This is a genomic window from Bacillus sp. (in: firmicutes), from assembly GCF_031983925.1.
Taxonomy (GTDB): domain Bacteria; phylum Bacillota; class Bacilli; order Bacillales; family Bacillaceae_G; genus Bacillus_A; species Bacillus_A pacificus.
Window position 1 is genome coordinate 869,017 of record NZ_DALYZR010000002.1, and the last position, 115,343, is coordinate 984,359.

125 protein-coding genes, 1 tRNA gene, 2 pseudogenes, 2 riboswitches and 2 other annotated features (2 of these 132 only partly in view) are annotated in these 115,343 nt (G+C 35.8%); of the genes and pseudogenes, 31 read left to right on the forward strand and 97 right to left on the reverse strand.

All coding sequences use genetic code 11. From position 1 onward, the window contains the following. The 6 genes from RTP99_RS10640 to RTP99_RS10665 all read right to left on the reverse strand — a co-directional run. Positions 1 to 300: the 5' end (the start) of a P-loop NTPase family protein gene (locus RTP99_RS10640; protein ID WP_048532709.1), read on the reverse strand. It extends 615 nt beyond the left edge of the window; the window shows 300 of its 915 coding nt (coding positions 1–300); it begins with the start codon at positions 298 to 300; the stop codon falls past the left edge of the window. Between the two features lie 14 nt (positions 301 to 314). Further along, positions 315 to 1,193: a phage replisome organizer N-terminal domain-containing protein gene (locus RTP99_RS10645; protein WP_000852575.1), complete on the reverse strand. Its 879-nt coding sequence runs from the start codon at positions 1,191 to 1,193 to the stop codon at positions 315 to 317. Positions 1,194 to 1,198: 5 nt separating this feature from the next. Continuing rightward, on the reverse strand, positions 1,199 to 1,375 hold the full coding sequence (locus RTP99_RS10650; protein ID WP_000364156.1) for a hypothetical protein: 177 nt from the start codon (positions 1,373 to 1,375) through the stop codon (positions 1,199 to 1,201). Between the two features lie 211 nt (positions 1,376 to 1,586). Next, complete coding sequence (locus RTP99_RS10655; RefSeq protein WP_000626615.1) at positions 1,587 to 1,847, reverse strand: hypothetical protein; 261 nt, start codon at positions 1,845 to 1,847, stop codon at positions 1,587 to 1,589. Between the two features lie 39 nt (positions 1,848 to 1,886). Beyond that, a complete protein-coding gene (locus tag RTP99_RS10660; RefSeq protein WP_048532713.1) occupies positions 1,887 to 2,618 on the reverse strand; it encodes an ORF6C domain-containing protein in 732 nt (243 codons plus the stop codon). Next, positions 2,581 to 2,853, reverse strand: a complete 273-nt coding sequence (locus RTP99_RS10665) for a helix-turn-helix transcriptional regulator (protein ID WP_000818088.1) — start codon at positions 2,851 to 2,853, stop codon at positions 2,581 to 2,583. The genes RTP99_RS10660 and RTP99_RS10665 overlap by 38 nt, the downstream gene beginning before the upstream one ends. 163 nt (positions 2,854 to 3,016) lie before the next feature. On the opposite strand from RTP99_RS10665, the gene RTP99_RS10670 reads away from it, so the two are divergent. Next, positions 3,017 to 3,364 (forward strand): helix-turn-helix domain-containing protein, encoded by a 348-nt coding sequence (locus RTP99_RS10670; RefSeq protein WP_001020465.1) that lies wholly within the window; start codon positions 3,017 to 3,019, stop codon positions 3,362 to 3,364. A 10-nt stretch (positions 3,365 to 3,374) separates the two neighbouring features. On the opposite strand, the gene RTP99_RS10675 is transcribed toward RTP99_RS10670, so the two are convergent. The 3 genes from RTP99_RS10675 to RTP99_RS10685 form a co-directional block, all read right to left on the reverse strand. Next, on the reverse strand, positions 3,375 to 3,557 hold the full coding sequence (locus RTP99_RS10675) for a hypothetical protein (protein ID WP_002092334.1): 183 nt from the start codon (positions 3,555 to 3,557) through the stop codon (positions 3,375 to 3,377). A 146-nt stretch (positions 3,558 to 3,703) separates the two neighbouring features. After that, on the reverse strand, positions 3,704 to 3,847 hold the full coding sequence (locus RTP99_RS10680; RefSeq protein WP_176359160.1) for a hypothetical protein: 144 nt from the start codon (positions 3,845 to 3,847) through the stop codon (positions 3,704 to 3,706). A gap of 2 nt (positions 3,848 to 3,849) precedes the next feature. Beyond that, positions 3,850 to 4,989 (reverse strand): AimR family lysis-lysogeny pheromone receptor, encoded by a 1,140-nt coding sequence (locus RTP99_RS10685; RefSeq protein WP_000735754.1) that lies wholly within the window; start codon positions 4,987 to 4,989, stop codon positions 3,850 to 3,852. Positions 4,990 to 5,509: 520 nt separating this feature from the next. Here RTP99_RS10685 and RTP99_RS10690 point away from each other — a divergent pair. Together RTP99_RS10690 and RTP99_RS10695 are read left to right on the forward strand one after the other, a co-directional pair. Beyond that, on the forward strand, positions 5,510 to 5,857 hold the full coding sequence (locus tag RTP99_RS10690) for a helix-turn-helix transcriptional regulator (protein ID WP_000859168.1): 348 nt from the start codon (positions 5,510 to 5,512) through the stop codon (positions 5,855 to 5,857). 204 nt (positions 5,858 to 6,061) lie between these two features. Further along, a complete protein-coding gene (locus tag RTP99_RS10695; protein ID WP_000190219.1) occupies positions 6,062 to 7,231 on the forward strand; it encodes a site-specific integrase in 1,170 nt (389 codons plus the stop codon). 153 nt (positions 7,232 to 7,384) lie between these two features. Here the strand turns inward: RTP99_RS10695 and RTP99_RS10700 are convergent. From RTP99_RS10700 to comGA, 6 genes and pseudogenes are all read right to left on the reverse strand, one after another. Continuing rightward, positions 7,385 to 7,573, reverse strand: a pseudogene (locus RTP99_RS10700) (prepilin-type N-terminal cleavage/methylation domain-containing protein); the annotation flags it as partial. Beyond that, a complete protein-coding gene (gene comGE, locus RTP99_RS10705) occupies positions 7,543 to 7,845 on the reverse strand; it encodes a competence type IV pilus minor pilin ComGE (protein ID WP_000829518.1) in 303 nt (100 codons plus the stop codon). The pseudogene RTP99_RS10700 and the gene comGE, both read right to left, overlap by 31 nt. Continuing rightward, complete coding sequence (gene comGD, locus RTP99_RS10710) at positions 7,838 to 8,293, reverse strand: comG operon protein ComGD (RefSeq protein ID WP_000810388.1); 456 nt, start codon at positions 8,291 to 8,293, stop codon at positions 7,838 to 7,840. Before comGD ends, comGE begins: the two co-directional genes overlap by 8 nt. Next, positions 8,290 to 8,589, reverse strand: coding sequence for a competence type IV pilus major pilin ComGC (comGC, locus tag RTP99_RS10715; RefSeq protein WP_001178694.1), 300 nt, complete (start codon positions 8,587 to 8,589; stop codon positions 8,290 to 8,292). Before comGC ends, comGD begins: the two co-directional genes overlap by 4 nt. Before the next feature lie 11 nt (positions 8,590 to 8,600). Beyond that, entirely contained in the window at positions 8,601 to 9,632 is a 1,032-nt protein-coding gene (gene comGB / locus RTP99_RS10720) for a competence type IV pilus assembly protein ComGB (RefSeq protein ID WP_000473549.1), read from the reverse strand. Then, positions 9,625 to 10,668 (reverse strand): competence protein ComGA, encoded by a 1,044-nt coding sequence (comGA, locus tag RTP99_RS10725; protein ID WP_001013195.1) that lies wholly within the window; start codon positions 10,666 to 10,668, stop codon positions 9,625 to 9,627. Before comGA ends, comGB begins: the two co-directional genes overlap by 8 nt. Positions 10,669 to 10,873: 205 nt before the next feature. Here comGA and RTP99_RS10730 point away from each other — a divergent pair, with 205 nt between their 5' ends. The 3 genes from RTP99_RS10730 (at position 10,874) to RTP99_RS10740 (ending at position 13,439) form a co-directional block, all read left to right on the forward strand. Beyond that, positions 10,874 to 11,569 carry a helix-turn-helix transcriptional regulator gene (locus RTP99_RS10730; RefSeq protein ID WP_000434106.1) on the forward strand — a complete coding sequence of 232 codons (696 nt, stop codon included), beginning with the start codon at positions 10,874 to 10,876 and terminating at the stop codon, positions 11,567 to 11,569. 125 nt (positions 11,570 to 11,694) lie between these two features. Further along, entirely contained in the window at positions 11,695 to 11,937 is a 243-nt protein-coding gene (locus RTP99_RS10735) for a DUF2626 domain-containing protein (protein ID WP_000440713.1), read from the forward strand. Between the two features lie 107 nt (positions 11,938 to 12,044). Further along, positions 12,045 to 13,439 (forward strand): L-cystine transporter, encoded by a 1,395-nt coding sequence (locus tag RTP99_RS10740; protein WP_001094339.1) that lies wholly within the window; start codon positions 12,045 to 12,047, stop codon positions 13,437 to 13,439. Between the two features lie 398 nt (positions 13,440 to 13,837). On the opposite strand, the gene RTP99_RS10745 is transcribed toward RTP99_RS10740, so the two are convergent. After that, a complete protein-coding gene (locus RTP99_RS10745) occupies positions 13,838 to 14,053 on the reverse strand; it encodes a DUF3912 family protein (protein ID WP_001008330.1) in 216 nt (71 codons plus the stop codon). A gap of 253 nt (positions 14,054 to 14,306) precedes the next feature. On the opposite strand from RTP99_RS10745, the gene RTP99_RS10750 reads away from it, so the two are divergent. Continuing rightward, complete coding sequence (locus tag RTP99_RS10750) at positions 14,307 to 14,618, forward strand: hypothetical protein (RefSeq protein WP_001093243.1); 312 nt, start codon at positions 14,307 to 14,309, stop codon at positions 14,616 to 14,618. A 36-nt stretch (positions 14,619 to 14,654) separates the two neighbouring features. Here RTP99_RS10750 and RTP99_RS10755 read toward each other — a convergent pair whose 3' ends face one another. The 6 genes from RTP99_RS10755 to RTP99_RS10780 all read right to left on the reverse strand — a co-directional run bounded on the left by RTP99_RS10755 (position 14,655) and on the right by RTP99_RS10780 (position 22,358). Further along, positions 14,655 to 15,143 carry a hypothetical protein gene (locus RTP99_RS10755; RefSeq protein ID WP_000764259.1) on the reverse strand — a complete coding sequence of 163 codons (489 nt, stop codon included), beginning with the start codon at positions 15,141 to 15,143 and terminating at the stop codon, positions 14,655 to 14,657. 79 nt (positions 15,144 to 15,222) lie between these two features. Then, on the reverse strand, positions 15,223 to 15,597 hold the full coding sequence (locus RTP99_RS10760) for a nucleoside 2-deoxyribosyltransferase (protein WP_001012337.1): 375 nt from the start codon (positions 15,595 to 15,597) through the stop codon (positions 15,223 to 15,225). 96 nt (positions 15,598 to 15,693) lie between these two features. Continuing rightward, positions 15,694 to 15,987: a DUF3966 domain-containing protein gene (locus RTP99_RS10765; protein ID WP_046648288.1), complete on the reverse strand. Its 294-nt coding sequence runs from the start codon at positions 15,985 to 15,987 to the stop codon at positions 15,694 to 15,696. Positions 15,988 to 16,050: 63 nt separating this feature from the next. Beyond that, positions 16,051 to 17,109: an undecaprenyldiphospho-muramoylpentapeptide beta-N-acetylglucosaminyltransferase gene (gene murG, locus RTP99_RS10770; RefSeq protein WP_000724750.1), complete on the reverse strand. Its 1,059-nt coding sequence runs from the start codon at positions 17,107 to 17,109 to the stop codon at positions 16,051 to 16,053. Between the two features lie 18 nt (positions 17,110 to 17,127). Next, a complete protein-coding gene (metH, locus tag RTP99_RS10775; protein WP_000649694.1) occupies positions 17,128 to 20,526 on the reverse strand; it encodes a methionine synthase in 3,399 nt (1,132 codons plus the stop codon). Continuing rightward, positions 20,526 to 22,358 carry a bifunctional homocysteine S-methyltransferase/methylenetetrahydrofolate reductase gene (locus RTP99_RS10780; protein ID WP_000770327.1) on the reverse strand — a complete coding sequence of 611 codons (1,833 nt, stop codon included), beginning with the start codon at positions 22,356 to 22,358 and terminating at the stop codon, positions 20,526 to 20,528. Before RTP99_RS10780 ends, metH begins: the two co-directional genes overlap by 1 nt. Positions 22,359 to 22,428: 70 nt before the next feature. Beyond that, a riboswitch (SAM riboswitch) is annotated at positions 22,429 to 22,538 on the reverse strand. A 203-nt stretch (positions 22,539 to 22,741) separates the two neighbouring features. Next, positions 22,742 to 22,851: riboswitch (SAM riboswitch) on the forward strand. A gap of 93 nt (positions 22,852 to 22,944) precedes the next feature. On the opposite strand from RTP99_RS10780, the gene metI reads away from it, so the two are divergent. The 4 genes from metI (at position 22,945) to RTP99_RS10800 (ending at position 26,616) form a co-directional block, all read left to right on the forward strand. Continuing rightward, entirely contained in the window at positions 22,945 to 24,057 is a 1,113-nt protein-coding gene (gene metI, locus RTP99_RS10785) for a cystathionine gamma-synthase/O-acetylhomoserine thiolyase (protein WP_000103876.1), read from the forward strand. Further along, complete coding sequence (gene metC / locus RTP99_RS10790; RefSeq protein WP_000122289.1) at positions 24,054 to 25,217, forward strand: cystathionine beta-lyase; 1,164 nt, start codon at positions 24,054 to 24,056, stop codon at positions 25,215 to 25,217. Before metI ends, metC begins: the two co-directional genes overlap by 4 nt. Before the next feature lie 162 nt (positions 25,218 to 25,379). Continuing rightward, on the forward strand, positions 25,380 to 25,892 hold the full coding sequence (locus RTP99_RS10795; protein ID WP_000379169.1) for a cysteine hydrolase family protein: 513 nt from the start codon (positions 25,380 to 25,382) through the stop codon (positions 25,890 to 25,892). Positions 25,893 to 26,325: 433 nt separating this feature from the next. Then, the gene (locus RTP99_RS10800; protein ID WP_000894375.1) at positions 26,326 to 26,616 is read left to right on the forward strand and encodes an ArsR/SmtB family transcription factor; all 291 of its coding nucleotides are present in this window, start codon (positions 26,326 to 26,328) and stop codon (positions 26,614 to 26,616) included. Between the two features lie 144 nt (positions 26,617 to 26,760). Here the strand turns inward: RTP99_RS10800 and RTP99_RS10805 are convergent, their stop codons facing one another. Together RTP99_RS10805 and RTP99_RS10810 are read right to left on the reverse strand one after the other, a co-directional pair. After that, entirely contained in the window at positions 26,761 to 27,873 is a 1,113-nt protein-coding gene (locus RTP99_RS10805) for a class I SAM-dependent methyltransferase (RefSeq protein ID WP_041184701.1), read from the reverse strand. 9 nt (positions 27,874 to 27,882) lie between these two features. After that, on the reverse strand, positions 27,883 to 28,512 hold the full coding sequence (locus RTP99_RS10810) for an MBL fold metallo-hydrolase (RefSeq protein WP_000871248.1): 630 nt from the start codon (positions 28,510 to 28,512) through the stop codon (positions 27,883 to 27,885). Positions 28,513 to 28,682: 170 nt separating this feature from the next. On the opposite strand from RTP99_RS10810, the gene RTP99_RS10815 reads away from it, so the two are divergent. Further along, on the forward strand, positions 28,683 to 28,856 hold the full coding sequence (locus RTP99_RS10815; RefSeq protein WP_000524853.1) for a DUF2759 domain-containing protein: 174 nt from the start codon (positions 28,683 to 28,685) through the stop codon (positions 28,854 to 28,856). An 80-nt stretch (positions 28,857 to 28,936) separates the two neighbouring features. On the opposite strand, the gene glcK is transcribed toward RTP99_RS10815, so the two are convergent. From glcK to RTP99_RS10885, 14 genes are all read right to left on the reverse strand, one after another. Next, entirely contained in the window at positions 28,937 to 29,920 is a 984-nt protein-coding gene (gene glcK, locus RTP99_RS10820) for a glucokinase (protein ID WP_000391706.1), read from the reverse strand. A 19-nt stretch (positions 29,921 to 29,939) separates the two neighbouring features. Next, positions 29,940 to 30,140, reverse strand: a complete 201-nt coding sequence (locus RTP99_RS10825) for a YqgQ family protein (RefSeq protein ID WP_000253699.1) — start codon at positions 30,138 to 30,140, stop codon at positions 29,940 to 29,942. 103 nt (positions 30,141 to 30,243) lie between these two features. Further along, positions 30,244 to 30,822: a 5-formyltetrahydrofolate cyclo-ligase gene (locus RTP99_RS10830; RefSeq protein ID WP_001206418.1), complete on the reverse strand. Its 579-nt coding sequence runs from the start codon at positions 30,820 to 30,822 to the stop codon at positions 30,244 to 30,246. A gap of 104 nt (positions 30,823 to 30,926) precedes the next feature. Next, positions 30,927 to 31,076 carry a 50S ribosomal protein L33 gene (gene rpmG, locus RTP99_RS10835; protein ID WP_001265616.1) on the reverse strand — a complete coding sequence of 50 codons (150 nt, stop codon included), beginning with the start codon at positions 31,074 to 31,076 and terminating at the stop codon, positions 30,927 to 30,929. Positions 31,077 to 31,145: 69 nt separating this feature from the next. After that, complete coding sequence (locus RTP99_RS10840) at positions 31,146 to 33,500, reverse strand: sugar phosphate nucleotidyltransferase (protein ID WP_000679295.1); 2,355 nt, start codon at positions 33,498 to 33,500, stop codon at positions 31,146 to 31,148. A 378-nt stretch (positions 33,501 to 33,878) separates the two neighbouring features. Continuing rightward, positions 33,879 to 34,535 (reverse strand): phosphate signaling complex protein PhoU, encoded by a 657-nt coding sequence (gene phoU / locus RTP99_RS10845; protein ID WP_011040673.1) that lies wholly within the window; start codon positions 34,533 to 34,535, stop codon positions 33,879 to 33,881. A gap of 167 nt (positions 34,536 to 34,702) precedes the next feature. Then, positions 34,703 to 35,518 carry a phosphate ABC transporter ATP-binding protein gene (pstB, locus tag RTP99_RS10850; RefSeq protein ID WP_000226683.1) on the reverse strand — a complete coding sequence of 272 codons (816 nt, stop codon included), beginning with the start codon at positions 35,516 to 35,518 and terminating at the stop codon, positions 34,703 to 34,705. Between the two features lie 28 nt (positions 35,519 to 35,546). Further along, positions 35,547 to 36,413 (reverse strand): phosphate ABC transporter permease PstA, encoded by an 867-nt coding sequence (gene pstA, locus RTP99_RS10855; RefSeq protein ID WP_001242545.1) that lies wholly within the window; start codon positions 36,411 to 36,413, stop codon positions 35,547 to 35,549. Between the two features lies 1 nt (position 36,414). After that, entirely contained in the window at positions 36,415 to 37,365 is a 951-nt protein-coding gene (gene pstC, locus RTP99_RS10860; RefSeq protein ID WP_000323888.1) for a phosphate ABC transporter permease subunit PstC, read from the reverse strand. 27 nt (positions 37,366 to 37,392) lie between these two features. Then, a complete protein-coding gene (phoX, locus tag RTP99_RS10865) occupies positions 37,393 to 38,310 on the reverse strand; it encodes a phosphate ABC transporter substrate-binding protein PhoX (protein ID WP_000871252.1) in 918 nt (305 codons plus the stop codon). A 322-nt stretch (positions 38,311 to 38,632) separates the two neighbouring features. Further along, a complete protein-coding gene (locus RTP99_RS10870) occupies positions 38,633 to 40,753 on the reverse strand; it encodes a peptidoglycan D,D-transpeptidase FtsI family protein (protein ID WP_000516830.1) in 2,121 nt (706 codons plus the stop codon). Between the two features lie 109 nt (positions 40,754 to 40,862). Then, complete coding sequence (locus RTP99_RS10875) at positions 40,863 to 42,140, reverse strand: MFS transporter (protein WP_000871367.1); 1,278 nt, start codon at positions 42,138 to 42,140, stop codon at positions 40,863 to 40,865. 116 nt (positions 42,141 to 42,256) lie between these two features. Further along, a complete protein-coding gene (gene sodA / locus RTP99_RS10880) occupies positions 42,257 to 42,868 on the reverse strand; it encodes a superoxide dismutase [Mn] (RefSeq protein ID WP_001052031.1) in 612 nt (203 codons plus the stop codon). 221 nt (positions 42,869 to 43,089) lie between these two features. Continuing rightward, positions 43,090 to 43,163, reverse strand: a tRNA-Ile gene (locus tag RTP99_RS10885). A gap of 242 nt (positions 43,164 to 43,405) precedes the next feature. On the opposite strand from RTP99_RS10885, the gene RTP99_RS10890 reads away from it, so the two are divergent. The 3 genes from RTP99_RS10890 (at position 43,406) to ispG (ending at position 45,857) form a co-directional block, all read left to right on the forward strand. Then, the gene (locus tag RTP99_RS10890) at positions 43,406 to 44,170 is read left to right on the forward strand and encodes a DUF1189 domain-containing protein (protein ID WP_000021910.1); all 765 of its coding nucleotides are present in this window, start codon (positions 43,406 to 43,408) and stop codon (positions 44,168 to 44,170) included. A 53-nt stretch (positions 44,171 to 44,223) separates the two neighbouring features. Beyond that, on the forward strand, positions 44,224 to 44,589 hold the full coding sequence (locus RTP99_RS10895) for a hypothetical protein (protein WP_000825406.1): 366 nt from the start codon (positions 44,224 to 44,226) through the stop codon (positions 44,587 to 44,589). 164 nt (positions 44,590 to 44,753) lie between these two features. Further along, complete coding sequence (gene ispG / locus RTP99_RS10900; RefSeq protein WP_011040674.1) at positions 44,754 to 45,857, forward strand: flavodoxin-dependent (E)-4-hydroxy-3-methylbut-2-enyl-diphosphate synthase; 1,104 nt, start codon at positions 44,754 to 44,756, stop codon at positions 45,855 to 45,857. Positions 45,858 to 45,942: 85 nt separating this feature from the next. On the opposite strand, the gene RTP99_RS10905 is transcribed toward ispG, so the two are convergent. From RTP99_RS10905 to RTP99_RS10920, 4 genes are all read right to left on the reverse strand, one after another. Then, the gene (locus RTP99_RS10905) at positions 45,943 to 46,356 is read right to left on the reverse strand and encodes a Fur family transcriptional regulator (protein ID WP_001054512.1); all 414 of its coding nucleotides are present in this window, start codon (positions 46,354 to 46,356) and stop codon (positions 45,943 to 45,945) included. Positions 46,357 to 46,369: 13 nt separating this feature from the next. Beyond that, positions 46,370 to 47,203 carry a metal ABC transporter permease gene (locus RTP99_RS10910; RefSeq protein WP_000613827.1) on the reverse strand — a complete coding sequence of 278 codons (834 nt, stop codon included), beginning with the start codon at positions 47,201 to 47,203 and terminating at the stop codon, positions 46,370 to 46,372. Next, the gene (locus tag RTP99_RS10915) at positions 47,203 to 47,973 is read right to left on the reverse strand and encodes a metal ABC transporter ATP-binding protein (RefSeq protein ID WP_001059653.1); all 771 of its coding nucleotides are present in this window, start codon (positions 47,971 to 47,973) and stop codon (positions 47,203 to 47,205) included. Before RTP99_RS10915 ends, RTP99_RS10910 begins: the two co-directional genes overlap by 1 nt. Positions 47,974 to 48,153: 180 nt before the next feature. Further along, entirely contained in the window at positions 48,154 to 49,032 is an 879-nt protein-coding gene (locus RTP99_RS10920) for a YitT family protein (RefSeq protein WP_000435958.1), read from the reverse strand. 149 nt (positions 49,033 to 49,181) lie between these two features. Here RTP99_RS10920 and RTP99_RS10925 point away from each other — a divergent pair, with 149 nt between their 5' ends. Beyond that, positions 49,182 to 49,436: a DUF2624 domain-containing protein gene (locus RTP99_RS10925; protein ID WP_001048963.1), complete on the forward strand. Its 255-nt coding sequence runs from the start codon at positions 49,182 to 49,184 to the stop codon at positions 49,434 to 49,436. 19 nt (positions 49,437 to 49,455) lie between these two features. On the opposite strand, the gene RTP99_RS10930 is transcribed toward RTP99_RS10925, so the two are convergent. Then, positions 49,456 to 50,352, reverse strand: coding sequence for a deoxyribonuclease IV (locus tag RTP99_RS10930; RefSeq protein WP_000912466.1), 897 nt, complete (start codon positions 50,350 to 50,352; stop codon positions 49,456 to 49,458). A gap of 134 nt (positions 50,353 to 50,486) precedes the next feature. Then, entirely contained in the window at positions 50,487 to 51,797 is a 1,311-nt protein-coding gene (locus RTP99_RS10935) for a DEAD/DEAH box helicase (RefSeq protein WP_000192444.1), read from the reverse strand. Between the two features lie 180 nt (positions 51,798 to 51,977). Here RTP99_RS10935 and vrrA point away from each other — a divergent pair, with 180 nt between their 5' ends. Continuing rightward, positions 51,978 to 52,715 carry a VrrA/YqfQ family protein gene (gene vrrA, locus RTP99_RS10940; protein ID WP_000484145.1) on the forward strand — a complete coding sequence of 246 codons (738 nt, stop codon included), beginning with the start codon at positions 51,978 to 51,980 and terminating at the stop codon, positions 52,713 to 52,715. An 89-nt stretch (positions 52,716 to 52,804) separates the two neighbouring features. Continuing rightward, a complete protein-coding gene (locus tag RTP99_RS10945) occupies positions 52,805 to 53,755 on the forward strand; it encodes a 4-hydroxy-3-methylbut-2-enyl diphosphate reductase (protein ID WP_000706669.1) in 951 nt (316 codons plus the stop codon). Positions 53,756 to 53,795: 40 nt separating this feature from the next. Here the strand turns inward: RTP99_RS10945 and RTP99_RS10950 are convergent, their stop codons facing one another. From RTP99_RS10950 to gpr, 31 genes are all read right to left on the reverse strand, one after another. Continuing rightward, entirely contained in the window at positions 53,796 to 54,917 is a 1,122-nt protein-coding gene (locus RTP99_RS10950; RefSeq protein ID WP_000036222.1) for a Nif3-like dinuclear metal center hexameric protein, read from the reverse strand. After that, complete coding sequence (locus tag RTP99_RS10955) at positions 54,914 to 55,621, reverse strand: tRNA (adenine(22)-N(1))-methyltransferase (protein WP_001006540.1); 708 nt, start codon at positions 55,619 to 55,621, stop codon at positions 54,914 to 54,916. The genes RTP99_RS10950 and RTP99_RS10955 overlap by 4 nt, the downstream gene beginning before the upstream one ends. A gap of 165 nt (positions 55,622 to 55,786) precedes the next feature. Continuing rightward, a complete protein-coding gene (gene cccA / locus RTP99_RS10960) occupies positions 55,787 to 56,143 on the reverse strand; it encodes a cytochrome c550 (RefSeq protein ID WP_000828145.1) in 357 nt (118 codons plus the stop codon). Between the two features lie 385 nt (positions 56,144 to 56,528). Beyond that, positions 56,529 to 57,656, reverse strand: a complete 1,128-nt coding sequence (gene rpoD, locus RTP99_RS10965) for an RNA polymerase sigma factor RpoD (protein WP_000764060.1) — start codon at positions 57,654 to 57,656, stop codon at positions 56,529 to 56,531. 59 nt (positions 57,657 to 57,715) lie between these two features. Next, entirely contained in the window at positions 57,716 to 59,512 is a 1,797-nt protein-coding gene (gene dnaG / locus RTP99_RS10970; protein ID WP_000528214.1) for a DNA primase, read from the reverse strand. Between the two features lie 851 nt (positions 59,513 to 60,363). Beyond that, on the reverse strand, positions 60,364 to 61,176 hold the full coding sequence (locus RTP99_RS10975) for a pyruvate, water dikinase regulatory protein (RefSeq protein WP_000368943.1): 813 nt from the start codon (positions 61,174 to 61,176) through the stop codon (positions 60,364 to 60,366). 29 nt (positions 61,177 to 61,205) lie between these two features. Continuing rightward, a complete protein-coding gene (ccpN, locus tag RTP99_RS10980) occupies positions 61,206 to 61,838 on the reverse strand; it encodes a transcriptional regulator CcpN (RefSeq protein ID WP_000583759.1) in 633 nt (210 codons plus the stop codon). Positions 61,839 to 61,945: 107 nt separating this feature from the next. Next, entirely contained in the window at positions 61,946 to 62,692 is a 747-nt protein-coding gene (gene recO, locus RTP99_RS10985) for a DNA repair protein RecO (protein ID WP_000487010.1), read from the reverse strand. A gap of 33 nt (positions 62,693 to 62,725) precedes the next feature. Then, positions 62,726 to 62,869, reverse strand: a complete 144-nt coding sequence (locus RTP99_RS10990; RefSeq protein ID WP_000883924.1) for a YqzL family protein — start codon at positions 62,867 to 62,869, stop codon at positions 62,726 to 62,728. A 176-nt stretch (positions 62,870 to 63,045) separates the two neighbouring features. Further along, complete coding sequence (gene era / locus RTP99_RS10995; RefSeq protein ID WP_001080241.1) at positions 63,046 to 63,951, reverse strand: GTPase Era; 906 nt, start codon at positions 63,949 to 63,951, stop codon at positions 63,046 to 63,048. Beyond that, complete coding sequence (locus tag RTP99_RS11000; protein WP_001086296.1) at positions 63,944 to 64,342, reverse strand: cytidine deaminase; 399 nt, start codon at positions 64,340 to 64,342, stop codon at positions 63,944 to 63,946. The genes era and RTP99_RS11000 overlap by 8 nt, the downstream gene beginning before the upstream one ends. Positions 64,343 to 64,441: 99 nt before the next feature. Then, complete coding sequence (locus RTP99_RS11005) at positions 64,442 to 64,795, reverse strand: diacylglycerol kinase family protein (protein ID WP_000715476.1); 354 nt, start codon at positions 64,793 to 64,795, stop codon at positions 64,442 to 64,444. Further along, positions 64,792 to 65,262, reverse strand: coding sequence for an rRNA maturation RNase YbeY (gene ybeY, locus RTP99_RS11010; protein ID WP_000054691.1), 471 nt, complete (start codon positions 65,260 to 65,262; stop codon positions 64,792 to 64,794). Before ybeY ends, RTP99_RS11005 begins: the two co-directional genes overlap by 4 nt. Next, entirely contained in the window at positions 65,259 to 67,403 is a 2,145-nt protein-coding gene (locus RTP99_RS11015; protein ID WP_000946448.1) for an HD family phosphohydrolase, read from the reverse strand. Before RTP99_RS11015 ends, ybeY begins: the two co-directional genes overlap by 4 nt. 193 nt (positions 67,404 to 67,596) lie before the next feature. Further along, on the reverse strand, positions 67,597 to 68,556 hold the full coding sequence (locus RTP99_RS11020; RefSeq protein ID WP_000840516.1) for a PhoH family protein: 960 nt from the start codon (positions 68,554 to 68,556) through the stop codon (positions 67,597 to 67,599). Between the two features lie 3 nt (positions 68,557 to 68,559). Continuing rightward, positions 68,560 to 69,759: a sporulation protein YqfD gene (gene yqfD, locus RTP99_RS11025; protein ID WP_000792484.1), complete on the reverse strand. Its 1,200-nt coding sequence runs from the start codon at positions 69,757 to 69,759 to the stop codon at positions 68,560 to 68,562. 295 nt (positions 69,760 to 70,054) lie between these two features. Beyond that, the gene (gene yqfC / locus RTP99_RS11030; protein WP_000732266.1) at positions 70,055 to 70,348 is read right to left on the reverse strand and encodes a sporulation protein YqfC; all 294 of its coding nucleotides are present in this window, start codon (positions 70,346 to 70,348) and stop codon (positions 70,055 to 70,057) included. A gap of 108 nt (positions 70,349 to 70,456) precedes the next feature. After that, a complete protein-coding gene (locus RTP99_RS11035; RefSeq protein ID WP_000054574.1) occupies positions 70,457 to 70,900 on the reverse strand; it encodes a GatB/YqeY domain-containing protein in 444 nt (147 codons plus the stop codon). Positions 70,901 to 70,915: 15 nt separating this feature from the next. Beyond that, on the reverse strand, positions 70,916 to 71,089 hold the full coding sequence (rpsU, locus tag RTP99_RS11040) for a 30S ribosomal protein S21 (RefSeq protein ID WP_000048061.1): 174 nt from the start codon (positions 71,087 to 71,089) through the stop codon (positions 70,916 to 70,918). A 395-nt stretch (positions 71,090 to 71,484) separates the two neighbouring features. After that, positions 71,485 to 72,837, reverse strand: coding sequence for a tRNA (N(6)-L-threonylcarbamoyladenosine(37)-C(2))-methylthiotransferase MtaB (mtaB, locus tag RTP99_RS11045; RefSeq protein WP_000108677.1), 1,353 nt, complete (start codon positions 72,835 to 72,837; stop codon positions 71,485 to 71,487). 6 nt (positions 72,838 to 72,843) lie between these two features. Continuing rightward, complete coding sequence (locus tag RTP99_RS11050) at positions 72,844 to 73,593, reverse strand: 16S rRNA (uracil(1498)-N(3))-methyltransferase (RefSeq protein WP_001190157.1); 750 nt, start codon at positions 73,591 to 73,593, stop codon at positions 72,844 to 72,846. Positions 73,594 to 73,737: 144 nt separating this feature from the next. Further along, entirely contained in the window at positions 73,738 to 74,676 is a 939-nt protein-coding gene (prmA, locus tag RTP99_RS11055) for a 50S ribosomal protein L11 methyltransferase (protein ID WP_000872092.1), read from the reverse strand. A 29-nt stretch (positions 74,677 to 74,705) separates the two neighbouring features. Continuing rightward, a complete protein-coding gene (dnaJ, locus tag RTP99_RS11060; protein WP_000043935.1) occupies positions 74,706 to 75,821 on the reverse strand; it encodes a chaperone protein DnaJ in 1,116 nt (371 codons plus the stop codon). A 204-nt stretch (positions 75,822 to 76,025) separates the two neighbouring features. Beyond that, positions 76,026 to 77,861: a chaperone protein DnaK gene (gene dnaK, locus RTP99_RS11065; RefSeq protein WP_000034690.1), complete on the reverse strand. Its 1,836-nt coding sequence runs from the start codon at positions 77,859 to 77,861 to the stop codon at positions 76,026 to 76,028. 26 nt (positions 77,862 to 77,887) lie between these two features. After that, the gene (grpE, locus tag RTP99_RS11070; protein ID WP_000392719.1) at positions 77,888 to 78,466 is read right to left on the reverse strand and encodes a nucleotide exchange factor GrpE; all 579 of its coding nucleotides are present in this window, start codon (positions 78,464 to 78,466) and stop codon (positions 77,888 to 77,890) included. Between the two features lie 121 nt (positions 78,467 to 78,587). Beyond that, complete coding sequence (gene hrcA, locus RTP99_RS11075; RefSeq protein WP_000954951.1) at positions 78,588 to 79,604, reverse strand: heat-inducible transcriptional repressor HrcA; 1,017 nt, start codon at positions 79,602 to 79,604, stop codon at positions 78,588 to 78,590. Positions 79,605 to 79,737: 133 nt separating this feature from the next. Next, complete coding sequence (hemW, locus tag RTP99_RS11080; RefSeq protein ID WP_041184702.1) at positions 79,738 to 80,877, reverse strand: radical SAM family heme chaperone HemW; 1,140 nt, start codon at positions 80,875 to 80,877, stop codon at positions 79,738 to 79,740. A 52-nt stretch (positions 80,878 to 80,929) separates the two neighbouring features. Further along, complete coding sequence (locus RTP99_RS11085) at positions 80,930 to 81,304, reverse strand: winged helix-turn-helix transcriptional regulator (protein ID WP_001293546.1); 375 nt, start codon at positions 81,302 to 81,304, stop codon at positions 80,930 to 80,932. Between the two features lie 131 nt (positions 81,305 to 81,435). After that, a complete protein-coding gene (gene lepA / locus RTP99_RS11090) occupies positions 81,436 to 83,259 on the reverse strand; it encodes an elongation factor 4 (protein WP_001030957.1) in 1,824 nt (607 codons plus the stop codon). 210 nt (positions 83,260 to 83,469) lie between these two features. Continuing rightward, positions 83,470 to 83,832 carry a YqxA family protein gene (locus tag RTP99_RS11095; RefSeq protein ID WP_000534318.1) on the reverse strand — a complete coding sequence of 121 codons (363 nt, stop codon included), beginning with the start codon at positions 83,830 to 83,832 and terminating at the stop codon, positions 83,470 to 83,472. Next, positions 83,832 to 84,935: a GPR endopeptidase gene (gene gpr, locus RTP99_RS11100; RefSeq protein WP_000662630.1), complete on the reverse strand. Its 1,104-nt coding sequence runs from the start codon at positions 84,933 to 84,935 to the stop codon at positions 83,832 to 83,834. The genes RTP99_RS11095 and gpr overlap by 1 nt, the downstream gene beginning before the upstream one ends. A gap of 181 nt (positions 84,936 to 85,116) precedes the next feature. On the opposite strand from gpr, the gene rpsT reads away from it, so the two are divergent. Further along, positions 85,117 to 85,374, forward strand: a complete 258-nt coding sequence (rpsT, locus tag RTP99_RS11105; RefSeq protein WP_001274011.1) for a 30S ribosomal protein S20 — start codon at positions 85,117 to 85,119, stop codon at positions 85,372 to 85,374. 84 nt (positions 85,375 to 85,458) lie between these two features. Here the strand turns inward: rpsT and holA are convergent, their stop codons facing one another. Beyond that, on the reverse strand, positions 85,459 to 86,469 hold the full coding sequence (holA, locus tag RTP99_RS11110; RefSeq protein WP_001279918.1) for a DNA polymerase III subunit delta: 1,011 nt from the start codon (positions 86,467 to 86,469) through the stop codon (positions 85,459 to 85,461). Between the two features lie 345 nt (positions 86,470 to 86,814). On the opposite strand from holA, the gene RTP99_RS11115 reads away from it, so the two are divergent. Then, positions 86,815 to 86,949 carry a YqzM family protein gene (locus RTP99_RS11115; protein WP_000997609.1) on the forward strand — a complete coding sequence of 45 codons (135 nt, stop codon included), beginning with the start codon at positions 86,815 to 86,817 and terminating at the stop codon, positions 86,947 to 86,949. Between the two features lie 26 nt (positions 86,950 to 86,975). On the opposite strand, the gene RTP99_RS11120 is transcribed toward RTP99_RS11115, so the two are convergent. From RTP99_RS11120 to RTP99_RS11130, 3 genes are all read right to left on the reverse strand, one after another. After that, the gene (locus RTP99_RS11120) at positions 86,976 to 89,297 is read right to left on the reverse strand and encodes a DNA internalization-related competence protein ComEC/Rec2 (protein WP_011040683.1); all 2,322 of its coding nucleotides are present in this window, start codon (positions 89,295 to 89,297) and stop codon (positions 86,976 to 86,978) included. A 14-nt stretch (positions 89,298 to 89,311) separates the two neighbouring features. Beyond that, positions 89,312 to 89,869 (reverse strand): ComE operon protein 2, encoded by a 558-nt coding sequence (locus tag RTP99_RS11125; RefSeq protein WP_000439783.1) that lies wholly within the window; start codon positions 89,867 to 89,869, stop codon positions 89,312 to 89,314. Between the two features lie 63 nt (positions 89,870 to 89,932). After that, positions 89,933 to 90,532: a helix-hairpin-helix domain-containing protein gene (locus tag RTP99_RS11130; RefSeq protein WP_041184703.1), complete on the reverse strand. Its 600-nt coding sequence runs from the start codon at positions 90,530 to 90,532 to the stop codon at positions 89,933 to 89,935. 77 nt (positions 90,533 to 90,609) lie between these two features. On the opposite strand from RTP99_RS11130, the gene comER reads away from it, so the two are divergent. Continuing rightward, complete coding sequence (comER, locus tag RTP99_RS11135; protein WP_001020547.1) at positions 90,610 to 91,437, forward strand: late competence protein ComER; 828 nt, start codon at positions 90,610 to 90,612, stop codon at positions 91,435 to 91,437. 171 nt (positions 91,438 to 91,608) lie between these two features. Here the strand turns inward: comER and RTP99_RS11140 are convergent, their stop codons facing one another. The 8 genes from RTP99_RS11140 to RTP99_RS11175 all read right to left on the reverse strand — a co-directional run bounded on the left by RTP99_RS11140 (position 91,609) and on the right by RTP99_RS11175 (position 96,744). Continuing rightward, on the reverse strand, positions 91,609 to 92,358 hold the full coding sequence (locus RTP99_RS11140) for a class I SAM-dependent DNA methyltransferase (RefSeq protein WP_001105574.1): 750 nt from the start codon (positions 92,356 to 92,358) through the stop codon (positions 91,609 to 91,611). Continuing rightward, entirely contained in the window at positions 92,355 to 92,711 is a 357-nt protein-coding gene (gene rsfS / locus RTP99_RS11145; RefSeq protein WP_000653200.1) for a ribosome silencing factor, read from the reverse strand. The genes RTP99_RS11140 and rsfS overlap by 4 nt, the downstream gene beginning before the upstream one ends. Continuing rightward, a complete protein-coding gene (gene yqeK, locus RTP99_RS11150; RefSeq protein WP_001078362.1) occupies positions 92,708 to 93,277 on the reverse strand; it encodes a bis(5'-nucleosyl)-tetraphosphatase (symmetrical) YqeK in 570 nt (189 codons plus the stop codon). Before yqeK ends, rsfS begins: the two co-directional genes overlap by 4 nt. Continuing rightward, entirely contained in the window at positions 93,267 to 93,836 is a 570-nt protein-coding gene (gene nadD, locus RTP99_RS11155; RefSeq protein ID WP_001226059.1) for a nicotinate-nucleotide adenylyltransferase, read from the reverse strand. Before nadD ends, yqeK begins: the two co-directional genes overlap by 11 nt. A gap of 137 nt (positions 93,837 to 93,973) precedes the next feature. Beyond that, entirely contained in the window at positions 93,974 to 94,267 is a 294-nt protein-coding gene (yhbY, locus tag RTP99_RS11160; protein WP_000955224.1) for a ribosome assembly RNA-binding protein YhbY, read from the reverse strand. A 5-nt stretch (positions 94,268 to 94,272) separates the two neighbouring features. After that, positions 94,273 to 95,106: a shikimate dehydrogenase gene (aroE, locus tag RTP99_RS11165; RefSeq protein ID WP_000812096.1), complete on the reverse strand. Its 834-nt coding sequence runs from the start codon at positions 95,104 to 95,106 to the stop codon at positions 94,273 to 94,275. A gap of 15 nt (positions 95,107 to 95,121) precedes the next feature. Continuing rightward, entirely contained in the window at positions 95,122 to 96,228 is a 1,107-nt protein-coding gene (yqeH, locus tag RTP99_RS11170; RefSeq protein ID WP_000140795.1) for a ribosome biogenesis GTPase YqeH, read from the reverse strand. Positions 96,229 to 96,231: 3 nt separating this feature from the next. Then, positions 96,232 to 96,744, reverse strand: coding sequence for a YqeG family HAD IIIA-type phosphatase (locus RTP99_RS11175; protein ID WP_000765306.1), 513 nt, complete (start codon positions 96,742 to 96,744; stop codon positions 96,232 to 96,234). A gap of 247 nt (positions 96,745 to 96,991) precedes the next feature. On the opposite strand from RTP99_RS11175, the gene sda reads away from it, so the two are divergent. Next, positions 96,992 to 97,147 carry a sporulation histidine kinase inhibitor Sda gene (gene sda / locus RTP99_RS11180; RefSeq protein WP_000850094.1) on the forward strand — a complete coding sequence of 52 codons (156 nt, stop codon included), beginning with the start codon at positions 96,992 to 96,994 and terminating at the stop codon, positions 97,145 to 97,147. A gap of 146 nt (positions 97,148 to 97,293) precedes the next feature. Here sda and RTP99_RS11185 read toward each other — a convergent pair whose 3' ends face one another. Next, entirely contained in the window at positions 97,294 to 98,082 is a 789-nt protein-coding gene (locus RTP99_RS11185) for a phosphatidylserine decarboxylase (RefSeq protein ID WP_001255001.1), read from the reverse strand. 290 nt (positions 98,083 to 98,372) lie between these two features. Further along, on the reverse strand, positions 98,373 to 99,086 hold the full coding sequence (sigK, locus tag RTP99_RS11190) for an RNA polymerase sporulation sigma factor SigK (RefSeq protein WP_000051382.1): 714 nt from the start codon (positions 99,084 to 99,086) through the stop codon (positions 98,373 to 98,375). A 258-nt stretch (positions 99,087 to 99,344) separates the two neighbouring features. Here sigK and RTP99_RS11195 point away from each other — a divergent pair, with 258 nt between their 5' ends. Continuing rightward, positions 99,345 to 99,575, forward strand: a complete 231-nt coding sequence (locus RTP99_RS11195) for a hypothetical protein (RefSeq protein WP_000667453.1) — start codon at positions 99,345 to 99,347, stop codon at positions 99,573 to 99,575. 215 nt (positions 99,576 to 99,790) lie between these two features. Here RTP99_RS11195 and RTP99_RS11200 read toward each other — a convergent pair. Together RTP99_RS11200 and rpmG (RTP99_RS11205) are read right to left on the reverse strand one after the other, a co-directional pair. Further along, positions 99,791 to 100,438: pseudogene (locus RTP99_RS11200) on the reverse strand (YcdB/YcdC domain-containing protein); the annotation flags it as partial. Positions 100,439 to 100,647: 209 nt separating this feature from the next. Further along, on the reverse strand, positions 100,648 to 100,797 hold the full coding sequence (gene rpmG, locus RTP99_RS11205) for a 50S ribosomal protein L33 (protein ID WP_001265617.1): 150 nt from the start codon (positions 100,795 to 100,797) through the stop codon (positions 100,648 to 100,650). Positions 100,798 to 101,135: 338 nt separating this feature from the next. Here rpmG (RTP99_RS11205) and RTP99_RS11210 point away from each other — a divergent pair, with 338 nt between their 5' ends. After that, positions 101,136 to 101,786, forward strand: coding sequence for a GTP pyrophosphokinase (locus tag RTP99_RS11210; protein WP_000456217.1), 651 nt, complete (start codon positions 101,136 to 101,138; stop codon positions 101,784 to 101,786). Positions 101,787 to 101,841: 55 nt separating this feature from the next. Here the strand turns inward: RTP99_RS11210 and RTP99_RS11215 are convergent, their stop codons facing one another. After that, positions 101,842 to 102,309, reverse strand: coding sequence for a hypothetical protein (locus RTP99_RS11215; protein WP_001201006.1), 468 nt, complete (start codon positions 102,307 to 102,309; stop codon positions 101,842 to 101,844). A 54-nt stretch (positions 102,310 to 102,363) separates the two neighbouring features. Next, positions 102,364 to 103,749 carry an alkaline phosphatase gene (locus RTP99_RS11220; protein WP_000714922.1) on the reverse strand — a complete coding sequence of 462 codons (1,386 nt, stop codon included), beginning with the start codon at positions 103,747 to 103,749 and terminating at the stop codon, positions 102,364 to 102,366. 261 nt (positions 103,750 to 104,010) lie between these two features. Here RTP99_RS11220 and RTP99_RS11225 point away from each other — a divergent pair, with 261 nt between their 5' ends. Together RTP99_RS11225 and RTP99_RS11230 are read left to right on the forward strand one after the other, a co-directional pair. Then, positions 104,011 to 104,844 (forward strand): GNAT family N-acetyltransferase, encoded by an 834-nt coding sequence (locus RTP99_RS11225; protein ID WP_000849426.1) that lies wholly within the window; start codon positions 104,011 to 104,013, stop codon positions 104,842 to 104,844. A gap of 15 nt (positions 104,845 to 104,859) precedes the next feature. Then, positions 104,860 to 105,744 (forward strand): alpha/beta fold hydrolase, encoded by an 885-nt coding sequence (locus RTP99_RS11230; protein ID WP_041184704.1) that lies wholly within the window; start codon positions 104,860 to 104,862, stop codon positions 105,742 to 105,744. Positions 105,745 to 105,780: 36 nt separating this feature from the next. On the opposite strand, the gene RTP99_RS11235 is transcribed toward RTP99_RS11230, so the two are convergent. The 3 genes from RTP99_RS11235 to RTP99_RS11245 all read right to left on the reverse strand — a co-directional run bounded on the left by RTP99_RS11235 (position 105,781) and on the right by RTP99_RS11245 (position 107,805). Further along, positions 105,781 to 106,281, reverse strand: coding sequence for a DoxX family protein (locus tag RTP99_RS11235; RefSeq protein WP_000236600.1), 501 nt, complete (start codon positions 106,279 to 106,281; stop codon positions 105,781 to 105,783). Positions 106,282 to 106,545: 264 nt separating this feature from the next. Next, on the reverse strand, positions 106,546 to 107,082 hold the full coding sequence (locus RTP99_RS11240) for a hypothetical protein (RefSeq protein ID WP_000935628.1): 537 nt from the start codon (positions 107,080 to 107,082) through the stop codon (positions 106,546 to 106,548). Positions 107,083 to 107,100: 18 nt separating this feature from the next. After that, entirely contained in the window at positions 107,101 to 107,805 is a 705-nt protein-coding gene (locus RTP99_RS11245; protein ID WP_116733332.1) for a histidine phosphatase family protein, read from the reverse strand. A 68-nt stretch (positions 107,806 to 107,873) separates the two neighbouring features. On the opposite strand from RTP99_RS11245, the gene RTP99_RS11250 reads away from it, so the two are divergent. Beyond that, complete coding sequence (locus tag RTP99_RS11250) at positions 107,874 to 108,212, forward strand: hypothetical protein (RefSeq protein ID WP_000871282.1); 339 nt, start codon at positions 107,874 to 107,876, stop codon at positions 108,210 to 108,212. A 69-nt stretch (positions 108,213 to 108,281) separates the two neighbouring features. Further along, positions 108,282 to 108,404, forward strand: coding sequence for a DUF4023 domain-containing protein (locus RTP99_RS11255; RefSeq protein WP_000071861.1), 123 nt, complete (start codon positions 108,282 to 108,284; stop codon positions 108,402 to 108,404). Between the two features lie 42 nt (positions 108,405 to 108,446). On the opposite strand, the gene RTP99_RS11260 is transcribed toward RTP99_RS11255, so the two are convergent. Next, entirely contained in the window at positions 108,447 to 109,685 is a 1,239-nt protein-coding gene (locus tag RTP99_RS11260) for an eIF2A-related protein (protein ID WP_000756046.1), read from the reverse strand. Between the two features lie 379 nt (positions 109,686 to 110,064). Between RTP99_RS11260 and RTP99_RS11265 the strand changes: the two genes are divergently transcribed. The 3 genes from RTP99_RS11265 to RTP99_RS11275 all read left to right on the forward strand — a co-directional run. Continuing rightward, on the forward strand, positions 110,065 to 112,818 hold the full coding sequence (locus RTP99_RS11265; protein ID WP_000754168.1) for a S8 family serine peptidase: 2,754 nt from the start codon (positions 110,065 to 110,067) through the stop codon (positions 112,816 to 112,818). A gap of 69 nt (positions 112,819 to 112,887) precedes the next feature. Then, positions 112,888 to 113,116, forward strand: a binding site (T-box leader). A 51-nt stretch (positions 113,117 to 113,167) separates the two neighbouring features. Continuing rightward, positions 113,168 to 113,395: a binding site (T-box leader), on the forward strand. 162 nt (positions 113,396 to 113,557) lie between these two features. Then, a complete protein-coding gene (locus RTP99_RS11270; protein ID WP_000163203.1) occupies positions 113,558 to 115,312 on the forward strand; it encodes an aromatic amino acid hydroxylase in 1,755 nt (584 codons plus the stop codon). Further along, positions 115,293 to 115,343, forward strand: partial view of a 4a-hydroxytetrahydrobiopterin dehydratase gene (locus RTP99_RS11275; RefSeq protein ID WP_000979541.1) — the 5' end (the start) only. Its footprint extends 264 nt past the window's final position; only the first 51 of its 315 coding nucleotides appear in the window; it begins with the start codon at positions 115,293 to 115,295; the stop codon falls past the right edge of the window. Before RTP99_RS11270 ends, RTP99_RS11275 begins: the two co-directional genes overlap by 20 nt.

Consider the following 115,343-nt stretch of genomic DNA (forward strand, 5'->3'; position numbering starts at 1 on the left):
TGATTCTAGCCTTGATTCTGTAATTGATTGATTTTCAATAACACTATGTTTAAAAAGGAGATTCTTCTGCCGCTCCCTATTTATCTTCTTATAGTAATTGTTAGCTTGTTGAAATAAGATTGAATCTTGTTGCTCCACTTTGCATCTCGGGCAATAAATTGAACCATCATTTTTATCAATCATCTTTCTTACTGGCTTTACAGTTACTTTTCCACCTTTACTAAATGTATGGCTTTCGCAATATTCATCTGCAAATTCTAATGCCGCTATCTTTTCAAATGATTTCTGCATTTTTTGCATTTCCGTTCACCTCGTTAAAATGGCATGTTTCCTTTAAACCCTGGAATATCTATGTGATTACCGTATTGTTGTTGATTTGATTGAGATTTGCTAACCGTTTCATTCAAATAATTATCAAAATGTTTTTGAGCGAATAATGTACTTGGTCTTAAATACTGATCAAGAGGTTTTCCTTCTTTATCAAACTTTCCAAGCCATTGTGATGTTTTGTTATTAATCACGGTTTTAAAATTATCAACTGTATACCCTTCATTCCATCTGGCTCTGATTAGTTTTCTATGTGCTTCTGCTTTATGGTTAAAGTTCTTTTCCGCTTTTTCATTCAAGTATTCTAAGATTTCTTGATAAGGAATTGGAACTTTTGTATCTGATTCGTCAGAAGAAGATGTATTAATTATTTCTAATTCTTTTTCTTTATCTAATTCTTTATCTAATTCTTTATCTTCTTCTATATCTGTTGCGTGACTTTGCGTGATTGTCTCGTGACTGTCACGTGACATCTCCAATTTAAGTTTTTCCCTCTGTTTTTGTTTGCGTAATCGGTTTTGCTCGCGGATTTTTTCTAATCCATCAACGTTTTGGTGTTTCTCCCAATTCGAAATGCAAATGTACTGATCCTCTGTTATCTCAATCATTCCAAATTGCTGAAAAGTTTGAAGTGCCAACCTTACTGTCGCGATTGGTCTATTGAATAGAGTTGCAAGCATTTCATCAGAATAAGGAATGTTTTTACTAAGAAAAATGTACCCACTCGCATTTGTTTTCCCGGCTTGCGCTAATAATCTAATCCATATAATTAATAAGGTATCAGCTTCAGGCATGCTCTCAATTAAACGTATTTTTTCATCCTCAAACATACTTGTTGAAAGCTTTATCCATTTAACTTCTGCCATTATTTTTACCTCCTCGTACAAACTGCCACATATGCTTGTCCACTTTGGATAATGCGTTGTATTTCATAATGTGGATACCCAACCTTAAAGTACTTTTCAATCATTCGTTTTAATTCATCTTTGCTTTTTGCTAAATCCCAAAACTTATTAGGTAATAGCACTTGATATTCGATTAAATCCATGTACTATTTCCCTACTTTCCGTGATATACTTATAACAACTTGTTTTTTCTAAATGACCCATTGCCGTGGGTCTTTTTATTTTGTTTTACGTCACTCCAAGCCCAACTTTTTATCGGTTCGTAAGTAATGTAAAGTAAAGTAGCAATATACTAAATGCGATAAACATTGCGAATGCTACTAATGATGTTGTATCTTCCACTAGATCACCTCCTTATTGTTCAGATATCCATTGCAACAAGAACTCTTTTACTTGTTGAGCTGGGAAATACCATTTACCACCTACTTTGTGTTTTGGAAATCTAGGGTCAAAAAAGAATGTTTTTTGTATGGTATTCCATCCCATACAAGTTCTTCTTTTTAACTCGTTAGCGTCCCAATACACTAACTCCGCATCGATTTCTTTAACTACTTCTTCAACTTTTGCAAGATAAAGATTTCTTACTTCTTTTTCATCGACTTGAACACTAATCATTTTCATGTCTCCTTTTCTATAAAATTTTAATTTTATCTATTAAGAAATATAATCATCTAATGCACTAGGTCTTTCTAGCGGATACCATCCTGCGATAAATCGCATAGCATTTTGATAATATTTCCTTGGGATTTTATCGTACTTAGCTACACCAAAATGTCTTTTCAGTGCACCATAGATTCCTTGATACGACGCATTATCATAACCTTCTTTTTTTAGTTCAAAAACACGTTGTTTTACTTTACGTTGCACAGCCCCTTTATGTTGCTCAGTAAGCCATAGTTCGTTATCTACTAGCAATTTCATTTTGTTCATTTCTTCTTCTGTATGATCTTGTCGTGATTTTATTTGTTTTAGTTCCGTCATACTGTAGATAATGGCATCCTCAACACTTTTCGGTTGTTGCTGTAACTTCTGAATATGTTCTTTCATTCGTTTAAATTCTTGTAAGAACTTGATTTTCATTTTCATTGCCTCTGGCGTTATGTAGCTCATTGCAACAATTGCAAATGCATCTTCTGTAAGATTGAACTTTGGATACCATTGTTTATTTTGAAAATGCTGGTATTGGGTAGGCTCAAAGTTGAGCTGCCCCCACTCAATTTCATTTGCCTCATTCATTTTTTCTAGCTGGACCTCAATATCTCGAATTACATTTTTATGTTCTTTTCCAAACATTTGAGCCATTGTTAAACTATCTGTAACTACTTGATCTCTTTTTATAAAAACAAACTCACTCATTGGATGTTGTAGTATTGGTAAATGATTCATTTTCTTTTGCCTCCGTTTCTCCATCCACTCTCGTAACGCGAGTTGGATTATAAAAAAAATTATCCACAGATACACCAAAGAACTCCGCAATTCGCATAGCTATATTCCATCTAGGATTCTTCTTTCCTTTTTCAATTTCACAATAATAGTTAGAAGAAATATCTAGCTTATTAGCTATTTCAAATTGCTTAAGACCTTTATTTTCACGCAATTTGATTAACCATTCTCTTTTCATGTTTACCTCCGATGTCTTTCGTTTGATTTCAGTATACTCGCGATTCGCGAATAAGTAAATATCTTTTTTTATTTTTTTTGAAATAAAATAAATTCGCGTAGCGCGAAAAAATATTGATTTTGTTCCGTGAAGTGTTATCTTTATTTATAGGGAGGTTTTGTATATGAACATAGGGGAACGTTTAAAGTATTTAAGGAACAAACAAAAATGGACCATGAAAGATATTTCTTCCAAATTAGGAATAAGAGACTCTACTTATAGCGGATACGAAACTAATTATAGAAAACCAGACGCGGAAATGATTTGTAAATTAGCTGACTTGCATAACACAACAACTGATTATATTTTATGTAAGACTGACGATCCAACTCTAGATAAAACAACATCTTCTAATATTAAGGATTTCTTTGATAATCAAAAATTACATTGGGACGGAAAAGAATTATCTGAAGATGATGTAGAAAGCCTTAAAGATTTATTAGAAGTTGCTGTCAAAAGAATGCTTAAATAAAGAAAAAGGATTAGCAAGATGCTATTCCTTTTTTTAGTTGCAATTTCTTTTGGAATGATTGTAATTCAATTTCATTCACTAATCCTTGCTTATGTAATTCATCTAACATATAAACTACATCCGCATTTACATTTTCGCTCCCTAGTAATACTTGTATCATTTGTTTAACCTGTAATTCTACCCCTTTATTCATCACAAAAATTTCCTCCCCTTATTTTTGGTAAAAAATAGGTGTCGATTTTTTGTTATTCAACTAAAAACCAACATTCCCCTAAAATTACGAAAGAGGCTGCGCAATCGCAACCTCTAACTTTTTTGTTAACTATTCTCTTTTAATTATCAATGTCCACCCGGCTCAACCATCATATATTGCACTTGATTTTTAACCGGCTGTTCTTTGCTTTCCTTAGTTGTTGCTCCTACGTTTAATGTTAGAGTAAATGCACTCATAATACATAAAACTGCCATACTAATTTTTTTCATCCTCATCCCACTCTCTTTTCTATTGATGCTAACACACGCTTCACAGCATTAGCATAGTGATAGTTTCCAACACGCTCAAAACGCTTAAGAGCTTCTTTTAATCCTAGTATATCATTGTTAATTCTGGAAATATAGTACATTATGAACGGAGATACAAATTTTCTTTCTTTAGATAGTTCTTCAAACATTTTCAAAGCTTTTTCCTTATCTCCATATAATCCCTCGTAATATGCAATTTCGGATAAATCGATACATGTAAAGTCTATTTTGTCTAAATTAAATCCGTTATCAATATAAAGAAAGGCTAATGTAGATTGAAATGATCTATACTTTCTGCCATTTTTAGAAATTCCGTTGTCATCTAAATACTTTACACTTTCTAACAAGTATTTTTCAGCCTTAAGAACGTCTGTGAATAAAAAACTTTCACCAAGGCAACATAACGCTGTCGCTTTTATAACTGGAACTTCAATATCAGAATTCAATATTTCCTCGCATTTCTTTCGACAAGCCTTCACATCTTCATTAAAAAGATTAATATAAGCAATACGGTCATTGTAATGCATCTCTAAACAGGATTTTATAAATCCTTTGTTTAACTCGTTAAGGTTTTTTTCTACCTTATCAGTATAAGGTAACATTGCTCTATAATTAAAAATATCATACATAGAAAAGCTATATAACATATTTACTAAAACTTGTATTTCCGAATCATTTGAAAATGAAATCTCATCCATTTTATCAATCATAGCTTGTCCACGAATTTTGTTTGTATTTCTAAAATTATAAAGTTGATAAATTTTAAAGTATTTTTGTAATTTTTTATGATTTTTATGTTTCTTTATAATTTTATCTATAGTCTCGTACTCACCAATTCCTTGGCAATAACATAATGCTTTACGGATGTTTAAATCTCCCATACATAACATAATAAATTCATTAATAATCTCTTTTCTTTCCTCCATATTCTCAAAAAGTACAGAGACTACAGGTAAAAAATTATCAAATTTCATTTCTGAAGTTTTACCACTTACCGCATCCGTTATTACTACGCGATCTACTCCGGTTTTTCTTTCAATATCAGGAAAAGTTAACTCCATTTTATCAGATTGTTTTTTTATACGTTTCATTAACTTTTTCATTTTGCTCCTCCTAATTGGAACAAAGACGCTTCGCTTTTTCTCAAATTCAACAATGGGAAAATCAGACCATAGTAATGATTTAGTAATATCGGCATGTTATAATGTAAGTGTTACTCGTGTAGTAACCGAAAAGAGACTTATGGCAGATGTTCCCCTCGTGAGTCGGGCGAACGGTGTAAGAGTGGGGCGAATCACTCTTACACACGCTGTGAGTCTTTTTTTCGTTCCGTGTATTTTATTATCATAATAACACAAATTTTCCAAAATTCTGTCGAACTGTTATCTGAAAATTATTGAGAAATTTGAAAAACTGTTATGTAGCAACGTTTCTTATGTTCGACAGAATAGGATATGCCATTTCACATAAAATCATACGAATTCTCTATATGAATATTTTACCACCAAACAAACGTTTGTCTATATGTTTTTTAAAAGTCCTTAAAGATACCATTAATAAATTTAAAAGTCAGGATATCGACCAATTATGGTATAGTAATAAGGCGATTATTATACTCAAACTATGAAAACTACAGTCGGACAAAACATTAAACGGTTACGAAAGTCTTTCGATTTAACGCAAGAACAATTATCTGAAAGAACAGGTTTATCGCGCGGACAAATCAAAAATTGGGAAACTGATCGTCATGAACCTGACCTTGAAAGTTTAAAAGTACTTGCGTCTTATTTTAACACCTCCACTGACGCACTTCTTAATTTTGAGAACAAAAAAGAAGATGCGTTATTAGAATTACTATTTAATGATATCCAAAGAGCCTATGAGGAACTTGATGGACGTCAGCAAGGCCGTTTCGCAAAACAAGTTTCATTGTATGTGAAAATGTTGCAAAACAACAAAGAAATACTTTAATTTGATTTCATCATAAAAGAAATCATTTCCAATTTCAAATTGTAAAATTTTCTTTCTTTTACAATTTAAAGAAGAGAGGGCATAAGGCTCTCTCTTCTTTTTTATTTTTACATTAATTAGGTTGTCGTGATATTATTCTAATTAAGTTCGACAGTAACATATCCCACATCAAGTATTATGACACGATATAAAGGAGGATTTTTGATGGCGACTTTCAGAAAGCGGGGCAAAAAATGGGAATATCGAATCCGATACGTTGATAAAACCACTGGTAAAAAACGAGAAATAAGTAAAGGTGGATTTGATTCAAAAAAAGAAGCTACCTTTCATGCTAATGAAAGAGAGCGTCAATTATTTCACGGAATGGCTGCTGACAGCAAGAAAACTCTATTAAGTGAATATCTAATTGAGTGGCTGGAGACTTATAAAAAAGGTAAAGTGGGGCAAAGTACTTATATTCTCCATAAAAACAATATTAACAATCACATCATCCCGTATTTTCAAAATATCAAATTAGCTGATATGAATAAAATCGAATACCAAAAATTTATCAATCATCTTATAAACAAAGGTTACTCCAAACGAACAGTAGAAATTATTCATTCTACAATGTCTAATTCAATAAAACGTGCTATAGATTTAGAAATGGTCTACAAAGATTTCACAAACAGAATTCTAATTGCTGCGGATCACTTCAACCAGCATTCGAAAAAAGAGAATTACTTAACAAAAGAACAAGTATCAAAATTATTGAATACGGCTCACAAAGACAAAATGATATATTATGTATTAATTTATACCTTAGTAGAGACTGGTATGCGTAAAGGCGAAGCGACAGCATTAGAGTGGGACACAAATATTGATTTAGATAACAAAATGATTCACATCGATAGAACTATAAATTATCACGCATATACTCCTATCGGACAGAAGAATAGTAAAGACCTAATAGGTAAAACAAAAACTTATGATTCTGTGCGTTCAATTACTATTTCAGATAGACTTGTATCTGTACTGAAAACATTTAAAACTTATCAAAATGAGTGCAAGTTAAAACTTGGTGCTAGGTATGATAAGACTTTTGATTTTGTATTTACAACTACAGGTAAACCAATACCAAAATCAACATTGAAAAATGTTTTAGATCGCATTCTAAAAAATGCAGAATTACCTCAAATCGGAGTTCATGGATTAAGACATACTCATGCTGTTCTTCTTTTAGAAGCTGGAGTAGAAATGAAATATATCCAAGAAAGATTGGGTCATAAAAGTATCGAAATTACTTCTAATATTTATTCTCATGTCACACCTAAAATAATAGAAAATGAACAAAGTAAATATGAAGCTTATGTGGGGCAAGAATTTATTTTTTAGAAAAAGCGGGGCAAAAGCGGGGCAAAAGCGGGGCAAACCAGTTTTCACAAAGAGAATCTACCTTCCTAAACAACTGGAAACAAACCCGCAAAACCCTTATGTATAAACGTTTTTCATGTTCAACTAGATTATAATTAAAACAAGAAAAATAACTAATTGTATCTGTCCTACAAACACATCCCATTCCCAATTATTTAACCCTTTTGATTGCTTGTTTTCTATTCCAATAAAGTTTAAACGTGGTAAGAGTAAAAAGAACAGTGATAACAGAAAAAAACATACGATCATTTCTATTAATGTAAATCCAACTTCTAATTCATTTTTTCTCCCGCATAAAAGCATTGTTCCATCATTTTTCCTTTCACATCTTTCCACATCGCACAAACTTCATTTCCTCCCCAATATGTGTAATATACATTTCCGTTTATGACTTTTTCTTTCTGTTGTTTTGCCTCATTCTCATACATATATAAAGCTGCTTCTTTTTTTAATAATACAAATGCCTTATAACGAATTTGTATGTTTTTTCGTTCTTGCATAATCAATACTGTTTGCGGAAGTAGTAAAGATACCATCATCATTACTATACTTAATGCTACAAGCATTTCAGCCATCACTGACCCTTTTTGACATTTCACGATACGTAAATCTCCCTCTTCCAAGCTGGAATACAATCTCATATTTATAACTTCGATACGAAAGTAAAATCGTGCCACCTCTATTAATATTTCCACTCGGATTATATGTCATCGGATTTGGAAAAGTATTCAAATCCAATTGTATATCGCTATCATATTCTCTTTTAATGATAGAAAGATCCGTACTCGATTCCCCTATATAATACATATGTCTATCTTTATGCCATCGTAATGTATAGTGTTTTTGACGGTTTATCGCTAATTGTTGCATATACAAAATATCATTTGAAAACTGTCTTAAAAATTGTTCGATTTTTTGTTTTTCGTATAATGAATGTACATGAAAATACGTGACCATACTTAATACAGAAATGGCAAATAAAACGAGTAGCATTTCTAAAAGTGTAAAACCTTTTTGCTTCACAGTTTCCCACTTGTTACCGTGCCATCATTGGAAATATGAATAGCTTCACCATTCGGACACTCATCCTTTGTAATATATTTCCCATCAATTAGCTCTTTTAGCGAGGGAATTTTATTATGTTGTAGTTGATATACTTGTATTTGCGCTTCTATAGATTTCACATAGGCTTTACATCCTTTTCCTTCGACGGATGAGCGCTGCGTAACTACATTTGGAATAATTAATAGTAATAATACAGTGATGACGACCATAACTAATAACATTTCTAAAAGGGTAAACCCTTCCTCATTCTGCATGTAAATGCCTCCTATATAGAATTCATCATTTGAAACATTGGCATAATCATCGCTAAATACATAAGAACGACTATTGCTCCAATACACGTAAATAAAATCGGTTGAATAATCACTAACATACGTTTAATTTTTTGCTCCATCTTTTCCATAATTAGATCACTATAGTCACCTAATTCAATTGCCAAATTACCGTTCGCTTGTCCATGTGTAATAATATAAGAAAGTTCTTCCTCATAATATCCGCTTTTAGCAATAATAGATTGCAACGGTTCTCCCGCAATTAATTGGTGTTTAACTCGGCCCGCTTCATACTGAAAGAACGGCTGATACTTTTGCTCCATCATTATTGTTAGAGCCTCAAGTACTGATAGTCCTCCGTGTAATAAGCCGCTCAATTGAGTAGCGAAATAATGCGAATGCTTTAAAATAAGAAATGTTTTTACGAGGGGGATACGAAGTATAATTTTTACTCGCTTCATATGCGGGAGTTTCCGAAAGTACAATATATATACACTACAACCCACCATAACAATAAAAATAGTGCTAAAAATAAGATAGGGTAGTAGCTTAATTGTACTTAATATTTGTTCTGTGAATAACGGTGCTGTAGAACCAAATGAACTATATACCATGTCAACCTGTGGTAATAAAATGCGGTTAAAAATCAAAATCATGATTATTAAAAAGAACGCCAAAAACATAGGATACTGCATTATTTTCATCATATCTTTCCTATACTTATCCTTTTTATAAAGAAGTGCACTCCCTTGTTGCAACGCAAAAGAAATATCACCATGTTGCTCGGCATAAAATAAATAGCTTAACATCTCCTGATGAAACTTTAATTGATGAAAAGAATCATGTAGACTTTTTCCATTTTTTAATCCATCAATCATGTGCTGCAATTGTACTTTCTTTTCTAAAGGTAATTGAAACCGTAAAAATTCTAATGCCTGCAAAAGAGAGTATCCTTTTTCTAATAGTTCTCCTAATCGTTTCAGTAATATTACTTGATCACTTAAACTCCATATTTTCTTAAACATAAACATCCTCTTCTAAAAATCCTAAAGCGTATCCTTTTCGCAGCGAAGACTCTAATGTCTCATGCTTGTACGTGACACATTCCCCGTTTGCTTCTTTAATCGCTTGTTTTAACTCATATCCATATAACAACTCATAAATACTCGCTTGCCTTACTTGCCTCATTGATTTACATACAGTTGAGCACTTTCTTTTGCAAAACGGACACTTCAATTCAACAAGTCGCTGTGCAGCTATAGCCAATAAAGATTGTTCAATCTCTTGCCTCGTTATACCAAAATCCATGAACCGAAGTATTGCTCCTTTCGCATCATTCGTATGCAGTGTCGTCATTACTAAATGACCAGTCAAACTTGCTCTTATAGCGATTTTTGCTGTTTCTTCATCACGAATTTCACCCACTAAAATAACATCTGGATCATGACGCAAAATAGCCTTTAGTCCAGCCTCATATGTGATACCTGCTTTTTCATTTATTTGAATTTGTAATACATCATCATTTCTTTTTTCAACTGGATCTTCCAGTGTAACGATGCGACGTGTTTTCTTTTTTCTAATCACCTCTAGTAATGCATACATTGTTGTTGTCTTTCCTGAACCAGTCGGTCCCGTAAATACGAGTAATCCATGGGAATAATGTAAAAAAGAAAGTAGTTTCTTCGCTGTACTTGGAAATAACGAAAGATGAGATAGCGGCTGAATAGACGCTTGTAAATGAAGACGAATAACGAGACTTTCTTGATATACGGTTGGAAGCGTGGAAAGGCGTAAATACACTTCTTGTCCATCTATTTGTATATATAGTGAACCGTTTTGTGGTTTCCGCCTCTCTCCTATATCCATGGATGCTAAAAATTTAAAGTGTGAAACAAGTTTTTCTCCAAATTCCTTTTCAATGTATTGTTTCGTCATTAAATCCTTTCCTATGCGCAGTTGAACCACTACATCCTTCTGACGGGGCACAATATGTAAGTCCGACGCTTGTACCCTGCACGCTTCTTTTAAAATCATATTCGCAAAGCTTTCAATTCCATTCATCATTTTTCCCTCCCCACTATGTATATAACATGAAGAAATCCATCTGAAAAATCGGTATTTTTGCATTTTCACTAAACGAAAAAGGAAAAATATGTTTGTGAAATTATGAACAATTTCCGAATTATTGTCTAAAATTACCTATACCCATGTTTATCTGTATTATAATGTTATTATCTTGGATAAAGTGATAAAGGTGGAGATCCTCATGGAACAAGCTTTAAAAATTACAGGTGTTTTAGCTGACCCAACTCGTTATTACATTTATAAATATATTTCTCAAAAACATAGTTACGTAACTGTACAAGAAATTGCAGATGAGTTTGACATTCATCCAAACGTAGCGCGTTTACATTTATCTAAATTAGAAGATGTTCATATGCTGAAATCTGAAACGAAGAAAACTGGAAAAGGCGGACGACCAAGCAGATTATATGTATTATCTGAAGATGTTATCCAATTACAATTCCCATTCCGTGACTATCAATTGTTAGCAAGAATCGCGTTTAATTCTTTACTTAGCCTTGGTGCTGCTGGTGAAAAAGCGCTCTACGAAACAGGGAAACAATTCGGGGCCGAATTAATGCAACAACATATGCAGCGTTTAAATGTGAGTGAAGATGCCTTAACAGTTGAACAAAAAATTCAAATTGCAAAAGAAGCCTTTTCGACAGCTGGCTTATCACCTGCATTTGAATTAAGTACAGATGGAACGAAAATTTTCTATGATGTACACAATTGTCCATTTAAAGAAGTTGCTGTCCATCACCCAACTGAAATTTGTAATATGCACGGAGATATGATGAAAGGGATTTTTGAAATCCTATTCCCTAACACGGAATTAACACGAAACGATAGTTTACTAGATGGATGTAAATCTTGTAATTATAAACTAACAATTTAATCTCTCATATAAAAAGAAGCCGATTATAATTGGCTTCTTTTTATATGAACGAATATTTACAATAGTAAGAAAAATAAACTATAATGAAGTGAGGTTTACTTTTTTTAGAAAAGGAGGGAGATGGCATGGAGCGCATGTTTCGCGTTCTCGGCTTTTGGACTGGAATTTTCTCGGTTATGTTTTACGTAGGAGATATGCATTCGACTGCACTACTATTTTTAGGACAAACAGGCTTCTTCGTACTTTTAAGCTATTTAAAATTAACAGAGCGTATGTATATATACGTATTCGGGGCATATTTAACTGTTTTCTTCATAGGATTTACATACTACACGACGTTTTTACTTGTGCCTGGCGCTGGACATTAAAAGATGGCATTTTGCCATCTTTTTTTTAATTCCGGAATTCCCTAGTTGACTTATGGGTTTTATTGACTTATATTCTATATAACAGATTGGAATTAGGGGGAATCAACATGAATACACTGCTTGTCGGAATTAACGTTGCAGTCATGCTCATTTTAGTTGGCGTATTATATTATATGCAACGTAAGCATGTATCTTTTAATAAACGCGTATTTACCGCTTTAGGAGTCGGAATTATCTTCGGTCTTATATTACAATTTATTTATGAGCCAACTTCTAAAGTAATTATTGAATCAAATACTTGGTTTGGCTTAATCGGTAACGGTTATGTGAAGTTACTTCAAATGATCGTTATGCCACTTATTTTAGTATCTATTATTTCAGCATTTACAAAATTACAGTTAACGAAAAACCTTGGTAAAATTAGTGGTCTTATTATCGGAATTTTAATTCTTACTACAGGAATTGCTGCAGCTGTCGGTATCGCTGCAAGTGCAGGATTTGATGTATCTGCAACTGGTCTGCAACAAGGTGATGCAGAATCTGCTCGTCTGAAGCTAGTTGAAGAAAGATTTACTTCTATTGAAAAAACAACAATTCCAGATAAATTATTAGAACTATTGCCTACAAATCCATTTCTTGATTTAACAGGCGCTCGTCCAACATCAACAATTTCTGTTGTAATATTTGCAGCCTTTATCGGCATCGCCTTTATAGGTGTAAAACGAAAATATCCAGAACAAGCAGAGCTATTTAAGAAAATGCTTGATGCTGTATATGCAATTGTAATGCGTATGGTAACATTAATTTTACGTCTTACTCCATACGGCGTATTAGCTCTTATGGCAAAAACAGTTGCTGGTAGCGACATAAATGCTATTTTAAAACTTGGTAACTTCGTGTTAGCGTCTTACGTAGCACTTATCGTAATGTTCGTTATCCACTTATTATTAATTGCTCTATCTGGTTTAAATCCAATTCAATATTTGAAAAAGGTGTTCCCTGTATTAACATTTGCATTCACATCTCGCTCTAGTGCTGGTGCAATGCCATTAAATATTGAAGCACAAAAAGAAAAGCTTGGTATTTCTGAAGGGATTGCAAACTTCGCAGCATCATTTGGAGTATCTATCGGACAAAACGGTTGCGCAGGTATTTATCCAGCGATGCTTGCAATGATGGTCGCTCCAACTGTAGGAATCGATCCATTACAACCACAATTTATTTTAACTTTAATCGCTGTCGTTGCGATTAGCTCATTCGGTGTTGCCGGTGTTGGTGGCGGTGCAACATTCGCAGCGTTAATCGTACTATCTACAATGAACTTACCAATCGGTATTGTCGCTCTTGTTATCTCAGTTGAACCATTAATCGATATGGGGCGTACAGCTCTTAACGTAAGTGGTTCTATGACAGCAGGTCTTATTTCTAGTAAATGGCTTGGTGAATTAGATCAAGATACGTACAATCAAGATGATACAAAAACTGGTGAAATTGCTTCATAATAAAAAGGACGCTAACAAAACTGTTAGCGTCCCTTTTTAGTTCTTTTCATCTTCCTCTTTATCTTTTATACATAAGGCATAACATATTGTTTCAAACACTATGTATAAAGCTTTACCAATTACTTCAGCCATGGCAAAACACCACCTGTATATTAGAATAGATAATTATAAATAAATTCTATATCTTTTCGAATCTTTATAAAAATTACACTTTTGTAAGGTTTTATAAAAACCGTGCTTTATACTTCTACTAAAAACTCTTCTAGTTGCTCTTTTAACTCCAATGTAAAATCTCGTTCTGTATACTTCATCTCCGTCTCCTTACACATAAAAAAAGAGAATACAATAACATATTCTCTTTCCTCACATATATTTCATTATCTCACAGCCCGTCCTTTTCACAAATAACCATTTTGTTCGCACCATTTATGAAATTGTCCTACGTCTACTCCAACTAACACGATATCCTTTAGCTCTACATCAATGATTTGTTCTCCAATTACAATAGCAAACTGCGATTCTAATTTTGTCTCGTTTTTCTTTACAATTCCAATTCGGTTCCGATGCGGTCCATCTTTTATATATGCTTTTTGTCCTACAATATCAAAGTTCAAGATCTTCACCTCTTTTACTGCGCTCAAATTGGAAATACGATCTCCACCTCGGAAAATTTCCTTTCATTGCACTATTTCTCTATATATATGACGAAACAATAAAAGAGTCCTTCCTTCTTTACAATTATTTTTTCTTTGTTTCATTTTTGTGATTGAAACGTAAAGTTTATAATAAAATACACTTGGAAGCGCTTTCTATGTAATTTTTTATGTTATAATGTATAAGTAGAACTTCGTAAAGAGGGTTAAAAAAATGAATACAAAAATGATAAAAAAAGTAATTGAAGCATTAAAAGTATATGGCTTTCAGAATGTATCATTCTGTGACAAAACGAAGCAATTTTTATTTCATAACGAAACTGATATTATGAGCGGCTATGCAGAAATAACATATAGTAGTCAATTTGAAAAATTCAACGTACAAATTCATCCTATTGAAACGCATCACCAAGCAGAGTTACAAGAGGTTGAAAGACATATACAGGCCTGTATAAGAAAAGTGGAATATTTAAACGCACTTCTTAGCGGACAAACAAAACTAGATGATAAAATTATTATAATGTAAAAAAAGAACGTGATAGCCTCACGTTCTTTTTTTACATTATACGTTCATCTTTTCTTTCAGTTGTAATCCTGTAATGGACTCTAATACATCCATTGCTTCTCCAAATTTCATATCAAAAATTGTCTGGTCCTCTATGTATGGAAATTGTCTAAAACGCTTTTCTAACGTTTTCACGGCGTCTGACGTAAAGTTTGCACTATCAATGCTAAATTCTGTTTCAAGAAGAACGATCCAATCTAACACATGAAAACCTAATCCATTTACGAATGAAATAAGTTTTTCTTCTGGCTGTGAAGATAAGAATACGTGTCGTTCCATCTCACTAAAAAGTTCTTCCCCTAAAATATGAGCTAATTCATCATCATGTTCGCGATCAATGATTTCTTCATAACCATAATCATCAACAAGCTCTTCTACTTCTTCACTATCTGCAAAAAGTAATTGGTTAAGCTGCGCATCTTTCTTGAATTCACTATTTTGTACGACTTCTAAAAAACTCGTTTCCCATCCATTTTCTAATTTCATATTATGTACTCCTTTATATACATTTCTTATCATCACTGTACCCAAAAGATCACTTTTATAACCTTGTAGACAGTTACTATTATTTCACATGATTCATAACATAAGATGCAAATTCTGCTGCATCTCCTTCAAAAATATTTATTTCTGGCAAATGATAGAACGTTGTTTGGAGCAGGTTTCCTTCATGATATACATATATATTTTTCTCTAGCGCAATCGCCATTCCAAACTCTGTGTGGCTGCCGTTTCCACCATCTAATATAAGTAAAAATACATCCGCTTCTTTAATAGCATTCTTTTCTGCCTGACCAATTTCTCTTAATTGTTCTTGATTCACTGCTCTTTCATTTCTTGTCCAATCATATGTATGGTGCCATCCTGCATGTTTCAGTTCATTTGCTATAGAACGTACAAGGTGTTTATTTTGGAATCCTGAGGCGATATAAAAATTCATTTATATACACTCCTTCATTATATAAGGGGGAAACTCCATTTTAGCGTTATTTGCTATAAACATAATAAAGAATAACTTCAAAAAAAATCCCCATCTTTAAAACTTATTTGCGTTTAAATGATGGGATGCCTCATGGTCTTCTTTTATTTTTTGTTTTTTATAACTTTCATCAGCTAACATTTCTAGTTCAGCTGTTATTTCTGATTTTTCAAGCTCTCTTTCTTGCGAAAACTTCCTTGAAATATAAACAATAACACTACCAACGTACAACACAAAGCATATAATAAGTGCAGTATTTTCATAGAGACTTAGCTCCAACACAGTCACTCCTAATCCATTCGTATTTTCACGCTTCTTTAATTGGAATTTCCCTACTAATCCATTTGCTATTGTAACATAAAAATATCAATCCTTGGAATCTTTCATTATATTAAAAGAGGCATGATTGTTTCATCATGCCTCTGAAATATGTTGAATGATTGTTTGAATTGCTTCTTTTCCATTATATTTTTTTAGAGCTGTTTTATACATTTCATTATTTTGATTTAATTCTTCGACATGCTTTATAAGAGATTTCACAGTCACATCTTCTTCATACAATACGGAAGCATATCCTTGTCTTTCAAAAGACTCTGCATTTAGTATTTGATCTCCACGACTTGCAAATTTCGATAGTGGAATTAAAACCATCGGCTTTTGCAATGTTAAAAACTCAAAAATGGCATTAGAGCCCGCACGTGAAATAACAAAATCTGTTATCGCTAATATGTCTGGCAGTTCTCCATGTACATATTCAAATTGTCTATATCCTTCTTTATTTTGTAAACTTTCATCAAGATTACCTTTTCCGCAAAGGTGAACAATTTGATATTTTTTCAGAAGTTCTGGTAACGCTTCTCGAACCGTTTCATTAATTTTTTTTGCGCCCAAACTTCCTCCCATGATTGTAATAACTGGCTTTTTACGTGAAAAACCTAAAAATGCTAAACCTTTTTCCCGATTTCCCTTTAGCACTTCTTCACGTACAGGAGATCCTGTATAAATTACTTTTTCTTTCGGTAAATGTTTCGCAGCTTCTTCAAATGTAACAAATATTTTCGAAGCGAAACGGAGCGCAATTTTGTTTGCTAGTCCTGGCGTCATATCAGATTCATGTAATAAAACAGGGACTCTATTTAGCCATCCTCCAATTACGACTGGTACAGATACGAAACCACCTTTTGAAAAAATCACATCCGGTTTTAGTTTTCGAATCCTTACATACGCATCCATAACACCCTTCATTACAAGAAATGGATCTTTTATATTTTTCAAATCAAAATAACGGCGTAGCTTTCCGCTCGCAATACTATAGTACGGAATGCCTTCCTTTTCTATAATCGTTTTCTCAATTCCTTGATGAGAACCAATATAAGAAATATCCCAATTCTGTTCTTGTAAATGTGGAATGATGGCTAAATTAGGTGTTACATGCCCTGCCGAACCGCCACCTGTAAAGACTATTTTTTTCATACGTCTCCCCCTTCTAGACTATAATACACTAAAATATCTTGCCTCGGGGTGAGAAAATACCATAGCCGTTACAGACGCTTCTGGCTCCATCATAAATCCTTCCGTTAATGAAATACCTATTTCCTCTGGATGAATTAAGCGAAATAGCTTTTCTTGATCTGCGAGTTCTGGACATGCTGGATAACCGAAGGACACTCGTATTCCTCTATATTTCGTACGGAAGCGTTCTTCCATTGTCAGTTCTGGTGAATCTGGAATACCCCAACGATCACGAATAAGCATATGTGTCTTTTCAGCAAGTCCTTCTGCTAGTTCGAGCGCTAACGATTGAATGGCATGACTGCGTAAATAATCACCTTTCGCCTTCCACTCTTCAGCAATGTCACGAACACCTTCTCCAACCGTAACAGATAGGAAAGCAACATAGTCCATCTCATCTCCGACTGGGCGTAAATAATCACCTAAAGTACGATATGGTGCTTTTCCTTGTCTTGGGAATGTGAAACGTTCTATAACACGCGTATGATCTTCTGGATCATATATTACAATATTCTGTCCGTCGCTTTGCGCTGGGAAAAATTGATACACTGCTTTCGGTTTTAACCAAGATTGTCCTTCCTGCAATAATTCATCTATTAAATCATTTAATTCATGCGCTCTTTTATCTCCCTCTCGCAAAAGTTTCTTCACACTTCCCTTTAGGCCAAGGTGATGTCCAAGCAGCATTTGTCTATTTAGAAATGGCGCGAGATGTGAAACAGGAACATCTCTTAATACAATTCGTTTTGTTGAATCCGGCACGATAACCTCAGCCTTCGGTAATGGTTCAATTACTGCTGGAATTTCTACTTTCTTCTCTTCTTTTGTTACGATATGAAGATGACGTTCTTTTTTATCCTGCTTCATCTTCTCACGCTCTTCTTCTTTTTGAAGCTTATTAATAATATCCAGCCCCGTCATCGCATCACTTGCATAACATACGAGCCCTTTATAAGATGGCGAAATGCGATTATCTGTAAACTTTCTCGTTAACGCTGCCCCCCCTACAACAATTGGAATATCAATATCCGCCGCTTTTAAATCTTCAGCAGTCGTTACCATTTGTTGAGCCGATTTTACTAATAAACCAGAAAGACCTATAATATCAGGCTTCTTTTCTTGTACTTCTTGCACAATTCGATCCGAGCGAACATTAATTCCTAAATTAATAATCTCATATCCGTTATTTGCTAAAATAATTTCAACGAGATTTTTCCCAATATCATGTACGTCACCTTTTACAGTTGCTAATAATACTTTCCCTTTTTTCGCACTATCGCTAGATTCCATATGTGGCTCTAAATAACTTACAGCAGCTTTCATACTTTCAGCACTTTGCAATACTTCAGCAACGATAAGCTCATTATTATTAAATAATCGTCCTACCTCATCCATTCCTGTCATAAGTGGGCCATTAATAATATCCAAAGGTTTTCTTCCTTCTGTAAGTGCGAGACTTAAATCTTCGTGTAAACCTTGTTTCGTACCTTCTACAATGTAATTTGCGAGCCTTTCATCAAGAGTTAATGTTTCTTGGACAACAACATCTTTCTTTTTTGCCACGCGATAGAAGTTTGTAAATTTTTCTAACGTCTCTTGCGTCGTTTCAAAAAGCAATGCATCTGCAAGGCGTTTTTCTTCATCAGGAATTGACGCATAGCGCTCTAATTTTTCCGTATTTACAATCGCGTAATCTAACCCTGCTTTCGTTGCATGATATAAAAAGACGGAATTTAACACTTCGCGACCAGCTGGTGGTAAACCAAATGATATGTTACTTACACCTAAAATCGTTAAACACTCTGGTAATGCTTCTTTAATAAGGCGAATCCCTTCTATCGTCGCAGCCGCCGAGCCAATATACTCTTCATCACCTGTCCCTACAGGAAATACAAGTGCATCAAAAATAATATCTGATGGGCGTATACCATATTTCGTCGTCAATAACTCATAACTTCTTTTCGCAATTTCTAGTTTTCTTTCCGCACTTACTGCCATTCCATCTTCATCAATTGTTCCAACTACAATTGCAGCACCATATTTACGAAGAAGCGGTGTCACTTTTTTAAATCGCTCTTCTCCATCTTCTAAATTAATTGAATTAATAACAGCTTTCCCTTGAATATAAGTAAGAGCTCGCTCCATCACATGTTCATCTGTTGAGTCAATCATAATCGGTACTTTTAACACTTTCGTAACTTCTGCCAAGAAGTTTTCCATATCTTCTATTTCATCGCGGTCCGGGTCTGCCATACAAATGTCAATAATATGAGCATTTTTCTTCACTTGCGCTCTAGCGATTTCAGCAGCCTCTTCAAATTTCCCTTCTGCTACTAATCGTTTAAATTTACGTGATCCAATAACATTTGTTCTTTCACCAACAAATAACGGTCTCATAGAGTCATCATATTGCAGTGCCTCTAATCCACTAACCCCATGTCCCGCTCTCTCTTGCTGTTCACGAGGTTTAAGAGACGTTAATGCGGATTTCATTGCTTTTATATGTTCTGGTGTTGTACCACAACAACCACCGATAATATTAACCCATCCTTCTTCTGCAAATCGCTTCACTTTCTCGGCAAGCGAGGATGGAGATTCATGATAATGTCCATCTTCATCAGGAAGACCTGCATTTGGATAACAAGAAATGTAACACTCCGATAAATCAGATAGAGAACGAATATGGTCTCTCATAAACTCCGGACCAGTCGCACAGTTTAATCCAACAGATAATGGCTTCATATGTTCTACCGATAAGTAAAAAGCCTCAATTGTTTGCCCAGCTAGAGTCGTTCCCATCGGTTCAATCGTTCCCGAAATCATGATAGGTACAATTGTATTTAGTTCATCAAAAGCCGCTTGAATTCCAATATAAGCAGCTTTCACGTTACGCATATCTTGACTCGTCTCAACGAGTAATACATCCACTTCTCCTTTCAACAATCCTCTTGCCTGCCGCGTATAGGCTTCAATTAATTCTTCAAACGTTACACCACCAGTAACACTAATCGCTTTCGTCGTCGGTCCCATTGCTCCCGCAACATATACTTCCTTCCCGCTTTCTTCGACTGCTTGCTTCGCTAAACGCGCTGCCTTCTCATTTAGCTCCTCGTCTAAATGAGATAACTCATAATCACTTAGTACAATATTGGTTGCCCCAAATGTATTTGTTTCAATAATATCCGCTCCAGCTTCAATATAAGCTTTATGAATCTTTAAAATAACATCTGGTCTTGTTTCTACTAAATACTCATTACACCCTTCGTACTCCTCTCCTCCGAAATCTTCCGCAGTTAAATCCTCTTGCTGGATCATCGTTCCCATTGCACCATCTAATATTAAGATGTTATTTTGTAATTTTTCTTCTATACATTTCATCAATTAATACCTTCTTTCACTTCTTGCTTTTCTCTCACATATTTAACAAGATGTTCTGTAATTTCATATTTTAGAAATGGTGTAATAAGATAAATGCCGTTAAAGTATTTCATCGCAGCATCGATCAATTCTTGAGAAATACGAATCCCTTCCTCAATTGCTGCCTCTTTCGTTTCATGTCCATCCATTCTCTCTCTTACTGCTTCAGGTAAAGTAATACCTGGCACCTCAAAATGAAGAAAATCTGCATTCCGTTTACTTATTAATGGCATAATCCCAATAAAAATAGGTTGTTCTAAATGCTTTGTCGCTTCATACACTTCTTCAATTAACGCGATATCATAGATTGGCTGCGTTAAGAAATATTCTGCTCCAGCATCTATTTTCCGTTCCATTCGCTTAACCGCTGCTTTTAAATGTCTTACATGCGGGTTAAATGCACCGCCCACAGAAAACCTTGTTGCCGGTCCAATGGATTTCCCTAAAACGGAACGCCCATCGTTCATTTCTTTAATCATTTTAATGAGCTCGATAGAGGACAAATCATATACAGAAGTGGCACCTGGAAAATCACCAACGCGCGCTGGATCTCCAGTTAAAGCTAACACTTCTTCCATGCCTAACGCTGATAATCCTAGTAAATGAGATTGTAGTCCGATGACGTTATGGTCTCTACATGTTAAGTGCGTCAATACCGGAATATCATGCTTCGTTAATAATGCTCCCATTGCCATATTCGAGATACGGGGCGATGCTAATGAATTATCTGCTAGAGTAATAGCATCTGCTCCAGCTCTTTTCAATGCTCTTGCGCCTTCAAAAAACCGCTGCGTATCTAACGTTTTTGGTGGATCTAATTCCACTACTACTGTCGTTTGTTTTTTTGCTTTCTCTGCTAAAGTGACATGAGCTTTTGAACGTTTCTCATGTGTATGGACTACTTTCGGTCTTTGAACCGTATCCTTTTCTATTACAGGCATAACATTTAGAGTAGCACGTTTCATACTTTCAATATGTTCTGGAGTCGTGCCACAACAACCGCCCAATAACCGAATACCTTGCTCAATAAATTTCGGTGTCATCGCTTCAAAATAAGCTGGACTTCCCTCATATACGTATCGTCCCTCTACATAATTTGGGAGACCTGCGTTTGGATATGCTGACAAGTAACCATTTTTCGGAATCGATATCATTTTAAAAGCTTCCGTCATATGAAGTGGCCCTAGTTGGCAGTTCAATCCAACAACATTTGCACCGTAATCTAAAAGCTGTTTTAATATTTCATTTACATCATTTCCATTTTGAGTCGTACCCGCCTCATGTAACGCCAATTGCGCTACAATTGGAATATTTGTTTCTTTTCGTAACACCTGGACAGCATGAAGTAATTCAAACTCATCATAAAAAGTCTCTAATAGCAGTCCATCTACCTGTTCTTCTAATAATGCACTTGCCTGTTCCAGTAACATAAATTCTCGCTCCATATCAGTTGTCGTAACCGCCCCGATATGTTTCATACCACCAATTGTGCCTAAAATTGCATTTCTGTCTGTAACAGATGCTTTCGCCAGTTTTACTGCCGCTCTATTAATTTCAGTAACTTGATTTTCTAATCCATACATACGTAATTTCGCTTCATTTGCTCCGTACGTATTTGTTTGAATCACATCTGCCCCAGCCGCTACATATTGCTTATGAATCGATATAATTAAATCTGGATCAGATATATTCAATTCTTCAAAACTACTTTGTAAACCATGTGAATGTAATAACGTCCCAACCGCACCATCACCTATTACAATTCCTTTTGATAATAAATCTAGTAATTTCACAAATCTCCCTCATTTCTATCAATATAAAAACCCCCTCTTCACTTTGAAGAGGGGGACATAATCGATCCTCCTCTTATTATGCAAAACATTCGTTTTGCAGGTATTAGCACCGTTTCAAACATTTCGTTTGAAGGTTGCCGGGTTTCACAGGGCCTTTCCCTCCACCGCTCTCAATAAGAGTTTGTCTTTATTATTTTATTTATGTAGCTAAAAGGAAATGCGTTCCCCTTTTAACAATGTTTGTTAATTTTTTTATAAATTTAGCACGCACAAATACAAAAGTCAATGACACTTGCGTAAAAATAAAAATTATTTAAAATAAAGTTGCAATTCAATTATCTTTTGTTGTAAAGTTAAAAACATAATAAAATTTCATACGAACATTCTTATCTAGAGAGGTAGAGGGACTGGCCCTATGACGCCTCAGCAACCATTAACATTTGTTAATAAGGTGCTAATTCCAGCAAATTGTGAAAGATTTGACAGATGAGAAGAAGACTCTATTCAAACCGAAAGCCTTCTTCTTAGAAGGCTTTTTTATTTTATATTCAACTAATGGTTCAATTTAAAAAGGAGGAATTTTCACATGTCAACTATCGAAACAAAATTAGCGCAAATCGGAAACCGGAGTGAAACTACAACAGGAACTGTTAATCCACCTGTTTATTTTTCAACTGCTTATCGTCACGAAGGAATTGGTAAATCTACTGGATTTGATTATTCACGAACTGGAAATCCAACGCGCGGCCTATTAGAACAGGCAATCGCAGACTTAGAATGCGGCGAACAAGGTTATGCCTGTAGTTCAGGGATGGCAGCCGTTCTTCTTGTCCTTTCCCTATTCCGCTCTGGAGACGAACTTATTGTTTCCGAAGATTTATACGGTGGCACTTATCGATTATTTTCTGAGCACGAAAAAAAGTGGAACGTTCGATGTAGATACGTAAATACACAATCTATTAAACAAATTGAGCAAGCCATCACAACGAAAACGAAGGCTATTTTCATAGAAACTCCAACTAATCCATTAATGCAAGTTACCGATATTGCCGCTGTTGCAACTGTAGCGAAAAGACACGGACTACTTCTTATTGTAGACAACACATTCTACACACCTTATATACAGCAGCCATTAACAGAAGGTGCCGATATCGTACTTCATAGTGCAACGAAATATTTAGGTGGTCATAACGATGTACTAAGCGGACTTGTCGTTGCAAAAGGAAAGGAACTTTGTGAGGAAATCGCTCATTATCATAATGCCTCTGGTGCAGTCTTAAGTCCATTTGACTCATGGCTATTAATTCGTGGTATGAAAACGTTAGCGCTTCGCATGAGACAACATGAAGAAAATGCAAAAGCAGTTGTTGCTTATTTAAATGATGAGGATGGGGTGACAGATGTATTTTATCCTGGAAGAGGCGGCATGATCTCATTTCGTCTGAAAGATGAAACATGGATTAATCCATTCTTACAATCTTTATCCTTAATTACATTTGCCGAAAGTCTCGGTGGTGTTGAAAGTTTAATGACATATCCAGCAACGCAAACACACGCTGATATTCCTGAAGAAATTAGAACAGCAAACGGTGTATGTAATCGTCTTCTTCGATTTTCCGTTGGTATTGAAAATAGTAACGATTTAATTCAAGACTTACAGCAAGCCGTTAAACTTGTAAAAGAAGGTGTAAGAATATGAGTTATTCTATAGATACACTCTTACTGCACAACCAATATAAACATGACTCGCAAACAGGAGCTGTTAACGTTCCCATCTATAACACATCAACATTTCACCAATTTGATGTAGATACGTTTGGGAAATATGACTATAGCAGGTCAGGAAATCCAACTCGTGAAGCTCTTGAAGACATCATTGCTTTATTAGAAGGCGGAACAAAAGGATTTGCCTTCGCATCAGGAATTGCAGCGATTTCTACTGCATTCCTCCTCCTTTCACAAGGTGATCACGTACTCATTTCAGAAGACGTATACGGAGGGACTTATCGAATGATAACTGAAGTTCTCTCCCGTTACGGTGTTTCACATACATTTGTTGATATGACCAATTTAGAAGAAATAAAACAAAACATTAAGCCAAATACAAAACTCTTTTATGTAGAAACACCTTCCAATCCACTTTTAAAAGTAACAGATATTCGCGCTGTTTCTAAACTTGCAAAATCTATTGGCGCCCTTACTTTTGTTGATAATACATTTTTGACACCACTATTCCAGAAACCAATTGACCTTGGCGCTGATGTCGTTCTTCATAGTGCCACAAAATTCATTGCCGGTCATAGTGATGTTACTGCCGGATTAGCAGTTGTAAAAGATACCGATCTCGCTCAAAAACTTGGCTTTTTACAAAATTCATTCGGCGCTATTCTAGGCCCGCAAGATTGTTCTCTCGTACTTCGTGGTCTAAAAACATTGCATGTACGTCTTGAGTATTCAGCTGCTAATGCCAATAAAATTGCACACTATTTACAAGAGCACGCTAAAGTTCAAAATGTCTATTATCCAGGATTACAAACACATCTTGGATTTAACATTCAACAATCTCAAGCTACATCAGCAGGAGCTGTCCTATCTTTCACTTTACAATCAGAAGACGCACTCCGCCAATTTTTATCAAAAGTAAAATTACCTGTCTTTGCGGTTAGTTTAGGGGCTGTCGAATCGATCCTTTCCTACCCAGCTAAAATGTCACATGCAGCACTATCGCAAGAAGCTCGTGATGAAAGAGGGATTTCAAATTCATTACTTCGGCTATCCGTCGGTCTTGAAAATGTTGACGATTTAATATCCGATTTTGAAAATGCCCTTTCTTATGTAGAAGAACCTGTAAATGCATAGAGAGCAGAGAAGATATGAAATTAAGTTATCATATCTTCTTTTTTACGCTGATAAGTATATTTGTCAACCCTTCGTATAATTCATAAAAAAATGATAGATCACTATCTGTTTCCAAGTAATGAATTAATTGATATATTAAGAAGTAAAAAAGGGGCAAAAATAATGGATACATGTGCAGATGTTTTAATTGTTATCGATTTACAAAATGGAGTATGTTATAGTGGGGAGCATTTATTTAATTTACAAAATTTACTTACAAAAGTAAACAAAAGAATTTCTTCATACAGAAAATCAAATAAACCAATTCTTTTCGTTCAACATTGTGATGATGATTTAGTACCTGAAAAAGAACTTTGGGCTATTCATTCAGATTTAGATGTTCAAAAACAAGATTTTTTTGTAAGAAAAACACATGCCAATTCTTTTTATAACACAAACTTGAAAGAGATTTTAGATCAATTATCTGTACATCGTATTGAATTTTGTGGTGCCCAAACAGAGTACTGTATGGATACCACGATTAAATTTGCCCATGGACTAGGGTACGAAAACTTCATGTTCCAGAAAGCAACCTCTACGTTAAATAATCCATTTATGTCCGCAAAAGAGACAATTGATTTTTATGAAAATATATGGAACCACAGATTTTTAAAATTGATGAAAGATGAAATCTAGAATACATAACTAACGTCTTGGTAATTCTAAGATTTATCAGCTATATTCAAACATTTCATTTTCACCATAAAGAAGCTGACTACATTCGGCTTCTTTTCTTTTAACCTGTTTTATATTCTATATATAACATTATAATTCCTTTGTCATATTATTTTAAAAATTTTGTATATTCATTTGAAAGAATAAGAAAATCATGATAAAATTGTGTTACAAATATATCTATATCTTTCAATTTTTAAAACGCATCGAAATTTTCACCCAAAAATGTCATTTTACAAAACCGTGCTAAATTATCTACTTTATTTACATCAGGGTCTCTTTTCTTACAATTTCTTTACTTTAGGAATGTTTTTCTGCAACAACTGTTTCCTTTTCTTTAATTTTTTGGTATGTATAATATGGTATAACAGCTCACACGGAGGTGGAAAAGAACATGTTAGAAACCTTTCAAAAAGAAATAGAACTATATGAAAGCAATGCAGAATTATTGAAAGTACTTGCTCATCCTGTTCGCTTATGTATTGTAAAAGGATTAATTGAACGTGGTCCAAGCAACGTTTCTACAATGTACACTGGCTTAAACATGCCACAATCTACAATTTCACAGCATTTAGCAAAGTTAAAAAGTGCTAAAATCGTTTCAAGTGAAAGAAAAGGATTGGAAATTTATTACAAAGTAGAAAACGAGACAATTATTCAACTCGTTCGCGTATTATTGGGTTAGGGACTCATAGACAGAGAAAAAGGACGTATTTTATATTTTTCATCTCATATCTTTAATATAAATATATATCATGAGAGGAAATATATGATGCTACATAAGTCGTATTAAAAAACAAGACACAGAACTATGCTGTGTCTTGTTTTTTTATATTTTCAAATACCGATCCAAGTGTAACTGTTGCATATGTTTCGTATGTATAACAACATCACATGCACTCCCTAATCCTCCGCTCAAAATCATAGAATGAACTGCACGATTTTGTTTTTGAATTTCAGAAAAAGGATCCCTATCTTGATGATTCGTAAGCAGCTCTAGTATTCCTGCTGCTAACAAAAACTCAGATTGTTTCTTATGCCATACCATATTCATACCTTGCAGGCTAAACATTTCTTTCAGTTCGTCCCAATGAATATGAGTAGTAAGATCCATTTCACCTGGATACGCTAAAGGATTACGAATTAACTTATGCTCGTAATATCCTCGTAAACTACCTTCTTGATGTGCAGGATGCATCCATTCTTCTTTTGTATATCCATAATCAACTGTAATACATACACCTCGTTGAAACCATTTCGCAATTTCTTTTATATATTCTTCCATCGCAATTGGCACTTCAAAACGCTGGCCTTCAGCAAGATGAATATTATATTTCAATAAGTATCGACCAATTCTTTTATGTAACGGCCTACATACTTCTGCAAGTTTCCCTTCCTCTGTGTACGTAACACGTACTTCATACAATATTCCATTTCTCTTCTCAATTACTTCAACAGGAAATGCATCAAATAACTCATTCGAAAAAAGAATCCCCTCGAACGATTCTCCCATTTCACTATGCGACGTATAATATGACACATTAGAAAACGAACAAAGAGTTTTTTGCTGCAATTTTCTATGAAAAGGGCTCATTTCAATTATCGAATAGTTTAAATCAATAAAGGTTTCCGGTGATAATTGCTTCCATTCTTGTAAAACATCATAGGCAAACCTTCCTGTCCCCCCACCAATCTCACAAATATGTGGAACAACTTCACCATTTTCAACAAGACGAATAAAAAACTTAGCAAAGGTTTTTGCAAACACAGAGGATACGTTGCTACTTGTAAAAAAGTCCCCTTGTCTTCCTATTTTTTCACGTTCTTTCATATAATATCCATGTTCCTCTGCGTATAATGCGAGGTTCATATATGTACTGTATGAAATTGAATAATCCTTTTCTTTTTCCATCCATTCTTTTAAAATGAGCTCCATCTTCACACTAGCTCCTTACTGTAAAAATGGATTATTTTCTTTTTCAAAACCAATGCTTGTTTCTGGACCATGTCCACATAGCACCGCTGTTTCATCAGGTAATACAAATAATTTCTCTTCAATACTTCCAATCAATTCTGCAAAACTTCCACCAGGTAAATCTGTTCTTCCAATACTCATTTGGAACAATACATCTCCAGAAAATACAGCATTCGCCTCTTTACAGTAATAAGAAATACTGCCTGGAGAATGTCCTGGTGTCTCAAAAATTTCAAAGTTAAATGAACCAATTGCTAATGCACCTTCTGCATCAATAATATGATCTGCTGGTTTTGCTGTAATGCTGCGATTCATCATAAAGATTTGAGAACCATTTACAGTTGCATCGCCTAACCAATCTGCTTCTTCTTTATGTACGTACACAGGAATATGAAAAGCGTCTCTTACCGCATCAACAGCACCAATATGATCAAAGTGAGCATGTGTTAATAAAACAGCCAATGGCTTTAATTGTTCTTCTTGTAAATATGTAACGAGCTTCTCTCCTTCGTGACCAGGATCAAAGATAATACACTCATTTTGCTCATTCGTTAAAATATAAGCATTTGTTTGTAATGGGCCTAACGGCATTTGTATCCATTTCATATGAAAATCTCCTCCAATTATTAAACTTACTTTCAATGATACAACATTTTTTTCTCTTAGGAAAAGAAAGGATGCTATCTCGACAATCATTTTTAAAACATGTACAATATAAAAGAGTAAATATTCCAAAAACTCATATTAAGGAATGGGTAGACAGAGGAGGATATTGTATGGGCCTTGTTATTATTTTTACGCTTGTCACTCTGTTAGCTGTATTTGCTACGCTTAGAACACTTCGCGAAAAGAATTTTCTCGCGGGCGGCTTTGCAATTGCAACTGTACTCGTTTTCGGATGGTTTACAATCATGACTGTTCTATATAACGGGTACCCACCAGCAGCTTAATTCATTTACATGCTCGTCTTCATCAAGATTTCGCACAAAAAGAGGAAGGGTTTCCCCTTCCTCTTTTCATACTTCACAACTTATATCATCTTCGCTTCGTATTTGTGCTTTTTTACAAGCCAAGCTCCTCCGATAACACCTGCATCATTACCAAGTGTTGCAATAGCTAACTTCGTGCTCTTTACAGCACGTGAGAAAGCATATTGCTCAAAATAGCGTTGAATTGGTTCTAAAAGTGCATCTCCAGCTTTAGAAACACCTCCGCCAATAACGATTTTCTCTGGGTTCAACGTGCTAGAAAGGTTCGCTACAGCTAATCCTAAATAAGAAGCTACCTTTTCTACTACTTCGCCTGCTAGTTCATCACCTTGTCCATGTGCTTCAAATACGTCTTTTGATGTGATACGTCCTTCTTCTGCTAACATAGAACGTAGAATACTTTCTTTATCAGTCTCTTGTATTTTTTGCATAGCAACACGCACAATACCTGTTGCAGATGCTACAGTTTCTAGGCAACCAGACTTCCCACAATTACATGGGAAAGCATTCTCTGTAACGACTGTAATGTGTCCGATTTCACCAGCAGCACCGCTTACGCCGTGTACAATCTCTCCATTGGCAATTACACCGCCGCCAACACCAGTGCCAAGCGTCATACAAATTAAATCTTTTGCTCCTTCACCAGCACCTTTCCACATTTCACCAAGCGCTGCTAAGTTCGCATCATTATCAATCACAACAGGTAATCCTGTTTCTACTTCTAATAAATCTTTTAACGGATAGTTCTTCCATCCTAAGTTAACCGCTTCATAAATCATTCCAGACGCCACGTGTACAGGGCCAGGAGCTCCCATACCAATACCGATTAACTTACTTTTTAATTCGCCTAACTCTTCTAACTTTTTATCAATAGCTTTCGCTACATCAAGTGTAATATGTTTTCCTTGCTCATTTGTATTCGTAGGGATTTCCCACTTATGTAAAATTTCACCGTATACATTAATAAATGCTAATTTAATCGTTGTACCACCAAGGTCAACACCAACTAACCATTTCTCTTCCATGTTGCTTACCTACCTTTATCTAATTCTTATTTAGCTCTTTTTGAATTTCTTGCTTCAATAAAAATAAAGCTGTTTGATAGTCTTGTGGATCGATTAGCTGTGATTGATTTAATTCACGCAATTCATCTTGCATTAATTGTAAATCTGCAATTCGATCTCCCGTATAAATAATCGTACCAAATTTCTTTAGCAATTGCTGAATATCATATATAGATACCATTTCATCACCCTCTATGCTCACTTACTATAAAAAATTATAATAAGAAAACGTTCACATATTTTATTATAATCAAGAAGAAAAAGTCTCGTCAATTTTTATTTGTCTATACAAGCCCATTTTTAACCATTGTTCCTTTTTCTGTAATAATTTTTTCTACATTTTTATCAAACGGCTCTATTGGAATATGGTCTACCATTTGAAAACTATAAGCTAATGATAGCGTTTTCCCTTTATAATGCATGAGATAACGATCATAATAGCCACCACCATATCCAATCCGCTCTCCTCGCTCTGTATAAGCTACACCTGGTACAATTTGAAGGTCAATTTCATCTGCATTCACTTCTTCCGTAAGCGCTGGAATTGGCTCACGTAAATTCATATACACTGTTTCTAACTGATCAAAATTGCTAATTTTCCTAAAGGACATTGTTCTTGCTTCTTTATTACACTTCGGAACGACAACTTTCTTTCCTTCTTCCCAAGCTTTTTCGATAATAGGATATGTATTCACTTCATTTTCCATTGAGAGAGTAATTCCAATTGTTTTAGCTTCAGCCCACTCTTTTTGCGCATACAACGAAAATGCTATTTGCTCTGATAAAGTTGTATACCGTTCTTTTGATAAAGAATTCATGTGCTCTATTATTTGTTTACGTAAACGTAGTTTCTCTTCTCTCACACATTTCCCCCCTCACAGTGATACTTTGCTCTACGATGATAGTGTATCACTTTTAAGAGAGGAATCGAATAAAAAAAGAAACAGTAGGAAAATATTCCTACTGCTTACTTTGTTTCACGGTGTAACGTAGACTTCTTGTCACGCTTGCAATACTTTTTAAGCTCGATACGCTCAGCGTTGTTACGTTTGTTTTTCTTTGAGATATAGTTACGATCTCCGCATTCTGTACATGCTAGAGTAATATTCACACGCATTCTTATTTCCCTCCAGTACTAATAACTTAAATCAGACTATACTATAATACCACTTTTAAAATAAAAATTCTACACCTTTTGATATTGTCTAATTTTTTCTATAAGATTTTTCATGTTTTCCCTTGCTATTACTGGGTTTCTAGCATGTGAATACACTAAAAATTTCGGTTGTTTTGTGTCAGAAACGATATAAGACCACTCTTTTTCGGTATATTTGAACTGTACTCCTTCAAATATGCCTTCTTCCTTCCTTTCGATATCAGCCAATAATTTCCTCATCACTTTCCCTTTTTCATTCCATGAACATACAACTTCATCACAAAGTAAATAAAGCGGCGGTGATTGCTCTACTATGCTGAGAAAGGTTTTTCCCTGCAATGCTATTAACTCGAATAACTTTCCAATTCGATATAAAATATCTCGCTTCCATCTCGCTTGAAACGATTTTTTTTCATCCTGCGTATAAAATAGAAGATAACATTCTCCTAATTTCAAAGACATTGGGTAAATATTTCCTGCCGATTCCAGTAATAAATCTGGAATATCAATCTCTTCAAAATCCGTCCCTTGGTAAATATTACTATGATTATCATATAACTCGAAATAATTTCCTTGCTCTGAAAACATAAGCGCCATATTTGCTTTACTTGATTTCATCAAAGCTTTCACATGATCCTTTTGTTCGCCCGCATAAATCCACGTAACTGTGCATCCGAGCCTTTGCAAAAAGAGCATAAGCAAATGTTGTAACATATCATTTCTCTTATTAATAAGAAGATGGAACTTCTGTTTTTTTATTTTCTCAATATCAATACGCTCTAATACAGCCTCTATATAATTATGTAAAGAAACGTGTACTAGCTTATTCCGCCCCATTTCCTTCTCACATACGTAATAAAACGACTCAGACATATACACTTGTTCTATCGCTTTTTGCTGCTTATACGTTAACTGTGCCCCATCCTTACCATACAACTTTATAACAATCTCTTTTTCTTTTTCCGCTTGAATGAAAACCCCGCCCGCACATTGCAAATCTTGAATGCTGTACTGAAAAAGTGATTCGTTCATTTCTTTGCATTCCATCGTATGAATCCCAATACCATGAATTGCATGAAGAAAAAGATTTTTATAAGAAGTCGTTTCTATATGTTCTTGACTCCCGATTAATATACTTTCCCCTTTTGTGAAAAGAGATCCGTACGCCATCGCAACCTTTACAATAAATTGAGGCGTAATCTCCACATTACCTCTTCCTACAATGCGGCTTTTTTGCAACCATCCTGCACTCTTCTCACTTTCTTGAACACCAGCCGATCCGACTACCGAATGACTATCAATCGCCTTATATGGCCATAGTTTTCCCTTTTGCTTAATTACCGTACTTTTCCCTATATGACAATGGTCCGCTACAATGCTTTTTTGAAACAATGTAACGTCATCTTCCACCATTGTATGTTCTCCTATTGTCGTTTCTAGTAACTCACAATATTTCCCAATGTGCGCATTTGCAAAAATAATACTCTTTTGAAGATGAGAATAACTTGAAACAACACTATTTTTCCCGATAATAGAGTATGGCTCAATTACAGATCCAGCACCAATTCTTGCTCCTTCACCAATAAAAGAAGGACCGTGAATTTTCGTTCCTTTTCCAATCGTTACCCCTTCTCCCATCCATACCATCGGTAATACTTCCGTATATGGAATAGGTACTTGCAATTTTTTCGTTAACAAATCAAATTGTGCTTGTCGATATTGATCAAATGTACCGATATCTAACCAGTAACCTTCTGACAAATATGCAAATAATGCGTTCTTATTTGCCAATAACGGAAACACATCTTGACTAAAATCAAAAAATTCTCGGGGCGGTATGTAAGAAAAAATTTCTGGCTCCATAATATATATACCTGTATTCACAATATTAGAGACTACTTCATTCCAACTCGGTTTTTCTATGTATCGTGTAACCTCTTGTTCTTTGTTCATTACAACTAAACCAAATGAGAGTGGATTTTCTACTTCCTTTACAAACATAGTTACCATTCTTTTCTTTTGTTCATGAAACGTAATTCCTTCTGATAATTGAAAATCAGTTAACGCATCCCCACTTATGACAACAAACGGTTCATCCAAAAATTTTTCCGCTTGTTTAATACTCCCTGCAGTTCCAAGCGGTGGAGAGTCTTCAAAGTAGTACAAGTTAACGCCCCATTTGCTACCGTCACCAAAATATTGCTTAATAGCCGTACTCATATACTGAACAGTAATTGCAATCTCACGTATACCATGCTGACGCAATAATTCAATGTTGTATTCTAAAACTGGCTTTTCTAATAATGGCAACATCGGCTTTGGAGTATTACATGTTAATGGTCTAAGGCGTCGTCCTTTTCCTCCAGCTAAAATAACCCCCTTCATATACTTCAGCCTCCACTTATATAATGTTCAGTAACTTCATATACGATATGTATATTATCTACCCAGCATTAACTAGCAGTATAAAATAAAGTGAAACTTTAATCAGTGGGGAGTTCTTCATCCCCTACTAATTATTAGCCTTGCCCAATCGGGCCGACAGGCAGTAAAGTTCCCCTTATATACATTCACCTTTCAACAAGTGAAGAAAGCGCTTACTATCAACTTTTAAAATATTACTTAATAAGCGAATAACATATACGCCCTATTTTTTCCATTATATTATGATACATCTTATCATCATAAACTAAAGGAAACAACGAGCTTTTTTTGTCATGTTTTGACTAAAAAAAGCAGGTGATGTTTCACCTGCTTTTTTCTTTATTCATTTAATAAGTAATGCTTTCCTTTTACTAAATAAAAAACACTTTCAGCAATATTTGTAATATGGTCTGCTACACGTTCAATATATCTCGCTACAAAGGATAATTGTGTAATTTGTGTAATTGCTTCTGGTTGTTCTGGAACTGAAGATATAAATTCACGAATCGCTTTCCCATATATTTCATCAACAGAATCATCCATTTCGGCAATTTGCTTCGCAAAAGTTAAATTTTCTTGCTCATATGCATCTAGCGCTAACTGTAACATCTTATTTGCAATCGCAAACATCTCATCAAGATTGTGCAAACTAACAGACACGTCTTTTTCCCCGAGACGAATGGTTGATTTCGCAATATTAACAGCATGATCTGCAATACGTTCTAAATCTGTCGCTGTTTTAATTGAAATGAAAATCCTTCTTAAATCACTTGCTACAGGTTGCTGCTTCGTAATGAGCATAAGCGCAAGATCATTTATTTCCTCTTCTAAATTATCCATACGATAATCACCATCTATTACCTCTAACGCTTTCTCTACATCCTTTTTATGAAGCCCTTCCATAGCAAGCAATAAAGCTTCTCTCGCTAGTTCACCAAGCTCAATCACCTTTTGCTGTAACGTTTTTAAATCACATTGAAATTGTTCTCGTACCATTGTTTCTTCCCCCTCAATATTATGTGCCAATATATATAACTCTCCTACCTAGTCTACTTATAATAAGCCTTAAGATAGGAGAAGTATTACTTCTCTAATTTAAATGAGGTAAAAATAAGAAACACCCTCTGTTAAGAGGGTGTTTGCTCTTAGCCTTGCTAGCGACATCAACCGAATCGGCCTGTAATATAATCTTCTGTACGCTTATCTGAAGGTGTCGTAAATAATTTATTTGTATCTGTATACTCCACAACTTCTCCACTTAAGAAGAAAGCAGTTTTATCTGAAATACGCGCAGCTTGTTGCATGTTATGCGTTACGATAACGATACTAAAATCTTTCTTTAACTCTTGAATTAATTCTTCTACTTTTAATGTTGAAATTGGATCTAGTGCTGATGTTGGCTCATCCATTAAAATAACGTCTGGTTCAATCGCTAAACAACGTGCGATACATAGACGCTGTTGCTGTCCACCAGATAAACCGTATGCATTATCATGCAAACGATCTTTTAACTCATCCCAAATCGCTGCTCCACGTAAACTTTTTTCAACAATTTCATCTAACGTTTTCTTGTCGCTAATACCATGAATTTTCGGGCCGTATGCTACATTTTCATAAATAGATTTTGGAAATGGATTTGGTTTTTGGAACACCATTCCTACATGTGTTCGTAATTCTTCAACTGGATATGATTTATCAAATATATTGCGCTCTCTATATTCAATTACGCCTGTAGTTCGCACGATTGGTACTAACTCTACCATACGATTTAATGTTTTTAAGTACGTTGATTTACCACAACCACTTGGCCCGATAATTGCTGTAACTTCATTCTCATGAATACTTAAGTTAATATCTTTTAAAGCATGGTCTTCTCCATACCATAAATTTAAGTTTTTCGTATCAAATACTACTTTCTTTGGCGCAGTCTCAATTTTCTCCTCGTTTTTCACCTGTACATTTACTACTGTTGCTACCATTTGAATTCCCCTTTCATCCATTTCCAACTTATTTTCTATTTCGTAACCATAGGACAACTATATTGATCAAGAGCAACAAACCTAACAAAACAATCATCCCAGCAGCTGCTACATACTGAAATTCTTCCTGTGGTCTACTCATCCAATTAAAAATTTGAATTGGTAAAACTGTAAATCTATCAAACATACTAAACGGAACATAATTTGCAAATGCAAGTGCCCCGATAACTAATAACGGTGCCGCTTCTCCAATCGCTCTTGATATCGCTAACGTACAACCTGTTATAATTCCTGGGAACGCATATGGCAATACAACTTGATACATCGTTTGCCACTTCGTAGCACCTAACCCGTAAGAAGCTTCTAATAATGACCTCGGTACAGATCGTATCGCTTCTTGACTCGCTACAACAACTGTCGGTAAGACGAGTAAGCTCATCGTCAGTGCCGCTGCAATAATACTCTCACCTAAATGAAGAGCGTATACAAAAATGGTTAAGCCGAGTAATCCAAATACGACGGAAGGTACTCCTGCTAACGTTTGATTATTAATTTCTATTACCTTTTTAAATATAGATTCCTTCGCATATTGCTCTAAATAAAGAGCGGTTCCGACTCCAAATATAAAAGAGAGTGGTATAACAATACTCATAAATAATATTGTTCCTGACAAAGCTGCAGCAATCCCAGCTTCTTTCGGATTACGCGAAGCGAAGTTTGTAAAGAAATCTAACGAAAGGTAACTGACACCTTTTTCAAAAATTTGAAAAAGTAAAATAAGCAGAATTACTATTGAAAACAAAATTGCCATATAAAATAACAATTTGTAAATTCGATCTTTTAAAAAACGTGATGCCATATTTTCTTGTATTTTTTTATGATTCAACATGCGCATATTATGTCACCCTCCTAAAGCGGCGCATAATAAACTGCGAAATGATGTTCATTATAAAAGTAAACAAGAATAACGTTGCGCCTACAGCGTACATGCTGTAATAAGTAAGTGTTCCATGCGGAGCATCACCTAAACTCACTTGCACAATATAAGCTGTTAACGTTTGAATAGAGTGTGTCGGATCGAGCGATACGTTCGGTGTGGATCCTGCTGCAATTACAACGATCATCGTTTCACCGATTGCTCTGGAAGCAGCTAATATAATCGCTGCCATAATCCCTGCGAAAGCTGAAGGAAACACGACTTGTTTTACCATCTCAAACCGAGTTGCTCCAAGTGCCAACGAAGCTTCTTTCGTTCCTTTTGCTACAGCTCTCATTGCATCTTCAGACAGAGATGCAATTGTAGGTATCATCATAAATCCAATCACAATACCTGGACTAATCGCATTAAAAAACTGTAAATCAGGTATAATCCGTTGTAAAAGCGGTGTAACAACTGTTAATGCAAAAAAGCCATATACAATTGTCGGGATACCTGCTAATAGTTCTAACATCGGTTTTAATACTTTTCTCACACTGTTTGAAGCATATTCGCTTAAAAATACGGCACACGCTAAACCGATAGGAATTGCTACGAACATAGCGATTGCTGTTACAAGTACCGTTCCACATATAAGTGGTAATATACCGAATTTAGGATCTTCAAAAAAAGGTAACCATTCTTTCTCTGTCAAAAAGGAGAGCAATGATATTTTTTGAAAAAACATTATTGTTTCATTAGAAAGCGTAAAAATAATTCCAAGTGTCGTCGCAATAGACACGCTAGCAATTATTTTTAGTAATAATGGAACGATTCGATTGATTCGCTGCGTTTTTTTTCTATGTTTTGTATTTCTTTCAATCAAATGTTGTACAGAAAATGTAGTTTGACTTTTGTCATTATAAGCCAAAGATGAAAACCCCTTTCCACCCTGACATTACCTTTTTATTTCTGTTAACATCCGCAGCTGTTCATTATATTTTTCTTTTGGTAATTTTACATATCCTACCTCTTCAGCAAGATTACCAACATGCTGAATCATAAACTCAATATAGTTTGCTACATTCATTTTATTTCGGATAGATGCATGATTCACATAAGCAAATAGTGACCTAGATAACGGCTTATACTCACCTGATTGAATCGTATCTTTCGTCGGAAGTACACCATTTACTTTTATTGCTCTCACCTTATCTCGATTGGCCATATAATAAGCATATCCTACAAAAGCAATGGCATTTTTATCATTCATTACCCCTTGCATAATAACTTGATCATCTTCAGACAAAGAGACTTTTTTTACAATGCGATTATTTTGTAAGATGACGTTTTGAAAATAATCATACGTGCCAGAGTCTACACCTGGCGCATAAAACTTTACCTGTTCACGTGGCCATGATGAATGAATTTGTGACCATCGCTTTTCACTTGCATCTTCACTCCATAATAGACGTAACTCGTCTACCGTCATATTGTCTACCCAAGCATTTTGGCGATTCACAACGATTGTAAGACCATCGTAGGCAACTTCAAACGGTGTAAACTGAATGGAGTTTTTCTTCATTTCATTTTCTTCCACTTGTTTCATTACCCTCGAAGCATTATTTATATCCACTTCTCCTTTACTGAAACGATTAAATCCTCCTCCTGTTCCAGAAACACTGATGGAAATTTTCACGTTCGGATGCACCTTTGTATATTCCTCCGCTACTGCTTCTATAATAGGAAAAACCGTTGAGGATCCATCAACTCTCACTTCTCCCATTTCATTCACAGCAAATGCAGTAGACGTGCCAACATAAAAGAAACATATCGACAGTATGAAAACTTTAATCGATGCACTTATCCATTTCACGTGTTCTTCCTCCTAGAAGTGACCGGAAATAACAGGATTACAGATATAAGAATACTGCTAAACTATTAATTCGGTTTTAATTGTTTGTAAAAGTTTTGTAAAGTTCCACAAGAATCAACATTAGGTAAATTATTAATCCGTAGCCACTGTTCATCTTCACTGAGGATTGGTCCATAACTCCCATAGTGAATGCATACATATTATTTGCGAGGTCCCTTAAAATTCCGATATGATCTGCTTGTCCACTTTATTAAAACGTATGCATGAACCATAAAAAAAAGCACACTATCTTTTCAGATAGTGTGCTTTTTTTACAACTTTTTTATTCATCATCTTGCTTTTTATTTTTCTTATCTATTTCCTCTTGTGTAGCTTCGCCATTTTCTACCTTTTTCAAATCAAAGTACGCGTCCATAATGTCACGACTAATATAACCGTTAATACCTGATTTATCATCTACCCAAGGTACAACAACAGAAAATGCTACTTCAGGGTCTTCAAGTGGCGCATAACCTACTAACGTTAAGTTATATGTTTCTTTACGCTCACCGTTTGCCTTTCTACCAATCTCTTTATCTCCGCCATACACAGTTTGAGCTGTACCTGTTTTACCAGCAGCTTTATATGGTGCACCTGCAAAATATTTCGTAGCTGTACCACCAGAATCGTTAAATACTTGTCTAAATCCTTCTTGAACACGTTTAATTTGCGATTCAGGCATATCAATACGATTTAGCACTTTCGGTTCCATTGAATGAACGACTTTTCCAACTTCGCCTTGTTTCGCTTCCGGTTGACGAATTTCTTTTACAACTTGCGGCTGCATACGGTAACCACCATTTGCAATTGTTGAAACATATTGTGCTAATTGAAGTGGTGTATACGTATCATACTGTCCAATTGATAAATCTAATAGGAAACCTGGCTGAATTCCTTTACCTGTTTGGCCCGCTGATTCATTCGGTAAATCGATACCTGTTTTTACACCAAGTCCAAACTGTCCGAAATAATAACGCATCGTATCAAATGCTTTTTGTGGTATATCTAACGTACCACCTCTTACATATTGAACACCTGCGATATTCATCGCTGTTTTAAACATATATACGTTAGAAGACATTTTTAATGCTGTCAGATCATTAATAGATCCCATCGTCTTCCAAGAAGATTTTTTCGGCGTTCCTTTCAATACGATTGGTTCATCCAGTTGGTAGGAACCCGGTTGAATCGCTTTTGTTTGATATCCTGTAAGTACTGTCGCACCTTTTACAGTTGATCCCATCGGATAAGAACTTGTCATCGTTCCTAATGCGAAATCTTGCACTTTCGTTTCGCCATTTTCTTCTACTAACTGTTTCCCTGCCATAGATAAAACTTCACCATTTTTTGGATTCATCATTACAACGAATGCACGATCTAAAAGAGGTTGTCCCCCTTTATATCTCAATAAATTTTTCGTGATAATTTCTTCTACACGCTTTTGTAATTCCATGTCAATTGTTAAATTCAGATTGTTACCACTTTGCCCTTTTGATACATTAATCGTTTCTAAAATATTACCGTTTTTATCCGTAATATTTCTCACTTCCGCTTTATTACCGTGCAAACTATCTTCATATTGCTGCTCAAGATAACTTTTCCCTACGCGGTCATTTCGGTTATAATCACGAACAAGATAGTAATCTAGTCTTTCTCTCGGTAAACCTTCATCAGACGTTGACACCCCGCCAAGTACACTTCGGAATAGATCATCATAAACGTATTTTCTATCCCAATCAACATTCGTATCTACACCCGGTAATGCTGCTAGATTTTCACTAATAATCGCATATTCTTGTTCTGTAGCATCCTTTTTAATGACTTGTGGCGTCATCGCATATCCGCCGTCCATTTTGCTTTTAATCGCTAGCACTTCTAAATCTTTTGCAGATAATTGATTCACTTCTTCTTCCGTCACGCGATTTCGTTGACGCTCATCTAATTCTTTATCGTCAATTTTTTTATCTTTAAACTCTTGACGATCCTTTTTCGTAATTTTTTCTTGCGCTTCTTCTTTATGAATAGCAAGCCAATAATCTTTTTTATCGCGATCTGTTAATTTATCTGTCGGTACTTCAATCAAATCTGCTAATTTTTTCGCTGTTTCTAAGCGAGCCTCTGCAGTTGATCCTTTCATTTTTGTAAATGTAATCGTACGTACAGCTGCATTATCTACTACAGGTCGCCCATAACGGTCAAATATTTTCCCACGTGGTACAGGATTACTTATCGTCGAGTTTTCTTTCCTCTCCACTTCATTCTTATATTCCTCACCGCGAACAATTTGTACATATCCAAGCCTTACAATAACCGCGGAGAACATTAAAAACACGCAGAAAAACAGCACGTTTAACCGAAAAGGAACGTGAGTCTTTTTCTTTTGTTGTTTCTGCTTCTTACCCATACAAACCCCCTCTACCAACAGCTATGTAATTTGAAAGGGACACCTTCATACAGGTGTCCTCACTGCTGTCTTACATCTTTTTCTATTCTAGCATAAAACAAACGATAAGTTAACCTTCTGGTTCTGTTTGATTCTGCGTGGTTCCTTGTGCTACAACACTTGTGTTCCCTGCATTTCCTTCATCATATTTGACATTTTTAACTGCAAAATAAATAAGAAAATGTCCAGCACCTAAAATACATAGTAAGAAAGGTAAACTCTTTTCAGGCGGAAAGAATAATACAGCACATAAAAAACTTAAAACTGAACAAATTCTCCCAGCATTTAACCATAATTCTCGGACAACAACATACTCTACACGCCACTCTCTCGCATTTTTCGCTCTACCAATTACATCATATGTCATCGATCCATATGGAACGAGTAAAATAGGGTATGCAATCGCAATGCATGCTGCATAAATAAGTAATTTTGTGTATGTAACATTGAATATAACTAAAAATACGACAGCATATAAAATAATGCCTCCAAGTAAAATTGCTTTTTTTCGCCACTCTTTCTTTAACATACGAGCAACTAAATAGTAACATACAAATGATACAGCAGAATTTACTAAGCTATATTTCCCTAATGCAAGCTCACTATCGGTTGCTAAGTACACGTATACTGAAATAACAAAAATGAATGTTCCCTCTCTCAATCCTTGGAAAAAATGAGCACGTGTAATTCTCCCCCAATTTTTATCAATCCGTCGCTCTTTCAAAACTTGTGCAACCTCATAACGACCTTCACATTCTCTCTTAGATACAAAAAAGCTTAAAACGACAGCAATTGCAAATAACAGTAACGAGAGGAAGAATATGACCGTATAACCACTCCACTTTTCCATACGTGAAATTGTGTATCCAGCTGCTATCGGTCCAATCATGCCAGAGAAGGATGTAAGAAGCCCAAGAAACCCGTTAAAGAAATCTCTTGTTTCTGGTTCTGTAATCTCAAATGTTAATAAATTAAACGCGAGCCAGTAAAAACCATATCCGACTCCTAAAAGAGCCCCCATTAATAAAATATAGTGAGAAGCGCTTTTTCCCGCTACTAAAACAACGATAAAAAAAATTGCTAACGTGCCTACGCCTATTCGTAACAAGATCGAGCGATCAATACGCTTCGCTAATTTCCCACCTATAAGAAATGTGAGGGGCTGCAATACAACGCTGGCCAAATTATACAAGCCGAGATTCACATAATTTTGTGTTTGTTTCCATAAATAAATGTTAACAAACGTATTCGATAAAGAAATTGCGAGCGTGTATAAACCTCCAATAAGGAGTAATAACACTAAATCCCGATTCACTTCAACGTCACCAATTATATGTTTCCACTTCATACACAACTCTCCTTTACTTCATGTTCTAGTCTTCCAAAGACAAGCCCAATTATGTAAAAGGAAAGCATAGAAAAAAGCTAGGAGCATTCTCCTAGCTTTTTCTATCGTTATTACAATTATTTTGCTTCTTGGTAACGTTTTTCAGCAGCGTTCCAATCTACAACGTTCCAGAATGCACCGATGTAGTCTGGACGACGGTTTTGATAATTTAAGTAGTAAGCATGTTCCCAAACATCTAAACCGATAACTGGTGTTTTACCTTCAGTTAGAGGAGAATCTTGGTTTGGCGTGCTTGTTACTTCTAATTCACCATTATTTACTACTAACCAAGCCCAACCAGAACCGAAGCGAGTTGCGCCAGCTTTTGCGAATTCTTCTTTGAATGCATCGAAGCTACCGAATTTCGCTTCAATTGCAGTTGCAAGTTCGCCTACTGGTTGTCCACCGCCGTTTGGAGATAAGATCGTCCAGAAGAATGTGTGGTTAGCATGTCCGCCACCATTGTTACGTACTGCTGTACGGATTGCTTCTGGTACTTCGTTTAAGTTTGCAACTAATTCTTCTACGCTTTTGTCAGCTAATTCTGCATGACCTTCTAAAGCAGCGTTTAAGTTTGTGATGTACGTGTTATGGTGTTTTGTATGATGGATGTTCATTGTTTCTTTGTCAAAGTGAGGCTCTAAAGCATCATACGCATAAGGTAAATTTGGTAATTCGTGTTTTGCCATTGTTATATTCCTCCCAGTTTATGTATTGCCACTTAAGTGACATACAACTACATTCTACCCTAATTGCCATAGGGTGCAAACAAATAAATCGCATTGTCTTGCTATCATTAAAGTAGCAAAATTCCCACTTCTTTTCAATTAAAATGCTCATATATTTCATAAAAAAAGCCCCCTTCTACAAGGAAGCTTCCTACTGACATAATAAACACGTGAAATGGATATGGACCCTGTAGGACTCGAACCTACGACCGGACGGTTATGAGCCGTCTGCTCTAACCAGCTGAGCTAAGGGTCCACAATTATGTATGTAACAATACATCAAATAAAGGAATTCCTATCGGATATATCCTTTAAGAAATGTAAGATAAATTTACCATATAGAAAAGAAAAGTGTCAATTGTATTTTTCTCATTTAAAAGAAGAAAATTAATAAAAAGAAATTTAGTTGTCTCTACTATATGTAAATATAATATATCTTGAGATTCCCTAGATTCCTACGTTACAATGATTTTATACATACATAAAGGAAGTGAATCTATGTCCATATTTACCCAATTAGTCAAAAGCGTATATTCGCCTAAAGATATGGCGCTATTCCGTTTTCAAAAAATCGGAAAAACCATTTTGTATATTATGCTACTTTGTCTAATCACTACTATTCCAAGAACATTCTTTTACGGTAGCTTTATCCAAGATAGTGTTACTATGGTAAATCAAGCAATTGAAAAAGATTTACCTGATTTTAAAATCGAAAATGGTGAACTAAAAGCTGATATTGAACAACCTATTCAAAAAGAAGAGGGAGATGCTCTTTTCGTATTTGATCCAAATACAACAGATATCGAAAAGTATCAAAATAAAACTGGTTTATTTATTTTAAAAGATAAAGTAGTTTCTATAGGAAATGGCCAGACGCAAACATACTCCTACAATGATTTATTAGGCACATCTCTTGAGAAAAAAGATTTGCAAGATTTCATTTCAGTATTCGATAGTATTTATCCAATTTTACTAGCTGTTATCGGCGTGTTAGTATATCTATTCCAATTGTTCATTACTTTCTTAGGAATTACTTTACTTGCGTTTATCGGTTCTGCTATGAGTGGTCAACGTAAATTATCTTATAAGCAAGTATGGACGTTAACTGCTTACAGCTACACAATTCCAACAATCTTCTTTATGATTATGGATTTATTCAAAATCGTTGTACCTGGTTCAACATTCATTTATATCGCAGTTGTTTTAATTGTTCTATACTTAACAATTAAAGAAGTTCCAAAACCGAACGAAAAAAATGCCTAAATAGGCATTTTTTTTTTGGACAAGCATATATTCCTAGCAAAGGAGTGAAGAATATGAAGAGATTAGGTATATTCTTATTCGTGCTTGTTCTTGGTTATATATTTTATTACGATATAAAAATTGGCACTTTGCCGATGTTAAGTTCATATAAAAAGACAAATGCGGCCGAAACAATAAAACAAGAAAGTACAAATACAAAACAAAAAAAAGAAAACAAAGCGGAAAAAGAAACAGATGTCACTTATAAAACAATTGAAGTCAAAACAGGTGATACGGTTCTTTCCATTACAGAAGCGATCAATAAGAAAAAAATTCCTTCTATCGAAAAAGTAATTGATGATTTTAAACAATTAAATAAAAATACACCTGCTACAAAAATACAACTTGGAAAGTCTTATAAATTCCCGTTATATCAATAAGCAATCACTTAATCCTTGTCAATTACATAAAGGCGCTGATACAATAGTAAAAGTGAAACCGAGCACTTCGGTTTCTATAGCCCTGTATCACGTATACTATCATTGATATAAGGGACTAAATAAGAAACTTCTTTTATAAGGAGAGCGATCTATTCGTGAATGAAATGACTCATCGTACAAAAACACGTCCAGTTAAAGTCGGTAATTTAACAATTGGCGGTAATAATGAATTAATTATACAAAGTATGACAACAACAAAAACACATGATGTTGAAGCAACAGTTGCTGAAATTAAACGTTTAGAAGAAGCTGGCTGTCAAGTCGTGCGTGTTGCTGTTCCAGACGAACGCGCAGCAAATGCTATTGCTGATATTAAAAAACAAATCAACATTCCACTTGTTGCTGATATTCATTTTGATTATCGCCTTGCTTTAAAAGCAATTGAAGGCGGCATTGATAAAGTACGTATCAATCCAGGTAACATTGGTCGTCGCCATAAAGTAGAAGCTGTTGTAAATGCAGCAAAAGAACGTGGTATTCCAATCCGTATCGGTGTAAACGCAGGTTCATTAGAGCGTCACATTTTGGAAAAGTACGGATACCCAACTGCAGATGGTATGGTTGAGAGCGCCCTACATCACATTAAAATTTTAGAGGACTTAGATTTCCATGATATTATCGTATCTATGAAAGCCTCTGATGTTAACTTGGCAATTGAAGCATACGAAAAAGCTGCACGTGCTTTTGATTATCCACTACATTTAGGTATCACAGAATCTGGAACGTTATTTGCCGGAACTGTAAAAAGTGCCGCTGGTCTTGGAGCAATCTTAAGTAAAGGCATCGGAAATACACTACGTATTTCATTAAGTGCTGACCCAGTTGAAGAAGTAAAAGTTGCGCGTGAACTATTAAAGTCATTCGGCCTTGCATCTAATGCAGCAACACTTATTTCTTGTCCAACTTGCGGTCGTATTGAAATTGATTTAATTAGTATCGCTAACGAAGTGGAAGAGTATATTTCTACACTACAAGTACCAATTAAAGTTGCAGTACTTGGCTGCGCTGTAAATGGTCCTGGTGAAGCTCGTGAAGCTGATATCGGTATTGCCGGCGCGCGCGGAGAAGGACTATTATTCCGTAAAGGGCAAGTCGTTCGTAAAGTACCAGAAGAAATAATGGTAGAAGAACTGAAAAAAGAAATCGACGTAATTGCTGCTGAAATGGCTGCTGAACGAGAAAAAGAAAAAGAAACACAAGAACAATAAAATAAAAAGAAGGTTGCCCACAACATTTGTGAGCAACCTTCTTTTCTACGTAAAAAAGCTCGTCAGTTATAGAACTGACGAGCTTTTACTTTGCACATTTTGGACAACGGCCATATATTTCAAACTTATGACCAGTTACTTCATAACCGTTAAAATCTTTATTCATAAAATCCATCGGGCAAGAAGTAATCTCTTTCGTCCCTCCACAATCTAAACAAATAAAATGATGATGATGTTCCATAATAGAACATGTAAAACGAAAATGTTTTTCACCGTTTAATTCCGTTTGTTCTAAAACACCGATTTCAGCAAACACCGTTAAGTTACGATAAATCGTGTCAAAACTAAGACCTGGATAATCATCCTTCATATGCTCTAAAACGTCTTTCGCCGTTAAATAACGATTGTGAGCTGCAAATAACCTGAGCATTTCTTCCCTTTTCCCAGTATGTTTGTATCCTTTATCTTTCATTAGGCGTAAAGCTTCTGTTAGATTCATATCTATCCCTACTTTATGCAGTTTTTTTCTTTTTCCATAAAATCGCACCAATTAAAATAAGAACCGCTATCATAACAATTGTACCACCTGGTGCTAAATCAAGTTGATACGAAGCAAACATTCCACCAATTACTGCAATTTCACCAAATAAAATGGAGAAGAAAATTGTTTGTTTAAATCCATTCGCAATACGAATACTTGCTGCAACTGGTAACGTCATTAATGATGATACGAGAAGAACCCCTACTACACGCATTGATACCGCAATGACAAGCGCAACCAATATAATGAAAATAAAGTGAATCCACTTTGCACTCAAACCGGTTGATACAGCGTATTCCTCATCGAACGATAGTAAAAATAGCTCTTTGTATAATAAAGTAATCGTTACAATAACAACAATTGCTACAATGCCAATGATTATTAAATCCGTACTTGTTACAGCACTTACACTACCAAATAAATAACTAAATAAATCTGTGTTAAATCCATTTGCAAGTGAAATAAAAATAACGCCAATCCCCATTCCTGCTGAAAGAATAATTGGAATTGCTAATTCTTGATAATGTTTATATACAGTACGTAGTTTTTCAATAAGTAACGCCCCACCCATAGAAAAAATCATACCCATATATAACGGATTTAAAAATCCTCCTGTGAAAATTGTTTTTTCTAGTAATAAACTTGCAGCAATACCCGATAATGTCACGTGACTTAACGCATCTGCAATAAGCGACATACGACGAATGACAACAAATACACCGATAAGTGGCGCAACAAGTCCTATTAAAATCCCTGCATATAAAGAGTTACGTAAAAAGTCATATTGTAAAAAATCTTGTATCATTATATCCTCCCGTGATGCTCATGCTCGTGTTCTAAACGATGAACATGATGTCCATATAAGACGGACATTTCTGCATCTTCTAACTCTCGGAACTTTTCTACATTTCCATGGAAATGTAAATGTTGGTTTAAGCATGCAACATGTGTTACCTTCTCGGTAACAGCTCCCATATCATGCGTAACGAGAATTAATGTAATTCCTAGCCTTTTGTTTAAATCCTCTAATATCTCATAAAAACTTTCTACATTCTTCACATCGATTCCAACAGTGGGCTCGTCCAAAATAAGTAATTCAGGATCACTAACGAGCGCACGAGCAATAAATACGCGCTGTTGTTGTCCACCAGAAAGTTCTCCAATATTACGTCCTTGAAACTCACTCATTCCTACATCAGCAATCGCTTTTTCTACCTTTTTCTTATCGTTTTTCGTAAAAAAGCGAAACAACCCTTTTTTCGAAACGAGTCCCATTGACACAACTTCAAACACAGTTGCCGGAAAACCAGAATTAAAGCTATTTGCCTTTTGCGACACATAACCAACTTTGTTCCATTCTTTAAACTTCTTACTATCAACACCAAACAAACGAATGCTTCCCTGTTTTGGCTTTAAAACGCCTAATAAACATTTTAGCAAAGTTGATTTCCCTGAACCATTTGGCCCAACTAAACCTAAAAAAGCTCCCTTCGGAACTTGCAAATTTATATCTTCTAACACATTTCGATCTTCATATCGAAATGACAATCCTTCTATTTCTAATATATTATTCATAGCATCTCACCTATTTTAATTCAGAATGATTCCGATTTATATCTATTTGAATTATAGTACAGCTTATTATAGTTGTAAACCAATCTGCCTAAAATATATCTACTTTTTCAAGAAACCTTACTATTATAACAAAAAGCAGAGAAAAATTCTCTGCTTTCAAAAGATATTATAATTAATTTTTTAGTGAATGGCTGATTTAAACTTACCACCATTTGTCTCTTGTGTACTCATAATCGTAACAAACGCATTCGCATCAATTTCATACACAATTGATTTTAGCTTTGTCACTTCTAGACGTGTTACAACTGCATAAATCACTTCTTTTTCTTTATCCGTGTAACCGCCTTTCGCTACAAGCTTTGTAGTTCCACGACCAAGACGATGTAAAATCGCATTTGATACTTCCTCATATTGATCTGATACAATTAAAACAGCTTTCGTTTCATCTAAACCTTGAATGACTGTATCAATTGTTTTGAATGCAATGTAGTACGTCATAACAGAATACATCGCTTGTTCAACACCAAATACAAATGCTGCCCATGCAAAAATAAATAAGTTCACAAACATTACAAATTCGCCAACGGAGAAAGGTAATTTCTTCGTTAATAAAATACCCATAATTTCTGTTCCGTCCATTGATCCACCATGACGAATAACGAGCCCTACACCAAGACCTAAAATAAGACCGCCAAACACTGTAGCTAAAATTGGCTCTGTTGTAAATGGCGGCACAGCATGTAACGTTGATTCAATAAACGCTAAAGCTACAATACCGAACGCCGAAGATAGCATGAACGTTTTTCCGATTTGCTTATAACCCGAATACATAAATGGGATATTGAGAATAACGACCAAAGTAGAAAAACTTAACCACCAAATATTAGGAGTAAGATAATCTAATATAAGAGAAATACCAATAATTCCACCGTCAATAATTTTATTTGGCATTAAAAATAATTCAATTGCTACCGCTGCGCATGCTGCCCCAAAAATAATCATAACTAAACGATAAATAAGATGGATAACACTTTCTTTTCGATGTTGCTTTTGCTCCATAAGTCCTCCCTATACTCTTTTTCTATAGTTTTGTCCTTATATTATAACATACGCTTCTTTTTCTCATGAAAAAAGAAACTCTATACGAATATGTACAAGCTACGTACTCATATATTTCGATAGAAGAACGTGTGAAGGAGGATAACTCGATGAACCTCATTAAACAACTTGTAAATAAAAAATTAAATCATATTTCTACAAAGGAATTATTGAAATATAGTAAAGAATATGACGTTCCAATTACGACTGCACAAGCTGATCAAATTGTTGGACTTATGAAAGGAAAGAATATTAACATTTACGATAATGACGAACGACTAGCGCTCTTAAAACAAATAGCTCAAGTAACCTCGCCCGCTACTGCCCAACAAGTAAATACTTTATTTCAGCAACTACTAAAATAAGGAGGGGATATTCCCCTCCTTATTGCGCTTTAATTTTTTCAAGAAGTCCTTCATCAAAAGTACCATTTTTCAGCATTTCGATTTCTAATTTATATGGCGGCTTCTTGTCCTTTTTATCTTCACCTACATATGGCGTTTCCAGAATTTTTGGTACGTGCGTTAACTGCGGATGATGCACAATATGATGCAACGCTTTATAGCCAATATGACCGAAACCGATATTTTCATGACGGTCTTTTCCTGCGCCGCGTACATTTTTACTATCATTAATATGAAGTACTTGTAAACGATCGATACCAACAATCTTATCAAATTCGTTTAATACACCATCAAAATCATTTACAATGTCATATCCTGCATCGTGCGTATGGCACGTATCAAAGCATACGGATAGTTTTTCATTATATTTTACACCATCAATAATTTTTGCAATTTCTTCAAAACTACGGCCGCATTCTGTTCCTTTTCCTGCCATCGTTTCTAACGCAATGTTCACCGTCTGATCTGGCGTTAATACTTCATTCAGCCCTTTAATAATTTGTTGAATACCAGCGTCTGCTCCTGCACCGACGTGCGCACCTGGGTGAAGAACGATTTGTTTCGCCACACCTAATGCTGATGTCCTCTCAATTTCCATACGAAGAAAATCTACACCTAATTGGAATGTTTCTGGCTTCGTCGTATTTCCAACATTAATAATATATGGTGCATGTACGATAATCTCTTCGATACCGTTTTGTTCCATATGTTTTCTTCCTGCTTCTATGTTCAATTCTTCAATTGGTTTTCTTCTTGTATTTTGCGGTGCACCTGTATAAATCATAAACGTCGTTGCACCGTATGAAACAGCCTCTTCACTTGCTGCTAATAACATTTTCTTACCACTCATAGAAACATGAGATCCAATCTTTAACATACAATCACCTCTTCAATATACAATAGATATAATGATAGCATAATTTGTAGAAATATGTAGTGAATTGTTTTTTCCATTCTCCACTGATTATTATCCCCGTAAATAGCGGGATAAAAAAAGATAAGGGAAATCCCTTATCTTTTTTTATTGCTATATTTTCTTTTCACTTTGTCACGTTCTGTTGCAAGTTTACGTTTATAGTTTGGTTTTACTTTTTTCGGTTTTTTAACAACTTTCGTTGCCATAACATCAAGTTCATCATTTGGTTTTTTACGGCTCTTACGACGACGACGTTCACCTAAATCCACCCACTCATCTCCGCGTAAATCTACATGTTTAAACTCGATATGACGTTGTTTTTCTAAACTATCTAACGCTTCTTCGTTTGCTGGATCATAAATCGTCACTGCAATACCTGAATAGCCTGCGCGTGCTGTTCTTCCAACACGGTGAACGAAGAAATCTAAATCTGATGGAAGTTCATAATTAATAACATGACTAATTCCTTCAATATCAATACCACGTGCTGCTAAATCAGTTGCAACAATATATTGGAATTCAAGGTCACGAATTTGTTTCATCATTTTTTTACGATCACGAGGTGATAAATCTCCGTGAATTCGTCCAACTTTTAAGCCGCGTTCCGTTAATCCGTCAGCAACTTGATCTGCCATTTTCTTCGTATTCGTGAAAACAACTGCTAAATACGGTTTAAATTGTAGTAACATTCTTTTCACTAAATCGATTTTGTTACGATGTTTAGAAGGCACTAAATAATGCTCAATATTTCCAGCCGCAACTTGTTTTGGATTGATATGAATATGCTCTGGATTCTCCATGTATTTCTTTAGAAACGGTTTTAGTTTTTGAGGAATTGTTGCAGAGAAAACTAACATTTGCAAGTTTTTAGGCATGCGTGCTGCAATCTTGTCTACATCATGAATGAATCCCATATCAAGCATTAAGTCTGCTTCATCGACAATAATCGTATTTGCTTTATGAACAAACAGTGCTTGTTCTTCTACTAAGTCTTTAATACGTCCTGGCGTTCCAACTACAATATGAGGTTGTTTTTTCAACTTCTCAATTGATCGTTGTTTATCAGTTCCACCAATTAAACAACGTGCTGTAATCATTTGATCTTCCGCACAGAACTTTGTTAATTTCACGATTTCTTCGTAAATTTGTTGTGCTAACTCACGAGTAGGCGCTGTAATAACAAGTTGTACTTCTTCACGACCTGGGTTAATTCTGTTCAATGTAGGAAGTAAGTATGCATGTGTTTTCCCAGAACCTGTTTGGGATTGTCCAATTACACTTACACCTTTTTTCACGACCGGGAAAATTTTCTGTTGAATTCCTGTCGGCTCTGTAAAGCGTAGTTCACGAACTGCATCTATTAAAAATGGTTTAAAATCATACTGTGTAAAAGTTTTTTGTGTCATAAGTTACACCTTCTTTCTAAATTTCTACTGCGCGCACAAATCAGTCAAGTCTACATTATATCGAAATCTACAAGTAAAATCCATCTTTAGTTTAGGTTTTTACTTCAAAAACTAACCTTCTTCCCTCTTATTGCATATTGTATGTGTATATACCTAACTGAAGAAAGGAGGATTTCTCGCATGTTTCCAAAATCCCCCATGAGACAAATGTATCCGAATCCAGGGCAGCAACCTTATACACCATATCCAATTCCACAACTACCACCGATGGCACAAAAAAAGAAAGGATTTCTTGCTAAACTCTTTAAAAAACACGATCCAACCGAACCTTACATGCAAATGGTTCCGCCTTATCGACAAATGGAAGGACCGCCAATGATGCACCAGCAACCGCCACCTCAATATCGACAGCAATATCAGCAACAATACCAACACCAATACCCGCAGCAATATCAACAGCAATATCAACCATACATGCAGCAGCATCCCGAGCAAATGATCCCTCCTCAAATGTATGAATCAAACGACACGCGCGGCGGTGCAACAACTCCAGCCGCATCAAGTAGCGGCATCGGTAGTTTTTTTTCGAATTTAATTTCGAATCCAACTACTATGATAAATAATATCGAAAAAGTATCACAAGTCGTTCAATCTGTAAGCCCTGTCGTTGAACAGTACGGTCCCATTATGCGTAACCTACCAAGCATTGTTAAAATTCTCACCTCTGGAAAAAGTACGGAAGAAAATCCAACCGAAGATCAAACTGAAGACGTAACAGAAAAGGTTGAGGTAGCAACTCCACATCCTCCATCCAAAAAAAGAAAAAGAAAAAAAATGGTGATTGAGCCAGTCATAGAAAAAGAAGTACGAGAGGAGCCTGTTCAAAAAATAGCAACAAAACCAAAACTATATGTGTAACAATCCTTTGTTTTCTATCCACTCCTCCTTTATAATGTAAAAGACTATGCACAAAAGTATCCCTTGTTTAGAAGGAGAGGATTACTCATATGAAAATTGTTAAAATTTCCCCTCGTGGTTATTGCTACGGTGTTGTGGACGCGATGGTTATTGCACGTAACGCCGCATTAGATACATCATTACCAAGACCTATTTATATTTTAGGTATGATTGTTCACAACAAACATGTAACAGATGCATTCGAAGAAGATGGCATCATCACATTAGATGGTCCAAGTCGATTAGACATTTTAGATAAAATCGATTCTGGTACTGTTATTTTCACTGCACACGGTGTTTCTCCAGAAGTTAAACAACGTGCAAAAGAAAAAGGTTTAACAACAATTGATGCCACTTGCCCAGATGTTACAAAAACACATGACCTTATTGAAGCAAAGAAAGCTGAAGGTTACCATGTCATTTATATCGGCAAAAAAAATCATCCAGAACCAGAAGGCGCAGTTGGTATCGCACCTGATATCGTTCATCTTATCGAAAGAGCCGATGATTTAAAGACATTAGAAATTCCAACGGATAAAATTTTAGTTACAAATCAAACAACGATGAGTCAATGGGATGTTCAACATTTAATGGAGGACATTCAGAAGAAATTCCCAACAGCAGAATTCCATAAGGAAATTTGTTTAGCAACTCAAGTTCGCCAAGAAGCGGTTGCCAAACAAGCTGATGTTGCAGACTTAACAATTGTTGTTGGTGATCCGAAAAGTAATAACTCAAACCGTTTAGCACAAGTATCACAAGAAATCGCTGGTACGAAAGCATACCGCGTTGCAGACGTAAGTGAAATCAAATTAGAATGGCTACAAGGTGTCGAGAACGTAGCTGTTACAGCAGGCGCTTCTACTCCAACACCAATTACAAAAGAGGTTATCGCTTTCTTAGAGCAATATGACCCAATGAATCCTGCTACATGGGAAAGAGTTCGAAAAGTACCGTTACAAAAAATATTACCTCGTGTAAAAGTGAAAAAAGAACAATAATAAAAACCGTTGCCTATATGAGCAACGGTTTTTATTTTTCTTATACAAATGTAAATGGATCTGTATGTAATTGCGAAGCATGAATATGTACATTCAGTTTCTTTGCATCTGCTTTTTCTTGTAATTGCTTTTGTACACCTTGCTTCATTACCTTTTCAACGTTATGTCCTGGGTCGACGATATTTAAACCGAGCATCATCGCATCATGGGCAACATGATAATACATGTCACCTGTTACATATACATCCGCACCTTTAAATTTAGCTTGATTGATGTATTTGTTACCATCGCCACCAAGTACAGCTACTTTGCGCACTTTATCATCTAATTTCCCAACAACTCGCGCACCCTTTACATCTAACGATTGCTTTACATGTTCCGCAAACTGTCCAAGTGTCATTTCTTCTTGTAAATATCCTATTTTTCCAAGCCCTAACGTTTCACCTTTGTTATCAAGTGGATACACATCATAGGCTACTTCTTCATATGGATGTGCTGTTACCATTGCTTTAATCACTTTTCGTTGTAGTGAAGCTGGAATAATCGTTTCGATTCGTACTTCTTCTACGCGCTCTAACTGTCCAGTTTCCCCGATATAAGGATTTGTCCCCTCTTGAGGTACAAACGTACCTGTACCCTCGCTATTAAACGTACAGTGGCTATAATTGCCGATATGACCAGCACCTGCGTCTCCTAATGCTTTTCGTACTTCTTCTGCATGAGTTTCAGGCACAAACACAACAATTTTTTTCATTTCTTCTGCATATGTCGGTGCCAAAACTTCTGTATTTTGCAATCCTAACGCCTCAGCCAGTAAATCATTTACCCCGCCCTTAGCAACATCCACATTTGTATGTGCTGCATAGATTGCAATATCATTTTTCATACACTTTTCAATAATTTTCCCATACGCCTTATCTGTATGGATCGCTTTTAGCGGGTTAAAAATTAAAGGGTGATGCGCAATAATGACATTCGCTCCTAATTGAATTGCTTCATCCACAACTTCTTCCGTTACATCTAACGCAATTAATACGTGCTGCACGGGTTTATTAAGCGCTCCAATCTGCAGCCCAATCTTATCTCCTTCCATCGCCAAATGCTTCGGATACATACTTTCAAATAACGAAATAATTTCATGGCCATTTGGAATTTTACTCATGATAAAACCTCCCCTATCATTTTCATTTTCGCTTCTACTTCCGCACGCTTCGCTTTTGTTTCTTCAGAATCAGCCGCACGTTCTAACTGTTTTAAAATATTTTGGAAGTTTTTTAATTCTCCTTCCCACTTTTCAACGAAAGCTTCACTTTTTTCTTTCATTAAAAATGGTCCCATAAATAATTCAGCCTGTTTATTTTCAGAGTAAGGAACCGTGATATTTCCTCGCTCCCCTACTAAAATCTCGTAAATTTTCCCATCTTCTTTTACGATTTTTTCATGGATAAGCTCCCATCCATTCTCAATAAACCATTCACGAATGTGATGCGCTGCAATATTCGGCTGTAAAATTAAACGTGTTACACCTTCTAATTTTTCTTTACCACTTTCTAAAATATCACGAATTAACGCTCCGCCCATTCCGGCAACCGTAATTACATCTACTTCTCCTGGCGCGATAACAGCTAATCCATTCCCTTTACGCACATCTACTTTATCTTGTAAGCCACTTTCAGCTACAGTTGCCTGCGCAGAGCGAAATGGTCCATCTACAACCTCTCCAGCAACTGCTTTAGTAGCAATATTATTTATAATTGTATAACACGGTAAATACGCATGATCCGATCCAATATCAGCAACTGTAGATCCTACTGGTATTTCACGCACAACTTCTTCTAATCGTTTTGAAAGCTTTACTTCATTCATGTATTTCCATTACTCCTTCTCTTGTCAGTCTGTCTCCATGATAATGAATTTATAGTAGTTGTTGCAAGCCTATAACAACAATTCACTTCTCTATTATTCATCGTATTTTAGAAAATATAGAAAAACAAGCCTTTTGCTTAAGCAAAAGGCTTGTCATACGGAACTTTATTTTTTCTTCGATAACCAATCAGCTACTTTAGCGGCTTGATCAGCTGGAACTATATTCGGTGGCATATTGCCTTTTCCTTTCGAAAGAATTTCTTTAATTTCATCCTTTGAAAGTTTCCCACCAATTTTTTGTAAATTAGGTCCTACCGCCCCTTGTAATTGATCACCGTGGCAGCTCGTACAGCTTTGCTTCACAATATCCTCTGGCTTGGATGCTGTTTGTGCTGGTTTCCCGCCATTTTTTGCATCAGCTAACTCTTTAGATTTATTTAGCCCCTGAAATGAAAATACAAACATAACGATAATACCTAATGCTGCAATAAGAGCGAACGGAATCAGCGGATTACGTTTCATATCTCTTCTCCCCCCTCTATACCCCTAAATAGTTAGATGATTCAGTCATTTCCATTGTACTTGAAAACGCTCTATCAGAAAAGAGTAAACTACTAATCGTTAAAAATATTCCATAAATTCAGTTTATTGTTTTTTATTGTTATATCGCTTATTATTTCGATAATTATTAACGTTTCTCATCATATTTTTCACTTTTCTACATATATTTTTGTATAGAATAAACAAAATTAATCGAAAAATCGAAAAATGAGCATTTGCAAATCAAAAGACAATTCTGTAAAATAAATTACAAGAAATTGTAATCGTTGCTGACAGCTAAAGTTTAACAAAAATTAACAAAATAAAAAAGTTTACTTCACAAAAGTGAAGTAAACTTAAAGGTAGCCTATTCTAAGAAATCCTTAAGGCGCTTACTACGGCTTGGATGTCTCAATTTACGTAGTGCTTTTGCTTCAATTTGACGGATACGTTCTCTCGTTACGCCGAATACTTTCCCAACTTCTTCAAGCGTACGAGTTCGTCCATCATCTAAACCAAAACGAAGACGTAGAACATTTTCTTCACGATCTGTTAGTGTATCTAACACATCTTCTAATTGTTCTTTTAGCAATTCATACGCTGCATGGTCCGCAGGCGATGTTGCTTCTTGGTCTTCAATGAAATCACCTAAATGGGAGTCATCTTCTTCACCAATCGGTGTTTCAAGAGAAACTGGCTCCTGTGCAATTTTTAAGATTTCACGTACTTTTTCTGGAGCAAGATCCATTTCTTCACCAATCTCTTCAGGAGATGGTTCACGTCCTAAATCTTGTAATAATTGACGTTGTACACGAATTAACTTATTAATCGTTTCAACCATATGAACTGGGATACGAATTGTTCTTGCTTGGTCTGCAATCGCACGTGTAATTGCTTGGCGAATCCACCAAGTTGCATACGTACTAAATTTGAAACCTTTACGATAATCGAACTTTTCAACCGCTTTAATTAGACCCATATTCCCTTCTTGAATTAAGTCTAAGAAAAGCATACCACGGCCCACGTAGCGCTTTGCAATACTTACTACAAGACGTAAGTTTGCTTCTGCAAGACGACGTTTCGCTTCTTCATCGCCTTCTTCAATACGCGTTGCAAGTCGAATTTCTTCTTCTGCAGATAGTAAATCTACACGACCAATTTCTTTTAAATACATACGAACAGGATCGTTGATTTTAACCCCTGGTGGTACGCTTAAATCATTGAGGTCGAATTCTTCTTCCGATTTTGCTATTTGGCGATTATTAGGGCCTTCGTCGTTGTCATTGTCGCCAACTAAGTCGATCCCTTGTTCACCTAAATATTCATAGTATTCATCCATTTGATCGGATTCAATTTCAAATCCATTCATGCGTTCTGCAATCTCTTCATATGTAAGAACGCCACGTTTTTTTCCGAGCTCAGTGAGTTGTTCTTTCACTTGCTCAAGGGTCATTTCAGTTTCAATTTGTTTAGAACGAGCTGGTTTGTCAGCCATCTGTTCCCCTCCTTACGCGAGATACAAACATTCATTATACTAAAAATTTATCAAAAAAGCTATTTTCTCGCTTTTTGATTTTGTAAATATGCTACATAATATTTAGCAGCCTCTACAGGATCTGTCTTTTCCATTTGTTTTATCTTGAAGATGATTTCCATCTTTTCAAGTTTTTCTTGATGACGTCTAAGCGTCTCCAAATGGCCTTGTAACACTTCTTCTGTGTATTCTGGATTAATAAATTCATCCGTCGAAATATCAGTAATAATATTTTTCAACTTTTCATCAGAGAGCCAACTTAAAAATGTTCCGACTGAAGGTTCATTTCCCTTTTCATAATATGCGTATAGTTCATATAAAATCCCTTTATGTTCTTCTGTATGAAAATCTTCTATGTGGGATTCCATACGAACGGCCACTTCTGGACTTTGCAACATATGGTAAATAATTTCTCTTTCAGCCCTTTCAAAACCTGTTAACTTCGGTTTTGCTTGAACAATTTGAGACGGTTTAGAAACCTGCTTTACTTGTTTTTGTTGTACCTTTTGTTCTTTGCGATATTGGTGCAATTGATTCAAAAGTGTTTCCATTGAATACGAAAATTCTTGCGATAATGACTTCAAATATGATTCTGCCTGCATCGCATCCTGTAACAACGATAACTCTTTTAAAACACTTTTCACATACTCTTCTTTGCCCGACTCATCTTGCAAATTTTTCCCTAAACGCAAATGATTTATTTTAAAACCAACAAAACTTATACTTGATTTCACAAGATTTTCAAAAGCAGTTGTCCCATATTGTTGCACATATTCATCAGGATCAAGCTTATCTGGCAAGGATGTAACTTTCACTTGGCAACCAACTTGCAACAATAATTGCCCTGCTTTCATCGTCGCTTCTCGCCCTGCTTTATCACCATCATAGCAAAGAACAACAGTTTCAACGTTACGTCGCAGAAGTTTTGCTTGTTCTTCAGTTAAAGCTGTTCCCATTGTCGCAACAGCTTCTTCCACACCACTTTTTACCGCAGCTAGTACGTCGGCATACCCTTCAAAAAGGACCACTTGCCCACGTTTTCTAATAAACGGCCTTGCTTGATGGAAGTTATACAACAATTTACTTTTGTGAAAAATTGGTGTTTCTGGGCTATTTAAATATTTCGGAGTGTCATCTCCTAACGCCCTTCCACTAAACGCTATCACTTTACCTTGTAACGTATAGATTGGAAACATAACTCTTCCACGGAAGCGATCATAATGACTACCATCCTTCTCGCTTCTTATGAGAAGACCAGCTTGTTCCATACTAGACAACGATAAACCTCTTTTTTGTAAAATTTTCGTTGCTGCATCCCAAGCAGGTGACGCATAACCAATTTCAAACTTCTCAATCATCTCTTTTGTAATACCACGTTTTAACAAATACGAAAGTGCTTCATTTCCTTCTTCTGTATTTACTAATAAATGATGATAATACTTTTTTAAAAGTTCATGAGCCTGTTGCATGATGACAGTGTCATCAGATATGTCTTCTTGTTGTCCTTGCCCTGATGTATACTCTGCAACCGCAATTCCATTTCTTTCACCTAGCTTTTGAACAGCTTCGGTAAAAGCCAGTCCTTCCATTTTCATTAGAAAGGAAAATACATTTCCACCTTCTCCACATCCGAAGCAATGAAAAATTTGCTTGTCAGATGAAACAGAGAATGAAGGAGAATTCTCACCATGAAACGGACAAAGGCCGAAATAGTTACGTCCCTGTTTTCTAAGTTGAACGTATTCACCAATCACTTCGACAATATCGGATGATGTCCGAATTTGTTCAACAACTTCTTCAGGAATTCTGTTCCCCATAACTCCATCTCCGTGTCGTATTTTGTATTCGATATAAATTAAAAAATTCCTTTATAATTCGACAATATTTTTTCTAAACTTATTAAAAAATGTTGTCGATCACGTTATCAAGCGATTTTGCAGACCCTTTTCTGCGTAACTTCGCAGATACGTACCTACTATATAAAATTGTATCCATTTGCTCATCTATTACAAATGTACCTCATGGAGACAATACATATGCACTTTTTCACAAGAAGACTAGCAAGCACCATATCCTATGTGATCACGAGATCTGTTTTTTGCATGTTGATACATATAAAGAAATCAACTTTTGCTTATTCAGCATCTACATAGATCCAAATTCCCTCGCTGCTTCCTTAAACGATGAGCATACGATGTGACAAACAAAATTTTGACATGAAATTTCGTTCCAACTCGCACAATTGTCAGCCTTCACAGTATATGCATCTGCATCAACTCATACCATATTGATGTTTTGCATATTTCTGTATTCTACATCCCTTCTGCGAATCCTTCCATAATGTGCGTTTTCTTGTATAGATTTTGTCGATTTAACGTAATTACATGTCATTTCTTAAATCCTATCCCTAGTTTATTCTGAAAAATTAAAGTCTAAACGTAAAATATAGGTTTTTATCACAATTTTTTATTATAATATATTTTCTTCAACTACGCTACATATCCCTTTATTTTTTCATCTTCTATTTCAGGATAGCGAAACCCTACTTTTAACATAATAAAAAGACAGAAGAATATAAGTATAACCACTTCACTATCATCTATTACGAAATCAGTAGGCACTGTGTTTCTCACGAGCGAAAAAAGCACATTCACCTTTGGTAAATGTGCTAAAACATTTTTTGGTTTTGCACTGCATTCACAATAATGTTAGCTGTTTCTTCAATCGCTTTGTTCGATACATCAATTACTTGACAATTTATTTTACTAACTACATTCTCAAAGTGATCAATCTCTTCTTTAATACGATTAATATTGGCATATGTTGCTCCATCACTTAGTCCAAGTGATTTCAATCGCTCTTTTCGAATATGATTTAACTTCTCTGGCGTAATTTTCAAACCGAAGCATTTTTCTTTAGCCACTTGATATAATTCTTCAGGCGGATCTACTTCTGGTACTAGTGGTACGTTGGCAACTTTCAAACGTTTGTTATGAGCTAAATATTGAGAAAGTGGTGTTTTTGATGTGCGCGAAATCCCAATTAACACGATATCTGCTTTTAAAATACCACGTGCATCTCTACCATCATCATACTTCACAGCAAACTCAATCGCTTCAATCTTTTTAAAGTATTCTTCATCTAATCTACGAACAACACCAGGCTCATATCTAGGCACTTGCCCTGTAATTTCTTCAATTTGATCGATTAGAGGGCCGATAATATCATATGCCTCTACACCTTCTTTTGCAGCCTCTGTCACTAAATATTGGCGCATGTCAGGCTTTACTAACGTAAAACAAATAAGTGCTTGATTGCTCTTAGCAATCGAAATCACTTCTTTTAATGTCCCTGTATCTTCTACATACGGCACACGTCTAATATCAGGAGCAAATGGGAATTGCCCCATTGCTGCTCGAACAACCAAATCAGCCGTTTCTCCTACAGAGTCAGATACGACATATACGATTTTATTATCCATTACATTACCTCACTTTAAACAAATTACACTTATTCGTTATTTACTAAGTTTACAAACGCACGTGTAATATTTGTTTTTGTAATTCGTCCAACCACTTCTAAACCTTGTTTCGTATCTTTTACAACTGGCATCGCATCAATCTGTCTTTCTATTAATTCCATCGCAATATCATATAAAGAATCTTCTCTACGACACATCGCAATGTTTGGCATCCTTGTCATGATAATATTAACCGGAAGTGAGGTTAAATCCTGCTTCCCTAAGCTAGCTCGTAATAAATCTTTACGAGATACAACGCCTACTAATAGAGTCGATTGATCTACAACGAATAATGTACCTACATCCTCTAAAAACATAGTACAAATCGCATCGTATACCGATACATTTTTATCAATTACAACCGGTCTAGATTGATAATCTTGTACTTTAATTTTCTTAACAGCTTCAGATAATAACTGCCCCCCAGTTTTACCCGTATAAAAATAACCTACGCGTGGACGTGCTTCTAAATAACCAGCCATCGTTAAAATTGCTAAGTCTGGTCTTAGCGTTGCACGTGTTAATCCCAATTGCGCAGCAATTGACTCCCCTGTAATAGGACCGTGATCTTTTACAATCTGAATGATATGTTCTTGCCGTTTATTCAGCTCTATGATAATCACCACCTTTAATGCACAACGAAAAAAGTTATACTATCTCTTAAATATTATATACTAAATATGCTATTCGAAAAAGAAAGGATGTAAAAAGGACCGTATACGGCCCCAAATTATATTTGAAACTTATCAAGTTGTTCTAAGAAACGTCTTGATTTCAAATAAATCCCGCAATATTCATCATAATATGTATTCAATACTAAACGCATTTGTTTTTTTGTACTATCCTTCACTGATACATTGCCAAGTCTATGTAAATCGAAGTGGTAGAAAAGACGCAATAATTTATGAACGGCTTCCCCCACTGGTATACGATACTGATCTTGCTCAGCATGACGTGAGCACAGAAAACCGCCCTCCCTAACAGAGAAGGCGACAAAATCTGTTTCTTGATGACAAATCGCACATGTATCAAAGTACGGGCGCATCCCTAATACCGGAAGCATTTTCGTTTGATAAATTAATGATAATACTTCTGGATCAACACCCTCACACATATAATGCAACGTTTGATATAACATTTCAAATAAATATGGATTATGTTTTTTATCTTCTGTTGCTTTATCAGTTAACTCAACAATAAATGATGCATAAGCAGTTAAAAATATATCCTCGCGAATTTCTTTCATAGTTGAAATAATCTCGCCTTGTTGCAAAGTTCCAAGTCCAGATCCCATTTGAATAAGAAAATGACCATGTGTCATAAGTTGCGAAACAGATGCTAACCGGCTTTTCGGTTTTTTCGCTCCTCTTGCCATTGCACTTACCTTACCCAATTCTCTTGAGAATATTGTAACAATCTTGTTCGTTTCTCCGTAATCTGTCGTACGGATAACGATGCCCTCAACTTTTTGAAACATGTTCGTCACCATCCAAGGTTTGAACAAAACGGGTCAAGAAATTGGAGAGTCTAGATGCGCTAGCTCCTCTTCATGTTGATCCATCTCATCGTTTACGTCTTTTTCCATTTCTTTCAAAAGCAAATACGTCTCAATGCTTCCTGTTTTGGAGAAAAACTTCCAGGTAAAATCTAGCATAAGAATCCACCTTTCTCAATAAGCGTAGCCTATAAACCAATTTCCTTTGTTGTTATTAAATTGACCCATTTTGTCCATTTTCATGTGAGAAAAATTTTTCCTAATTTATCAAAACTCATAAAAACCAATAATCAGCGGATGAACAAAACATCCGCTGATTACAGCTTTACTCTATTTTAATACTCGTCTTCGCGGAAACCAAGGTCACGAAGCTGAGACATTTTATTTCGCCAATCTTTTTGCACTTTTACCCATACTTCTAAAAATACTTTAGAACCAAGTAATGCTTCAATATCAAAACGAGCTCGCTTACCGACTTCTTTTAACATCTTCCCTTGTTTTCCGATAATAATCCCTTTTTGCGACGGACGTTCAACAACAATCGTTGCATTGATATAAACTGCCCCGCCTTCGCGTTTTTGAATTGCATCGATAACAACAGCCACAGAATGCGGCACTTCTTCACGTGTTAAATGTAGTACTTTCTCACGAATAAGCTCTGCAATAATAAATCTCTCCGGATGATCCGTTACTTGATTATCCGGGTAGTATTGTGGTCCTTCCGGTAAATACTTTTTAATTGTTCCAATTAGAGCTTCCACATTATTACCGTCTAATGCAGAAATTGGTACGATTTCTGCAAAGTCATGTAATTTGCGATATTGATCAATTAGCTCTAATAATTGTTCTGGGTGAACTTGGTCAATTTTATTAATAACTAAAAATACTGGTTGTTTCGTTTCTTTTAACTTCTCGATGATGAATTCTTCACCACGACCAAAGCCTTCGACAGCATTCACCATAAACAGAACGATATCAACTTCTTTTAATGTCGTTTGCGCCATCTTCACCATGAAGTCGCCTAGTTTATGTTTCGGTTTATGTATTCCTGGTGTATCAATGAAAATTACTTGTGAATCATTTTCTGTATATACGCCTTGAATTTTATTACGAGTTGTTTGTGGCTTGTCACTCATAATAGCAATTTTTTGACCAATAATACGATTTAAAAATGTAGATTTCCCAACATTCGGTCTGCCAATAATAGAGACAAAACCTGATTTATAACCTTTTCTATTCATGTAAATCCTCCGCTAAAAATGCTCCTGGTAACAATTCTCCGACTGTTGTCTCTTGAACGTCACCATGTAAATTTGATAGGTATACTTTCGTATCCTGTTTACATAATTCTACCATAACTTGTCGACATGCTCCACAAGGAGGTACTGGACGCTTCGTATCCGCCACAATTGCGATAGCTACAAACTCTTTATCTCCTTCAGAAACCGCCTTAAATAAAGCTGTTCTTTCTGCACAGTTACATAAACCATATGATGCATTCTCAACATTACATCCACGATATACTTTTCCATCGCGCGTTAATAATGCTGCACCTACTTGAAATTTAGAATATGGTACGTACGCTTGTTTACGCGCTTCGATTGCTTCTTGAATTAATTGTTTACTATTCATATTCCCGCATCCTTTCTGTTCCCAGCTGTGAATAGATACACTCTCTTATTAAAGGCCTTTACGGCACCTTCAAAGCTTAATAAAAGCTTTGGAATGCAACTATACCACATACGGTAAAAAGATAATAGCACCAATTATAACGGCTATTATCGCAAACAATAAAACCGCTCCTGCTGCGACATCCTTTGCGACTTTCGCAAACGGATGTATATCAGCAGTCGCTAAATCTACTGTTTTTTCCACAGCCGTATTTACCATCTCTAAGCTCATTACAATTCCTATTACAATAAGTAATATCATCCACTCTACCTTCGTAATATGGAAATAAAAGCCGCAGCATATAACAATGACTGCGGCTACATAATGAATTTTCATATTTCGTTCATGACGAAGACAAAAGAATACACCTGCTATAGCATATCCAAAACTATCTATAAGTTTTCCTTTTTTCATCGTCCTAATCCAAATGCTTCTAAAATTTCTTTTTGTCTTCCAAACATTTCTTTTTCATCCTCTTCTGTCATGTGGTCATAACCAAGCAAATGTAAAAAGCCATGTAACGCTAAAAAGCCAAGTTCACGATCAAAAGAATGTCCATACTCTTCAGCTTGTTCTTTCGCTCTCGGAATAGAAATAATAAGGTCACCTAACATACGCGGCATTTCTGCGCCCACAATTTCCATTTCTCCTTCTCCCATTTCTTCCATAGCAAAAGAAATGACATCAGTAGGCTGATCTTTATCTCGGTAATCACGATTAATCTCGCGAATGCGTTCGTTATCTACAAATGTCACTGATAACTCCGCACCATCCTCTATTTTTTCCATTTGAGCTGCTTTTCCTAATATCTCACGAATTAAATTCACATATTCTTCTTTCACTTCTTCTGTTTCATCAATGAAATCAATTAATAAACTCATTCTTTCTCCTTTTCTTCCGGTGGTTCCGGATATGTAATACGCGAATGGAAAATACCATTTAACGTTTCACATAACGTTTTTCCAACGATTTGTAGTTCCTTAAATGTCAAATCACATTCACTAAATTGCCCATCTTGCAGGCGATCTTTAATAATACTTTGTACTAAATTATTAATTTGCTCTGGCGTTGGGTGATTCATAGAACGTACCGCCGCCTCAACACTATCCGCAATACCAACGATTGCCGATTCTTTAGAAGTTGCTTTTGATCCCGGATATCGGAACATCTCTTCTGTATATTTTTCTTTATCTTCTTTAATCGCCTTATAATAAAAATATTTCAAGAGCGTTGTACCATGGTGTTGTCCAGCAATATCAATAATTTCTTGCGGAATATGGTATTCTTCGAGCATCTTTACTCCATCGGTTACATGAGCAATGATAATATCTTTACTCGTCACAGGATCTAATTTATCATGTGGATTCTCAATTCCCATCTGGTTTTCAATAAAGAATTGCGGTTGTACTGTTTTTCCTACATCATGATAATACGCCCCTACACGCGCTAATACACCATTTGCTCCAACTGCTTCACAAGCTGCCTCAGAGAGATTCGCTACCATTACACTGTGATGATATGTTCCTGGCGCTTCTAATAAAATTCTACGCAAAAGCGGATGATTCGGACTTGATAATTCCATAAGCTTCATACTCGATACAATCCCAAGTCCACTTTCTAAATATGGTAATATCCCCATAGCCAAAACGGATGAGATAATTCCTGAAAGGGAAGCCATTAATAATTGCGTACCAATTTCAAGAGGTGAAAAATTCCCATTACGTAATAATAATAACGCCGCCAAGACGACTACATTTAAGATAGATACGAGTATACCAGCTTGTAAAATCATCGTACGACGATTTTTTTCTCTTAAGAAAATACTCACTGATAATGAACTTAATAACACATAAATACCCACACTATAATTTAGTGTACTTGTTACTCCTTCATTAAACATAATACTTCCGCACACAGAAAAAATCATACTTGTTAAAAATACAAATCGATCGCCAATCATTAGTTTTACAAGTATCGTTCCCATCGCAACTGGGACAACATACGCAATTCCTGCATATTCAAGCTTTTGAAACAAACTAATAATTTTCATTAAAACAATCGTGATAGACAAAATTGTAATATACGCTAAAATGTACGGTTTGTCTTCTCTTTTCCGCTGTAAAAATAATTCAAACTGCTTATGCATAAAGTATAGTAACACACCAATGAGCACAGCTAATCCAACATAAGGCTGAAAACTATTACCTTTCTCTAATAAACCGACTAATTTCAACTGATTATACATATCACTTGAAATTGTTTCACCTTCTCTAACAATAACTTGTCCTTGAAGAATATAAACAGGTGGAACTAAATCTTCTTCTGCTTTCTTCTTCTCTTTCGTTACAGCAGGATCATAGAAATAATTTGCTGTAATCGCATATGATCCTAGTGCATTCACAGCTTCTTTCAATCCGCTATTCACATTCAGGCTTTTCATTTCATTAACAAATCGCTCTTTCGCTGCCATTTCTTCGGACATTTTAATATTTCCACCCATGATAACGCTAACAGACGTTAAAGCCGCATTCTTTGCTAATTCTAATTGATCCGGTTCTGCATTAATAAAGTATAATAAATTCTCATCCGATAATTCCTTCGTTAAATTAGATGGCAACTTCTTCTTCAACTTTTCTAATTTATTCGCATCGGTCATCTTTTTTTGCTCTTCAGGTCCAGCAGCTTTCATCTCCTGAATTACTTCATTCACCTTAGCAAAAACATCATTTACAATATCTACTCTATTTTGTTTATATTCACTTCTATATGTATATTGATCCCCGACTTTTTGAGCGGCCTCTTGTTTTTTTCTTTCCGTTATAACCTTATCTTCAATTTTAATAGGAGAATGAATTGTTTTTTTCGCAATAGAATACATATCAACATCTAATTGCTCTGGTTTCACATTATTCATAAGTGCAAAAAATAGCACTGCCCCTAATAAAACGTAAGAAATCCAACTTAGTTTTTTCGAATGTTGTAAATTACGAAACCACTTAGAAATTTCTTGAGATCTTAACATGATTTCAATACCTTCTCCTCTCTAGAAATAAAGTGAAACTATTTATAGCTTTCATTTCTTCTAGCCAACGATACTTTTAGGTAACATTTTTATACACCAGTACCTATAGTTTATTTCTCTTATCTTTTATGATAGTAAAAAATATGCCGTTCGCCAACCTTAATACAAAAAGAAATGATCCTGACAAATAGGATCATTCCATTTTATCATATGCCTCAATAATACGTTGTACCAGTGGATGCCTTACAACGTCCGTTTGTTCTAACGTAATGAATGAAAGACCTGATACACCAGATAAAATGTTAGCAGCTAGCGTAAGCCCTGATTTTACCCCTTTTGGTAAGTCTACTTGTGAGGGATCCCCCGTAATAACCATTTTAGAACTAAAACCTAATCTTGTTAAAAACATTTTTATTTGTGCACCCGTTGTATTTTGCGCTTCATCTAAAATAACAAATGAATCATCGAGCGTACGTCCTCTCATATAAGCAAGAGGCGCGATTTCAATTACACCTCTCTCCATCATACGCTGCGTATATTCTTGTCCAAGAATATCGTGCAGAGCATCATACAATGGACGTAAGTACGGATCTACCTTCTCTTTCAAATCACCTGGTAAAAATCCTAAACTTTCTCCAGCTTCTACAGCCGGTCTCGTTAAAATGATTTTCTTTACATACCCTTGCTTTAAAGCTCTTACAGCCATTACTACAGCTAAGTATGTTTTCCCAGTCCCGGCAGGTCCTATTCCAAATACAATATCATTTTTCTTCATTGCATGAATATATCTTCTTTGTCCCATCGTTTTTACACGAATGGATTTACCTTTTGCCGTTTTAAAGATTTCTTCTTCATATAACTCTTCAAATTGAGCAATTTTCCCTTGTTGTGCGAGCTGAATTGCATACGCAACATCTCTTTCTGTAATTGACACACCTTTTCGAATAACAACAAGTAGTTGTTGTAAGATTTTTTCTACGAGTGTCACAGTTTCAACTGCTCCAGATGCATGAACAGTTTCACCTCTAGTTACGATTGATACATTCAGTTCCCGTTCAATTACTTTCAAATGAGCATCATTGACTCCAAAAAGAGCGATTGCTTCGTTAGTATTTTCCAATTGTTGGTTCATTTCTACTAATTGTTCTGCCATTACTCAGTCTCCTTGAATATCGGATTCGGATATTGGTTGTGGCTCTGCAATATTTTCAATCACAGTATAATGCAAAGTGACTTTTAGTTGATCCGCCTCAACCTCTTTACTCAAAATCTTATCACTTACAATCATAGCATGTTCATCCAATTTTTTCTTTAGTTCTTTTTCAGCCATTTCTTTCGCTACTTTCATTGCCTGTTTTTCTGTATATTCTCGGTTCGCCTCTTCCTCTTCTCGCACTATATCTTTTTCATATGCAATCGGCAGTGTAAAACCAAATAATTTCACATCATGTTTTACACTTTCCGTACGGGAGCGTTTATACTTATCATGCTGAAATCCCCATATTTTTATTTTCGTACTCCCAAATGTAAGATAATGCTCATTATACGTATTACCAGTATATACTTGAAATTGCGTCTTGAGTGGTACATTCACCTCAGATGTGTACCACGTTTCTCCATATACAATACCTTTCGCCGAAACAATCGTTGGACTCTCCTCATTACCGTATATCCCTGATACGAGAAGCTGACCTTTTTCTACATGATCATTTTTTAAAACGACTGGTTTTCCAACTTCAACAAATGTTTTTGTAACAATCGCTTCTTTTTTTGCCACTAAATTTTGCGGCCTTTGTTCTTTTTCTTTTTTCGGCTCATTTTTTTCAACGATTTTAAAATGGTACGTCGTTCCCCTTACTTCTAGTCCTGCCCAAGTAATCGCATTAATATTGTCCGTCAAATGACGTTGTACATCTTCTACACTAGGCATTTGGAATTGTAATTTTCCTTTTTTAATACCCATTTTGTCCAATTCTTTCATCAATATATATTCTGTTTCAGGTTTCGCTCCTGTAATTTCAATTTTCCAAACCATATTCGATAATGCAATCATGCCAAAGAAGAAAATTAAAAAACCAATTAAGAATCCACTATTTTTAATTAAGCGCTTATTCCAAAATGGAAAACCGTAACGCCCAATAAAATATAGTTTACACTCATTTTTTCTATAAATCGGCTTTATTTTTTTCACATCTCGTAATAGCATACAAAAAACTAACGTTTCATCGGCAATTTTCTTAACGTCCCAAACTAATAATTTTCTACGCACACATTCGTTAACGAACCGCTCCGCTCCTCTACCTTCAATTCGTACCTTTACATATCCAAGCCACTTTATAAACCATTTATTTTTCATCTACTACCTTCACTACCTTTCCAAAAGTAGACACACTACTTTTCACTTTAATTAGCAAAATAGCTCGTACGAAAATGAAATAAAGAGTTTTATTTTCCATAAATAGCGGGATAAAGTGAGACTTTAATCAGCCCTCACCGATCGGACTTTAACGGACAGCCCGACCCCCACCTAACTTCTTTGCTTTCGCTGAATTTTGAGGCGTAGGCTTACTGCCCATGAAAGCGGGATAAACTAAATAGTAGGAGCAAATCATTAGAATAAAGAAGAAAAACTTCACATACGGAAGTTTCCCTTACTTCTCTTTCTGTTCGTCTTCTAAAAACGTCACTTGCTCAATTATCCCTTCAAGCAAAAGTTCTTCCGGAAGGATTGTTTTAATAACAAAGGACTGCCCCTTAATTAATAACTGACCATGCTTTAACAACAATCTTACTTCTTTATCTGAAAACACTAATAAACCTCGATGATTTTCTATATAGATATGCACTTGCCCAACAAGCGTGATCCGAGGTAGATCCATTAGCACATCCACTGGTAGGTCTATTTGCTTCGTTAACCAATTCTTCATTTGTTCTAATTTTTTCATCCCAAAAGACCCCCTCTCATCCCATATGTATGAAAAAAGAGCTTGTAATATCACGTCCAAACTGAAAAAAAGCATAAAAAAACGTCTCATAAGAAATGAGACGTTTTTTTATGCTAATAGCTGGATAACCAGCTTATTCACAAGCGATCCATCTGTTTTACCTTTTACTTTCGGCATAACAGCAGTCATCACCTTGCCCATATCCGCTTTAGAAGTCGCACCAACTTCAGAAATAACTTGCTTGATTATATCAACTAGCTCTTTTTCCGTTAATTGCTCCGGCAAATATGCGCTTAAAATCTGAATTTCACTTTGCAGTTTATTAACAAGGTCTTCACGACCAGCTTTTTTAAATTCAAGGAGGGAGTCCTTATGCTGTTTTACTTCACGAGCTAAAACTGTTAGTTCCTCTTCTTCAGTAAGAGTATGCTGTAGTTTAATACCTTCATTTTGTAAAGCAGCCTTAACCATACGAATGACGGTTAATTTTTCTTTTTGTTTATTCTTCATCGCTTGTTTCATATCATCGTTTAAACGACCGAGAAGACTCATAACTTACACCCTCTCTTAGAATTTACGCTTTCTTGCCGCTTCAGATTTCTTCTTACGTTTTACACTTGGTTTTTCATAAAACTCGCGCTTTCTTGCTTCAGCAAGTGTACCAGTTTTAGAAACCGATCTTTTAAAACGGCGAAGTGCATCCTCCAAAGACTCGTTTTTACGAACGACTGTTTTTGACATTCTCTTTCCCTCCCTCCGAAACATCACACTTACATACTAACTCCAGCATGCAAAAAGAAACACTTCTTCAGCATGTCTTTTACGATTATAATACATTTTATCACTTCAGGTCAACTATTTGGCAGAATAAAAGAAGAATAGATGCTCTTCCTTTTTCAAAAACTATGCAGATAGCTGTTATCCTTTCCCCTGAAGGCAAACTATATTTTTATCATTACACCTTTTTTCATGCAGGAACGTACGAAACAACTACTCATTTCATACATTTTCAGTACTTAACTTCTCCACTAAAAAAGAAAGCATGCAAATCGTTTCCGTTTGCATGCTTTTTTATCCCGATTGGTCCGGGCTAATAATGAGCGGGGAATGAATCCCACGCTCATTAAAGTTTCACTTTATGCGCTTGCTGATTCCTTTTTCACATCATCTTCAAGGACACGAACAAATTGCGCTTCGTTATATGGATAACCAGCTTTTGTGATTTTTACTTTCACTAGTTTACCGATTAATTCTTCTGATCCTTCAAATACAATTTTCAAGTAGTTATCTGTATAACCTACATATAGGCCTTCACGGTCGCCCTCTTTAAATTGTTCTTCTGGAATAATTTCAAGTACTTCTCCTTCAAACTGTGATGCATACTCTTTCGCTAATTGATTAGATAGTTCAATTAAACGGTGAACACGATCATTCTTCACATCTTCAGGAACTTGATCTTCCATACGCGCTGCAGGTGTTCCTGTACGTTTTGAGTACGGGAATACGTGCAACTCAGAGAAGCGATTCTCTTTAATGAAATTGTATGTTTCCATGAATTCTTCTTCTGTTTCACCTGGGAAACCAACGATTACGTCTGATGTAATCGCAAGACCTGGTAACGCTTCTTTCAAACGATCTAAGCGCTCTTGGAAAAATTCCATCGTATACTTACGACGCATACGCTTTAATACAGTATTAGATCCAGATTGCAATGGAATGTGTAAGTGACGTACAACTACTTCAGACTTATCTAACACTTCAATTACTTCATCTGAAATCTGACTCGCTTCAATAGAAGAAATACGAAGACGTTTTAATCCGTCTACTTCCGCTTCCATATCACGAAGTAATCCAGCTAAGTTATAATCTTTAATATCTTCACCGTATCCACCTGTATGAATACCTGTTAATACGATTTCCTTATAGCCTGCATCTACTAATTGCTGCGCTTGTTTAATAACTTCTTTCCCATCGCGAGAGCGCATTAAACCACGCGCCCAAGGAATAATACAGAATGTACAGAAGTTATTACAACCTTCTTGTATTTTTAAAGATGCACGTGTACGGTCCGTGAAGTAAGGTACATCAAGTTCTTCATATACACGTGTTTTCATAATGTTACGCACAGCATTAATTGGCTGACGCTCTTTACGGAATTCTTCGATGTATCCTAACATCTTTTCACGATCTTGTGTACCAACTACAATATCTACACCTGGAATCGCCATAATTTCCGCTGGAGATGTTTGTGCATAACATCCTGTTACACAAATAACCGCATCTGGGTTTTGACGAACAGCACGTCTAATAACTTGACGACTTTTCTTATCCCCCGTATTCGTTACTGTACATGTATTAATAACATATACATCAGCTTTTTTTTCATATTCAGTTCTTTCATATCCACCTTGTTTAAACAATTGCCAAATGGCTTCTGTTTCATAGTGGTTTACTTTACAACCTAACGTATGGAACGCAACAGTTGACATTGATCATCACCCCATCAATTCAAAATGATACGAAGCAGCACTTAACGCGTATAACGGCGCCGTTTCTGTTCTTAAAATTCTTGGTCCTAAACTACATGGTACAAATTTATGTTCACGAAGCGCTGTAATCTCTTCCTCAGCCAAACCGCCTTCTGGGCCAAATACAATCAATAACTTTTGACCTGGTTTCATCATCGTTAAAGCTTTCGCAAAATTAGATTTCTCGCCCTGTTTCGCTTCCTCTTCGTAAGCAACAAGGCAAACATCATACTCACCACTCATTGACAGCAATTGTTTAAACGATGCTGGGGCGTGTACTTCTGGAATTTCACTTCTATGTGATTGTTCCGCAGCTTCTTTCACAATTTTTCTTAAACGCTCAACTTTTTTATCAGCTTTTTTTGCATCCCATTTTACGATAGAGCGAGATGCTTGAAATGGTAAGAATGCAGCTGCCCCAAGCTCAGTTCCTTTTTGAAAAATTAACTCTAGCTTGTCTCCTTTCGGCAGTCCACTTGCAATCGTCACGAAAACAGGAAGTTCACTTGACGCCTCTACCCATTCTACAATAGCCGTATTAATAAATTCACTGGTAATTTCATCAATTGAACATACGGCTGTTTTTCCGTTTACACAGCAATAAATGTGATCTCCAGCTGACATACGCATTACTCTTGCGATATGATGGACGTCATCACCTACAATGCGAATACTTGTCTCATTTACATATTTCTCTTCTACAAAATAACGTTGCATATAATCACCTTAGTAGAGTTTCGTTCCTTTCGTAAGCCAATACTTACGAAAAGAACGAAACGTTATCATTTTTCATATAACAAACGGCAAGTCCCTCACCTTATAGTGAGAGACTCCCCTTTTCATTATAGACTAAAATCTATATTACGCATTTCGTGCAATAATTGCTACCCAATCTTCCATTCGTAACACTTCTTCAATTGTAAATCCAGCTTTTTCTAACGCTTCAGAAATTACTTTTTCCTTCGCAGCAATAATGCCCGATGTAATAAATAATCCGCCTGACTTCACAACTCTCGCTGCATCTTCAGGGAATAATAGAATAATTTCTGCTAATAAGTTAGCTACGATTAAATCAACAGGACCTTCAATACCTTCTAAAAGACTATTTTGTCCAACAGATACAATATCATCTGTTTTATTTAAACGTACATTCATTTCTGCACTTTCAACCGCAACCGGATCTAAATCATATGCTTGAACAGAAGACGCACCTAATTTCGCTGCTGCAATACTCAGTACACCAGAACCTGTTCCTACATCAATGATCGTATCACCTTGCTGTACTGTTTTTTCTAAAGCACGGATACACATCGTTGTTGTCGGATGAGTTCCCGTTCCAAATGCCATACCTGGATCTAATTCAATAATTTTTTCTTCCGGAGAAGATGGTGTATATTCTTCCCAAGTCGGCACAATTGTGAATGTATCAGAAATTTGTACTGGATGGTAATATTTTTTCCAAGCAGTAGCCCAATCTTCTTCATTGACTTCGTTAACGGTAATATTTCCAGTACCAATTTCGATGTCGTAAGATGGAAGCACATCAATAGATGATTTTACACCTGCAATTGTTTCATGTAAAGAATCCGTTTGCGGGAAATATGCTTTTATTAATACACCTTCCGCCGGATACTCATCTGGGTTCAATGCATAAATTTCACCATATTGTTGCTCGCGCTCTTTCGTCAACTCTGCCGGATCCTCAATCGCAACTCCACTAGCACCAGCTTCATGTAAAATATGAGAGACAGCTTCTACTGCTTCTTCTTTTGTATGAATACTAATTTCTGACCATTTCACAATTTACCAACTCCATTTTTTTATTTCCATTATTCCCCTTTGAAAGCACGTTTAAGCTTTCCGAATAAACTATCATCCTGCTCTTCTTGTCCTGCAAATTCACGCAATAAATCTTTTTGCTGTGAAGTTAATTTCGTCGGTACAACAACACGCACGACTACATATTGATCTCCTTGACCGTATCCACGTACGTTCGGAGCACCCTTTCCTTTTAGGCGGAATTCTGTTCCTGTTTGTGTTCCTGCTGGAATTTTCAGCTTCACTTTACCATGAACAGTAGGAACTTCTACTTCATCACCAAGTGCCATTTGCGCAAATGTTAATGGCATTTCACAAATAATGTGATCTCCTTCGCGCTCAAAGAATTCATGATTTCTTACATGAACAACAACATATAAATCTCCTGCTGGGCCGCCATTTACGCCCGCTTCACCTTTTCCAGATACACGGATTTGTTGACCATTATCGATACCTGCTGGAATTTTAACGTTGATTTTTTTACGTTTACGTACTTTACCAGAACCGTGGCATGTCGTACATTTTTCTTTAATGATTTGCCCAGTTCCTGAACAATGACCACAAGCTTGACGGTTTACGATACGACCAAATGGTGTATTTTGTTCTACACTTACTTGCCCTGATCCTGAGCAATGTTTACATGTTTCTTTTGAAGTTCCTGGTTTTGCCCCGCTACCTTTACAAGTATCACATGGATCTTCTACTGGAATCTCAACATTTAACTCTTTACCAAAAATAGCTTCTTCAAAATCTAAAGTAACTTGATATTGTAAGTCAGCACCTTGACGCGGAGCGTTTGGATCACGACGTCTGCCGCCACCGCCGCCAAAGAATGAACTAAAGATATCTTCAAAACCGAAGCCACCGCCGAAGTCTCCTCCGCCGCCAAAGCCACCGAAGCCTTGATTAGCACCAGCATGACCAAATTGATCATATTGCGCACGCTTTTGATCGTCGCTTAATACTTCGTATGCTTCTTGCACTTCTTTAAACTTTTCAATTGCATTTTCTTCTTTACTTACGTCTGGATGGTATTTTTTAGCCAAACGACGATACGCTTTTTTTATTTCATCTTTTGAAGCACCCTTGCTAAGTCCAAGGACCTCATAATAATCTCGTTTACTCATAAATTTACAACCCCCGAATCTTTCACATAAACGTAATTTTAACACCGAAAGAAAGTGCTTTGCAACAAAGTTTCCTCACTTACAGTATGCAAAGTAAAAAACTTAAGACCCTCACACATTCCTTCTCATTCGTGAAAAAAGCCAAAGCCAAGGCACGCTTGACTTTGACTTTTTGTCATCTTACTTATTATGTTTACAGTTGAATTACTTGTCTTCTTTTACTTCTTCAAACTCAGCGTCTACTACATTGTCTTTCTTCGCGCCAGCATCTTGTGCTCCTTGTGCACCTTCTGCTTGCCCTGCAGCTGCTTGAGCTTGCTCATATAGTTTAACAGTTAGTTGTTGTACGATTTCTTGCAAAGCGTCTTTTTTCGCACGGATTTCCTCAAGCTCGTTCTTCTCAATCGCAGCTTGTAATGCTTCTTTCGCTTCTGTTGCTTTTGCAACTTCAGCTGCATCTACTTTACCTTCTAAATCTTTTACAACTTTATCTGTTTGGAATACAAGTTGGTCAGCTTCGTTACGAAGTTCAACTTCTTCCTTACGTTTTTGGTCAGCGTCAGCGTTTGCTTCTGCTTCTTTTACCATACGATCTACTTCTTCATCAGAAAGACCTGAAGAAGATTGGATTGTAATAGCTTGTTCTTTGCTTGTTCCTAAATCTTTTGCACGTACGTTAACGATACCGTTCGCATCAATATCGAATGTTACTTCGATTTGTGGAATACCACGTGGTGCTGGTGGGATATCCGTTAATTGGAAACGTCCTAACGTTTTGTTGTCAGCTGACATTGGACGCTCACCTTGTAATACGTGAATGTCTACTGCTGGTTGGTTATCAGCAGCTGTTGAGAATACTTGTGATTTACTTGTTGGAATTGTAGTGTTACGCTCGATTAATTTCGTGAACACACCACCCATAGTTTCAATACCTAAAGAAAGTGGAGTTACATCTAATAATAGTACGCCTTCTACATCACCAGTAAGTACGCCACCTTGAACTGCAGCACCTAATGCTACAACTTCATCCGGGTTTACACCTTTATATGGTTCTTTACCAGTTTCACGTTTAATAGCTTCTTGTACAGCTGGGATACGAGTAGAACCACCTACAAGGATAACGCGATCTAATTCACTTGCAGATAGACCAGCATCTTTTAAAGCACGACGAGTTGGTTCTAATGTTCTTTCAACAAGGTTTGCTGAAAGCTCTTCGAATTTCGCTCTTGTTAATGTTAATTCTAAGTGTAATGGACCAGCAGCTCCAGCACTAATGAATGGCAATGAAATTTGTGTTTGTGTTACACCTGAAAGATCTTTTTTCGCTTTTTCAGCTGCATCTTTCAAACGTTGAAGTGCCATTTTATCTTGGCTTAAATCAATGTTATTTTCTTTTTTGAATTCAGCTACTAAGTGATCGATGATAACTTGGTCAAAGTCATCTCCACCAAGACGGTTGTCACCAGCAGTTGAAATAACTTCAAATGTTCCATCTGCTAACTCAAGGATAGATACGTCAAATGTACCGCCACCTAAGTCATATACTAAGATTTTTTGCTCTTCATCTTGTTTTTCTAAACCGTAAGCAAGCGCTGCTGCTGTTGGTTCGTTAATGATACGTTCAACTTCTAAACCAGCGATACGACCAGCATCTTTCGTTGCTTGACGCTCTGCATCGTTGAAGTATGCAGGTACTGTAATAACAGCTTTCGTTACTGTTTCACCTAAATATGCTTCAGCAGAAGCTTTTAAGTTTTGTAAAATGATTGCAGAAATTTCTTGAGGTGTATATTCTTTACCTTCGATTTCTACTTTGTAGTCTGTACCCATATGACGTTTAACAGACATGATTGTATTTGGGTTTGTAATTGCTTGACGCTTTGCTACTTCCCCAACTTGACGTTCTTCATTTTTGAAAGCTACAACAGAAGGTGTTGTACGGTTTCCTTCTGGATTTGGGATAACCTTTGGTTCTCCACCTTCCATAACAGCTACACAAGAGTTTGTTGTACCTAAGTCAATACCGATAATTTTACTCATGGCGAATCCTCCTACTTTTATGTAAATTATTGATTTACTTTTACCATCGATGGGCGAATTACACGGTCTTTTAATTTATAACCTTTTTGGAATTCTTCCACAACCGCATTTGATTCAAATTCGCTGTCTTCTACTTGCATAACAGCTTGGTGTTCATGAGGATCAAACTGTTTACCAACAGCTTCAATCGCTTCTACACCTTCTTTTGTCATCGCTTCTAACAATTGACGATATACCATTTCCATCCCTTGTAATAAGGACTTCATTTGCTCATCATTTGCTTCCACTTGCATCGCTCTTTCAAAATTATCAAGAGCTGGCAAAATATCTGAAACAAGACTTTGTGCTCTATATTTTTCAGCAGCCTGTTTATCCATTTGAACACGACGCTTATAATTTTCAAAATCAGCTTGTAGACGTAGCATACGGCCTTCCGTTTCCGTCAGTTTCGCTTGCAATTCATCTACTTTTTCTTGTAAAAGAGCAGCCTCACTTTTTTCTTCAACAGATTCTTCGCTGTCTTCAGATGTTACGGCTTCTTCAACTTGTGCTTCTTTTACTTCTTCTTTCACTTCTTCTACAACTTGTTCGTTACGCTCTTCCACAATTTTCACCTCCTTAAAAGGTATTAGGTATCATGCATAGCATGATTACCTAAGTATAGTTATATATTACACACAGTGATGTATTGCTTATCACTTGAGCGAATGTATTCTTCTTTATTCTTTATTTTTTTAGTCCATCTGTAATTTGCCTTGTAAATAACTGCAACAAACTAATTACACGAGAGTATTGCATTCTCGTTGGGCCTAAAATTGCAATTGTTCCAACCTGTTCTTCTCCGATTGAATATGTTGCAGAAATTAAACTGCAATCCTCCATAGCCGTTGAAGAGTTTTCCCTACCAATTTTCACTTGAATACCAACTTGTTTATGACGCAAAATATCATAAAACTCAGCTTCGTTATCAATCATGGTAAGTAAAGATCTAACTTTTTGAATGTCATGAAACTCTGGTTGCGAAAGCATATTTGCCTTCCCTCCAAAGTATATCTTTTCCGATAACGGAACTTGAAATGTACCATCCAATATTTTTATCGCACTATCGTAATTATGAACATACCCACGCAATACCGTAACAATCTCCTTAAAGATTTTATTATGGAGTTCCGACATTGGTACGCCCGATAGCTTTTCATTTAAAATATTAACCATTTTTTCTAAATCTGATAAATCAACAGATTCCGGAACGGTAATCGTTTTGCTTTGTACATGCCCTGTATCCGTTACAATAATAGCGACTGCGGTTTGACGATCAAGCGGAACAATTTGTACGTTTTTAAGTTTATTTGTGCTTAACTTCGGTCCAAGAACAATGGCCGTATAATTTGTAAGCTCTGATAAAATTTGAGCTGATTGTTGTGCAATCTTTTCCGCTTCAAAAATTCTTTCAGCAAATAAATCTTTAATTTGTACAATTTCATCGTTCGGTAAATTTTGCGGCGCTAAAAGATGGTCTACATAAAATCGGTATCCTTTTTCAGAAGGAACACGTCCAGAAGAACTATGCGTTTTCTCAATAAATCCTAGTTCCTCTAAATCAGCCATTTCATTTCGTATAGTAGCTGAACTAAATGTAATTTCATCTTTTTTAGCCAACGTCCTTGACCCAACAGGTTGCGCTGATCCAATAAAGTCATCAATAATTGTTTGTAAAATTAAGAGCTGACGTTCCGTAAGCATCTCATCATCACCTCTGTTAGCACTCTTTGTCTTCGAGTGCTAAATCTATTAATAACTTACCAAAATTGACATTCAATTGTCAACGGAAACGTCACGAAATAATGAAACTTTTTCACGTTAATGGAACATTTAATTAGTCAATCAAAAATGATTGGAATACTTCATTCCCTAATAATTTTCCTTTTCGCGTTAAACGAACATATCCATCGCTCTCTTCAAGCAATCCTTGTTCTTGGTTGTTTTGTAACTGCTTCGCGAAAACTTGATCCATTTCCATATTAAATTTCTTTTGAAACGCTATTTTAGATACACCTTTTGTTTTTCGGAGTCCTAAGAACAACTCTTCTTCCATTTTTTCTTTCTCCGTCACCACATGAACATCTAAATACGGAAATCCGGTTTCATCAATCTTATTGAAATATTGCTTGAGCGGCCCTACATTTTGGATACGTTCTCCATTTACATAACTATGCGCTCCAGCTCCAAATCCATAATACTCTTCATTATTCCAGTATGTGAGATTATGTCTACTTTCATTATTACCTTTTGAAAAATTACTAATTTCATACTGGGTATAGCCATGTTTCTCCATTTCATCCATTACCATTTCGTACATTTTCGCTTCATGGTCTTCACCTGGAAGTCTTAATTTCCCTTTATTCATTAAGTTATAAAATACTGTTTTCGGTTCCACAATTAATGAATATGCCGAGAAATGTTGTACACCAAGCGTAAAAGCAATGTCTAATGTTTCTTTTACATCTTCTATCGTCTGTCCTGGCAGAGCATAAATAATATCTACATTTATATTTTTAAAGCCTACTTCCTGCGCTTCTCTAATTGCTACAAACGCATCTTCTCTCGTATGCTTACGTCCAATTTTCTCAAGCAATTCATCTCGAAATGTTTGCACCCCAAAACTAATTCGGTTCACTTCACCTTCTAGCAATACATTTAATTTCTCTTTCGGCAAATCACCTGGATTCGCTTCAAATGTTAATTCACAATTCGGGGCAAACGGACGTAAACGACGATTTATAATATCTAATAATTTCTTTGTCTGTTCCATATTTAATGCTGTCGGAGTTCCCCCGCCAACAAAAATCGTTTTCATACTATCAAACGGTACCTTTTGAACTGTATTTATTATTTCTTTCTCTAAATACTCTAAATATTGATCGACCGGCTGGCGTTCAATAAACACTTTATTAAAATCACAATAGTGACAAATATGCTGACAAAACGGAATATGAATATATGCAGCTTGCACCAAAAATAACTCCTACCTTTCTAAAAAGAAAACCTCCGCGCTCGGGAGGCTTCTTTTACTTCTCTAACGTATTACGAATTTGTTCCATTCGCATTTTTCCCCAATCATACATCATTTCAACGATTGGTAAAAGCGACATGCCTAATTCCGTCATATAATATTCCACTCGCGGAGGAATTTCTGGGTATACTGTTCGATCAACAATCCCATCTTCCATTAACTCTTTTAATTGGTTTGACAAAACTTTATGAGAAATGCTCGGAAATAATCGTTGTAATTCACTAAAACGATGAGGCCCTTCCACACCAAGATGCCATAATATTACAACTTTCCACTTTCCACTAATAATAGAAAGCGTCAATTCCTTTTCACAATTAAAATTGCCATTTTGTATTTTTTCTTGAATATCTTTTCGAATATTTTCGGACATTAACAAACTCCTAACTCTATATGAACTAAAAAGCTCTCTCACTATTGTAAATGAGAGCTACTCAGATGTCTAAAAAGTAATTATACGTAAAAAAGAAGTCGCATAAACGACTTCTTTTTTCATTCCAACTATTAGTTGTCATCCATTTTCAGTACAGCCATGAATGCTTCTTGCGGTACTTCTACAGAACCAACAGACTTCATACGTTTTTTACCTTCTTTTTGCTTATCAAGAAGTTTACGCTTACGAGAAATGTCACCACCGTAACATTTCGCAAGTACGTTTTTACGCATCGCCTTAATTGTAGAACGCGCTACAACTTTGTTTCCGATCGTCGCTTGAATTGGCACTTCGAACTGCTGTCTTGGAATTAATTCTTTTAATTTTTCTACGATTACTTTACCACGGTCATACGCTGAATCACGGTGTACGATAAATGATAGAGCATCGACTTGCTCAGAATTTAAAAGAATATCCATTTTCACAAGTTTAGATGGTTTATAACCAATTAACTCATAATCAAATGATGCATATCCTTTCGTATTTGATTTCAACTGATCGAAGAAGTCATATACGATTTCTGATAATGGGATTTCATATGTCAATGTAACACGCGTTTCATCTAAATATTGCATATCAATAAACGTTCCGCGTTTACCTTGGCAAATTTCCATTACAGCTCCAACATAGTCATTCGGAACCATAATTGCCGCTTTAACAAATGGCTCTTCAACACGATCAATTGTCTGTGGATCCGGCATATTAGACGGGTTATCGACAATCATGTCTTCACCATTCGTTAAGAATACTTTATAAATAACACTTGGCGCTGTTGTAATTAAATCAATTTTAAATTCACGTTCAATACGCTCTTGAATGATTTCCATATGAAGAAGTCCTAAGAATCCACAACGGAAACCAAATCCTAGCGCTTGAGATGTTTCTGGCTCAAACTCAAGAGCAGAATCGTTTAATTCTAATTTCTCTAGCGCATCACGTAAGTCGTTGTAACGTGCAGAGTCAATCGGGTACAGACCACAGAATACCATTGGATTTAATTTACGGTAACCAGGTAATGGCTCAGCTGCTGGACGTTTCGCATGTGTAATCGTATCACCAACGCGTGTGTCACCAACATTTTTAATCGATGCCGCTAAGAAACCTACATCACCTACTGTTAACTCATCACGTTGCGTAGTTTTCGGTGTAAACACACCTACTTCTGTTACTTCAAATTCTTTTCCAGTTGCCATCATACGTACTTTATCGCCAACTTTTACCGTTCCATTTACAACACGGATATACGCAATTACACCGCGGTATGGATCATATAAAGAGTCAAAGATCATACATTGTAACGGTTCTTCTGAATCACCTGTTGGTGCTGGCACTTTTTCAACGATTTGTTCTAGAATCTCTTCGATACCAATCCCAGCTTTTGCCGAAGCAAGTACAGCTTCTGATGCATCTAACCCAATTACATCTTCCACCTCTTGGCGTACACGCTCTGGGTCTGCACTTGGTAAGTCGATTTTATTAATAACCGGTAAAATTTCTAAATTGTTATCAAGCGCTAAGTATACGTTCGCTAACGTTTGCGCTTCAATACCTTGCGCTGCATCTACTACAAGAATTGCACCTTCACAAGCCGCTAAACTACGAGATACTTCGTACGTAAAGTCGACGTGTCCTGGTGTATCAATTAAGTGAAGAATATATTCTTCGCCGTCTTTTGCTTTATAGTTTAATTGTACTGCGTTTAATTTAATTGTAATACCACGCTCACGCTCTAAATCCATAGAGTCAAGCAACTGAGCTTTCATTTCACGTTGTGTTAACGCGTTTGTTTTCTCTAAAATACGGTCTGCTAACGTTGACTTTCCGTGGTCAATATGAGCAATGATAGAGAAATTACGAATTTTGGACTGTCTTTTTGCTCTTTCTTCTTTGTTCATCTATGTTCTCAACTCCTAATAGTCTCGCCAATATACACTAGCACTGATTATATCAATAGAGCAGCAAAGATTCAATGAAAACTCGTGCTGCTTACGATACAAATCATTCTATTTATATCTTATGCGAACAAACCATAAGAGACAAACCCTTTTCAAATTAAAGAACGGCTGTCTTACAAACCTGTAAAACAACCGTCCTCCGTTTGACTCTTAACTAAAAATCCCTTTTACTTTCCCAACAACTATATCTGTTCCAAACTTTGTTATTTCATAGGCAACGCTTGCTATCGCCATACCCATTCCTTCTACAACATTAAAACTTTTTAAGCTTTCTAATTGTTTTTGTTTTTCAGTAGCGGAAAACGAACTCTCCAAAGTTTCTGATTCAGTGGCCTCACCTTTTGTTCCTGTCATATGAGCGATTTGTTCATACGACATTTGCTGATAACCTTTCATACTTTTCAACCCATGATTTGCAAGTGCCACCCCTGCTATTACCATAAGTAAGCATATAGCCACACTACATATACATAAAAGCGAAAAGCGACTTACATGATTATCGTCACTTCCCATCAATGTGTATATGCTCCTGTATTATCTTGGTCAATTTGATGATGCAGCGCTGCATTTAAACCACTTGCTATTACATTTGCCATATCCTCTATGAAGGCATCCACTTCTTTCGGAGTCACCATTAAATTATGACCAAGAGGAGATAACACTTCATAAATTAATTTTCTCTTCTCTTCATCTCCCAGTGTACCTACAGCACCTAAAAACATATTCCGGCTCTTTTCATCCGGCATATCCTCTTCTGTTAATTTTTTCTTTTCTCCAAATGTAAAACCAGCCGGCAACAAAGATCGGGAAGGTTTATTTCCTTCTTTCATCTCCCGGCCAAAATGTTTCAAAATAAAATCAATTGTATCGCTTGTAATCGAAACGGCATCCACCACAGTCGGAACACCAATTGCGATAACAGGAATACCTAATGTTTCTTTACTGAGTTCCTTACGTTTATTCCCAACACCCGACCCAGGATGAATTCCTGTATCAGAAATTTGTATCGTACTATTTACCCTTTCAATAGAACGAGCAGCTAACGCATCAATTGCAATGACAAAGTCTGGTTTTGTCTTCTCAATGATTCCATAAATAACATCGCTCGTTTCAATCCCTGTAATCCCCATTACCCCCGGCCGAATTGCACTAACAGGCCTAAACCCTTCTTCTACACTTTCAGGCTGCAATTGAAACAAATGTCTCGTTACTAATACATTTTCTACAACTATCGGTCCAAGCGCATCCGGCGTTACATTCCAATTTCCAAGACCAACAATTAAACAACTCGCTTCTTTCGTAACGCCAACCTCTTCTAAGAAATAAGAAAATTCTTTTGCAAAAATACGCTCTACTTTTTGTTGCAGCTCCGTATCTTGTTGACGTATACCTTGTACTTCAAGCGTTAAATAATTTCCAGGTTTTTTACCCATCGAGTCAGAGGCAGCTTCATCAATTGTAACTTTTGTAACGGTAATACCTTCTTCTTCCCTCTCTTTTACAATAACGCCTTCTATCCCTTTTTGCTCTTCTTGACGCTCTTGCAGCATTTGATGCGCCTCTACAGCAAGGTCCGTTCTAACACTATATTTACTTAAATCTAATGGTTCTTTCATCGTATCTCCTCCGTCATTCATAGTAAATATCGTTAGATTTCCCAAAGTTATATAAGGTCATTCTTTCCTTTACGTGAAATTTCATAGATATACTATTGCAATTCTCTTCACCGTTTGATAGAATATCACTTGTTCTATGTTAAGAATCGAGTCATTCGATTGCACCAGGGAGGTGAAAAGTATGGCAAACATCAAATCTGCTATCAAACGCGCTAAACTTAGCGAAGAGCGTCGTGCACATAACGCTTCTATCAAGTCTGACATGCGTTCTGCTGTTAAAACTGTAGAAGCTTTAGTTACTAATAACGATCTTGAAAATGCTAAAGAAGCTTTCAAAACTGCTTCTAAAAAACTTGACAAAGCAGCTCGTAAAGGTCTTATCCACCAAAACGCTGCAGCTCGTCAAAAATCTCGCTTAGCGAAACAAGTAAACGCGTAAGGCGTTTAAAAAACGATCCATTCGGATCGTTTTTTTATATACAAAAAAGTTCACGCTCTTAGCACGTGAACTTTTTTTGTTTCATCACATATGATTTAACCGCATTAAGAAAAACTCGAGCACAAGTTTCTTATCCATTTTTCCCGTTTTCATACTATAATCAGCTTCCGCTAATTCCATTATCACTTTTTTTAATTCTTCAAAAGAGAAAAACTTCGTTTGATTCATCGCTAATTTTACACGATATGGATGCACACCAATATGAGACGCGATTTGATTTTGACCGTAACCACGCTGCTGTAACTCTTTCACTTGATGCAGTAAACGGAATTGACTTACTAATAACGCAAGCAATTTAATAGGTTCCTCCTGCTGCGTAAATAATCCATCCAAAATTTGCATCGCACCCGCGATATCTTTTTTTACCACTTTTTCTGTCAAAGCAAACACATTTTGTTCAACTGATTTTGGCACAAGCTCTGCAACGAGTTTCGGTGTAATATCTCCGCCCATACCGACATATAACGTTAACTTGTCCATTTCCTTCGCCAACATCGTTACATTACTTCCCACAAGCTCTAACAACAAACTAACAGCCGCATGATCAATATGCACATGCACTTCATCTGCCCGAGCAACAATCCACTTCTGAACATCCTGCACTTGCATTGCATTCGCTTCTACTACATCCGCTGTTTTCTTTAATAGTTTTGTAATTTTTTTTCGTTCATCCAGCTTTTCGTAAGGCGCAACAAAAACAAGAATAGAAAAGGGAGAAGGTTCCCCAATATATTCTTCTAAAATTTTTATATTTTGTTCTAACTTTTCTTTTTGTGAAGTTAAAAAGAGTGGTGATTTTATTAATAACACTTTACGTTCTCCGAAAAAAGGAAGTGTACGTGCATCCTCAACCACATCTTCTAAATATGCTTCTTCTAAATCATATGTCACAACATTAAACTCGCGATCTTCCTCTTCAAGCGCTTCTGTTGTAATAAGCTTTATCGTTTCATTTATAAAAAACGCTTCTGTTCCATATAGTAAATATAACGGAGCAAACTGCTTCTTTTTAATCTTTTTATGTATATCACTCATACTTTTTCCTACTCCCTAACTTGGCAATATATATTTATACTAATGCCCTAGCTTTTGTTTTACAAGTACAAAGGAACAGGCAATATAACCCGTCCCTTTATTTATATTAAACGCCACGCAATAAGCCCCGGGTTTCTTATTGGTGTGCGGTAATCACCTTCCCTTTATTATTCGCAATAAAAATTCGAGTATAAGTGCCAACTGTTAACATGCTTGGAAACAAAAATTCACATTACTTCATGATCTAAAAGTAGTAAAAACGCTCTATTTCTCCTCATATGGAAATTGTAGATTTTTTTCTGACAATATTTTATACTAAAGTGGAATGTTGGGGAGGGATTCTAAATGAATGATTTTGAACAAAACGTTCAAAGTAAACGCAATGACGCTATTGATTCAGGGGTAGGATTTATCGTCTCATTTGGTTTTTTCGCAACACTTTTCATCATTGCAACTGTTATTAAATTTATCGGTTCTTAAAGACTGCTGCTTACTGGCAGTCTTTTTTATCTATTATGTGTTTCATCATATGTGATTTTGCTACGAAAGGTTCCGTTTTCCCCTTTAAAAACATAGGAGATAGCCCCTTGCTTATCCGTACGCCATATTTCAATCCCCCTCTTCTCAAAACGCTCTATAACGTCCTTATGAGGGTGCCCATACCTATTACGCTCACCGACAGAAATAACCGCTATATTAGGCTGTACGACGCTCAGAAAAGGTGTTGTAGATGACGTATTACTTCCATGATGAGCAACCTTTAAAACATCCGCTCGCAACTCTGGATACGTAGCTACTAAAAACTTCTCGCCTTCTTCTTCTAAATCACCTGTAAACAACCACGTTAGTCCTCCTAATTTTGCCAACATTACAATTGAAGCGTTATTTTCACTGCTCTCCTTCCCTGTTGGCGCTAATACGAAAAATTCCGCTCCATTTATGCTCCAACTTTCTCCTTCTCTCACTTCTCTTATTTTCACTTTCTTTTCTAAAGCCTGTTTCTTTACTATTTTTTCTAATTCCGCATCTTGTTCCTTTCGGCCAAATACAACTTCTTTTACGGTTATATTTGATAATAACTGTTGCGCAGCACCTATATGATCCGCATCTCCATGCGTTATAATTAATTTATCTATCTTTTTAATACCTTCCTTTTGTAAATAAGGAATCAAAATATCATTTCCGACAGAAAATTCATGCTTTTTCCGTTGCCATTCTTCCTTATTTGGAAGAATTGTTCCACCAGTATCAATAAGGTAAATCTCTTGATCATACGGAAGGCGAATTAATATTGCATCTCCCTGTCCAACATCGAGAAAGGTAACACTCCCACTTTCTCGAAAATACGGATATACATAATGGCATGTACTAATAAAAAGAAATACGCCTGCAGATATAAACAGAATTCCCTTCGCCATTCGCCTTTCCCAAACCATCAATATACTAATAATACTCACGCAATATAAGGCCACAAGAAGTATAGACGTTTGTCCGAAATTAAGACGGGTAAATGGTAAGTTTTCACAATAACTTAAAAAATCATTAGAAAGATTCAAACCTATTGATAGTACATTCGCAAGCCTTTTTGCAAGAAACGGGATGACCGGTATACATATCAAAATAACAATACTGCACGACAATACAACGAGAGATAAAAACGGAACGTATAGGATATTTAAGAAAATACTATATGGAGAAAAATAACCGAAGTGATATAACAAAATCGGAGTACTAACGAGCTGTGAAATGAAAGAAATATAAATAGAATTTCGAATTACTCCATTACCACTCTCTAGTAAAAGCGGGGTAGATAAAAGTAAAGCAAAACTACCGACGAAAGAAAACTGAAAGCCAATATTAAACACGAGATATGGATCAAATATAAGCATACATATAGCTGTTATACTTAAAGCATCTAAGCTAGATAAACGAATAGAACACATAAAAGCAATTAACATAAAAACTCCTGTTATAGAAGCTCTTATAACAGATGGTGACGCTCCTGCTAAAATCATATATAGAGGAATACAGAAGATAAGACATACCGTTGCTACCTCCCTTGTCACACCGCTTCTTAGCAAAATAAAATACACGATTACCATTAACAATACGATATGCGATCCTGAAATCGCCAACAAATGCACGAGACCGAATTGTTGATATTGCTCTTCAACTTCAAATGTCATTTGTTGTCTATCACCAAATACTAATGCATTCATAAAAGCGCCTGATTGCTCTGGAAACATTTCTGCAACTTCTGAGATTGCTTGTTGCCTCAAGAGAAGAATCCATTGCACGAGTGACAACGATGTTTTATGGCATTCAGAAATATATGTAGCGTCCAATATGAAATGAATATTTTGCTTATATAAATAATCACGATAATTAAACCCATGGAAATTCCGAGCTATTTGCGGTTCTTTCCTCTCACCCTCGAATACACATGATACTCCTGCATGTAATTGTCGCATCTGTTTCTTTTCCAAGGCTGATTTCATTTTGTAACTTAACTGCACTATATTTTTATTCTGATCTTCAACTTGAAATGAGAGGCGATCTCCGTTAATAAGAGGTGTATTATGTATCACCCCTCTTGTAGCTTCGTAGGAATCTCCCAGAGGATTGTTTTGCCCTTGAACATACGTGGTGTACATAGCGCCACTTAAACACGCTATCATACAATAAAAGAAGGTTTTACGCGGAGTACGATACAAACAAAAGAAAACATTTAGAACGAGACAACAAGTCAGCCATATAACTGAAGAGGAGAAGGCAATTGCAATCCCTATTATAAATGAGATTGCAACATAGCCCCATTGTCCTTGCAACTCATACTCACTCCTTATAGCATCATTTTTGCTTTCGTGAATACATGCTGTAATTCTTCCATTGATAAGTTCTCTTTTTCTAAAGATGCAAATAGTTCTTTTAACTCCATATGACGCTTTTGATCCTCTAATGCTGCAATATCATATTCTAGTGGAACGTGTTTCACCGTTACATTCGCTTTTTCAAATAACTCTACAGCATACGGATGATTTTTATAATCCTGTGCATAATAAACTGCTGTAATACCACTTTGAATAATCGCCTTACAACATTGTAAACAAGGAAAATGCGTAACATAAATTTCCGCTTCCTCCGTTTTCACGCCAAATTTTGCACACTGTAATAAAGCATTCATTTCTGCATGAATTGTACGAACACAATGATTATCAATAACGTAACATCCATCATCTATACAATGTACGCCACCTTTAATTGAACCATTATATCCACCAGCAATAATTCGTTTATCACGAACAATTGTCGCTCCTACTGCAAGCCTTGTACATGTACTACGTAAAGATAACAAATGGCTTTGCGTCATAAAATATTGATCCCATGAAATTCGTTCCATATTCTTCACCTACTTTTTTGTCTACTTGTAGTGTAGCGAATGAAGAAAAACTTCGTCAATCTTTTACGGAATAATAATTTGATCTTTTATTTTCTCCAAAGACTTCACACCAATCCCATCAATCTCTAACAAATCTTCTATTTTTTGAAACGGACCATGTTCCTCTCGATATTTCAAAATACTTTCTGCTTTCCGAGAACCAATACCTGTAATTTTTTCAAGTTGTTCTTTAGAAGCTGCATTTATTTGAACTTTTCCCTCTCCCTTTGAAACAGCAACTACTTCTTGCACTTGTTCGTTTTTATTCGGTACATAAAGAAGCATTTGATCTTGTACCATTTGCGCTAAATTTACCTTCATCCTATCTGCCTCAGGCAAAAAACCACCTGCTTTTTCAATGGCATCCTTGACCCGGTCCCCCTCTTTCATTTCATACACCCCTTCTTTAACAACAGCCCCTTTCATATCAATTACAATTATTTTTTTCTGCTGCTTTGTATCCGATATTTTCGGTTTACTTTTCTTCTCCATATCTTTCGCTTGAACATCCGTTGCAATAGCTGATCGCTCTGTATGCTCGTTCGTTTTCCAGAAAATAAGAAAAAGCACAGTTCCAATAATAGCTGCTAATCCTAACCATTTCTTTGGAAAATCCCACATCATTTTTCACCTCTAATCATAAATTTATAACATCATTCATATTGTTTAGGAGAAAGCTGTTACGAAGGAGGGATGAAACATTGAACATAGGAATTATAGGGACAGGAAACATGGGGAATATACTAATCGATGCATTTTTAGAAACCCGTGCTGTCAAACCTTCGTGCCTTACGATCATTAATCGAACGCCCGCCAAAGCATATCATATAAAGGAAAAATACCCTTCTGTTCATATAGCCAAAACTATTGATGAGGCAATCGAACGATCACATCTTATTTTTATTTGTGTAAAGCCGATAGATATATACCCAATCTTACAAAAATACGCTGAACATTTTTCTGATGAAAAGTGCTTAGTTTCTATCACAAGTCCAATATCCCCATCACAATTAGAGACACTTGTACCTTGCCATGTTGCTCGTATTATTCCGAGCATTACAAACCGCGCCCTATCCGGCGCATCACTATTTACATTTGGAAGTAACTGCTCTGAAGAATGGCAACAAAAACTATTTCGCTTATTCAAAAACATTTCTACTCCCCTTGTAATAGAAGAAGATATAACGCGCGTTTCATCTGATATAGCAAGCTGCGGCCCTGCATTCTTTAGTTATTTATTACAATGTTTCATTAATGCTGCTGTAGATAAAACAAATATTACACATGAAGAAGCCACTACTTTAGTAAGTGAAATGGTCGTTGGAATGGGGAAACTACTCGAAAAAGGGATTTTCACATTGCCTACTTTACAAGAAAAAGTATGTGTGAAAGGCGGCGTTACAGGAGAAGGTATTCGGGTTTTAGAAGAACATGTTGGGGATATGTTTCATAAATTAATCGAGCGGACACACGAGAAATTTGATGAAGATTTAAAATGCGTTGATCAGCAATTCAATAAACACACATAATAAATACGTCATCGTCATTCCAAATCCTTTTTATAAATACTTAATTTTTCACATTACATTTTTACTTAAACTAGCACTTTCAAAATTCACGTATATCATCTTCTTATTATCCTACAACTAAAATTACAGCTTCTTTACAAAACAAAAGCAACCTTCTTGGTTGCTTTTGTTTTATCCGTTTTTCTTCGCCATGAAGAAAATACGCTCTGTTTGTTCTGTAACTTCAAGTCGCTCAAAGTCACCAGTTACACGAAGCACTGTAAAACCAGCTTCTTCAAGCCATTTCGTTAACTCTTCAACCGGATATGCACGTTGTACGTGACATTCGTCAAAACGATGGTACACATCTTCTTCTGGGTCTTGAACAAAGAATGTTAAATCATGTTCTACACTGTTTGAATCTTCACCAGGGAAGCAATTCCAAATAAGAGATATTTCTTCTCCATTCACTGTGTATGTTTCATTTTGAAATACATGATGTATTTTATATAAAGAATGTACATCAAATAAAAACAAACCATCTTGACGTAAATGATGAAACACTCTTCGGAATGTTTCTTGCACTCCATCTTCTTGCAATACATAGTTTAATGAATCACAAAAGATCGTTACACAGTCAAACTCACCTGGAACATCAAGCTCTCGCATGTCTTGTTGGTAAAAAGGAATAAAATATCCTGCCTCGCCTAGTTTTTGCTGTGCGACTGCTAACATTTCTTCCGAAAGATCGACACCGATTACATCGTAACCCTTTTGTACAAGCGGAAGCGTTACATTACCAGTACCGCATGCTACATCAAGAATCTTCGCTTCTTTCACATCCGCTTGCTGTAAGCTTTCCTCTGTGAATTCCACCCATTTATCATAGGGGACATCATTCATTAGTTCATCGTACAGCAACGCAAATTGCTCGTAGTTCATTGGCCTAACTCTTCTGTAATATCTTCACGTGGCACATCGCCCCATAGACGCTCTAAATTATAGTGATTACGCTCATCTTTATGGAATACATGAGCAACTACATCTCCAAGGTCAACTAATACCCAGCGAGCTTCGTCAAAACCTTCCATACGTTGTACGTCGATTTGGAACTCGTGTGCTTTCGCTTTAATTTCACGCGCAATTGCTTGCACTTGCTTATCTGAGTTACCGTGACAAATAATGAAATAATCTGCAATTGGTGAAATACCTTGCATATTTAGGACAACCATATCTTCCGCTCTCTTATCATCAGCTGCTTTTGCTGCTAATACTAATAAATCTTTATCTTTCATTTACTCATTTCCTCCTTGATAACTGCATTGTATGTTTGGAATGTTAATGGATAAATCGTTTGATCTTTTTCCATTAAAAATTGAATTGTTCTCTTTAGCGCAAATAATAAAGCTTGATCTATATCCGTATATGCGAGTTTACGAGCTTCCTCCACCCCTGGAAACTTTCGCCCAGGCTCAATGTAATCAGCTACATAAATTACTTTATCTAACATCGTCATTTTCTCATGACCACTTGTATGATATGTAATAGCTTGCAGGATTTCAGGATCTGTAATACCTACTTCTTTTTCTACTAAGTATGCCCCAACAGGTGCATGCCATAACTCTTTGTTATAACAAAGTAAATCTTTCGGCAAATCTTCACTTTTAATGATCTCTTCCATCTCTGAAATCGCTCTACACTTCGCATAATCATGAAATATAGCTGCAACTTCAGCTTTTTTTTCATCCACACCGTATAACTTAGCAAGTTCAATTGCTGTTTCCATTACACCAATTGTGTGTATATAACGTTTTTCATGCATTTGTTGTTTGACAATATGAAGTGCTTTCTCACGATTCATACAACCCATTCCTCTCGATATATACCTGTACTTTTTCAGGAAGTAAATATTTACATGTTTTCTTCTCTTTATATCTCTCACGTAATAAAGATGAAGAAACAGCAAACTCCGGAATTTCCACAGTGGTGATAGGATAAGGTGTATGCAATGTATACCCAGGTCTTGCAACCCCAACAAACGTTACAAGATTAAGTAACATTTCAATGTTATACCACTTCGGCAAATACTCAACCATATCTCCACCAATAATAAAATGAAACTGCACATCCGGATGCTTCTTCGTCAATTGTAGCATAGTGTCATACGTATAAGATGGGCCCTTCCTGCTTAGCTCTTCTAAACAAATAGAAAAATGTTCCTCTTCCTCAGTCGCAAGCTCTAACATTTGCAAACGACTTTCTACACTTGTAATATTCCGCCCTTGTTTATGCGGCGGAATTTGGTTCGGTAAGAACCATACTTCTTCTAAATTCAAAGCATGATATACTTCATTTGCAATGAGCAAATGTCCATAATGTGGCGGATCAAATGTACCGCCAATGATGCCAATTTTCCTCAAAAGAAACGCCCCTTCCTTTTACGTACAGCAACTCTCTTCATTCCTAACAGAAGAGAGTTGCTATTAATAAAAGTTCAATTGGTTTCGCTCTCTACATCATTACGCATCAACGATAAAAATAGCGCATGCTAATCTTTTTATCGAGGAAGCTTAATTTGTTTATTTTCTCTTGACTCTTTGTATAAAACGATTGTGCTTCCAATTACTTGAACGATTTCAGCACGTGCACCTTTTGCAAGTTCTTCTGCAACTTCACGGCGATCGAATTCACAGTTTTGTAGCACACTTACTTTAAATAGCTCACGAGCTTCTAAAGTATCTGCGATTTGTTTAATCATATTTTCATTTACTCCGCCTTTTCCTACTTGAAAAATTGGTGTTAAATGATGTGCCTGTGCACGTAAAAATCTTTTTTGTTTTCCTGTTAACATATATGTTAGCCTCCAAGCTTTCTTATAACTAATTGTTTCATTCGTTCGATATTTGGCGTACGCCCTGTCCACATTTCAAATGCAAGCGCTCCTTGATAAACAAACATATCAATACCATTTTGAATCATTGCACCTTGCTCTTTCGCCTCACATAAAATTTTCGTTTCAAATGGATTATAAATTATATCTGATACAATCGTTCCCTTATTCAACGAAGAAATTTGTAACGGCGTATGTTCGACGCGTGGATGCATACCTATTGTTGTCGTCTGAATGATAATATCATAATTCCCTTGTTCTTCTGTTGCTTTCTCTAGCGATAAAGCAACAGAATGGACAGTAGCCTTACATGCAGTAATAAGTTCCTTCGCCTTATCTACCGTACGATTCGCTACATCAATCTCTTTCACACCTACATCAGCAAGTGAAAAATAAATAGCTCGACTAGCACCGCCTGCGCCAAGTAATAAAATACGTTTCTCTTGAAGTGGTTTACTACTAATGGATTGCAGTGCTCGGACAAAACCAATTCCATCTGTATTGTAGCCAATCAATTTCCCATCCTTATGAACCACCGTATTTACTGCACCAATTTGTTTTGCTAGCGGGTCAATCTCATCCAAATAATCCATAATCGCAACTTTGTGCGGAGTTGTTACATTAAATCCTGAAATACCTAACGCTTTTAAACCTCTTACTGCTTCCCCTAGCACTTCCTCTTTAACAAGAAAGGCATGATAATGGGCATCCATATTCAAGTGTTCAAATGCATCGTTATGCATAACGGGTGATAATGAATGTCCAATTGGATTTCCGATTACACCATATAATTGTTTCATAAATCCCTCTCCATATTAAATTAAAGATTTACGCAATGAAACACTTACTCCTTTTGGTACGTGTGCAACAATTTTTGCTCCCGGTTCGTTCACAGTAACCCATCCTAATCCAGAGAATACAACATCCGTTTTTGGTTCACGAATATTAAACTCGTATTTCACTAGCTCTGGCATATTTTCTAATTCTTCTGGTGTTGGCGGGCTTAGTAAATCCCCTGCATGATTTTTATACAATTCATCTGCTTTCTCAAGCTTTGTACGATGGATTGTTAAACGATTTGAGAAGTGACAAGTAAATGCGCGACGACCGCCACTTACGTAATCAAAACGTGCCAGTCCGCTAAAGAACAATGTTTGTTCTTCATTTAATTGGAATACCATCGGCTTAATTTCTTTTGTTGGTGTAATAAGCTTTAAGCTTTGTTTTCCAACATAATGAGCCATTTGATGGTGGTTAATAATACCTGGCGTATCATATAAAGAAGATTCTTCGTCTAACGGGATATCAATTAAATCAAGCGTTGTTCCTGGGAAATGAGATGTTGTAATTACATTTTCAGTCTCATCACTAAATTCTTTAATCATACGATTAATAAATGTTGATTTCCCTACATTTGTACATCCAACAACGTAAACATCTTTTCCGCCGCGGTAATACTCAATCGCATCTGCCAGCTCAGCAATCCCTTGTCCCTTTGCTGCACTAATTAAAAAGACATCTTCTGGCTTTAATCCTAGCTGCTTTGCACTATAGCGCATCCAATGCTTTACTTTATCATGTTTTACTGACTTAGGAATTAAATCAGCTTTATTCCCAACAAGTAATACTTTATTATTTCCCACGAAACGATGTAAGCCAGGTAACCAGCTACCATTAAAATCAAAAATATCTACAATCTTAACTACTAACGCATCTGATTTTCCAATACCGTTTAGAATACGTAGGAAATCATCATCTGTTAATGATACATCTTGAATTTCGTTATAATGTTTCAATCGAAAACAACGTTGACAAATGACTTGTTCTTTTTCTAAAGATGAGGCAGGAGCATATCCCACTTCATTTTTATCTTCTGTTTGAATTTCTACACCGCAACCAATACATTTAATTGTTTCAGTCAAACTTTATTCCTCCCAGTTAATTAAACCTTTTTTCTTCATGTTTCTCATGATTCTTCGTTCAATTTTTCGATTAAAGCGCGTTACTAATCCGTCCGTTTGTGCTACTGGTACAACTAAAATTGTATGAAGTCCAACTCGGTTTCCACCTAGCACATCCGTTAGTAATTGATCTCCAATTACTACAACTTCATCTGGCTGCAACTGCATGTCTTGTATCGCACGCTTAAACGCACGGACAAATGGCTTACGTGCACTATGAATAAATGGAATGCCTAATGGATCAGCAAAGTCTTTCACTCGTTGCTCATTATTATTTGAAACGACCGTTACTTGAATGCCTTGCTCTTTCATTTTCAAAAACCATTCTTCAAGTTGTGGCGTTGCATTTGGACGATCCCATTCAATTAAAGTGTTATCTAAATCAGTAATAACACCTTTAATTCCACGTTTTTTCAAATCTTCTGGTTGAACATGATATACATTTTTCACATATTCATTTGGTAAAAATAGTTTCAATTTCTTTCACCTCTTTGAGGAGTTTTCATAAAAATTTTTCGACAACATATTTCGATATATGGCCTGTGGATAAAATTGTACACATTTTCCACATTAATTTTTCAGTTAATTTGGAATTTACTAACAATCTATACACATTTTATCCACCTAGGTATGTGGATAACCACTCGTTTGTGACTGTCATATTTTTTTGGTACATTAAATGCAACAACGAATCAATCCTTATATTATTAGGAGGTGACTCACCTTGAAAACAAAACATATGGAACAGTTATCTACTGAGTTACTCACTGAGTCTTATTATAAAGCAAAAGAACTAAAATTAAATCCCGACTTCATTTTACTTATAAAACAAGAAATTATTAGACGCTCATTAGAGGACAAGCTCGTCAAATCGTCTTGATTACATATAAAGTGAAATTTTAAGTAACTAACTTGTAAAAAGAGCCATCCTGCGATGGCTCTCGAATAAACAAGTACTCCCATCTAGGGAATTTCATCATTACGCATCTTTGTCCATAAATCTTGCTTACAGTTATAAAATCTTTTTTACTTATGAGCCAATCGAGTAGCAATTTTTTCACCAAGGCGAAGTTCTTGTCCACTCTTCAATTCTTGCACTACTTCTATCATATCTTTTTCAAACAATAACACAACCGTTGAGCCGAATGTAAAGTATGCCATTTCTTCACCTTTTTGAACAGTGTCTCTTTCATGCAGCAGCTCAATACTATTTACAAACATAGCTCCTACTTTTACAAGCGCCATATGTTCACCGTCACTATTCACTTCTGTAACAGAACGATAATTTTTTGACAATGGTTCTTTCCCGTATTCCATACCAGCTGCATTTACCGGATATGATTTTCTACCGAGTACAAATCTTTCAGTCACAGAACCAGAAAGCGGACTATGAATACGATGATAATGACTTGGGCTTAAATAAATAACCATGTATGTACCACCTGCATATCGCTGTGCACGTTCTTCATTACCTAGCATATCCACAATCGAATAACGCTTGCCTTTAATATCAAATGTTTTTGTCTCCTCAATAGGACCGTGATCAGCAAAAACACCATCAACAGGACTAACAATACTCGATGCATCTGTATCAATACTACGCTTTCCTTCTTTTAGCTTACGCGTAAATAATTCATGCAATGTTCTATATTCCTTCAAACCCTTTTCCATCTCATCTTGATTAATTTGAAACACTTTCGCATACGATGGAATAATGATAGAGCTTAAACGAGATTGTGCAAATTTACGTAATATATAAGAAGTAAAACGACCATTTGTAAGTTCGATCATAAGTCGATATAATGTACGTCGCAAATTGCGGAACCTCCTAATTAGTCTATAACTTTAGCTTTCCCTTCTTTTCCTCCTATATCATATGTAAAATTGGTTCTTATTCCCACATATCATATAGAACTGTTTCAGTATAGATGCAGAAAGCTAAGTATGGTATTATTCTTAAATTGTTTAGCACCTTCTAATATTACAGATAGAATCCGTCATTTTCAACAGTGAACATGGATTTCTTCTGAACACAACTCTTTTTCTTTCCTTATTTACAAAAAGAAAAGCAGCCCATTTTAAAATACGGCTGCTTGCAATGTACATTATTCTTTTGCTTTTTTCTCTTTCTCTGCTCTTACAAATTCATGGAACATTTTCATTAAAGCGCGCTTTTCAATTCTTGATACGTAGCTTCTGGAAATACCAAGCGCCTTTGCAATCTCTCGTTGTGTTTTCTCCTTATCAAGCCCCAGTCCAAAACGCTTCACGATCACTTCTTTCTCTCGTTCGTCTAAAATATCAATATACTCTTTAATCTTTTCTAACTCCATACTCAGCTGGATCATATCAATTACATCTTCAGACTCTGATTTTAATATATCAATAAGCGATATTTCATTCCCCTCTTTATCTTGCCCGATTGGGTCATGAAGTGAAACGTCCTTTTTCGTTTTCTTTAGTACACGTAAATGCATCAAAATTTCATTTTCAATACAGCGTGCTGCATATGTCGCAAGTTTTGTGCCTTTTCCTGCTGAATAGCTCTCGATTGCTTTAATGAGCCCGATTGTACCAATTGAAATTAAATCTTCTGCATCTTCCCCTGTGTTTTCAAATTTTTTAACGATATGAGCTACAAGCCGTAAATTATGTTCAATTAACAGATTCCTCGCTTGAGCATCACCTTGCTCCATTAACTCTAAGTACTTTCTCTCATCGTCTGATGATAACGGCTGCGGAAACGCATTGTTCTTCACATAAGAAACAAAAACAAACACTTCTCGAACCATATATCCAATTGCGGCGAATAGACTCAAACCTTTCACCTCCGCCAAAATAGTGGTCTTTACTAAGTGTATGTGGGCATGAGGTTGTTTGTGTCTGTACGATATCATTCCCATATGTTTTTAAGCATAATAGTTGTTTCATAAAGCTTCACTACGTATACTTAAACAAAAGATTGGAGAGTGAAATATGAAATATTTCATTTCCCTCTTGTACCTGAGTAGCTTGTAAGAGATGAACTCCTTGTACGCTCTTGCAAGCTACTTGTACTACAAGGAGGGATTACAAATATGAAATTTGAAAGAACACGTGCTTATACAAGACACCAACGTCAACGTACAATGCGTCGAAAAATGAATATTGCAAAACACGCATGGGGATATACTCCTGAAATTGCCGGTATTTTTGCAAAAGGAAAAGTTCACTGTTCTTGTGGAATGTGTACAATAAAGTGGAGAACAGAAGGACCGCCTGCTAGTGTACAGAAGTGGTTATATAAAATTGATACATACGAAGAATAATCGTTCTTTCTAAAAAAAGGTCTTCTCTCGAAGACCTTTTTCCCTATTTAAAAGTTTATTTACTCCAAAGTTTCTCCCCAGTATGCGCATCAATATAACAAATTTCTCGACTACAGTCGAAGGATTCTTTATAATTTTCATCCGTTGTTTGTTTATACAGTAATACGTAATTCGTTTCCTCTACCTCATTTTCTAAAAACCATTCTAAATGAACTCGCATGGCTAGGATCTGGTTCATATACAAGATGGTACCCTTTTACTTCTTCTCCATTTTCATACTCACATGAGGAGTGTGTTAAATCTACAAATACAAGTCTCATATCTTGTCTAGCCTTCAAATTTTCTAAGACGACGTTCTCCTCAACAATATCACTTGGCCATAACGGTTTTTTCTCGATAGCTTTTTGTCCATTATAATGAAAATGCATCACATCACCTAATGGATGTACTAGCACAACACACCCCGTATTCGGCAATGGATAGCCATTCACTTCTTGCATATAATTTACTTCTTTCCAACCGCGCCAATCATCCTTAACAGTTACATATGTATAAAATTCATATCCTTCTTTTGTATATTTTTTTAAGAATGTATTTGCAACCTCTCTTGCTTTATTCTCTTCTATCGCTTCCTTACCGTTCGAAAAATCTTTTTCATCCTCTATCCTAAAGTCAATTAAATTACCAGTATGTCTATTCAACGTAATCTGTATTGTTCTCTCCCCATCCTCTTTATGTTCCCACCATAATAGATGATATGGGTCATCCACACCTTCTTGATCATCTACAACAAGCCTATAATCATCTGGAATGTCAATAATATGAGCCACTTGCTCTTTTCTTTCTTTATCTTTTTGATTCATCATACCGCTCCCTTTATTACAATTTAAGGTAATTATAACAAACAAAAGAAATATAAAGTGAAACTTTAATCAGCCCTCACCAATCGGGCTTTTACGGGCAGTAAGACCCCCACCTACCTTCTTTGCTTTCGCTGAATTTTGAGGTAAGAGTCTTACTGTCCGGCAAATAGCGGGATAAACGAAAAAAGACTAGAGATATCTCTAGTCTTCTACTTCGTTTCACGATGTAACGTTACTCGCTTTAATCGTGGACAATATTTTTTTAGTTCGATGCGCTCTGGATTGTTTCGTTTATTTTTTTTAGAAATATAATTACGATCACCGCACTCTGTACAAGCTAATGTAATATTTACACGCATATGTAATTCTCCTTTCTTTTAAAGATCGCAAACTAAAACGTAATGATTACGATTTAAATAATATATAACTTCATTCTATTTGTCAATTGCAAAAAAAGACAAAAATCTGAAACAATTAGTTCATACGAAATTCACACGAATCTATTACTATAGAAATTGTACATAGTGAACTTATTAACAATCACGTTTATTTATATAGAATTTCACTTGAAAGGAGTTGAAAGTATGAAAACTAAATATCGTTTTATGATCTCATCATTTGCTGCTTGCGCCTACATGATTTGGTGTTTAGTATAATAACAACCTCACTTGTAAATAGGAAAAAGGTGTGTATATAAATGGAATATAATCAATCAACAGTTAACTACTGGAAAGCTTTTGTACTACCATATACATTTGCTTTAGAAGAGTTAAAAACTAAATTTGAAATTATGAACCGGGAAGCCCAATTTTTAGAGGATTACAACCCGTTTGAACATATAAAAACAAGATTAAAACAACCTGAAAGTATTATTAAAAAGCTTGAACGTAAAAATTTATTACCGACAGTTGAAAATGCGCAAACGCATTTACAAGACATCATCGGCATTCGTATTACATGTTGCTTCGTAGAAGATATCTATCATTTGAAAGAAGTTATTCAAAAGCGTGAAGATATGGAAATCATAGAGGTAAAAGATTATATCGCTAATCCAAAACAAAATGGATATAAAAGTTTACACATGATTATTAAATATCCTTTATCACTGAATTCTGGTACAAAAGAAGTCTTTGCAGAAATTCAGTTACGTACGCTCGCAATGGACTTTTGGGCAAGTTTAGAACATAAACTTTATTATAAATATGAAGGGAAAATACCTGAGTATTTAAAAGATGAACTACATGATGCCGCAATGAAAGCTGAAGATCTTGATAATAAAATGGCAACCATTCGCCAAGATATTGATGATATCGAGGCATGCTCAGATCAAATTATGTTACCACTATAAAAAAAGGTTCTCGCCAATGAGAACCTTTTTTGCGCTATTTACGGAAAGTTTCACTTTATTTCTTCTCTATCGTGCGAACCTCTTCAATTTTCCAGCCATCCTCTTCTTTTCCAAGTGCATACTGTACTTTCTTCTGAATAGTGACCTCTCCTTCTATTTCCTTTTCTTTTGTTTCAACAACAACATATCCTGCTTTACTAGCTTTTATGTCTATATGTTCCAATTCAATTTTTTTATTTCCCTTTTGAAAAGCTGCTTCTTTTTGCGTTTTTAAGTCTTCAGCACTAGGCATGTTCTTTGAAAATAACTCCATATGTTCAGTAAGATTTTTTTCATTTGTCGTCCGTACAAATTTCTCTATCACACCTTGAATCGTTTTCTCTTCTTCTTTCGTTATTTGTACCTTTCCTTCAGCTTTTGTAGTAGTAGCTTTTTGTTCTATCTGATTCTCTTTGGATTGACATCCAACTAGCAATAATACACCTATTAGAAAGGATAATATCCCTATGAAAAAAGCTCTCATCTTCCCATCTCCTAAAAAGAAAAGTGAGGCATTTCGCCTCACTTTCGTTTATAATTAGCGTCTTCCTTTATTCGGGTCGCCACCGCCAACAATATCAAAGACACGTTTAGCGATATTTGTATTCTCTTGAACGCCAGAGAACAAGTATTTACCAGGGCCAAATGCATATACGTTTACATCTTCTCCTGTATGTCCACCTGTTGTCCATCCTGTAACCGAACGCTTATTGAAAATATCTTCAATCGCATTATCAATCTTTGTTACATCTTTTGAAGGAGCAATATCATTTACCGCTTTAATTTCTTCAGGTGTTAATTGTAAATCAATATATTTTTTCAATGTTTCTTCTACATTTGCACCGTTTGCAATCTCATTTGCCATAAAGTCTGGTGTGCGTTTTGCAGCTTTAATTGGATCTACTTTAAAGTTATACTCACCATTTGCACCTAAAGATAATCCACCAGTAGCGTGGTCTGCCGTTGCAACGACTAACGTATTTTTATCTTTTTTCGCAAACTCAATCGCTGCTTTAAATGCTTTTTCAAAGTCTTCCATTTCACTCATTGCGCCAACGATATCATTATCATGTCCTGCCCAGTCAATTTGACTTCCTTCAACCATTAAGAAGAAACCTTTTTTATTTTTGTTCAAACGCTCAATTGCTGCATTTGTCATTTCTTCTAATGAAGGTGTTTTATCAGTGCGATCAATCATTTTATCTAAACCGCCTGGTGCAAATAAACCAAGGATTTGATCATTTTTATCATTTAACAATTGATCTCGATCTGTTACGTAGCTATAACCAGATTTCTTAAACTCTTCTGTAAGATTGCGATCTTTTCTAACAAAGTTTTTTACGCCGCCGCCAAGCATAACATCTACTTTATGCTTCCCTTTGATTTTCTCATCAAAATAATCATTTGCAATTGCGTCCATATTTTTACGACTAATGTCATGCGCACCGAAAGCAGCTGGTGTAGCATGTGTAATTTCAGAAGTAGCAACGAGTCCTGTCGATTTCCCCTTTTCTTTCGCTTGTTCAAGAACAGTTTTCACTTCTGCTTTATCATTATCAACTGCAATTGCCGCATTATATGTTTTAATTCCTGCTGACATAGCTGTTGCTGCAGATGCAGAGTCTGTGATATTTTCATGTTCATCTTCTGGATATGTCTTTTGTGTTCCTACAAGATGCTTATCAAACTCTGTAGATTCCATCTCGAATGTTTTTGGATTATCTTTCATATAACGATGAGCCGTCATATATGAAGGGCCCATACCATCTCCAATTAACACAATAACATTTTTAATCTTTGCATTGCTTCCGCTCTCATCTGCATTCACTTCACTAGAACGTGTAAAATTCCATGTTGCCACCGAAGTAACTGCTAATGATGCCACAACTGCAAATGGCCATGCTTTTTTCACAAACTTTTTCACTGTCTTGTCCCCCTAATTAGGTTATTCATTTCCCACTATCAAATTTAATAGAAGACTATTAAGAGAAAATTAGTTATATGTAAATTTTTTGTTAACTTATGTAAATATCAGTTATAATTTGTATAAGTTTGTCTTTTTATATCAACCATCTTCACCTTTACAATCAAAATATAAACAAGTTGGATTTCATTTAACGTAAATCTCTTATTTAACATTTTCCATCTACTTTTATAAAAATTAATAGAAATGTGGTGAGCATTTATGAAAACAATACAGCTAGATGAATCTTTTATTTTCGATCTACTCGACCTTTGTAAAGCTGTTGGATGGTTACAAGAGAAAACATTTATGAAAAAACAATTCGAAATGTACTTTTCTCTTGGCACACTTATCGGTTACATGCATGACAATAAGCTGATTGCAACTGGAGGAGTATTTCCTTTTAAAGATAGTTTTTCTACTATTGGCATGTTAATCGTCCATCCTAATTTTCAAGGCCAGGGCATCGGGCGAACATTGCTAAATCATTGCTTAGCACACACTCACCCAAAACAACCAATTGCACTTATTGCAACAAAAGCTGGCGAGCCTCTTTATACATCATGCGGATTTCAAACAGTAACGACGATTCATCGTTTTGAGAAACAAACTACTAAAACACATATTACTCATACGCAACAAGTAAAAGAAAAAGACATTATATCGCTTATTTCTCTCGATCAAAGTACAACTGGTGCCGATCGTTCTTTACTGTATTCATTACTATTACCAAGAACAAGTCACTCTTTTAAAATTGAGAGACATAACTGTATAGAAGCTTTTTCCTTATGCATACAAAAAGGTAATATATTATGTATCAATCCACTTATCGCCAAACGAGAAGAAGATGCTATTCAATTACTACAAAAGATATGTGAATGTTGGAATGGCACAGTAAGGCTTGATGTCCCACATTCACAATTTTCATTTCGCAAATTGCTTCAAACAGAAAATTTCCAAGAAACGCTCCTTTCACCTCTTATGATCAAAAATGGTAGCCAACTTCCTGGAAATCGTAATATGCTATTTGCTATGATAGATACAGCGTTATGTTAGAAAGGGGACACCTAATTGAGGCGATTTAGCTACTTTATGGTAGGTTGTCTTACTCTTACACTATTAGTAGGATGTAGTGCAGCAGAAAAACCAGTAGAACAAGTAAAACAAGTTAAAAATACACTTACAGCAAAACTAGCTACCGAGGAAAAAATGATAGAAATAGATGGTCAAACCATTTACTTCAAAAAGATTGGTAATGAAAAACCACCTTTACTTATGATCCATGGATTTGGAGGATCATCAGATGGTTTTCAAAAGATTTACTCAGACTTAGCAAAAAATCATACAATTATTTCTGTAGATGCTTTAGGCTTCGGACGCTCATCTAAGCCGATGGATTTTTATTATTCTTTCCCAACCCATGCAAATTTGTATTATAAATTAATGAAAAAACTAGGTTACGATTCGTTTGCAATACTGGGCCACTCAATGGGCGGAGAAATTTCTCTTAATTTAACATATTTATATCCAGAAGCCGTTACCCACCTTATTTTAACTGATGCTACAGGCGGTCCTCATACACTCGTTAATAAACAAGGATCACCAAGACCACAGTTGTCGACTGATTTAAATACCGTTTCTGCTATTACAGATTATGATGAGAGCAAAGTGAAATTTAAACGTAATGATGAAGAGCATTACAATAAAATGAAATTATGGCCGAGACGTCTTCAAATTAATGCAGATGAAATAAAACAGCCAACCTTAATTATATGGGGAAGAAATGATAGTAGCGTTTCTTGGGAAGAGGGAGAAACGTATCATCAATTTTTTAAAAATAGTACTTTCCATATTATCGAAAAAGGTTATCACGCACCATTTCGTCAGGAACCACAGGAGTTTGTAGGGTATGTGAAAGACTTCTTTGACAAAAACCCTATAATAGCTGAAAAATAAGCGGGTATCTCATTTTGAGATACCCGCTTTCATATATTAAGCAGCTTGCTTTTGGCGTTTTTGAGTTTTTGAACCTAATACTTTCGGAATAACGAAACCATCTATTCCAAATTTACCAGCATTCATACCAGAAACTAGAACGAACATTGATAAAATAACCATTTCAGGATTCACACCAATTGACCCACTAAACATATAGGAAAAGTTCATTACAAGACCGAAAAAGACCGCTGTTTTTGTTAAACAGCCTACAATTAAACCAATTCCGACTAAAATTTCTCCCCACGTTACAAGTGTATTAAATAGATCAACGTTTGGAATTGCGAAATCTTGTAAAAATGATGCCCACCAAGATTGAACAGCCGGTTGTGCTCCTTTAGATTTTTCAATTGCACCTTGTAAATAACCAGTTGCATCGAATCCTTTTCCTTGTAGTTTACCGATTCCAGCCATTAACCATGTGTAACCAAGATACACTCGAATTACCGCTAACACAAAAGAAACTGCTTTGTTTTCTCTTAAAAATTGAATAACCATATCTTCCTCCTAAAGTTGTAATTAAGTTAGTTACAGATAATATAATAACATTAGTTACTTATTTTTAAAATGTTAATTATGAATAATTCGTGACATGTGTATGAAACATCAAAAACTAACGTTTATATAGTAACTTTTATTACCTGTAAAAACTTGAACATATCATACCATAAGTGATAATGGTTTTCATTGAAGAAAATGTAAAAAAAATGTGAGTTAAATGTGAAACACGTTTATTCGAATATAGAATAAACGTGTTTCACACTACTTATATAATTGAAATGTATGTGTCTCTTTATCAATTAACCGTGCTTCTTCAAAAGCCTCTCCTAACGTTTTTTCATGGTTAATAAGCCCGTAAAATAAGCGTATTGTAAACATAAGTGCTGCATTCCCATCTACATAATCTATTGATCCAATATACGATTTTGCGCCACTACGTAAGAAAGATTCTGCTAATTTTCGCTCCCCTAACGTACACCCACTATTTACAATATTTACATTATGCAATTTTGCATATTTATAAATTTCTGCTGCACCAAAGTATCCCCGCGGTTCATCTTGTTCATATATATCTTCACCTAACTCTTCCATGACAAATTTTCCTTCCTCACCATGGAAGCAAAAGACAACATAATCGATATCATTATATAAACCGTTTCCAGAAAGAATATCGACGAACTCTTTCGGTCTACCGATCCAGTACGTTATAACTTTCGCCCCAAAATATTCAAGTGATGCTCTGATTGATTGCGCCTCTAAATCCGAATTAAAGCCAACTACTAGTGCAACATTCAACATACACCCTCCATCCTATCATTAGATCTCCTCAATCCAACTTTTAAGGGATACATCCATTTCATATATACCCGTTTCTTGCAAAAAATCAGCTCTAGTTAAAACGACCTTCTGTAAATATTTCCTATATGCTGTAATTGTCCCGTCGTGAGATACAATGCAAACTCTTTCCGCACCGAGCTCATAACATAAAAGAAGAAATTCATCTACTATTTGCTGAAAGCTATGTTCTGAAATAGTATTTATACCTTCCGTCCATAACTGCTGATTTGTGTTTTTCTCTATCGAAAAATGTGGAAATGAATTTGTTATTATTCCCTGATCTACTATGTGATCACATGGTAATGTTTTCGCTCCTTCTCGATAAGGAAAAATACGCGGGGATACATATGGATGGACAATTTTTTGACAAGCTACCTTCTCACTCCATATCGCCGCCGTTTGCAAAGTTCTAAGTGTAGGGCTAGCGATTAATATATCCGTTTCTTGCAAGGGTACATTGCATTGAAGTAATTTAGCTTGATTCCTTCCCTCATCTGTTAATGATGGATTCAACCTTTGTAAACTTGCCGGCAAATCTTTTGTATGTTCTCCTTCACCGTGCCGAACAAAGACGAGTTTCATGCCCATCCTCCTCTCACTATGAAATTCTCTCACATATTTCTTCCCTATCTGATCCTTTATTCCTGCTATATACAAAACCGATATGTAAAAAACATTTGACATATCGAATTGGAAAACATTACAATTGTATATGTAAAATACTTTTTACAGGGGAGAGGAGAAGCATACATATGAAATGGATAACCATCTTAATTGGCATGATTATATGGGGATATATAAACGGATTTTTCAGCAGTAATAAAACTGCTAATCCTTGGATTACAGATGATGAACGGGAAACAAAAATTAAACAGAAAGCAATTATTGCAAGCTGGTCCGGTGTTTTTATGTTTTGTACCATTAACCTCTTAAACAAATGGTTAGGTGTAGGAACGAGCGATACATCACCTTACTTACCATCTTCTATCGCAACTATTTTAAAAGAAAATGTAGAGTTACAAATTTTATTTATGCTATTTATTACGTATGGCATATTTTACGTATACTATCGAAGAAAACTAAGTGCTTAACTTTCATCTCATGATTATCCTCCTAAATGGTTATAGTAATTAGGACGAAATGAAAGGAGCGATATAAAAATGAGTAACTCGAATGATTTTTTAGATACACTGCATGAAAAACAAGCAAAAGATGAACAGAACAGAAAGCGTCAGGGAAACGGCAACCCAGCGAAAAAAAAGCCAAATAAAACACATAAATAATAATAAAAAAACGTGCCTAAAATGATCTTTTAGGCACATTTTTTATTCTTCTTTTACCGAGATGACATTTCCCCAATTCCATTTCTCATAATACCACTCTGGTACATCTATATTTTCAATCCACTTCATTTCATGCTTTCCATCTCTATGAGCAAGCCATACATCTGCTTTCTTACGGTCTGAACGTATCCATATTAATTGATTGCTCTTCTTCATAAAGATTGGATGATAATCACCCTGCTTATGAGGTGGCTTTGTGATTCGATGCTGTACATTGCTTGTACTATCAACCTCATATAAAGATGGTAGTGGCCTTTTTTCTGGCAATGTTTCAAATCCTCCCTCTTTTGCTCGAGAGACGATAATTATGTTATCGTTCTTCCATGCAAAATCCCAATCGACATATCCTTTCGGCGTAAAAGTATTTTGCTGAAGTGCCGGCAGTTCTTTTACTTTTAAATGTTTATTCTCTAACGCAACTCTTCCGCTCCCTTCAATATAAGCTAATATATTTTTTGATGGTGACCATTGAAACCATTGTGCGTTTAATAACATTTGATCTACTTTTTCAAACCGACTGCCATCTGCACGAACTAAGCAAAGCGTATTACTATCAGCTGACCATGAAGCTGTCGGTACTGCTAAAAATGAAATCCACTTTTGATCTGGTGACCACTTAAAGCCACTTGCAACTAGCGCTAGGAAATCATCATGTTCATTTGGCAATGCATACAAATGTTTCATTTTATGAGGGTTCATATGGGCATCTTTTTGCACTTCATATAGCTGTGCTCCTGTCCATCCTGTTGGAAGTAAGTGTGCTTCAGAGGATACAAAAAACTTCTTTCCATCAGGATACCATGCATAATCTCCTACACCTGCCGATACATTTTCAAAATCCACATTCTTTTTTTGAACATCAAACGTATTTAACGTATTCGCAAATACAAATGCAATTGTATTCTCTTTCGGTGACCATTGATAATTTGATACTTCAGATTGCAATGGCCTAACTTTTTTTCCATCTTCCAGTCGGTACAATTCCAAGGTGTTTTGTTTCTTCCCTTTAACATAGGCAATCCATTCTCCATCATGAGACCATTTCGGCCCTATTATGTATTCACCTTTTGTTATTTGTTTTTCCTTTCCATCAATTTTAATCCAAAGGTCATGATGACGAACAAAAGCAATTTTCACACCACTATTTTCTGCTTTAATAATAGTAATTGAACTTAAAAATATAAATAATACTACGATGGCACTTACTATAACCTTTTTCATAACACCCCTCCATTTCCTTCCTAGCATTCCTCAATGTCCACCTACAATATGTAAAAAATACCTATTCGACATAATCAGAAAAAATTTCCCAAGAAATTTCAAATTCATAGAGGATTGGTATGAATTATGTCGAAAATATAGTTTAGCTAACATCCGATTATGTAATTCGGGATAAAGTGAAACTTTAATCAGTGGGGGTTTTCTTCATCCCCCACTGATTATTAGTTGAACCAATCGGACTTTTATGGGCAGTTGATCCCCACCTAACTTCTTTGCTTTCGCTGCATTTTGAGGTGGGGGTCTTACTGCCCATTAAAGTCGGATAAATTTGCAAGATTATTTTTCGGAATATTAGCGCTTTTTATTAGGGGGAGTTTCAATGAAAAAAACTACATCTACACTATTAAGTATGGCGCTCGTCTTTTCCAGTTTTGGAGCTTTAAGCGCACATGCTGAATCACTGCAAAAGGAGAAGCAATTTAGTCCACAACTAAAAACAACGATTGAACAGTGGGGAGAAAATAAAATTGCGCAAAATGTTGAAACAAAAACTGCAAAAGAAATTTCAGTCATTGTAGAATTGCAACATGCACCTCTCGCAGCACAAGGTAATATTCAGCATGCTCCAGATTTACAAAGTAATCATGCACAGTCTTATCATGCCGAGCTAAAAAAAGCACAAGAAGATACGACTAAGAAAATAAAAGAAAAAGCACCTGGTGCAAAAATTAAAGAAGTGTATAATACGTTATTTTCCGGATTCTCTATTTCAGTTCCTGGAGATCAAATTACTGCTCTTGCTTCTTTACCTGAAGTAAAAGCAGTCTATCCGAACTTAACATATAAACTACATGAAACATCAAAAAGTACTACTAATGAAGAAGCACCAAACATCGGCGGACCGACAATTGGTGCAACTGAAGCGTGGAATTTAAAAGACCCATCTGGCAAACCTCTTGATGGAAAAGGGATGAAAGTAGCAATTATCGATTCTGGCGTAGACTATACACATCCTGACTTAAAAGCAAATTATATTGGTGGATATGACACAGTCGATGAAGATAATGATCCTATGGATGGTAACGTACATGGTACTCATGTAGCAGGAATTATTGCTGGTAATGGAAAAATTAAGGGCGTTGCTCCAAACGCTTCTATTTTAGCCTATCGTGTCATGAATGACGGTGGAGCTGGTACAACAGACGATATTATTCAAGGTATTGAACGAGCAATTCAAGATGGTGCTGATGTGTTAAATCTGTCTCTTGGACAAGATTTAAATGTACCTGATCAACCTGTAACTTTAACGTTAGAACGTGCAGCAAAGCTTGGGGTTACTGCAGTCGTTTCAAATGGAAATGATGGCCCAAAACCGTGGTCTGTTGATGCCCCTGCCAATGCAAGTAGTGTTATATCAGTTGGAGCATCTACAGTTTCTATCCCGTTTCCAACATTCCAAGTAGCTGGTTCTACCAAAACATATCAAGGGTTACCGTTATCAAAATCGGATTTCCCAATAGGAAATGATTCTCCACTTGTATATGTTGGCTATGGTAATCCAAGCGATTATGCAAAACAAGATGTGAAAGGAAAGTTTGCACTTGTTTTACAAGGTACTTCAAATACGTTAGTAAAAGCTGAACAAGCGAAACAAGCTGGTGCAATTGGTGTACTATTAATTTCTAACGAAAAAGAAATCAATATTATGCCTGAATACTTTGCACGAGAAAATCTAGCTCTTCCAGTTATGCAATTATCAAATGCAAATGGTGAAGAGCTAAAAAACTTAATTACAAAGCGCAAGAAAAATATAAAAATTGGACAACCAGTTCCAACTGAATTAATTGGTAACTTTAGTTCTAGAGGACCATCACAAGGTAGTTGGCTTATAAAACCAGATATCGTTGCACCAGGAGTACAAATTACGAGTACTGTACCTAGAGGTGGCTATGAGTCTCACAACGGAACCAGTATGGCTGCCCCTCAAGTAGCTGGAGCTGTTGCTTTATTACGTCAAATGCACCCTGATTGGACGCTAGAACAATTGAAAGCATCTCTTGCCAATACAGCAAAAACTTTAAAAGATGTAAATGAAAATACATATCCTGTCATGGCGCAAGGATCTGGTTTAATTAACATCCCGAAAGCAGCTCAAACAGATGTATTAGTCAAACCTAACAATGTGAGCTTCGGTCTTATTAAGCCAAACAGTGGTAAAGTAAAACTGACGCAAAATATTACGTTACAAAATCTATCTAGTAAAAAGAAAAGTTTTTCAACTCGTGTGGAATTGCTAGATGCAAACACAAAAACAAAAGTAAAAACTTCTGTACCTTCATCGATTAGCATACAGCCGAATAGTAGTACCGAAAAACCATTTACTATCACTGTCGATAGTTCGCTACCCCAAGGTGTATATACTGGAAATGTGTATGTAAAAGAACAAGGTAAGAATGAAGAAACTCGCATTCCATTTACATTTAGTATCGATCCTAAAGATTACAAACGTATAGATGGACTCGAAATTATTAATTCTACTTTTAGTCCAAATGGTGACCAAATATTAGACGATAATCTCATCAACTACTATTTAGTTGCACCTGTGGATGATGTAACATTGCATGCAAATTTAGTTACAAAAGAACATGTAACGTACCAAGGGATTATCCATCAAGCTAAAAATGAAACAGCTGGATACAAACCTTTCAAATGGAATGGTACAAAAACAGATGGTACTCCGTTAGCTGACGGTCTATACCAAATCGAAGCAGTTGCCTCTAATTCTGGTAGGGAAACGAAACAAACAGCTGCTGTATTTCTTGATCGAACTGCACCTAAGTTAACATACGAAGTTGACCAAGAAAACCTTGTAATTACAGGAAAAGTGGATGATATCCTGCTAGATTGGATGACAGAATCTGGTTGGGTAGCACCTGGTATTCCAGTGAGAATGCAATATGAAATCAACGGAAATGGTGTATGGGAAAGTGTGTTCCTAAATCCTTGGGAGAAAAATTACAGCATTTATTTCGATCGTAGTCAATTACAAGAAGGAAAGAATACAATTCATATTGTAGCAACTGATGCAGCTGGAAATACATCTAATTTAAATGTTGATTTAGATGTGAAATAAAAAATTATTGTTGACAATTTTTTTAATATAGTTTTATAATACAAAACATAGTTTAGTTGAACGAATTATATATCGGCTTTGAAGGAATACTAGTAGCGACTTATATCCCTGTCTCAGAGAACTGATGGTTGGTGCAAATCAGTACATATACAAGCGTGAATTACAATTCTGGAGCTTCTTTCCCGTAATGCTTTTTATGCATGAAGAGAAAGACGGATCTTTCCGTTATCTTAAAGTGAGTGGTAAACAATTACTTGTTTACAAATAGGGTGGTACCGCGATTTTTATCGTCCCTATCGGATTTTCCGATAGGGACTTTTTTACGTCCATCCTTTTACATAATTTCATAATATACGCGTTGAAAGAATCGCAGTAGTATCTTATATCCCTGTTACAGAGAGCTAATGGTCGGTGGAAATTAGCACATATATAAGTATGAATTACAATTCTGGAGCTTCTTTTTCGTAGTGCTTATAGGCATGAAGGAAAAGACGGAGTTTTTCCGTTATCATTAATTGAGATGTAAGTATATTTTCACTTACAAATAGGGTGGTACCGCGATTCTTTCGCCCCTATCGGATTTTCCGATAGGGGCTTTTTCTATTTCTCACAGAAACAAATGTTAAATAATTCCGAATCTTATGATAAAATTTTATAAGCGCTTACAATTTTGAAAGGGGGTGATACAAGCTATACGAAACCGATACTTAATTTCATTTAAAAAAAGGAGGATGTCTAAATGACAAAGAAAACAGAAATTCCATCGCATTTAAAACCATTCGTATCCACACAGCATTATGATCAATATACACCGGTGAATCACGCTGTGTGGCGTTACATTATGAGACAAAATCATAGTTTCTTAAAAGACGTTGCTCATCCAGCCTATGTGAACGGATTACAATCATCTGGTATTAATATAGATGCAATTCCAAAGGTAGAAGAAATGAATGAGTGTTTAGCACCAAGCGGCTGGGGTGCTGTAACGATTGACGGGCTTATTCCTGGCGTAGCCTTCTTCGATTTTCAAGGACACGGATTATTACCAATCGCAACAGATATTCGCAAGGTAGAGAATATCGAGTATACACCAGCTCCAGATATTGTACACGAAGCAGCAGGACACGCACCTATTTTACTTGATCCTACATATGCAAAATATGTGAAACGATTTGGACAAATTGGTGCAAAAGCTTTCTCAACAAAAGAAGAACATGATGCATTCGAAGCTGTTCGTACATTAACAATTGTAAAAGAAAGCCCTACTTCTACTCCTGATGAAGTTACAGCTGCTGAGAATAATGTACTTGAAAAACAAAAGTTAGTTTCTGGCTTATCAGAAGCGGAACAAATTTCACGTCTTTTCTGGTGGACAGTAGAATATGGATTAATCGGAAATATAGATGCTCCAAAAATATATGGTGCTGGTCTCCTTTCTTCTGTTGGCGAAAGCAAACATTGCTTAACAGACGCTGTAGAAAAGGTTCCATTCTCTATAGAGGCATGTACAAGTACAACTTATGACGTAACAAAAATGCAACCACAACTATTTGTTTGCGAATCATTTGAAGAATTAACAGAAGCACTTGAGAAATTCTCTGAAACGATGGCCTTTAAAACAGGTGGTAAAGAAGGATTAGAAAAAGCAATTCGCTCTGAAAATCATGCAACTGCTGAATTAAATAGCGGCTTACAAATTACAGGTACATTTACCGAGACAATTGAAAACGATACAGGTGAATTGATCTACATGCGAACGAGTTCGCCAACAGCATTAGCAATTCACAATAAACAGCTAGCGAATCATTCTACGTCTGTACACAGTGACGGGTTTGGAACACCAATTGGATTACTCACTGAAAATATTGCATTAGAAAATTGTACAGATGAACAATTACAATCATTAGGAATTACAATTGGAAATGTTGCTGAGTTTACTTTTGCAAGTGGTATTCATGTAAAAGGAACAGTGACTGATATTGTAAAAAACGATAAAAAAATTGCGCTTATTTCCTTTATCAGTTGCACAGTTACTTATAACGACCGCGTTTTATTTGATGCTTCATGGGGCGCATTTGATATGGCTGTTGGTTCAACAATTACTTCGGTATTCCCAGGTGCCGCAGATGCTGCAGCATTTTTCCCAACGGATGAAGAAGTTCAAAAAATACCTGCTCCACTTGTACTGAATGAACTTGAACGTATGTATCAAACCGTTCGTGACATTCGAAATGAAGGTATTTTACACGACGCGCATATCGAGCAATTAGTAGCAATTCAAGAGGTATTAAATAAATTGTATCCGAAAGAATGGTTACTTCGCCTTGAAATATTAGAATTGCTTTTAGAGCATAACAAAGGGCATGAAACATCAGCAGCATTATTACAACAACTTTCTACTTTCACAACTGATGAAGCAGTGACACGTCTTATTAACAATGGTCTTACGCTACTTCCAGTAAAGGATGTGAAAAATGATGCTACGATTAACTGAAGAAGAAGTTCAAGAGGAATTATTGAAGTTA

Coding starts and splice junctions, on each gene's coding strand:
- RTP99_RS11240 (WP_000935628.1), bottom strand. CDS start 107,082: ATGTTGAATGTTGCACTAGTAGTTGGCTTTAATTCGGATTTAGAGGCG.
- comGA (WP_001013195.1), bottom strand. CDS start 10,668: ATGAATGGAATTGAAAGCTTTGCGAATATGATTTTAAAAGAAGCGTGC.
- mtaB (WP_000108677.1), bottom strand. CDS start 72,837: ATGTCAACTGTTGCGTTCCATACGTTAGGTTGTAAAGTAAACCACTAT.
- comGE (WP_000829518.1), bottom strand. CDS start 7,845: ATGGCTGAAATGCTTGTAGCATTAAGTATAGTAATGATGATGGTATCT.
- phoU (WP_011040673.1), bottom strand. CDS start 34,535: ATGGTACGAGAACAATTTCAATGTGATTTAAAAACGTTACAGCAAAAG.
- RTP99_RS10870 (WP_000516830.1), bottom strand. CDS start 40,753: ATGGGTAAGAAGCAGAAACAACAAAAGAAAAAGACTCACGTTCCTTTT.
- RTP99_RS10990 (WP_000883924.1), bottom strand. CDS start 62,869: ATGCTAGATTTTACCTGGAAGTTTTTCTCCAAAACAGGAAGCATTGAG.
- aroE (WP_000812096.1), bottom strand. CDS start 95,106: ATGAAACAATTATATGGTGTAATCGGAAATCCAATTGGACATTCATTA.
- RTP99_RS10730 (WP_000434106.1), top strand. CDS start 10,874: ATGGAACAAGCTTTAAAAATTACAGGTGTTTTAGCTGACCCAACTCGT.
- RTP99_RS10875 (WP_000871367.1), bottom strand. CDS start 42,140: ATGAAGTGGAAACATATAATTGGTGACGTTGAAGTGAATCGGGATTTA.
- RTP99_RS11260 (WP_000756046.1), bottom strand. CDS start 109,685: ATGAAAAAGGTTATAGTAAGTGCCATCGTAGTATTATTTATATTTTTA.
- RTP99_RS10920 (WP_000435958.1), bottom strand. CDS start 49,032: ATGGAGCAAAAGCAACATCGAAAAGAAAGTGTTATCCATCTTATTTAT.
- yhbY (WP_000955224.1), bottom strand. CDS start 94,267: ATGTTAACAGGAAAACAAAAAAGATTTTTACGTGCACAGGCACATCAT.
- metC (WP_000122289.1), top strand. CDS start 24,054: ATGAGTTATTCTATAGATACACTCTTACTGCACAACCAATATAAACAT.
- RTP99_RS11125 (WP_000439783.1), bottom strand. CDS start 89,869: ATGGAACGAATTTCATGGGATCAATATTTTATGACGCAAAGCCATTTG.
- dnaG (WP_000528214.1), bottom strand. CDS start 59,512: ATGGGGAACAGAATTCCTGAAGAAGTTGTTGAACAAATTCGGACATCA.
- RTP99_RS11085 (WP_001293546.1), bottom strand. CDS start 81,304: ATGTCCGAAAATATTCGAAAAGATATTCAAGAAAAAATACAAAATGGC.
- RTP99_RS10810 (WP_000871248.1), bottom strand. CDS start 28,512: ATGAAATGGATACAAATGCCGTTAGGCCCATTACAAACAAATGCTTAT.
- pstB (WP_000226683.1), bottom strand. CDS start 35,518: ATGGTAGCAACAGTAGTAAATGTACAGGTGAAAAACGAGGAGAAAATT.
- comGC (WP_001178694.1), bottom strand. CDS start 8,589: ATGCAGAATGAGGAAGGGTTTACCCTTTTAGAAATGTTATTAGTTATG.
- lepA (WP_001030957.1), bottom strand. CDS start 83,259: ATGAACAAAGAAGAAAGAGCAAAAAGACAGTCCAAAATTCGTAATTTC.
- RTP99_RS11015 (WP_000946448.1), bottom strand. CDS start 67,403: ATGTTAAGATCTCAAGAAATTTCTAAGTGGTTTCGTAATTTACAACAT.
- RTP99_RS10680 (WP_176359160.1), bottom strand. CDS start 3,847: ATGAAAAAAATTAGTATGGCAGTTTTATGTATTATGAGTGCATTTACT.
- glcK (WP_000391706.1), bottom strand. CDS start 29,920: ATGGAAGAGAAATGGTTAGTTGGTGTTGACCTTGGTGGTACAACGATT.
- RTP99_RS10690 (WP_000859168.1), top strand. CDS start 5,510: ATGAAAACTACAGTCGGACAAAACATTAAACGGTTACGAAAGTCTTTC.
- ispG (WP_011040674.1), top strand. CDS start 44,754: ATGACTCATCGTACAAAAACACGTCCAGTTAAAGTCGGTAATTTAACA.
- hrcA (WP_000954951.1), bottom strand. CDS start 79,604: ATGCTTACGGAACGTCAGCTCTTAATTTTACAAACAATTATTGATGAC.
- RTP99_RS11235 (WP_000236600.1), bottom strand. CDS start 106,281: ATGGTTATTCAATTTTTAAGAGAAAACAAAGCAGTTTCTTTTGTGTTA.
- dnaK (WP_000034690.1), bottom strand. CDS start 77,861: ATGAGTAAAATTATCGGTATTGACTTAGGTACAACAAACTCTTGTGTA.
- rpsU (WP_000048061.1), bottom strand. CDS start 71,089: ATGTCAAAAACAGTCGTTCGTAAAAACGAGTCTTTGGAGGATGCACTT.
- RTP99_RS11115 (WP_000997609.1), top strand. CDS start 86,815: ATGAATGATTTTGAACAAAACGTTCAAAGTAAACGCAATGACGCTATT.
- RTP99_RS11005 (WP_000715476.1), bottom strand. CDS start 64,795: ATGAAAAAAGGAAAACTTATAGATAGTTTTGGATATGCTATAGCAGGT.
- rsfS (WP_000653200.1), bottom strand. CDS start 92,711: ATGAAAGATAAAGATTTATTAGTATTAGCAGCAAAAGCAGCTGATGAT.
- RTP99_RS10935 (WP_000192444.1), bottom strand. CDS start 51,797: ATGACACAAAAAACTTTTACACAGTATGATTTTAAACCATTTTTAATA.
- RTP99_RS10760 (WP_001012337.1), bottom strand. CDS start 15,597: ATGAATTTTTATATCGCCTCAGGATTCCAAAATAAACACCTTGTACGT.
- RTP99_RS10795 (WP_000379169.1), top strand. CDS start 25,380: ATGGATACATGTGCAGATGTTTTAATTGTTATCGATTTACAAAATGGA.
- era (WP_001080241.1), bottom strand. CDS start 63,951: ATGAATAGAAAAGGTTATAAATCAGGTTTTGTCTCTATTATTGGCAGA.
- RTP99_RS10950 (WP_000036222.1), bottom strand. CDS start 54,917: ATGAGTAAAATTCCAAATGGCCATGAAATTATTTCGTTATTTGAAAGT.
- RTP99_RS10650 (WP_000364156.1), bottom strand. CDS start 1,375: ATGGATTTAATCGAATATCAAGTGCTATTACCTAATAAGTTTTGGGAT.
- RTP99_RS10750 (WP_001093243.1), top strand. CDS start 14,307: ATGAATACAAAAATGATAAAAAAAGTAATTGAAGCATTAAAAGTATAT.
- RTP99_RS11050 (WP_001190157.1), bottom strand. CDS start 73,593: ATGCAACGTTATTTTGTAGAAGAGAAATATGTAAATGAGACAAGTATT.
- RTP99_RS10945 (WP_000706669.1), top strand. CDS start 52,805: ATGAAAATTGTTAAAATTTCCCCTCGTGGTTATTGCTACGGTGTTGTG.
- RTP99_RS11265 (WP_000754168.1), top strand. CDS start 110,065: ATGAAAAAAACTACATCTACACTATTAAGTATGGCGCTCGTCTTTTCC.
- RTP99_RS11215 (WP_001201006.1), bottom strand. CDS start 102,309: ATGAGAGCTTTTTTCATAGGGATATTATCCTTTCTAATAGGTGTATTA.
- RTP99_RS10930 (WP_000912466.1), bottom strand. CDS start 50,352: ATGTTAAAGATTGGATCTCATGTTTCTATGAGTGGTAAGAAAATGTTA.
- RTP99_RS11195 (WP_000667453.1), top strand. CDS start 99,345: ATGAAATTTGAAAGAACACGTGCTTATACAAGACACCAACGTCAACGT.
- RTP99_RS11270 (WP_000163203.1), top strand. CDS start 113,558: ATGACAAAGAAAACAGAAATTCCATCGCATTTAAAACCATTCGTATCC.
- RTP99_RS10735 (WP_000440713.1), top strand. CDS start 11,695: ATGGAGCGCATGTTTCGCGTTCTCGGCTTTTGGACTGGAATTTTCTCG.
- RTP99_RS10675 (WP_002092334.1), bottom strand. CDS start 3,557: ATGAATAAAGGGGTAGAATTACAGGTTAAACAAATGATACAAGTATTA.
- RTP99_RS10695 (WP_000190219.1), top strand. CDS start 6,062: ATGGCGACTTTCAGAAAGCGGGGCAAAAAATGGGAATATCGAATCCGA.
- RTP99_RS10755 (WP_000764259.1), bottom strand. CDS start 15,143: ATGAAATTAGAAAATGGATGGGAAACGAGTTTTTTAGAAGTCGTACAA.
- RTP99_RS11035 (WP_000054574.1), bottom strand. CDS start 70,900: ATGAGTCTTCTCGGTCGTTTAAACGATGATATGAAACAAGCGATGAAG.
- rpmG (WP_001265617.1), bottom strand. CDS start 100,797: ATGCGTGTAAATATTACATTAGCTTGTACAGAGTGCGGTGATCGTAAT.
- gpr (WP_000662630.1), bottom strand. CDS start 84,935: ATGAAAGAACCATTAGATTTAAGTAAATATAGTGTTAGAACGGACCTT.
- RTP99_RS10670 (WP_001020465.1), top strand. CDS start 3,017: ATGAACATAGGGGAACGTTTAAAGTATTTAAGGAACAAACAAAAATGG.
- metH (WP_000649694.1), bottom strand. CDS start 20,526: ATGAAATGTATAGAAGAAAAATTACAAAATAACATCTTAATATTAGAT.
- recO (WP_000487010.1), bottom strand. CDS start 62,692: ATGTTTCAAAAAGTTGAGGGCATCGTTATCCGTACGACAGATTACGGA.
- rpsT (WP_001274011.1), top strand. CDS start 85,117: ATGGCAAACATCAAATCTGCTATCAAACGCGCTAAACTTAGCGAAGAG.
- RTP99_RS11095 (WP_000534318.1), bottom strand. CDS start 83,832: ATGGGAAGTGACGATAATCATGTAAGTCGCTTTTCGCTTTTATGTATA.
- RTP99_RS10740 (WP_001094339.1), top strand. CDS start 12,045: ATGAATACACTGCTTGTCGGAATTAACGTTGCAGTCATGCTCATTTTA.
- sodA (WP_001052031.1), bottom strand. CDS start 42,868: ATGGCAAAACACGAATTACCAAATTTACCTTATGCGTATGATGCTTTA.
- rpoD (WP_000764060.1), bottom strand. CDS start 57,656: ATGGCTGACAAACCAGCTCGTTCTAAACAAATTGAAACTGAAATGACC.
- RTP99_RS10915 (WP_001059653.1), bottom strand. CDS start 47,973: ATGAATAATATATTAGAAATAGAAGGATTGTCATTTCGATATGAAGAT.
- metI (WP_000103876.1), top strand. CDS start 22,945: ATGTCAACTATCGAAACAAAATTAGCGCAAATCGGAAACCGGAGTGAA.
- RTP99_RS10815 (WP_000524853.1), top strand. CDS start 28,683: ATGGGCCTTGTTATTATTTTTACGCTTGTCACTCTGTTAGCTGTATTT.
- RTP99_RS11245 (WP_116733332.1), bottom strand. CDS start 107,805: ATGTCAAATGTTTTTTACATATCGGTTTTGTATATAGCAGGAATAAAG.
- RTP99_RS10800 (WP_000894375.1), top strand. CDS start 26,326: ATGTTAGAAACCTTTCAAAAAGAAATAGAACTATATGAAAGCAATGCA.
- RTP99_RS11225 (WP_000849426.1), top strand. CDS start 104,011: ATGAAAACAATACAGCTAGATGAATCTTTTATTTTCGATCTACTCGAC.
- RTP99_RS10685 (WP_000735754.1), bottom strand. CDS start 4,989: ATGAAAAAGTTAATGAAACGTATAAAAAAACAATCTGATAAAATGGAG.
- RTP99_RS11210 (WP_000456217.1), top strand. CDS start 101,136: ATGGAATATAATCAATCAACAGTTAACTACTGGAAAGCTTTTGTACTA.
- murG (WP_000724750.1), bottom strand. CDS start 17,109: ATGAAAAAAATAGTCTTTACAGGTGGCGGTTCGGCAGGGCATGTAACA.
- RTP99_RS11255 (WP_000071861.1), top strand. CDS start 108,282: ATGAGTAACTCGAATGATTTTTTAGATACACTGCATGAAAAACAAGCA.
- yqfC (WP_000732266.1), bottom strand. CDS start 70,348: ATGAAAAAATTAGAACAAATGAAGAATTGGTTAACGAAGCAAATAGAC.
- RTP99_RS10905 (WP_001054512.1), bottom strand. CDS start 46,356: ATGAATCTAACAGAAGCTTTACGCCTAATGAAAGATAAAGGATACAAA.
- RTP99_RS11020 (WP_000840516.1), bottom strand. CDS start 68,556: ATGGCAGAACAATTAGTAGAAATGAACCAACAATTGGAAAATACTAAC.
- pstA (WP_001242545.1), bottom strand. CDS start 36,413: ATGCGCATGTTGAATCATAAAAAAATACAAGAAAATATGGCATCACGT.
- comGB (WP_000473549.1), bottom strand. CDS start 9,632: ATGTTTAAGAAAATATGGAGTTTAAGTGATCAAGTAATATTACTGAAA.
- RTP99_RS11250 (WP_000871282.1), top strand. CDS start 107,874: ATGAAATGGATAACCATCTTAATTGGCATGATTATATGGGGATATATA.
- cccA (WP_000828145.1), bottom strand. CDS start 56,143: ATGAAACGTAATCCGCTGATTCCGTTCGCTCTTATTGCAGCATTAGGT.
- RTP99_RS10660 (WP_048532713.1), bottom strand. CDS start 2,618: ATGAATCATTTACCAATACTACAACATCCAATGAGTGAGTTTGTTTTT.
- RTP99_RS10655 (WP_000626615.1), bottom strand. CDS start 1,847: ATGATTAGTGTTCAAGTCGATGAAAAAGAAGTAAGAAATCTTTATCTT.
- RTP99_RS10975 (WP_000368943.1), bottom strand. CDS start 61,176: ATGGATAATAAAATCGTATATGTCGTATCTGACTCTGTAGGAGAAACG.
- rpmG (WP_001265616.1), bottom strand. CDS start 31,076: ATGCGTGTGAATATTACTCTAGCATGTACAGAATGCGGAGATCGTAAC.
- RTP99_RS10825 (WP_000253699.1), bottom strand. CDS start 30,140: ATGGTATCTATATATGATATTCAGCAATTGCTAAAGAAATTTGGTACG.
- holA (WP_001279918.1), bottom strand. CDS start 86,469: ATGAGTGATATACATAAAAAGATTAAAAAGAAGCAGTTTGCTCCGTTA.
- RTP99_RS10665 (WP_000818088.1), bottom strand. CDS start 2,853: ATGAAAAGAGAATGGTTAATCAAATTGCGTGAAAATAAAGGTCTTAAG.
- RTP99_RS10890 (WP_000021910.1), top strand. CDS start 43,406: ATGTCCATATTTACCCAATTAGTCAAAAGCGTATATTCGCCTAAAGAT.
- RTP99_RS10925 (WP_001048963.1), top strand. CDS start 49,182: ATGAACCTCATTAAACAACTTGTAAATAAAAAATTAAATCATATTTCT.
- RTP99_RS11000 (WP_001086296.1), bottom strand. CDS start 64,342: ATGAATAGTAAACAATTAATTCAAGAAGCAATCGAAGCGCGTAAACAA.
- RTP99_RS11140 (WP_001105574.1), bottom strand. CDS start 92,358: ATGAACTACGAGCAATTTGCGTTGCTGTACGATGAACTAATGAATGAT.
- RTP99_RS11130 (WP_041184703.1), bottom strand. CDS start 90,532: ATGATGTGGGATTTTCCAAAGAAATGGTTAGGATTAGCAGCTATTATT.
- RTP99_RS10955 (WP_001006540.1), bottom strand. CDS start 55,621: ATGAATGAAGTAAAGCTTTCAAAACGATTAGAAGAAGTTGTGCGTGAA.
- vrrA (WP_000484145.1), top strand. CDS start 51,978: ATGTTTCCAAAATCCCCCATGAGACAAATGTATCCGAATCCAGGGCAG.
- RTP99_RS10840 (WP_000679295.1), bottom strand. CDS start 33,500: ATGAAGGGGGTTATTTTAGCTGGAGGAAAAGGACGACGCCTTAGACCA.
- yqeK (WP_001078362.1), bottom strand. CDS start 93,277: ATGAATCGTGAGAAAGCACTTCATATTGTCAAACAACAAATGCATGAA.
- RTP99_RS10645 (WP_000852575.1), bottom strand. CDS start 1,193: ATGGCAGAAGTTAAATGGATAAAGCTTTCAACAAGTATGTTTGAGGAT.
- yqfD (WP_000792484.1), bottom strand. CDS start 69,759: ATGAAAAATAAATGGTTTATAAAGTGGCTTGGATATGTAAAGGTACGA.
- dnaJ (WP_000043935.1), bottom strand. CDS start 75,821: ATGAGTAAACGAGATTATTATGAGGTCCTTGGACTTAGCAAGGGTGCT.
- RTP99_RS10910 (WP_000613827.1), bottom strand. CDS start 47,203: ATGATACAAGATTTTTTACAATATGACTTTTTACGTAACTCTTTATAT.
- ybeY (WP_000054691.1), bottom strand. CDS start 65,262: ATGAGTTTATTAATTGATTTCATTGATGAAACAGAAGAAGTGAAAGAA.
- RTP99_RS10895 (WP_000825406.1), top strand. CDS start 44,224: ATGAAGAGATTAGGTATATTCTTATTCGTGCTTGTTCTTGGTTATATA.